We start from the raw sequence: 115,343 nt of genomic DNA on the forward strand, positions 1-115,343 counted from the left end.
ACCTTATTCCATCGCAGTTTAATGGACAATATTCGTTATGGGCGAATTAGTGCTTCTGATGAGGAGGTGATTTGTGCCTCCAAAAAGGCTCATTGTCATGAATTCATTACTCAACTTCCCCAAGGTTATGATACTTTGGTGGGTGAGCGTGGGATTAAGCTTTCTGGTGGTCAAAGACAACGAATTGCTATTGCTAGAGCTATCTTAAAAGATGCTCCTATCCTTATATTAGATGAGGCAACCTCTGCCTTGGACTCACTTACAGAAAAACTAATTCAAGACGGCTTACATTTAGTCATGCAAGAGCGTACAACTATTGTTATTGCTCATCGTCTATCTACCTTATCCGAAATGGATCGAATTTTGGTTTTTGAAAAAGGACGTATTATTGAAGATGGGTCCCATCAGGAGTTAATTCAAAAACCGAGTTATTACAGCCGTATGTGGAAAATGCAGGCTGGCGGATTTTTACCTGATAAGTTGTAAGCACGATAAAGAAGCTCCTGAAAGTGGTATTATCTTCGGCAATAATACTTAGCCTCATTCCGGAGCTCCCCTCACACCATTCGGGATGACCTACTCTTATTTAGATAACGCCCTGCCAATTTTGTTCAAAATAAATCCATATCAAGTTATTTCTTGGAAATTAATCATTTTTTTATTAATAAACAAGGTGGCTAATTCTAAAACACCTCATCTATACTCAAAATGTGAGCCATCACAATGTTATCCGCCAAGGATGCAATATAAGGCTTAAGAAAAAGGAGTTTGTTATGAAATTTAATTACTTGATCGTAGCACTTGTTTTAATACCGCTTTCCGCATTTAGCCATCCCAATAATACCCTTCAAATTATGTCATTAACTCAAACACCGGAAAAAAATACTCAAACCATGAGCTATTCTAATGAGTCAGCAGCCCCGAGCCAGCTTAAATTACTTACCCGCAGCATAGAGTATCCTACGCAAATTATTCGCATGGAGAGCGAAATAAAAGATCAGCAAATAAGCTGTAACGAAGTTCATAACCAAATCAATAAAATATTAGTGGATAACATCACGAATGAACATTTTATTTATGCCCTATACATAAGCTGCCACTATGACCCACAAACGTTTCTCGCCAAACAGTTCATTATTAATAGTTATTTTGATCCGGTAAATGATGAAGCTGTAGCCTATTTAGAAAACTACCTCCACGAATATAATGGTTCTAACCTATTAGGCACTCAATTCAAAATCGAACCCGCTAAGGGTCTTATTATTTCATTAAGCTTTGCTGCAGGAATGAAAAAAAATCCAATTAAGCCTCCATTCACTGAATATCGACGTGATCGCAGTAATTTTTATTTCAAGAGCAATTATGAAATGAAAAATAAATTGTTTACTGATGTTTATGAAAACTTTTACTCAAATAGCGCCGATAAAGTACTTCCATTTCTCGACAAATGGTTATTTGCAAATGCAGGTTCTTTATATAAAGGGATCTTAAGGGACTCAAACTATGCCGAATTGCAACCCGAACGCATTTTTCTTATGGAGAATGGTGAAACCATATTTGTCTCTGGATTAAAGCAATATTTTACGAATCATTGTGAAAAATATGATAATCATCGATGCTTACAACCTAATCCCAAGCAATAAATCTATGGCTACTGATCGGTAAAAAATCTCATTGCTCCGCACCTTACAGCCATCCTACCGACTTAAAAACGAAGTCGGTAGGCCATGAAAATGAAACAGCCAAGAAGAACATTGAAAATACATACTGGATGTTCCTTAGCAAAGGTTATATGATACCACTTTTCTTCCACTTTTTTTCTTTATTATGGGAAAAATTAGCACCATTTGTTCTATTAATGAACCGGATTCTATAATTGATGCGAAACTCAAACGGTTTTATGCTGATGTGGCTAAAGGATTAGTGGAATTAAATGTTTTAATTGAAAAATACAATAGTGAAGAAAATTACCGTTACAGGCGTTTATTTCTCTATCAAATTTACCAAACACAAAAAGCATTAAGTAACCGATTCCCACAGCGAATAATTGCCTCCTGTCCTGAATATCAACAAAAAATTCACCATAAGTTATTTAAAGAAATTAAACATGAATTTATGGATTTAGATATAAGCTCTTTACAAGAAGATACTTTAGAGGCACAACTTACTGCAAAACCATCCTATTTTGATCCTACCTCTCTACCAGAACTTATAGCCAACATGCCTCCAGAAAAGGTGGATAGTTTGTTAAAAATCCTTTTTGCTGGGGCGAGTTTCAATCGAGACGAGTTCATCAATTTATATTTACCTCAAGAGGAAGGTTATAACGAATTTCAAATATTTTTACAAACTCACACCATAATGAGTTTGGGCGGTGGTAATTCACATAACTTTAAAGTAACCAATACACGTAATGGCCAAGACTTGGTTCTTAAAATAGATTTTCGGGAAAATTACCCCCGTCACGCAGACATCCATCTAAGAAAACGCTCATTGGAGAATGTATGCACCTCGATATGGGCTGAGCGTGATGGTAGCTTTATTAATCGTGAAAATAAACTGGTGATCCGCACACTCCTGGTTACCGATTATTGCCAGGGCTCTGATTTAGAAAATCATGCCAAATTACCACGCTCTATTACTGACCTAATTTCTTTAGCACTAAATGTCTATCTGCAAATGGCAAACCTCTTAAATAATATTGTGGGTGATGGTTGCGCTTTTACCGATATGAAAAACTCCAATTGGCTTATTGATAATGGCGTTTTAAAATTAGCCGATACTAAATCGTTTTTATTTATCGATGAGTCTGGACTTCTGGATATGTCGATTCCCGAAAATTATTGGTTTTATGGCATTACCGGTACAGTAGATCTAATTCCTCCGGAATTAAATAGTCGTATGCCTCTTCCCAGCTCTGCAGATAAAGCTCATGCATTTATGTTAGGAAAAAACCTTTATCAATTTTTAACTAATGCATCCGATTTGGATGATGTAATCGGAGAAAACACCGACTTTTCTAATCCGGTTTTTCTCACCCCATCAGGTGCCTTATTAAAAGCACTTATAGAAAAACTAACTTTAATAAACAGCGCACAACGTCCTTCAATGAACGAAATCATTAAGGAGTTATCAGAAATAAAAACTAGGCACGAATTTTCATTAGCTTTAGAACACTATCGCATTTATATTTTGCAATTTAAACAATATAAACGCGGTCGCAATGATCTGGAAGTTGATAAAGCCATTAACGAAGCCTTAGGTTATCTTGAACAAACCACGAATGCGGATGAATTTCCTTCTTTAAAACAAAAGCTCGAAATCTTAAATGATTCACTTCATAAAAATATGAAGGTTATTGAGCTTAAAAAAGCATGTAGAGCCATATTAAGGGAAATAAAAACATTCCAGTTTGGAGAAACGGATTTAGAGATGAAACAGTTTATAGAGGATAAGCAGCGCGACATTGACAATAAAGCAACAGAAGAAGAGCTACAACCGATAAAATTAGAATTAATAAATCTTGCAACGCAAATGGCCAAACACCCTATCATTAAAGAGATGCATAGTATTATCGCAAAGTTTCGCAATGAATGCCGTTTTTACACCATAGGGATGAAGGCAAAAGCACTACGAATTGAAATAGCAATCGGTAAAGTTCCTCTTTTACAACGCTTTGATATCACCAATCAAAAATCAGCCCTAGGCAACTTAGTACTTCAAGAATTAGCATCTCATCGTCACCCTTTTAGAGACAATCCAGTAACTAAAGCCGGTGAATTAAATACGCTTCGGGCTGCACGAGCTTATCGGTTATTCACTGAAAAATTTCCACGTCCTCAATCAGAAGAACTCCCCGCCTCATTGGATACAACGATAAGTAGCAGGTGTTAGCTTGTAGCAGTAAATTCCTTGTTTTCTTTAACCCAGTTCCGGTGCAAATGTAGCGCGGCGTTTAGGTTTCTGCTCAGTTTGTTCCTCAAGCAAAGCCTTATCATTAACAACTTTCGTGACGCAAGCATCAGACCAAACGTTAAGCGCAGTTTCCAGCATATCAATTAACCCATAGAACGGTAAAATCACGCCCATCAACACAATAGGTACATTCATACTGGATAACAAGCTAATACTAAGGAAAAAACATCCCATAGGCACACCGGCATTACCAATTGCAGCAACAGTAGCAACAATCACCCAAAGTGCCATGGTTGAATAAGTAATAGGCATCCCATGATTTTGCATCAAGTAAATTACCGTAGCAAAAATAAACGCCGCACAGCCATTCATGTTGATGCTCGTGCATAAGGGTAAAACGAAACGGCTTACTCCTGGTTTTACCTCGAGATTATTTTCTATAGTATTCATGGTCACCGGTAAAGTTCCTACCGAAGATTTAGAAAAGAACGCTACAGATAAAGCAGGTAACATTGCCCGCATGGCAGCAAAAGGCTTAATTTTATTTTTCTTAAGCCACAAAGGCAAAACCACAAAACCTTGGATCAGATTTGCCAAAACAATAATTAGCAAATACTGCCAGATTCCTTTAATGTCCATACCTGAACGCAACTGGACTACAGTTGACGTCATAAATCCAAATAAACCTAAAGGAATAATCGCAATAATCCAGCGAGTCATGACTAAAAACATGCCGTGAGCACCACGGAAAAAGGAAGTCAGTGTTTCACGCGCCCCATCCTCAGGGATTTGGCGAACTGCAATACCAATAATAATACTCAAAAATAAAACGCCCATGACCTGCTGCTCAAGAAATGGAGCTAATAAATTAGTAGGAATAATATTTGCTAAGTACCCTACATACCCCAAACTATTAGCTGATTGAGTAATGTGTTGCGCGTTAATATTTACTTGCACTGAGCTAGGATGAATTAAGATGTATAAAAGGCAACTAATCGTTGCCGCAATAATAGTGGTTGAAAACGTATATTTAACTGTACGTTGCCAAATTTTTTTCATTAATCCATCAGTTGTGTAATTTGCTAAAGTCACAATAATGGATAAAGAAATAATAGGTAAGCTAATGCACTTAAAAATTTTAATAAATAAATCAGAAACCAGTAAGCCAATATCCTTTAAAAAAGGAATGCTCGACATTCCACTAAGAATCCCCAAACCAATCATCAAGGCATAGATAATTGGAGTACTTAACATAAAGTTCTTCTTTTGCTTTTGATGTGCTGCACACATGATTAAATCCTTAAAGTAAACGGGAAAAATAGACAACTAAAATGATTAACAGCAACAACAAGAAGAAGGAGACTGAACGTTTAAGTTTATAGAATGAGAAATCATGCATCTGGAGTGTAAAAGCATATAAACCTTTAATATATGATTAAAATATGTACAACAAGTGCTTATTCTAACACATCTTACCTTCACGTCAAGAGATTTAATTCGAATCATCAATATATTAGACTTTGTTTCAAGCGTATGATCCTCCGATAAGCCTCCTCAATTCGGTGAGAGTCGATTTTTTCGGTTAACACCAAATGTTCAATACGCTCAATAACCTCAGGTGCAGTAATAGTATCCCATTGATTTGAAAAAATTATCATGTCAGAACCTGCGTTAATGGTAAGATGTAAGGCCTCATCTAGAGAATAATGATCCGTAATCGCTTGCATTTGTAAATCATCACTAATAATGACTCCGTCATATCCCATCTCGTTACGTAATAATTCAGTCAATATGCTATAAGATAAGGTTGCAGGTAGCCCTTGTGCATCTAAATTTTTATTAATAACGTGGGCCGTCATAATCATAGCTGACTGCTCTACATCCCTCACTAACTCGTAATAAGGAGCTAATTCAGCATTGGAAAAGGTTTCTGTTACATCCACAAAGCCCTCGTGGGAATCACCTACTGCGCTGCCATGTCCAGGAAAATGCTTATAACAGCTTACAACCCCATAACGGCGAAATATACGTACAAACTGACGAGCCAGGCGAATAACTACTTCAGGATTATCTGAAAAACTACGCTGCATCGCCCCAATAATGCCTCGCTCATCGTGCATATGTAAATCAACCACTGGAGCAAAATTTAAGTTAAACCCTAAAGAACTTAGAGTTTCTGCCATTTGACTCAATTCCGCCTCCAAAGCCTCCTCAGTTAGATGAGCCATGCTTAAAGCAGGCATCGTGGTCATGCAGTCTTCGATATGGGTGAGCTGATCAATAGCCCCACCTTCATAGTCAATCGCGGTAAATAAGGGCATACGATTATTATCTTCATCATAATGTTGCGCGGAATAATGATTCAACTGATGAATTAATTGCTTTATTTGCAAAGGATCTTTTAGATTCTTACCGTAATCCCCGGTGGCTACATCGCGATCAAATAATATAACACCGCCTAAGCCATCCTGTGATAACCATTCCGCGACAGGGCTTCTATCATGAACTTCGCTACCGGCAAATCCCATAATCAGCATCTGACCAATTTTATTTCTTAAAGTAATCAATTTCTTGGCCTCCTCATAAATGATAAGTATCATTCCCTGCTTAAAGGAATGACAAATCCTTAACTTAATGGCAATGCCCCCTTTCCCAATATATGGGAAAGGAATTGGAGATTATTATAATTGTTTTGGCGGAATAGCAGGAATAGTGGAAAAATCACATTGACAATTATTTGTGGCTTCAGGAGGTAATGGCACTGCCGCAAAGTCAGTCGGATAACACACGGAAACATTCCATGCTGAATCGCCAGATTTTATCTCATTAGGCAAAGACCAGTAATTTTTCGCAGAATATACCTTTCCTTTTTCGCTTTCCCAAAAAATGGGGGAATAACGAGCACGATACATCAACTTCTGTCCATTGGTTTCACAAGGAAAGGTAACACGTCCCCAAGCTTGACCCGCAGGTACTGTAATTGAAGTTAAAACTTTTGCGCTTACGGCATCCATTACCTCAACCGTAACATCATATTTTAACCAACAATTATCTTTGGCTAAGGTATAATAGCAGGTAATTGCCCACAACGGACTTGCGAATAAATACGTCAATGACAAAATAATAAGTCGCATGAACATAGTTTAATTCCTTTAAAACCATTGATCTCTTCATTTTAGTATACACGATATACAAATATATACAGTCAATGCAATAAAAACATGCATTCTGAGTGCATAAGGGTTGATTTTATTAACTGACATGTATAAGCTTGCCGCAATGGAGAGATGGCCGAGCGGTCGAAGGCGCACGCCTGGAAAGTGTGTATACGGAAACGTATCGAGGGTTCGAATCCCTCTCTCTCCGCCAACAAGGGTCACTGCCCCTATTCCCAGCTGATATGAACTAATGCATTTAGGGATAAAAAATGAAGAGATATTTTGCACAACTATCTACTGCAATGGGAATTCTGTTTTCCTTTACGACTCATGCAGTAAGCTACGTACCGACGCTCACGTCTCAAGATCAACCTTGGTCTGTGACTGCTAGTGTTGGCAGTGCTAATTACCAAGTTGCTGCGAATGACAATAATTCTGCCTTAGGCAGATTAGCTCTTGGCAATGAATTGCTACTTGCCGGCGATATTGCCTTAGGCCTCGAGTTGGGTCTGCAAACAGGTAATAAAATTTGCCTTAATATTCCCAAAAAGTCACTAAGCCGTCTTCGCTGGACCCCAGTACATACAACTTTGTCTCCAGTTTTAGACTTATTAATTACTACAAAAACTGACCCTTTATTTAATAGTTCCTTTTTTGCGCAGTTAAAAGGTGGTATTGCTTACCGGCATTGGAAAATTAACCGCATTCCGGTTAATGAAATTTCTCAATTAGCCGGCGAGGTACAGGCTGGATTTGGTTATCCAATTACGGCTTTAGCCAGTTTAAGTTTGTTGTATCAGGGAATTTATGGCAATACACCGAATACTCAATTAGATCCTTATTCTCAAAGAACAAATTTAGCCAATATTCCTACTTTACATGCAGTTTTAGTTGGGCTTTCTGTTAATTTATAACTGACTGATGAAGAACCGTTAAATATTGCCCTACAAATGGCTCGTTCCCTCCGTGTGTTCTCACCATAAAAGGCTATAATTTTATATATGGTCTATTTTTGTACAGATGGGGTGTAATTATGAAAGAAAATCATTTTGCCTATAAAGTAACACGCGGCTCCTGTGGCTTTCTTTATCCTCATTTTGAGCTACAAAAAGAAAAGATGGTGGATTTACTTTCTGAAATTGAAAAACAACACTATGATGGATTATTTTGGGTATTTAAACAATTTAATAATAACCCTCAAGAACAATTATGCATTGTCGATTGTACGAATAACAGAATCTATTACCATTTCTCTGGTGAAGTTGAAAGCTTACAAGAAACTATTAAACGGCTAAAGCATTAGTATTAATCTTTAACTATCCTCAAGCACTCGCATAAAAAATACATTTTTAGAATATTTTTTGCAAAATTAGAGTTAATCAATGCTCTTTTGAATAAAATTCACTCATTTCAAACCTAGACAAATAACCACTTTTTAGTCACCATGCGACCACAGATATTTATATAGGTGAATCCACATGCTTTGGAAAAAAAATATAGCCCTCTTTAGCTTCATCGCATTAGCATTCTTATCTACTGCTTATGCGAACACTAAGCCCCAGGCCGTAGAAAGCGAAACTGCAATCCAAAATGCCGTGTTAATGGAAATTAATGCCTACCGCAAACAACACGGTCTATCTCCATTAAAAATGGAGAACAACATGGTACGTGAAGCAAGATTGCATTCTCAAGATATGGCTACTCATAGAATGCCATTTGGTCATCAAGGATTTGGCAAACGTATAACTCGTCTACATAAACAAATTAAAAACACCGGGGCTGGCGCAGAAAACGTTGCTTATAATTACAAAAATGCGCACATCGTTGTTCAACAATGGCTAAGAAGTCCAGGCCATAAAAGAAATATTGTCGGTAATTATGATTTAACCGGTATTGGAGTGATCCGCGACAAGCACGGTAAGCTTTATTATACTCAACTATTCCTACGCACTACCAAAGCAAACGTCCATACTCCTACCCATGCAGCCAGAAGGGCACCTTTCGGGGTTTCATTCGGTGGCATTTCATTTAGACGGAGTGCTTAAACCCGATAAACACCCTTACGCAATCTTTGCAATAAAATCCCTAAATTTATTGGCATTCCCACAAAGACTGGCCTATGATTGAAGCATAGACGGTACACATTGTTCAGCCAACATCACGACATTGGGAGCCAGATTGAGAGTATGGTGTGCATGCTTAGAAGTTGTAAGAAGCCTAAAATACTCCGGAGGAGTCCACCTTAGTGAATAAGGACTGTACTCAATCTTACTGTCTATACCAATTTCGAACAAAGGGCGTAGCGATACGCCCTTTCTTTATTTGGAATATTAGGTATTTCTATTTTTAGTAAAACAGATTAAATTACAATAAGATAAATTATTTAGGTAAAGGATTTGCCATGATTATCGCAGCCCTATTGGAAAAAGGTCACGAAACACGAGTAGCGATTACTCCTAATTCTGCAAAGCACTATATCAAATCAGGATTTACAGTACTCATCGAATCAAATGCAGGCCAAACCTCAGGCTTCGCAGATAAAGACTATGAGCAAGTCGGCGCCCAGGTTAGCAAAGATCGAAAATCAATCCTGGAAAAAGCACAGGTCCTTCTTTGCATTAACGAACCCAGTCCTAAAGATTTAACAGGTTTGGCCGCTGGGGCTTTAATTATTGGCCATATTGATAATGAGCCTCAGGCTGAGCTCATCACCTGGTGCTTGCAAAACCAAGTGAGTTTATTATCAATGAATTTAATTCCCCGCATTAGCCGTGCTCAAAGTATGGATAGCCTGTCCTCCCAAGCGAATCTCGCCGGGTATCGGGCCGTATTGGAAGCAACCAGCCAATATCAGCGCGCCATTCCAATGATGATGACCGCTGCCGGAATGATTCAACCCGCTAAGGTACTTATTCTTGGCGCAGGCGTTGCCGGTTTGCAAGCAATTGCTACTGCTAAACGTTTGGGTGCTGTAGTTTATGCTTTTGATGTGCGACGCGCTGCTAAAGAACAGGTAGAAAGTCTTGGGGCAGAGTTTGTAGAAGTCAGCCAAGAACAAGACAGTGAAACCAAAGGTGGTTATGCATCTGAAACTAGTGAGGAATATAAAAAACTGCAAGCAGAGCTTATCGATCAATACGCCAAAATGGCGGATATTGTAATTTCGACTGCCTTAATTCCCGGTAGAAAAGCCCCTATTCTCGTGCATAAAAGCACTGTGGAGGCAATGAAACCAGGTTCAATCATTGTTGATCTGGCTACGGCACGTGGCGGTAACTGTGAGCTTAGTGTTGCTGATGAAACAATAAAACATGGGAATGTTACCATCATTGGCTTAAGTAATATGGCAGGTCTTGTACCAACAACCGCCAGTGAGCTCTATGCAAATAACCTGGTTCATCTAATTAATTTATTAGCCGATAAATCCTCTGAGATTCAATTTAATCCTGAAGATGAAATTATTCAGCAAGCGGTTCTTTGCCATCAAGGCCAATATTTACCGTTCCAGGCAACTAAGGAGACACAAAATGCATGAGAGTTATGTTACCGTACTCACCATTTTCGTTCTGGCATGCTTTGTAGGATATTACGTAGTATGGAAAGTAACCCCTGCGTTACACACCCCATTAATGTCAGTTACTAATGCGATTTCCAGTATTATCATTTTGGGCGCCCTTATCGCCGCAGGAAGCCAACTGATAGGACAAATAACCTGGATAGGTGGTTTTGCCATATTTATCACCGCAATTAATATTTTTGGCGGCTTTGTGGTTACACAGCGCATGCTAAGTATGTATAAAAAATAAGTAGTACGTCACCTAAGATACCTACGTCTGCATCACGTGGGTATAAGGCTGACCTTTTATAAAAATAAAAATAAAGGATGGATTCTTATGACAAACCTGGTTCCCCTATTTTACTTATTGGCGGCTATATGTTTTATCCTAGCGCTTAAAGGCTTAGCCAGCCCAGTCAGTGCACGAAAAGGAAACTTACTGGGAATCACAGGAATGATTTTGGCTGTGGGCTCTACACTGATGATGCCAACAACCCATCATCATCTCATACTTATTTCTTTAATCATTGCCGGGGGTATTGTCGGTACCTTTATTGCCTTAAAAATTAATATGACCGCGATTCCGCAACTGGTCGCTGCATTCCACTCATTAGTTGGTATGGCTGCAGTTCTCGTGGCTTTCTGTGCCTTTTTAGCCCCTGAGTCCTTCCACATTGGCTCTGCGGGCGATATCGCTCGCGCAAGCCTTGTGGAAATGAGCTTAGGCTTAATTATTGGAGCGATTACCTTTTCAGGCTCGGTGATTGCCTTTCTAAAGTTGCAAGGAATTATGTCCGGTGTGCCTGTAAAGTTTCCAGGCCAAAATCTGGTAAATTTGCTTATCGCCCTGGCGATTTTAGCTTCCTTAGTTGTATTTTTTGTTAATCAAACGCTGACCTTTTTTTGCATCATGGCAGCTTTGTCTTTTTTAATCGGCGTTTTGCTCATTATTCCAATTGGCGGTGCGGACATGCCGGTAGTAATTTCCATGTTGAACTCCTATTCAGGATGGGCGGCTGCAGGTATCGGTTTTACATTAGATAATCACCTATTAGTAATCACCGGGGCTTTGGTGGGGGCTAGTGGGGCAATCCTGAGTTACATTATGTGTGTGGGCATGAATCGCTCTATATTTAACGTAATTTTCGGCGGCATTCAATCCTCTGGAAGTTCATCTCAAACCGCTATAGGGGCTGAATCACGTAATGTACGTCAAGCAAATGGCGAAGATGCTGCATTCTTACTTAGTAATGCTAAGGATGTAATTATTGTGCCAGGTTATGGTATGGCAGTAGCTCATGCCCAACACGCGGTAAAAGAACTGGTTGATGCTTTAGAAAAGCGCTCAATCCGTGTGCGCTTTGCCATTCATCCTGTAGCAGGCCGTATGCCAGGTCATATGAACGTTTTGCTTGCAGAAGCAAATATTCCTTATGACCGTGTATTTGAACAAAGTGAAATTAACCGTGATTTTGCAACCTGTGATGTCGCTTTTGTTATTGGGGCTAATGACATAACTAATCCTGCTGCCAAAACCGATCCCAGCTCGCCCATTTATGGAATGCCCGTTTTAGAAGTGGAAAAAGCGAAAACCGTATTATTCGTAAAACGCAGTATGTCACCAGGTTATGCGGGTGTAGAAAATGATTTGTTCTATCATGATAATACCTATATGCTCTTTGGCGATGCAAAAACAATGACTGAATCCATTTCAAAAGCACTGGAAGAACTATAAATACCAACGTCATCCGAGACAAAGGATGACGTTTTCTTACATATTGACATAATTATGTACTTGCTCTCTTAATAAGAGTCAAGTTTGCCAAATAATCAAAAAAACTGTATCTTTGCCAGTTATTTTTTACTTTGGAGTTATTATGCTAAGAAAAATAGCCTTTGGTTTATTATGTATGGCATCCTGTTTAAATACTCATGCTTATTCTTTAGAAAATAATGAAATAAAGCCCCTAGTGACAACTACCATTGACTATGAGTTTCTACCTAAGCAACCGCTAATATTAGCAAATTATATGTTTTGGACTATAACCGCTAATTGCGTTATTACCACTGAAAACCCAAGCGTAACTCTGAATTTTGAAGGCTTAGCCAAAAAAGGTAAAATTAACGAAATTCCCCTGGCCGCAGGAGAATCCATGCAGGTTCCTGTATTTAATGGCCAAACATTAAGATTAAGTGCAGATTCTGGTGCTCGCGTTAGGATTACTAATTTAGGGGAGCTTGCAGTTAAGGCGAGCTGTACTACGGCTTAAAAAAATAGATTTAGATGGATTTAAAGCCCTTCCCCGCTCTCATTCCATTAAGACGTCATTCCGAACGTAATGAGAGGGCAGGGCTCTTCAAACAAGCCTTGAGCCAGATACTAGGAAGCCTTTACCAGGAAGGAGGACTTTCCCCCTATCTTATCCCATTAGCCCGGCAAATATACCGTTCAATATCCTGATTCACCCCATTAATGACATCCTGCTCATCTCGATCTGGCTGAATTAAAGCATACAACTGCATGCGTATAGTCTCCTCATTCCCCTGATTGAAACTACGCGAGACTGCTTCTTTAAGGGTATTGCCCTCTTTGCTAACGAACAAAGCACATAAAGCTTTAATTTTTTCTGTATTAGGTTGCTCAATACTCTTCAAAATAGAGCGATAAAAACGAGCACGGCTTAGCTCTACAGGGCTATGATAACGGGGGCTAAAGCAGCCATTATGAAAAAACTGTACTCCAGGATTTCGATGTTCATTAAGATAGGTTTCTATACCTCGAATTGCTCTTTGTAATACACTAGGTAAATTTCTTTGATTAATTTCAAGAACCGATAAATTAAAGCGCTGCACTTTTTCTAAATATGCGGTGAACATTAACTGCGAATCAGTACCTGGTTGGGATGAGTAGGCCGAATCATCAAATTGATATCTATTTCCGTCAAATTCAATTTCACCATTTTTAGCTAAGCGACCTTGCTCAATGACTAATTGTCGATGCGGTACTACCAAACGAGGGATAACTTGCTGCACCATTATTTTTTCATTAATCAAGTTGGCAACAGGCATATATTCAGGCTTAAAAATATCTCGTGTACGAATGACTTCAAGTGTGTCAGCCATGTTCACCAAATGTCTTAAAAAATCGATTTTAGGATGAATGTGTTGGTATTTGCGTTGAAATTCTTTAGGATCATCTTTATGACGAATAGTATCTGCAATTAATGCCGCTAAATCGGCCCGGATATTCATTTGTATTAAATAATTACGGCAATTATCAGCGCTTTTAGCATCCCACAAATCAATGCCATCCCCTTCTCGACCAGAATCATGCAATAAAACTGCGATACGAACTAAATCCAGTAAATAATCTTGACTTATTCGAAAAATTTGCGCAATTTCATCTAATGCAGCCGTGTATCCCTCAACATATTGGATATAAATCTCATCAATTTGGCCAACTAATTCTGCCGCAGCAAGCACATGTAATAAACCATGTGAGGAACGAATGTGAAATATATATTGTTTATCTTCTGAAATTAATTTCCTTAAAGGCTGCGGTAGCGGAATTTGCAAACGTTTGAAATTAACAACTGACATGGGTCTAGAGTAAAAATAATAATTAATCCCCTCAATTAATTCATTCTCGTTTTGAATTTCGCTAAAGATTGGCATTTTCCCCCCAACAGCCATTAATTATTATGACACGCATAATAATTGTAGTCATAGTTAGGGCCTACGGAAAGGTAAAAAATGAATATAAAGCAGCATATGTAGCCCGTATTAGACGAAGTCGTAATACGGGAATGTTAGAGCACAAATCACGCTAGACCATCCAGCTAGGTAACTAATGCTCCCGCGTCGCTTGGAATTTAATTTTCGGATACCGCTCTTCAGCCATAGTTAAATTAACGCGTGTTGGTGCAAGATACATCAATGCATCACCACCATCTAAGGCCAAATAATCATAAGCCTTAGCGCGAAACTCTGTCATTGCCTTATCATCTTCAGCATAGACCCAACGTGCGCAAGTTATATTAGCCGCTTCATAGATGCAATCCACTTTATATTCGTGCTTTAAACGATGTGCGACTACATCAAATTGCAGCACCCCTACAGCTCCTAAAATTAACTGATTACTGTTTAGAGGTCTAAATACCTGCGTTGCGCCTTCTTCGGACAATTCAATTAATCCCTTCAATAGAGCCTTGCTCTTTAATGGGTCGCGTAAACGCACTAAACGAAAAAGTTCTGGAGCAAAATTAGGAATCCCCGTGAACTTTAATTGTTCTCCTTGAGTGAACGTATCCCCTATGCGAATTGTACCGTGGTTATGTAAGCCAATAATATCACCTGCTAAAGCCATTTCTGTATGGGAGCGGTCGCCAGCCATAAAGGTTAAGGCATTAGAGATCTGGACTTCCTTTCCAATACGTAAGTGCGATAGCTTCATCCCTTTCTTATAAGTTCCGGAGCACACTCGTAAGAAAGCAATTCGGTCGCGGTGCTTCGGATCCATATTTGCTTGAATTTTAAATACAAAACCAGAAAAAGCTTCCTCATCAGCCGAGACCATACGCTCTTGGGTTGCTCGCGGTTGTGGGCCTGGAGCATAACTCACATAATCGTCTAAGAGTTCTTTGATACCAAAATTATTAATGGCCGAACCGAAATAGACGGGTGTCATTTTACCTGCCAAATACTCTTCTAAATCAAACTCGTGCGATGCGCCTTTCACTAATTCAATTTCATCACGCAGCTCTTGAGCACTATCTCCCAGTAATTCATCAAGCTGGGGGTTATTTAAGCCTTTGATTTGTAATGCATCTTGTTTTTGCGCATTTTTACCAGGCTCATAAAGATAAACAATATCTTGATAGCGGTGATAAATGCCTTTAAAACGCTTACCCATCCCCACAGGCCAGGTTACAGGTGCGCATTTAATACCTAGGACTGACTCCACCTCATCCAGTAAATCAATAGGCTCACGTCCCTCTCGGTCTAATTTATTAATGAAGGTCATTATCGGTGTATCCCGCAAACGGCATACTTCCATTAATTTAACGGTTCTATCCTCAACTCCTTTTGCCACGTCAATAACCATCAGTGCCGAATCCACCGCAGTTAAGGTACGATAAGTATCTTCTGAGAAGTCTTCATGTCCTGGAGTATCCAGTAAGTTCATCACATGCTGGTTATGCACAAACTGCATCACGGAGGTAGTAATCGAAATTCCTCGCTCCTTTTCCATTTCCATCCAGTCGGATGTGGCATGTCGGTCTGCTTTACGGCCTTTAACAGTCCCCGCCAACTGAATAGCCCCCCCGAATAACAGTAATTTTTCCGTCACCGTGGTTTTACCCGCGTCAGGGTGAGAAATAATTGCAAAAGTTCGCCGTGTGTTGAACTCCTGATAAAAATCAGACATGAAACTCTCTACATAAAATTTGTATTGAACATAGTGTGAATTTTAAGACATTCCCCGTTAATTACAAGGAAAATCCCCTCTCCTAGAAGCAGAAAGAGGGGTAAAGAAGGATTTGTGAAACTCTTTTTACAAATAACAGCCTATGCCATCATAACCGACAATTTGGCATGATTTGTATGCACTTTGATCGAGACGATAACTAACCGAACCATAAGAAGCAATTATACTCCCATCCTTATGCTGCGCAAGCTGAGGTTTTTGGTAATTGATTGCAGGCTCACATCCTCCCTGAACTTGTATCCAAATGGCATTGCCAGCTTGAATACGTTTTGCGCCAGCAGCAACACCTGTACCACAATATTGAGCGACTAACTGTTGTAGCTTTGGTGAGGTAAAAAGTACGTCATAAGAGGCAATTGCAGCTTTTACTGCATTTTCCGCATCTAAGATTCCATGTCCACAAGGTTTTTTACCCACACATGATTTGTTAGGGTCTGCACTAACGCCAAAGCCATGAGTAGTAGTAAATAAAATCTGCTCTATCTGCTCTGGACTTAAAACTTTATCGCTTGCAGAGAAAATTAATCCGGCAACCCCAGCCACATGGGGCGTTGCCATGCTGGTGCCTTGATAGTAATCAAATCCGGAGCCATTGTAACCACCACCAGGATTAACTGTTGATAAGATCCCCCCCCACAAGCCATAACGCTTATCCCCACCTGGTGCTGACAGAGTAATTCCTGGGCCATAGTTAGAGAAATAGGAGCGTAATCCTTCAGGGCCGGTAGAGGCAACTTTAACTACTCCATTACAAGCGGCAGGAGCATTATAATGTTCCCAACGATTATCATTTCCTGCGGCAGCAATAAGCACGGCTCCTTGGTTACGTGCAAAAAAAACAGCTTCTTGCAGTGCCTGATCACAAAAGTCTATTTCATCCTTAGGCCCCCTATCAACTCCAAAGCTCATATTAAGTACCTTAGCAGGATGAATGTTATTGGGGATTCCAGGAACTTCTCCTCCCACCGACCAATAAATGGCATTAACTACCGAACTCTCATAGAACATTCCTGAAGCAGCAGGAATTTTTAGCGGAAGAATTTTTAAATCTTCACCCATGCCACTCATCACATGGCCATATCCTGCAATAGTTCCCGCCACATGGGTGCCGTGGAATGACTTAGTTTCATCATTTAAGTTATTATTATTTGCGGCAAAATTCCACCCCCAAATCTTGCCCTCACTGTCTTTAACCAGGTTATTAATTAAACTCTCGTTTAAGGTAATCCCGGTATCTAATACGGCAACCACTATGGGCTTTTTAGCTAAACCAGTTGTATAAGCCCATGCCCCATCACGTGAACCGGGCTTTGATTCCAACATCACCCCGGCGGGGCGCTCAAACTCATCCCATTGGCTTTCATGAGTTAATAAATCAACCAAGTTATAAGAAGTTTTTGGATCGGGTACTGGTGTAAAATGACCTATACGATCTTTAACTGCATAAAGTACTGCTGGATTTTTACGAAGGCGCTCAAGGGCCAATTGGGTAGGATCTGTTTTCTCTTCTGCGATGTTAGCTGGAGCTTCTAATATTAATGAGTAGGCTCCATTAGCCATTGGTTTGAGCTCTTTTACAGGTAGCTGGGCAAATTGAGTAATTTGTGATTTTAATGTAGTGGTATTTTTTATTTGTTGCTTGTATTTAATAATAACATGAATGCTGTCTTGATTAGGAAGGGCGAAAGCCCCGTGGGCCATGGATAAAAGCCCCAAACCAATAATCCCTTTAGTATACATACCCAATCTCCTTATAAAATGGATAAAGCGTCACTCAGTATGCAATAAGATAAATAGCAAAACAAGAATAGGGTCTGTACTTGATATGTTTATGGCTCAAAAGAAGAACTATCTGGCTCATTCTTTAATTCGTCATGTGCCGACTTTATATTATGGAATTCAGTTTTAAAACGCTGATTACTGGTTATAGGACTTACTTGCATTCGTTCTAATACTTGATACAAATCTTTAGTTATTGTGGTTATTTCCGTTTCATTTTGACTTTGTGCGACCGCTTGCCGCGTTTCCATAAGAAATTTACTTATGCTTATGTCACTTGAAGCGTGTTTTTCTATATTATGTAGAAAGGTTTCGCATATTTTTTTTGCTTGATCAATTACATTATTACTTACAATTTTATTTAGAATAGACTCCATGCTTACCTGAATTTCATCAAGTTCCGTTTCGTCCTGTGCTGCGTAAATTTGTTGATGAGTCTCTTGAACTAGTTTATTAACTGAATGATTGTTATAAGAAAAATTAAGCACCACCAATTCATCAATATATTCTTGGCAGTGTTCTTTGGCACGGCTTAAATCATCTCGATCTTTAAGCTTTTGCAGATAATCCAACCCTTCTTGTACCGAACTGTATTTCGTCGGGTTGACTCTCTCATTTAAAATGTGGTCCTTTTTTAGAGACATAGGCGTTAACTCATAATTTAGTTACCCTGTTTTAAGTTTAGTCTCAATGTTTTATTTTACAACCCCGGAAGCTCTAGTGTTGAAAAGAGACTCATAAAGCCGTCATTCTTCACTTTGTTCAGAATGACGGGCTTTTATAAATCTACTGTTAGCTATATTAATAACGATAATGTTCAGGCTTGTATGGTCCTTTAACATCAAGGCCCAAATACTCTGCTTGCTCTTGAGTCAGTTGCGTTAATTTTGCACCAATACGTCCCAAATGCAAACGCGCTACCTTCTCATCTAAAACTTTAGGCAAAACATAAACTTGTCTTTCATAGTTCGCAGAATGTTGGAATAACTCAATTTGCGCTAGAACCTGGTTAGTAAATGATGCAGACATAACAAAACTTGGATGTCCGGTTGCGCAACCTAAATTAACTAAACGTCCTTCAGCTAATAGAATAATACGTTTACCGTCAGGGAATATCACATGATCAACCTGAGGCTTAATATTTTCCCATTGGTATTGTTTTAAACTGTGAACATCAATTTCCGAGTCAAAATGGCCAATGTTACATAAAATAGCTTGGTTACGCATGCGCTTCATATGCTCATGAGTCACCACATGGTAATTACCTGTTGCCGTTACAACAATATCTACTTGCTCAGCTACATCATCTAAAGTAACAACTCGATATCCTTCCATTGCCGCCTGTAAGGCACAAATAGGGTCGATTTCAGCAATAAAAACTGTGGCGCCTTGACCACGTAAGGCTTGCGCACAGCCTTTGCCCACATCACCATAGCCTAAAATCAAAGCAATCTTACCGGCAATCATGACATCGGTAGCACGTTTTAAACCATCTAATAATGATTCACGGCAGCCATAAAGATTATCAAATTTAGATTTAGTAACCGCATCGTTCACATTAATCGCGGGCATCTTTAAATCACCTTTTTTCGCCATTTCATAAAGACGAGCCACTCCTGTGGTGGTTTCTTCAGAAACCCCTTTAATTTCTTCTAAGAGCTCTGGATGCTTTTCATGGATAATTTGCGTTAAATCGCCACCATCATCTAAAAGCAAATTGGGAGTCCAATTATTCGGACCTCTTAAGGTTTGTTCTACACACCACCAATACTCTTCCTCAGTTTCACCTTTCCAGGCAAAAACAGGAATTCCCTCTGCGGCAATCGCTGCAGCAGCATGGTCTTGAGTAGAGAAAATATTACATGAAGACCAACGAACCTCTGCCCCCAAAGCGACTAAAGTTTCAATTAGCACTGCAGTTTGAATGGTCATGTGCAAACAACCTGCAATACGAGCACCCTTCAAAGGCTTCGCAGCACCGAATTCCTCACGTAAGGCCATCAAACCAGGCATTTCCGTTTCTGCAATCGCAATTTCTTTACGTCCCCAAGACGCTAAGGACATATCTGCTACTTTATAATCTTGATTCATAGTTACCTTAGTTGCTAATTCCATAATTATCTCCTTACAGTGCTTTCTGTAATTCAGCGACCTTATCTAAACGCTCCCAAGGAAATTGCGCGCGTCCATAATGTCCATACGTTGCCGTTTCTCTATAAATGGGGCGTAGTAAATTATGATGCTCAATAATGCCTTGCGGCGTTAAGTCAAAATGAGCATGAATTAATTCAATGATTTCATTATTGGCTAAACGACCTGTACCGAAAGTTTCCACAAAAATAGAAGTAGGTTCTGCAACCCCAATAGCATAAGAAACTTGGATTTCGCACTTATCAGCCAAGCCTGCAGCCACAATATTTTTGGCGACATAGCGCGCAGCATAAGCGGCAGAGCGATCTACTTTTGACGGATCTTTACCTGAAAAACAACCGCCCCCATGTCTGGCTGTACCACCATAAGTATCAACAATGATTTTACGTCCAGTTAAGCCACAATCACCTAATGGGCCACCAATCACAAAACGACCGGTAGGATTAATAAAATAACGAGTTTTACTGGTTAACCATTCTGCAGGCAGCGTTGTTTTAATAATTTCTTCACGTACCGCCTCCACTAAATCTTGGTGGCTAACTTCTTCGGAATGCTGGGTAGAAAATACTACTGTATCCACTTCAACAGGCATGCCTTGTTCGTAGCGCAAAGTCACCTGGCTTTTAGCATCTGGGCGTAACCATGATAAATCACCTGATTTACGTAATTGAGCTTGTTTTTCCATTAGGCGATGGGCATATGCAATCGGGGCTGGCATAAAAACATCTGTTTCACGGCTGGCATAACCAAACATAATGCCTTGGTCACCTGCTCCCTGAAGCTTAGTCGTAGCATTATCAACGCCCTGAGCAATATCAGGGGACTGTTTGCCAATTGCAGACAATACCGCACAAGACTCCCAGTCAAAACCCATTTGGGAGCTATTATATCCAATATCTTTCACTACATTTCGCGTTACCGCTTCCACATCAACCCAGGCTTTAGTGGTAATTTCTCCACCAACTAAGACCATGCCTGTTTTAACAAAAACCTCACAAGCCACACGCGCCTTAGGGTCTTGCTCAAGAATAGCATCTAAAATCGCATCAGAGATTTGATCAGCTATCTTATCTGGATGTCCTTCAGAAACCGATTCGGAAGTGAAGACAAAGCTTTCATTCATTGTAAATCCTCTTTAAAGGGGTTATCCCATTAATTTAATAAATTCATTAAATATTATTTCGATGTCATGCGGCCCAGGGCTCGCTTCTGGATGCCCTTGAAAACCGAGGGCTGGCTTTTCTTTATGGCGAATACCTTGCAAGGTCCCATCAAACAACGAACGGTGAGTCACTGTCAAACATTCTGGCAAAGTGTCCTCATCCACAGTAAATCCATGATTTTGGCTAGTAATAAATACACGTTGGCTACCTTCAGTTTCAATAACTGGATGATTCGCCCCATGATGACCAAATTTCATTTTTTTAGTTTCACCACCACAAGCTAACGCCAAAATTTGGAAACCCAGGCAAATACCAAATACAGGGATACCCTGCTTTAAAAATTCTTGGGTTGCTTTAATTGCATAGTCACAAGCTTGTGGATCTCCCGGGCCATTCGATAAAAATATGCCATCAGGCTCCATTGCCAATACTTCTTCGGCTGAGGTTTGAGCTGGAACAAGGGTCAAATGGCACCCTTTATCATATAAGATACGTAAGATATTGTGTTTTACACCAAAATCATAAGCGACCACATGAAACTGCTGCGGGCGAGAATCTGGGCCCCACTCTCCTCGGCCCTCATGCCAACGCTCTGTTGTTTTACGAGAAACTTCTAAAGCCAAATCCATGCCTTGCAAACCTGTAAATGATTTTGCCTTAGCCAGAACCCGTTCGGGATTACTTACATCAGTACTAATGCAAGCACCAATTGCGCCATGCTCACGTAGCCTTAAAGTTAAATCACGCGTATCAATTTCAGCAATAGCAACCACATTATGTTTTTTGAGCCATTCGCTAAGCGATTGCTCAGCACGATAATTACTGTGGGTTAAGGAATAATTCCTCATCACTAAACCAGCAGCCCATACTGTATTAGACTCCATGTCCTCAAAAGTACAACCAGTATTGCCTACATGAGCAGAAGTCAAAGTGATAATCTGGCGGGCATAGGAGGGATCGCTAAGCATTTCCTGATAGCCAGTTAGGGAGGTATTAAAAACCAGTTCACCAACACAGTCACCGCTAGCGCCTACTGAAATTCCTTCGTATACCGTTCCATCGGCTAACACTAAAATTGCTGGTTGATTTATCATGGAGCACACTCTATGTTGTGTGTAATTCAATCAACATAGTTTGAATCCAAAATCAAACTATGTTGATAAGCACAAAAATGTGCATAAATTACACATAAAAATAAATGCGCCATTGTAACTTAATTAGCTTAAAATTTCATGTCTTCAAAAAATTTTTTCACACCAGCAAACCATGAACTAGTACGTGGTGAATGATTTGCCTTGGCGGATTCTAAAGATTCATGCAATTTAGATAATAAGTCCTTCTGCTCACGAGAAAGGTTAACTGGAGTTTCAACAACGACTTTACACAATAAATCACCCTGACCGTGCCCGCGTACCGATTTCATTCCTTTACTTCTTAAACGAAATACTTTGCCTGTTTGCGTTTCCTCAGGAATTTTTAAGGTAACTCGGCCTTCAAGAGTAGGAACTTCAATAGAGCCTCCCAATGCCGCAGTGATAAAGCTAATAGGGACTTCACAATGTAAATCATTATCTTGGCGCTCGAAGATCGCATGTTTTTTAATATTGATTTGCACGTAGAGATCACCCGAACCACCACCATATATTCCGGCTTCACCTTCGCCAGTCAAACGTACACGATCTCCATTATCAACACCTGCAGGAATTTTAACCGTTAATTTTTTGCTTTCACGAATACGGCCTTGGCCATGACAGCTTGTACATGGGTCAGTAATGACTTTACCTTCGCCATGACAACTTGGACAAGTCTGTTGAATGGAAAAGAACCCTTGTTGGATTCGAACTTGTCCCATGCCATTACAGGTTTCACATGTTTTAGGTTGAGTTCCTGGCTTAGCTCCGGAACCATGACAGGTATTACACGAACCTTGTCTGGGTACAGTAATCTCAACGTCTTTGCCTGTAGCGGCTTCTTCTAAAGTTAAGGTGACGTTAAATTGTAAGTCAGCACCGCGTTGGCCACGTGATTGGCGCCCTGCACCACGACCACCAGAAAAAATGTTTTCAAAAATATCTTCGAAAACATCGCCAAAGCCCCCAAAACCACCACCGCCGAAGCCACCGCCTCCACGTGATGGATCCACGCCCGCATGACCAAATTGATCATAGGCAGCACGTTTTTGCTGATCAGAGAGAATGCTGTATGCATTTTGAATTTCTTTGAACTTTTCTTCTGCGGAGGAGTCACCGGGATTGCGATCTGGATGATACTTCATCGCCAGCTTACGATATGCTTTTTTAATCTCTGCATCACTCGCTGTTCGACTTACTTCTAAAAGCTCATAATAATCCCGCTGTTCCATAACTACTCACATATATAGATAAATTAGTTTTAATACCGTTTTGTCAAACACAGTTGGGCCGAAGACACCAACAATAATCCTATTCCTTGCATTATAGGCAGGAATAGAGATTATTGCTGGGCCTCTCGGCCCAATCCAGGTTTTACCAAACCCATTGAATAAAATTACTTCTTATCGTCCTTAACTTCTTCAAACTCAGCATCCACAACACCATCATCCGCCTTGGCAGATTCATGAGCTGGTGCTTCCTGTGCACTGCCTTGTTGTGCCTGACCTTCTGCTGATTTTTTCGCATAAACACGCTCTGCCATTTTAGCAGAAGCATCAGTTAAGGTTTTTACTTTCGCTTCAATTTCTGCTTTATCAGTACCTTGAACCGCTTCTTTTAATTCAGCAACTGCGGTTTCAATGCCTTTTTTCTCATCCTCAGAAAGTTCCTCAGCTAAATCTTTCATTGATTTTTCACAGCTGTGGATCAAGCTATCAGCCTGATTACGAAGCTCTGCTAACTCTTTAAACTTCTTATCTTCTTCAGCATGAGATTGGGCATCTTTAACCATGGCTTCAACTTCTTCGTCACTCAAACCACTAGAGGCTTTAATGACAATCGATTGTGCCTTACCTGTTGCTTTATCTTTTGCAGAAACGTTAAGGATACCATTCGCATCAATATCAAAAGTCACTTCAATTTGTGGTACGCCACGTGGCGCTGGAGGAATATCGCCCAAATCAAATCGACCTAAAGATTTGTTTGCAGATGCCTGCTCACGCTCACCTTGTAATACATGCACTGTTACTGCAGTTTGGTTGTCATCAGCAGTAGAGAACACTTGGTTCGCCTTGGTAGGAATTGTTGTATTTTTCTCGATGAGCTTGGTCATAATCCCGCCCATTGTTTCAATACCTAAAGACAATGGAGTTACGTCCAGCAAGAGAATGTCTTTCACTTCACCAGACAATACTGCTGCTTGAATCGCAGCCCCTACAGCCACTGCTTCGTCAGGGTTTACGTCTTTGCGTGGTTCTTTACCAAAGAACTCTTCCACCGTTTTTTGTACTAAAGGCATACGAGTCTGACCACCAACCAAAATTACTTCATTGATTTGCGATACTGTTAAGCCCGCATCTTTCAATGCTGTTTTACATGGTTCAATCGTACGCTCAACCAGCTTCTCAACTAAAGATTCTAACTTCGCACGAGTTAATTTTATATTTAAGTGTTTTGGTCCAGTAGCATCTGCGGTAATGTAAGGCAAATTAACGTCTGTTTGTTGTGCTGAAGACAATTCAATTTTTGCCTTTTCAGCAGCTTCTTTCAAACGTTGTAACGCTAATGGGTCATTGTGTAAGTCAATGCCTGAATCTTTTTTGAATTCTGCAGCTAAATAATCAATTAATGCCAAGTCAAAGTCTTCACCACCGAGGAAGGTATCTCCGTTTGTAGCTAATACTTCGAATTGGTGCTCCCCATCAACTTCAGCAATTTCGATGATGGAAATATCGAAGGTACCACCACCAAGGTCATATACAGCAATGATGGAATCACCACGTCGTTTGTCCATGCCATAAGCAAGAGCAGCCGCCGTAGGCTCATTAATGATACGTTTTACTTCAAGACCTGCAATACGGCCAGCATCTTTAGTAGCTTGACGTTGTGAATCATTAAAGTAAGCAGGTACCGTAATAACCGCCTCTTTGACTTCTTCGCCTAAGTAATCTTCTGCAGTCTTTTTCATTTTGCGTAACACTTCAGCAGAAATTTGTGGTGGCGCTTTATCTTGACCTTGGACTTTAACCCAAGCATCACCATTGTCTGCTTTGATGATTTTGTAAGGAACCATCTTAATGTCTTTTTGGACAACGCCATCTTCAAAACGACGACCAATTAAACGCTTAATCGCGAATAATGTTTTTTCAGGATTTGTTACTGATTGGCGTTTTGCAGATTGACCTACCAAGATTTCACCATCATCAGTGTATGCAACAATTGAAGGAGTGGTACGATGACCTTCGCTGTTATCAATTACTCGAGGCTTATCACCTTCCATTACTGCGACACATGAGTTAGTAGTACCTAAGTCAATTCCAATAATCTTTGCCATTCTTTTTTTACTCCAAATTAATATTGTTCACTATGTGATGAAATTCATATGGGGATATATCCCAATGATTTCAACCCATTTCCTGAATTATTTTTTTGAAACGATGACGCGTGCGGGTCTAATTACACGATCATTAAGCTTGTATCCTTTCTGGAATACCGCAATCACTGTATTTGGTGCTGCATCAGGTGCATCTTGCATTGTCATTGCCTCATGTTCTTGAGGATCAAAAGGCATCCCCACTGGATCAATTTGTTGTACATCAAATTTCTGAAGAACATCAACAAACAATTTCATGGTTAATTCGAGGCCTTCACGCATTGCTACATCATCCGCTTTAATAGCCAATTGCAGCGCCTGCTCTAAGCTATCAATGATTGGTAATAAAGCGCTAATTAGTTTTTCAGCACCATACCGGTGTGCGTTAGCAATTTCACGTTCAGCACGACGGCGTACATTGTCCAACTCGGCCATAGCGCGCACAGACTTTTCCCAGTTTTCATGGGCTTTTTGCTCAGCAAGAGTTAATTGCTCGCTTAATTCTTTATAATTCGCATGCTCTAAGCCTTCCTCATGATGAGCTGGCTCTTCAGCTTGTATTTGCTCTTCAGTAGGTTGCTCCTCGTGAGCTTCGTGTTCTTCTTTAAATTTATTCCAATCTTTTTTATCGTGTTTGCTCATCCAAATAACTCCTGACTAACCTGAATTTTGCACATGGGGACAAAAGGAATAAATTTCAAGGGCTGATGTTTAAAATAAAATGTAAACGAGTAAGGGCCTGTTGCAGTATGTGTCCATTTATTCCATACTTAGACACCGAAAAAGTCACTTGGATTTATTATGCAAAAATGGTCGCCAACTTCCTGGCTCCAGCGCTCCTATTTGCAAGCTGCAAACTATGCTGATGAAACCCAGCTAAAAAAAGCGGTGGATCAACTGAGTCTGCTGCCACCACTGGTTACCAGTAGTGAAGTAAAACACTTAAAAAGAGAAATTGCCCGTGCTGGGCGCGGTGAAGCATTTATTCTTCAAGGCGGTGATTGCGCAGAATCATTTAATGATTGTCGCCCTGAAATTATCAGCAATAAACTAAAAATCATGTTGCAAATGAGTTTGATTTTATTGCATGGGCTACGTAAACCCATTATTCGTGTCGGCCGTATTGCAGGGCAATATGCCAAACCCCGCTCTTCTGATTTTGAAACGATTGATGGCATTACTTTACCTAGCTATCGTGGTGATTTAGTAAATTCGCCAGAATTTACTCCAGAAGCTAGAGAACCTAATCCTAATTTATTGCTTCAGGCGTACAGTTATTCAGGTATCACTCTGAATTTTATTCGCGCTTTATTAGATAGCGGTTTTGCAGATTTGAGCCACCCCCAGCGTTGGGATCTAAGTTTTGTAGAACATTCTCAGCAAAAAGAAGAATATAAAACATTAGTTAATTCGATTAGTGATGCTTTAGATTTTTTGGAAACTATTGATGGGATACAATCCAGTAATTTAGCAAAGGTTGATTTTTATACCTCTCATGAAGCATTGCATCTGCATTATGAACAAGCACTAACTCGGCAATTAGAAGATGGCTTATGGTATAACTTATCCACGCATTTACCCTGGATTGGTATGAGAACAGCCCAGGCAGACAGCGCTCATTTAGAGTTCTTACGCGGTGTGCAAAATCCCTTGGGCATAAAAATTGGCCCTAGCGCTACGCCAGAGTGGTTACAAGAGGTATTGGAAATTGCGAACCCTAATCGTGAAGAAGGCCGCCTTTTATTGTATACCCGCTTAGGTGCCCAACACATTGATCGCCTATTACCGCCCCTAATTGATGCGGTGAAAAAAACAAATATTCCGGTGACCTGGTCATGCGATCCCATGCATGGCAATACGGAAAGCACCGCAGATGGCATTAAAACACGCCATTTTGATAATATTCTTTTAGAGTTACAACAGGCTCTGGAGATTCATCGCGGCATGGGCAGTTATCTTGGTGGTGTTCATTTTGAGCTCACAGGAGATAATGTCACTGAGTGTATTGGTGGTGCTCGAGGTTTAGCCGCCCATGATCTGAAAACGGCTTATCATAGCTTAGTAGATCCTCGCTTAAACTATGAGCAATCGATTGAAATGGCCTTGCAGCTAAGCCGGCAGTTTAGAGTTTGATGAGAAAAAATTCCTCAAGTTGTAGGTTGGGTTGAGACCCAACCTACACACTTTACCGGTGATAAAGAGGGCTAAACTCATGCACGGCCTCAACCATTGCAGCTACATGCTCTGGCGGCACATCAGGAGTAACCCCATGTCCTAGATTAAATACATGCCCCGTTCCATGCCCATAAGATGCCAAGACCTTTTGCACCTGTTCACGAATACATTTCTCAGAACTCAACAACACTGAAGGATCTAAATTACCCTGCAAGGCTACCTTATCACCCACTCTACGACGAGCTTCCGCCAAATCACAAGTCCAATCCAGCCCCAAAGCATCACAGCCCGTAGCAGCCATACGCTCTAACCATTGCCCGCCCCCTTTCGTAAATAAGATTACTGGAATGTCAGGATGATTGGCCTTTAGCTGCTGGATAATTTGCTGCATATAAGCCAAAGAAAATGATTGGTAGTTTTCAGGTGTAAGTATTCCGCCCCAAGTATCGAAAAGCATTACCGCATTAACACCTGCTTTGATTTGTTCTTCCAAATAATCGGTTACGGATACAGCAAGCTTTTGCAATAAGAGATGTGCTGCTTCACTTTCGGTATAAATTAACTTTAAAATATGCTTAAAATCCCGAGTACTCTGCCCTTCGACCATATAACAGGCTAAAGTCCATGGACTGCCGGAAAAACCAATTAAAGGAAGCTCTTGCGGCATTTCCTTACGGATTAAGCGCACAGCGTTCGTCACATAAGCCAAAGATTCTGTGGTTTCAGGTACTCGTAACTTTTTAATTGCCTCAAGATCCCGTACTGGATGGTGAAAACGAGGCCCCTCTCCTTCAGCAAAGTACAACCCTAAGCCCATAGCATCAGGAATAGTTAAAATATCAGAAAATAAAATAGCCGCATCCATCGCGTACCGTCGCAATGGTTGTAATGTGACTTCGCAGGCTAATTCGGGATTTTTACAAAGACTTAAAAAATCACCCGCCAATGCTCGCGTTTGCCGGTACTCTGGTAAATAACGACCCGCTTGACGCATCATCCATATTGGGGTTCTTTCAACGGGTTGACGTCTTAACGCTCGGAGAAATAAGGATTGGTTTAAATCATACATTGTGCGGCTCCAGCATTATTAAAAAATGCGTCTATCTTACCATAAGCATTACAATCCGACTTAATTAAGAAAGAAAATTTAGGTAAAATAGCTGCAAATCAATGAGTAGGAAAAAGAGTGGATACTTTGCATATTAAAGGCTTAAAAGTAAGTACCCGTATTGGCGTATATACTTGGGAACAACATATTAACCAGCAATTATTAATCGATATTAACATTGATACCGACCTAAGTTCATGCCAAGAGGACCTCAATAAAACCATTGACTACGCCGCTCTTTGTGAAATGGTCACGCAATTTGTAGAGTCTAAGCCATTCCAACTTATCGAAACAGTAGCCAATGAAGTAGCTCACTTAATTCAGCAGCATTTTAACGTTCCTCAACTGACTGTCAGTATTAGTAAACCTCATGCGATAAAAAATGCCGAGAATATTCAAGTCATTATACGTCGTTGACGCACCTTAAATCGGGAACATAAAGTAAAAAAATACACATCAATGCTTAATAATGATACTATCGCCCACCTATTTTCTTGAAAGGAATAGTAGTGCTTACATTCATCGTTGGCGGCCTTATCGTTTTAGGCAAAATTTTATTAGGTTTCGCAATTGCAGGAATTTCTCTTGCAGTGATTGCTCTGATTGCACATGCTTTTTATTCTGCCCCGTTACCTAGTCGGCAAAAAATTCGACTCAGGGATGGGCGTATCATGGAAGGCCCCGATAAAATACTCGGCCAAGGAGCATTTGGAGCCGTACATCAATATCAGCTCGAAAATAAACCAGTTGCAGTTAAAATGCCTAAAGAAGCTAATTATAATATGCTCCAGAAACACGAGCTGGATTTATTAAAAAAGGCAACTCCTCATCCTCAAATCATACGCTTAGTAGGTGAAGCCCAAGTAGAAAATACAACCTGGATTATTACAGAATTTATGCGTGGTTCACTTCGTGATTTATTGGATAACCTCCCCAATTTATCCTGGAAAACCAAATTATCTATTGCAATTCAAATTGTAAAAGGCGTGATGCACCTACATAATATATCGCAAGGTTTTTTTGAAAAAAAGTCAATTGTTCATCAAGACTTAAAGCCAGAGAACATCCTGGTTGATCAATTTAAAGATACGCCTAATATTCGAGCTAAAATTAGTGATTTTGGCATTGCTAAAGAGGTTCAGGCACTTACGCTTCCAATTATAGGTACAACCCTTGTATCAGGTGTAGTAAAAGGAACCGAGGGAGGAACCCTAAACTATTCAGCCCCAGAAACAGCTAAGGCGTTAATAAGCGGCTGGGGAAGCGCGGGCACAAAATGTGATATTTTTAGTCTAGGCATTATTTTATGGGAACTAGCTACTGGACGTGTTCCCCGTAGAAGTAAAGAAGAAATTTTAGAAGGACGCTTTGATGAGTTTACCGAAGAAGAACGACAGCATCGTAGGCCTCATACGGAAAAATCTTTCTTGGGTTCAGTGACCCACACAACAAAACCTACTTATCCCAACTGCGGATTTTTTGGCCCACTCATTAAATCATGTACGAACCCAAAACCCGAGAAACGCAATACGGCACCAGAATTACTCGCCAAATTGGAAAAGATATCGGTTTAGCATAGCCCTAAACTTATAAGGTAGGCTGGGCTGTTAAGCTCAGGATCGGAAGTAGCACGAGTCCTATTTGCTGGGCTTAACAGCCCAGCTACATGCGCTGCGCGACGCCATAGAGCGCCATTAGTTGCAAGCAACTATGCTACACCAAATTGCTCGCAATCGCAGACAGGCTCCATCAACCCGCAGTAACCATTCCCCTTAAACGAGAGTTTCGCGCTAAATCGACTTGCGCTCTTTGTGCTAAGGAACGATTAGCATAGGGACCAACAACAACGCGATACCAAATACCTTTAGTGGCATGATTAATTGGAATCACACTTACATTAAAGCCTTTAAGTGTTAAGCTTCCTTTCATTTGCTCCGCATCACGGCGTGCCTTAAAAGCTGCGACCTGTACTGAAAAAGCGCCCCTGCTTGCTGCCGGCGCTACAAGCCGTGCCTCAGCAATTCGCGCTGGTGCAGGCGCCTGTATTTTGGCTACCGCTGGTTTGGGAGCTGATGCAGTCACTGTAGTAGCCGCTACTGCGGTTTGTGCCGTCGTAACGGTAGCATTAGGTGCAGCCGCTACCGCAGCAGTAGCTGTTGCGGTAGTTGTGGTGTTAGCCACTGGATGAGCAGCAGCCGTATTGCCTGCTGCTTGTTGTGAACTAGGAACCTTTTCATTAGTCAGTAAAGTATAAAACTCAAATTTCGGCTTAGGAGGAATTGCAGCCTGGCGTCCGGCTTGAGGTTTTGGTGCTTCTTTGCGTGCCTCATGATGAGCCAAAACCTGGGCGTTAACCCAATGGCTAATTGCATCAACATCAAAAACAGTCGCAGTAAAGTAACCTAGCAAGAAACATACTGCCATTACTAAAATCTGTTGCGGCGCACTGGTGTGCGCACGTCCTGACCGCTTAGTGTTATATTCTCTTCCCATTACATACTCTCAGGAGCAGACACGCCCAATAAATCTAACCCATTGTTTAATACTTGACGTACAGCCTCTAACAAACACAAACGTGCATAGCGTAATTGCTCATGTTCGCATAAAAGCTGTACCGCATTATAATAGCTATGCAATCCATTCGCCAATTCACGTAAATAATAGGCGATTTGATGGGGTTCGCATTGGATTGCTGCCTGCTCTACAACTTCGGTATAACGACCAATCAATGCAATTAACGCTGCTTCATGTGGCTGATCTAACAAATTAATATGCTCCAGTCCCACCGCTTTATCCCAAGATAAACCACGTTCATTCAATTGTCTTAATACGGAGCAAATACGTGCATGAGCATATTGGATATAATAAACAGGATTATCACTGGACTCCGACTTTGCTAAATCCAAATCAAAATCCATATGTTGTTCAGACTTTCGTGCCACATAAAAGAAACGTGCAGCATCATTACCCACCTCATCACGTAGCTCTCTTAAGGTAACGAAAGAACCACTACGAGTAGACATTTGCACGCGGTCACCGCCTCGATAAAGAATTGCGAACTGTACTAATAATACCGTCAGAGCATTCTCATCATGGCCTAGAGCTTTTACTGCAGAACGTAAACGAGTTACATAACCATGATGATCTGCGCCAAAAATATTAATCACGCGGTCATAGCCACGATCATATTTATTCCAATGATAGGCAACATCCGAAGCAAAATAGGTTTTTTGCCCATTAGCACGCACCAGAACTCGGTCTTTTTCATCACCAAAATCAGTCGCCTTAAACCACAAAGCTCCTTCTTGCTCGAAGGTATGACCTGCGTCTTTAAGTGCCTGAATTCCCTTTTCTATAGAGCCATCTTCAAATAAAGATTGTTCTGAAAACCAATTGGTGTAATGGACACCAAATTCCGTCAAATCGTCTTTAATATCATCTAAAACTGTATTCAATGCATGTTGATGAAACAATGCGAAAGCATCTTTTCCTATTAGGGATGAAGCTCGCTCAATCATTGCGTCAATATAAATTTCTTTATCGCCTCCCTGTGGTTCATCCGCTGGCATGCCCTCAAGCACTTCAGCCCATGGGTGCACAAATTGGCTGCCATGTTTTGTCCAGAGAATTTCTGCGATTTCAATAACATACTCGCCTTTATAGGCATTCGCAGGAAAAACAACAGGCTCAGCAGCAAGCTCCAAGTACCTTAACCAGACGCTAACGGCCAAAATATTCATTTGCCGCCCTGCATCATTAACGTAATACTCGGCGTTAACATCATAGCCTGCAGCACTTAAGACATTGCATAAGGTGGCACCAAACGCTGCACTACGTCCATGACCAACGTGTAATGGACCTGTAGGGTTCGCAGAAACAAACTCAACCAAAACCTTTTGATTTTGACCAATAGTACTACGCCCAAATTCACCAGCTTTCTTTAAAACCTCAGTAATAATTTGCGAACGTGCATCATTACGGATAAAGAAATTAATGAAGCCTGCACCAGCTATTTCTACCTTTTCTATAGAAGCATCTTCAGGTAACGCTTGAACTAAAAGTTCTGCAATTTTACGAGGAGCCTGGCGGCAAGGCTTCGCCAATATTAATGCTAAATTACTGGCATAATCGCCATGAGCTGAATCTTTTGAACGATCTACTTTTATATCTACGTTCAATTCAGTAGGAACTTCTCCTGATTGTTGCAAAGCGGCTAAAGCCTGTCTTAAAAGATGCTCTACAGTTTGTTTCATGCGACTTATTTTCCATCAAAAAAATGATGGCTATTATGCTCTTTTTCCTGCCAGATGAAAAGGTTTTAAGTGAATCGACTTTTGGCGCCACCCTCTCCCATTCTCTATTAAAAAATACAAATATATTCCCTTATGGCCATACATGAACCAAAGAAATCAAAATATGGGCTATAATTTTTATTAAATGTCTTTTGAGAAAAATTATGTTTGAGCGCTTTAAACAATGGTTAGCTGAACGGCAAAGACACTATGGATTTATAAGCAGGGCTTATGAGAAACATCAGCAAATAATAAAAGAAAATGAGGAGGCATTAGCTCAATCGAGTCAAGACTTATCAGAGCGAGCAGGGAGACAATCGGCTTATAATGATACATATTTAGCCATGCATGAGCAGCATAAGGAGGCTTTTGATAATTATAAACAGAATGCACCGTCATCTAAGCTTCTGTTTTTCATGAAAAACATATTTGGAGACACAGTAAATTTTTTCCTTGCAAATTCGCAATTAGACTCCCAAGCGGCAGAATTACAAGAGCTTGCGGTAAGCAATGCAAGGAGTAAACCGCTATTCGCTCTTTGGGAAAAACATGAACAAGACATGCAGCTATTTGGCCAAAACCAATTAATTGGAAAGTATGATGCGTTAAATAGCAAAGGGGTATGTGATGGTCTGATAAGTGAATGGACAAGATTTCACACCAAATATCCACACGGCGAGCAAAATTTTCTGGAGAAACTTAATAATAAATTAAACAGCGACTCTCCTGAAAACTTTGTTGCACGAGTTGCTACCCTACATACACAGCAAGCATTCCATAAACAACAAAATAAAGATTTCTACTTTATCACCGAAGGCAGGCTAAGTACGCTTGACAAAAGGGCGAGCCAATGTGCTTCACAAGAAGAAATTATCAACCAGGCAATCAACTATTTTAAAGAAAATGCCAATAATAATCTGGCTGCGATTGATTTTAAGATGGAAGATTTAAATGAAGGCCATGCTGTTGGTATTCGCTGTATACGTAACGATAAACAAGAAATAGAGGCTTACGTTTTTTACGATCCTAATCGAGGAGAGTTAACCTTTAAGGGTGAAAATAAAGAGCAAAACTTACAGGCGTTCTTTTCCAAATGGACTGCAACAATGGCTGAAGCGATGACTCCAGCCTCTCAAGATGTTGCGTCTTCTCCAGCCATTCAAATTACTTTAGAAACCTATACGACTTCCTCACGCATTAATTTATTAAGTGAGAAAAAGAAAGAGCAGCTACATACACCTAAGCCCAGCGTAAGGGAGAATACGCCTGCACCCCAACCAACAGAGCCTCAAGTAACAAACGAGACATCCGCAGATAATGATTATGAAGAGGAACGCCCTCATTCGGTGAAAATATAATAAAAAAACAAACCAGCCTGAGCTGTGAGGCACTCAGGGGGTCAAAGCATAGCCAAGGTCATCCACAATTACATAATTGCTAATAATATAAAGTTACCTAATTTCATTGAACATAGTATTAACTCTAATTGATGACTGCTATTAGAGCACTGTCAACTAATAAAAATTCAAGGTAAACTGCATTAAAATTTTATACTAAACTAAATACTATTGTGCTATCCAACCCTTGTGATTCATTAACAGGCGTCGGCCCTGCGCTGGCAGCCAAATTGACGAAATGCGGCATTCATACCGTACAGGATCTACTTTTCCATTTGCCTTATAAATATCAAGACCGTACTCGGATTACTCCCATTCAGGATTTACGGCCTAATGATTGGGCAGTTGTTGCCGGGCGAGTCTGTAAAACTGAAGTGAAATCAGGTAAACGCTCAATGCTACATTGCTACGTTGATGATCAATCAGGGATAATTAAGCTGCAATTTTTTCATTTTAATAAGCAGCAAATCACCGGCTTCAACAATAGTGCCAGACTTCATGCTTTTGGAGAGGTGCGAGAATTTAATGGCCAATTAACAATGACTCATCCAGAGTATCAATTACTGGATGAGCATGAAGAATGCACCGTCAATGAAACCTTAACTCCCATTTATCCATCGACACAAGGCCTAAGCCAAACCCGCATCAGACAAATGGTGCTGAGCGCTCTTAACCAATGCGCCCATGAATTACACCAATTAGAATGGATGGATGAAACATTATTACAAACTCATGGTTTTTATCCCTTAGCAGAGGCAATTAAGCTATTACATAATCCTCCTCCAGATATTTCGGTGCAATCCCTTGAAGAAGGAAAACATCCAGCCTTAAAACGCTTGGTCTTTGATGAGTTATTAGCCCAGCGTCTGAGTATGCAATTTGCTCGTGAGTCACGCAAAGCCTTACATGCGCTTCCTTTACCCGCGGATAAGGCCTTAAATCAACGTTTTATTGATTCATTACCTTTTCCCCTAACCCAAGCGCAGCAACGAGTTGTGCAAGAAATTAGCCAAGACTTAGCACAAAACAAACCCATGTTACGTTTAGTACAAGGTGATGTCGGTGCAGGAAAAACTATTGTTGCTGCCTTAGCCGCCTTGCATGCTATAGCAAATGATCAACAGGTTGCCTTTATGGCACCTACTGATTTATTAAGCGAACAACACGCAAATAACCTGATTAAATGGCTTGAGCCTTTAGGCATCCGGATTTATCGCCTAAGCGGCAAAATGAAAATCGCAGAGCGTCGCAAATCATTTGCAGCCTTAGCTGATGGCAGTTGCCAATTGGTTATTGGTACCCATGCACTGTTTCAAGAGGAAGTCACTTTTGCACGATTAGGTTTAGTTATTATCGATGAGCAACATCGATTTGGCGTGGAGCAACGATTATCTCTACAACAAAAAGGACAGCAGGAGCAACTCACTCCACATCAATTATTAATGACCGCCACGCCAATTCCACGAACATTATCCATGACTCATTTCGCGCATTTGGATAGTTCCATTATTGATGAATTACCTCCAGGTCGTGTTCCGGTTACTACGGCTGTCTTAAGTCAGAATAAGCGTGAAACTATTATTGAACGATTACAAATCGCTATTGCTGAGGGACGTCAGGTATATTGGGTTTGCACTTTGATTGAGGAATCAGAGAAACTTCAATGCATGGCCGCTACCGAAACAGCCGAAAACTTACAAGCTCAACTGCCTAATGCTCGAATTGGCTTAGTACATGGGCGAATGAAGTCAATGGAAAAAGAGGCAACCATGGCTGCGTTTAAATCGGGCGAAATTAATTTATTGGTTGCAACCACAGTTATTGAAGTGGGCGTGGATGTACCCAATGCCAGTTTAATGATTATTGAAAATGCAGAGCGTTTAGGCTTATCTCAATTACATCAGCTACGTGGCCGTGTTGGCAGAGGCAGCTCTAAATCGCATTGTATTTTACTGTATCAATCTCCTTTATCTCCTCAGGGAGCAGAACGTTTAAAAATCATGCGTGCAACCAATGATGGATTTATTATTGCCGAAAAAGATATGGAGTTACGCGGTGCAGGAGAGGTATTAGGGACGCGACAAACAGGATACCGCCAATTTAGAATTGCCGATCTTAATCGAGATCGGGAATTGCTGGCAGAGTTACCACCCATTGCAAAAAGCCTAGTACAAAAAGCACCGGTCACTGCCAAAATGATTACCCAGCGCTGGTTAGGCAATTTCGAACAATTTTTGCAAGGATAGTTCAGAGGAACGATATTTCCAAAAAAATATTTAAAAAATACCAAGTCAAGACTGTTTTTTATTTTTTTCTTTGTTAATATACCCAGCCCTGATTTCCATACTGCGCAAAACCTCCTGTGGATATCTCTTCTACGCACAACGAATAATAATACAACACTTTTATTTTAATCTCTTTAAAACCCTTATTTCACTAGGGGATTACAGCTTTTTTTATTTTAAAATCTTAAAATACTTATCCACAAATTCTGTGGATAACTCTGTGAATAGGATGTAAAACAATATGTATAGAGTCTTAGATTTTAAATTTTGATATAAAATAATTGCTATCCATGTTTAAATAACCGAAAACAAAAAAACGACCCCTTTATGACGCAAAAAGACAGATACTGGCAAGCTAAAAAAGTTACCATTATAGGCGGCATTTCTAACGCACTCTTAGGTGTGATTAAATTATCTGGTGGCGTTTTATTCCATTCTCACGCACTCATTGCCGATGGGTTACATTCATTTTCTGATCTCATTACCGATGGCATGGTTTTACTCGCCTCCAAATATGGCAGCCTTGATGCGGATGATACCCATCCTTATGGCCATCAGCGTATTGAAACTGCCGCAACCTTTTTATTGTCTTTATTGCTTATTTTGGCGGGAATTGGTATTGCCTGGGATTCCATATATGAACTGATGCATGCAAGTTATACAATGCCTCAATGGCTATCCTTACCCGTAATAGGCATCTCTATTCTTGCCAATGAGGCCTTATTCCATTACACCTTATATATAGGCAAGCGCATTAGCTCTAAATTAATCATTGCCAATGCCTGGCACCATCGTACCGACTCTGCTTCCTCACTGGTAGTATTAATTGGATTAATAGGTAGTTTAGCCGGGTATGCATACCTTGATACAGTCGCTGCCATTATTGTGGCGTTAATGATTGCTAAAATGGGCTGGGATTATGGTTGGCATAGTATTAAAGAGCTGGTTGATACCGCAGTAAGCCCTACCCTCTTAGCGCAAATTGAGCAAGTAATTCAAAATGTACCAGGAGTGGAAAAAATCCATCAATTGCGCAGTCGTTTTATGGGTGAAAATGTGCTTATTGACGTACATATTTTGGTTTCTCCCAGAATATCAGTCTCAGAAGGACACTACATTGCACAACATGTACACCAAGCACTCGTTAACCAAATTGATAGTGTTACTGATGTTATTGTTCATGTGGATCCAGAAGATGATGAAATCTCTAGCCCCTCACTTCACTTACCCAGCAGAAAGGTAATCTATGAGCAATTGCTTACTGAGGTACACCTTAATTTCCCACAAATACTCTTTTGGAACTTACATTATCTCGATGGTAAAATCAGCGTTGATATCGTTTGCAAGGAACATTTTACCCAGTGGAGAGAATTGCATGAGCAAGTAATTTTGGCATTAAAACTGCAATCCGATATTAAAGAGGTTCGCCTCTTTAGTTTACATGAAATTATGGATCAAAAATCAATTGAGTCTTAACAGTTGATGAATTGTTTGATTACATTTTGCCATAGGGGCACTCCGTCTCTTTTTATATTTACGTGACCTCTAGCCTTTTTTTAGGTAAAATATGCCCCCAAAACTTTATGATTTCAAACGATAGGCATGATTCATGGTCTCTGCTACCAGTTTAAAAATACTTTTTGCATGTTCCATTTTCGTCGTGATTTTGCTGGCTGGCTGGTATCCCTTTAAAAAACGTATCAAAGACGATAAACATATTGATTTTCCCGTAGGAGAAACCTTAGCTACAGGCGTATTTCTAGGAGCCGCTTTACTTCATATGCTTCCGGAAGCGAATTCAATGTTTCAAGCCATGGGTTATAGCTACCCCTTTGCCTTCATTATTACTGGTGCCGTATTTTTAATTTTCTTATGGTTTGAGCATTTAGGTAAAGAGCTCTATCACCATCACAACGCAGAGCATCCTGCATTTGCCTTATTAGCTTGGGGAATGCTTTCCGTTCACTCGATTATGTTGGGTGCCGCTTTAGGCTTAGCCCATTACAACTCAGTAATTATCATGCTGTTTTTAGCCATTATTACCCACAAATGGGCTGAAAGTTTTGCTATTGCTGTACAACTAAATAAAAGCTCAATGAGCATGAATCAAAGCTTAATATTCTTTATTCTGTTTAGTTTCATGACCCCCTTAGGAATTTATTTTGGCTGGTATTTTGGCCATGGGGTTGAAACAAACTCTATTTTTGATCCTATTTTAATGGCTGCATCCGCAGGGACTTTTCTGTATTTAGGGACCCTACATGGTTTAGAGCGCTGTGTTATGGTAGAGCGCTGTTGCAATCTTAGAGATTTTAGTTTTGTAATTATCGGGTTTACATTGATGGCTACGGTCGCTATTTATGTCTAAATTTTTACAACAGCAATCAATAATTCTTGCCTCAGCTTCTAGCATACGCAGCAAGTTGCTGCACTCGCTGGGAATTAAATTTACAGTAGTCCCCTCTCAGTGTGATGAAGAGGCGATTAAAGTATCTTTTGCTACGCAAAATAAACTCAAATTAGGCTATGAACTTGCAGCACAAAAAGCCTTGGATGTAAGTCAACGTTATCCAGAACATTTTATTATTGCAGCTGATCAATTATGTGTACTTGGTGAAACCTTGCTAAATAAGCCACTTGATCATCAAGCAGCAATTGAGCAGTTAAGTCGCTTAAGCGGTCAAACTCATCAGCAAATTTCCTGTCTTTGCATTGCAAAAAGTAATCAAATACTTTGGCAACATCATGAGGTAGCTGAATTAACCATGCACCAGCTAAGCAAACAAACCATTGAAACGTACCTCCTGAACGAAAAACCGTATGATAGTTGTGGCTCGTACCACTATGAAGCTCAAGGCAAATGGTTATTCCAAGAAATAAAGGGAAATGAGGATACTATTTTGGGACTTCCTTTATTTCCATTAACACAAGCTTTAAGGAAATTAGGTGCTGTGCGTTTATAACATTTTTTATACTGTCATTGCGAACACAAGGCAGCAACCCAGAATTGAGCTCTAGAAAAGCGCCGTCTCTGGGTTGCTTCGCTAAGGCTCGCAATGACGAAATTTAGGCTAGAAAACATGTTTTTAAAATTGTTTCTTTATAAGAAACGCCGTCATTGCGAACGCAGTGAAGCAACCCAGAGCTGAGCTCTAGTAGTAAATACAAATAACAAACATCAGGAAACAACATGCAAATAACTAAAATTCATGCCCGTGAAATCTTAGACTCCCGAGGCAATCCAACAGTTGAAGCAGATGTTATTTTAAATAATGGACATATGGGAAGAGCAAGTGTGCCCTCCGGAGCCTCAACCGGCAGCCGCGAAGCTTGCGAATTACGTGATAATGAGCCTAATCGTTATGGCGGCAAAGGAGTGCAACAAGCCGTTACTCACGTAAATACCGAAATTAATCAAGCGCTAAACGGTATTTCTGTTGATGATCAAGAAGCCTTAGATCAAGTTCTATGTCAGCTAGATGGCACCGAAAATAAATCACGCTTAGGCGCCAATGCCATTCTCGCTGTTTCTCTTGCAGCGGCAAGAGCTCGAGCCAATACTCAAAACCTACCTTTATACGCATCATTAAATCAGGGCACTATCATGAGTATGCCTGTACCAATGATGAATGTGTTAAATGGCGGTGCCCATGCAGATAATAATGTGGATATTCAAGAATTCATGATTATGCCGGTGGGTGCTCGTGATTTTCCCTCAGCCTTACAAATGGGTGCTGAAATTTTTCATGTACTCAAATCAGTGTTAAAAAAACAAGGTTTAAATACTGCTGTAGGCGATGAAGGTGGTTTTGCTCCTAATATTAAATCAAACCGCCAAGCATTGGATTTACTTAGCGAAGCCATTAATACTGCAGGCTTTAAATTAGGTGACGAAATCGTATTTGCTCTTGATGTAGCTGCCTCCGAACTTTATAAACAAGACAGCTATCATATGGCCTCAGAGAACCAGCAATTTAGTTCCGAACAATTAATTAGCTACTATGCGGATCTGGTTTCCAACTACCCAATTGTTAGTATTGAAGATGGGCTGGACGAAAAAGATTGGGCCGGCTGGCAAGAGTTAACTCGTCAACTCGGCGGAAAAATCCAACTAGTTGGTGATGATGTATTTGTTACCAATCCTAAAATCCTCCGCGAAGGAATCGACCAAAAAATTGCTAATGCGATACTCATTAAAGTGAATCAAATAGGCACGTTAAGTGAAACGAGGCAAACAATTCAATTAGCCCACCAAAATGGCTATCGCTGTGTCATGTCACATCGCTCTGGAGAAACAGAAGATACCTTTATTGCCGATTTAGCCGTCGCAACAGGTTGTGGACAAATCAAAACCGGTTCCTTATGTCGCACTGATCGAATTGCCAAATACAATCAACTACTTAGAATCAACGAAATTTCCTCTCTTCCTTACTTAGGGGCTGCCGCGTTAAAAAAATAATCAAATAATTAACACCCGCATTACACTAGGTTAATGCGGGTGATGCCATCCATTAGTACAAATTTATCGACAAATAAAACTCAATCGGATCAAATTAAATACAAAATATTCTGGAAATTCATTCCTTTTGTTCTATACTGGATTCATATATTTATTAATCTTGTTGTATAGGTAGATTAATGAAAGAAGTTGCTGTAGAAAACTATATTTCCCTTGAAGCGCGTAAGCAGCATATAGCCAAATACCCTGTATTTTGTTTACTGCCCCCTGAATCAGTCCATCAGTTAGCCCTCTTGGTAGAAGAAGTTCGCGTGCAACCTAATGAGGTCATTGTTCAGGAAGGAGATTATTTTGATGGATTCTTTCTCATTGTTTCTGGAACCGCTTCTGTATCAAAATCATTAAAAAGAATTAAGAAAACCAATCCCCGCCATGTAATTACTTTAGGCCCTAATAATGCCATTGGGCTAAACGAATCTGGATTTCATTGCCAGCAAGGAGTAAGGGTCGCATCAGTCATTGCAATAACCGATATGGTTTTACTACGGGTTGACTTACTTAGGTTTTATAATTTTTTAAAAGCTCATAAAACCATTTATCCTTCATTACAAAGGTTAAGTGAACGTTTTGTGCTCATGAATTTAATACGACACTCACTAAGTACTTTATCTCCAGACAAAATTAAGGAATTAATAGAAAAAACCCAAACCCATTCAAATCCACTAAGAGAGAATACTCAAAATATCATTTACCTACACGAACAGAATAAACCTAATATTTCTCGTCTTGAGCAGGTGCTTTTTAAACAAATTAATGCTAAAAATACATTAGAAAATGTATTAAAAAGTGGATTAATAAAATTAAATCATGATGAGCTGTATGTAATCATGGTAAAACTACACAATTTGGGATTTAGGGATTTTGACTTAATTATGAGTTCGGTTAAATTATCTCCAACCCCAATTTTGAAAAAAATTGCGAAAAAAATAACACGTTTCTGGAAAGGATAATCCATTTGTGAAAACAAATACCTATCGAGTTTTTTTCTTCACTCTACTTGTCTGTTTTACACTCACCAATTGTAAAAACAGTAAACAAGTTGCGTTTCCTGGATATATACAAGGAAAATTTACTTATATTTCTGCTTATTATCCGGGGGAATTAAGACAGCTTAATGTCACCGCTGGGAATACCATCAAACAAGGACAACCCTTATTTACCCTAGAGCCCTCCCCCGAAAACACAGAGCTGCTTGCAGCTAACGCACGTGTACAACAAGCACTCGATGAACAAAAAAAGCATGAATCAAATTATGCTTTGCAAAAAAAGAACCATGAACGAAATTTATTTTTATTTAAAAAAGAAGTTATTTCCAAAGAAGAGTTAGATAAAAGTAATGATGAATTAAATGCCGCATCAGCCAATAAAAAAGCTGCTCAAGCCAATTTGTTAGAAGAAAAAGCCAAACAAAGCCAGGCTCAATGGTCCTCACAGCAAAAAACCGTTCTCGCACCGGTTGATGCGCTAGTATTCCAAACTTATTACTATGAGCACGAACAAGTTCCTGCTAATAAGCCGGTACTTTCATTGCTTACCTCAGGTTCATCAAAAGTAATTTTTTACATTCCTGAACCACTACTCAGTACCATCAGCCTAAATCAACTTGTATATGTTGCTCGTGATGGACAATCCGAAACCCTTAAAGCAAAAATCACTTATATATCCCCAAAGGAAGAATATACCCCGCCAGTAATTTTTAGTGATGCAGAGCGCAATAAACTAGTATTCCGGGTTGAAGCCCTGCCACTTACAGAAAATAATTTAGCGGTGCATCCTGGACAACCAGTTACTGTTTTTCTGGATAATAAAAACTGATGGAACCTAATTTAATTATTGATGTAAAAAACTTAGGGAAAAACTTTGAAGATAGGCCTGCCGTTGTCAATGTAAACTTGCAAGTTAAACCCGGAGAAATTTATGGATTTCTAGGGCCTAATGGTTCAGGCAAAACCACTACTATTCGCATGCTTTGCGGTCTTTTGACTCCAGATAGCGGCTCAGGAACCTGTCTTGGCTATGACCTGTTAACCCAGTCCAAAACAATTCGTCGCCATGTAGGATATATCCCACAGCATTTTAGTTTATACAAGCAGCTTACCGTCTATGAAAATATCTTATTTATGGCTGAACTGTATGGGGTTTTTGATCGTAAACGAGCCACCCAACAAATCATGACCCACCTTGGGCTTAGCTCAAGAAAAAATCAGTTAGCTGGTGGCCTCTCAGGCGGATGGAAACAACGTCTAGCCCTTGCCTGTGCACTGATACATCAACCCTTTTTATTGCTTTTGGATGAGCCAACCGCCAGTGTTGATGCCGAGTCTCGTATGGATTTTTGGGAAATCATGCGTGACTTATCCTCCGAAGGAATGACCATATTACTTAGTTCCCACAATATGGATGAAATTGAGCGTTGTCATCGTATTTCCTACATTACTGATGGCCATTTACTGCTTAGCGGGAAAATTAAAGAAATCATTCGTGATATTAACCTAACCACCTGGAGCGTTCAGGGAAAAAATCTGTTATTACTGGCCAGACAGCTAGAAGCAACTCCAGGAGTAGAACAAGTCATTACCTTACTGGATACGCTCCACGTCAGCGGTCAAAATCAAGAGACATTAAATAAAGCCATTAAGCCCTTTTTAGAGAATCCAAATTTCACCTGGCAAATGATTCAGCCATCGCTGGATGACGTATTTGTCTGGATGACAAAACATCAATCAGGAAAATCCTAAGCCATGGACTTTAAAAATTATCGCTCGCTACGACTATGGGGCATGTTCAAAAAAGAATTAAGGGTAATCTTACGTGATTATCGAACCTATATCTTCGTGCTTATCACCCCCTTTTTACAAGCCATCTTATTTGGCTTGATTATTGATCATGATGCACGACATATCCCAACTATTGTTGTGGCTAAAGATCAATCCCCTATCACCGACAGCTTAATTCAATCTTTTCGCAATACCAGCTATTTTAATATCAAAGATGTCATTCAAGATGAGACTGAAGCCGATGCATTACTTAAAAAAGGGATAGTGAAATTTGTCATCCATATTCCTCAAGATTTTACCCGGGATTTGATTCGCAATGATTCGCCTCATGTTCTTTTGGAAGGAGATGCCACTGATCCAACAGTCATCAATAATGCCTTTCATGCTTCATCAGCAATCGCTAAAAACACGTTAAAAGAAATTGCGCAAGGACCTTTAAAATATCTTGAGCCACAAGAGTCAGGTTTTGTAATTGATACCCATGCTAAATATAATCCTGCAGTTAAAGCTCAATATCATACCCTGCCGGGATTATTGGCAACTATATTGACGATATCCTTAGCTTTAGTAATGGCTATTTCCATTACTGGGGAGTATGAAAGTGGCACTATGGAAATGTTATTAATTACCCCAATTTATCCGCTTGAAGTAATTCTAGGTAAATTATTACCCAATATTCTTTTAGGCTATATTTTATTTTTTGCGATACTGTTTATCTCGATTTTTTTATTTAATGTTCCTTTTTATGGCAGTTTATTTTTACTTACCTTGGCTGCATTCCCGTTTATTATTGCTAACTTGTCCTTTGGAATTGCAACCTCATGCATTGCTAAAACTCAATTTCAAGCAGCTCAAATCGCTGGGAGTTATACTCTTCCTGCGGTTTTATTTTCAGGCTTTTTATTTCCTACTGCGTCCATGCCCACCTGGGCACAATGGCTGAGTGATTTATTCCCTAGTACCTATTTTCTGAAAATTAGTGGGGATGTGATGTTAAAGAATTCTAGTTTTATGGATATCTTACCTAATATCTGGCCAATTATTGTATTTGCTATTGTGCTTATTTTTATTAGTTATAAGTTTTATCGTAAGACCTTGGATTAAGCAAAATTATTGCTGCGCTAGGTGAAATTTGAAACATAATTATTAGCCTCAATTACAAATCAGCCATGCTGCAACCATTGATTCACGACGAATAAATCATTAGCGCTTAAAGTGCCTGCTTCTTTTTTCAAACGTAATAAATTAATAATATAATCATAACGAGCCGATTCATATTGCATTTGCGCGTCCAATAATTGGGTTTGTTGAGCTAATACATCCGTTAAACTACCAGCCCCAGAAACATAGCGTTGTCTTAATCCTTCTAATGAGCTTTGCGCTGATTGAATTGCATCACTCGCATAGCGTATTTTCTTGATATTGGCAGAAACATTTCGATAACTTTTACGTGTCTCATAAGTGACCTCTCTTACAGAGTGCTCTAACTTTTGCTGATCGATGCGAAAGTTATATTTCGCTTTGCGTGCAGAAGCGACCGCTAAGCCTCCAGCATAAATGGGTATATTTACATTAAGAAACGCGCCAGCATTACGTACCCGGCTTGATCCAGCGGCAACAATAACACTACCTTCTGAGTAGTGGAATGCATTATCATCATACAATAATTTAGCATTAACTGTAGGCAAATGATCCCCATAATTTTGTTTTATTTTTTCACGAGAAGCCTGCAGTTTTAATTGATTTGCCTTAACAATCCAATTGCCTGTGAGCGCCTTATGCACCCATTTCTCTATATTGGCAGGCTGTGGGGAAATCAGGGGGATTTTGTTACGCAAATCCGCTAAAGAAGTGTATTCAAAAGAAGTGATCTGGGTTAAATATTCTCTATCGGAAGCTAACTGGGCTTCCGCTGAGATAAGATCCGATTCAGCAGCACTATAGGAGGATTTTGCCACATACACATAACTCCTGGTGGTTTTCCCTATTTTGTATTTTTGCTCCACATCATACAATTGCTTTGCTAAAGCTTTTTTATGGGCATGAAGATAAGAGACTCTTTTTTCACTGCGCAGCACATTAAAATAAGCATCAGTAACCCGCAATATTAAATCTTGCAACTCAGAGTTCAAACGAGCTACCGCTTCCCGAGCAGCAATTTTAGCAGTCTTATAGCGAGAAAAACTTCTAAAATTAAAGATTGGTTGCGTTATACTAAGGCGCATTTCATAGCTGCGAAAGGTATTACGCGGGGGTTCTATTTCAGGCACTATAGCGCCATAGCTGTATTGCTTATCTGCAGAGGGTTGAAGTTCAAGGTGCGCGTTGAGTAATAGATCGGCCCTGCTGATGGCAATATCTTCCCTATAAGCTAAAGTTTTAAGCAGAGCCTCTTGGTATACATTATCATGAGCTAATGCTTCCCGAAAAACGCCCATTAAATCATCAGCATTACAATGACAAGACAACAATAAACTAGCGGCTAATACTATTCTCTTTTTCACGTCACCTTAATCCCTGGTTTTTATAAAAAAGTAATTATTTTGTAATTGGTTAGTGGCTAATCTTTCTTATAAGGCAAATACTCTGGCACTGCTTTAGGATAATATCCTTTTATATGACGGTAGTAATCCAATATTTTGGGGAAATCAGTGCTTATGTCGCCAGTAGGCCAAAACGCCTCTCGAATGCGAACTTCTTTCGAACCATAATCAAAAGCAACCATAGCCAAAGGAAGTTTTGCTTTACAAGCAATATGGTAAAAACCTTCTTTCCAACGGGTGACAGGACCTCGAGTACCCTCAGGAGTAATCGCGAGCCGAAACTCATCTTGCGTATGGAATAAATTAACTACCTTATCTACCGCATTATTTTTTTTAGAGCGATCTACAGGGGCTCCACCTAATATCCTTAAAATAGGACCTAAAGGAAAAAAGAAAAGCTGCCTTTTGGCTAAAAAATTAATTTTCACGCCCAGCGAGAAACGTGCAAATAGGCCAACCATAAAATCCCAATTGCTGGTATGCGGGGCAACAACAACCACGTATTTTTTCTCTTTAGGTAATTCACCCACTACCTTCCAGCCAAATAATTTAAAAATAAATTGTCCAAATCTCTGCATAACATAACTATCTTTAATTACTTGTACACTAGTATATACGTTTTACAGGTCTTTATGATACCTCTTTATTTTTTTATTCCTGAGTTAAACCAGAACAACCACCAAAACTGTACTAAAATTATACATATATACGCGTCGCTAGGAGCAGATCATGAAAACACACGATCCAGCACTATACTTTTCCAATCCACGTTTGCTGAGTGCCGTATACTTTGGATTGTTGTCTGTAGTGGGAACCATTTTGATTGATGCATTTCTTTCCTTAATTGGAATAGAAGATATTGTGCCGCTCTTTGAAGCAATCATCGTAGGGATGGTCGTTGCATCAGCAACTGGAGCAATATTTGGTAAACAAATCATTTATTGCCCCAAACCTTACATGAAAAAAACCTTTGCCATTGGTTTTATCATGGTTATCCTATCACTGCCTTTTTTTGCACTAGGCCTAGTGTTCTTTATGGATAAAGGCTCTACTGTCTTATTTTCAATCCCCAACTTTAAACATTTAGTTTACTCTTATCTGGTTATACTCGGCTACAGCTATATACTCTTTGGTATTTTACTTGCAATTGCCGCAGGAGGTGCTGCTATATATTTGCGTGGGTGGTTGGTATACGATATCTTACATACCGATAAAAGAAAGCACATGCGTTTACCACGATTTGTATCTGCCCAGGCTCGAACTAAAACGTTACGTAAAGCACATGCGACACATCATAAAAAAATATAAAATGGCCTGTTTACATTTCGCCAGCTTGAGGCAAAATGTAAGCAGTTTCTAAATAGGGTATGATTCATTAATGCATGTTTTAAACAATAAAGAGCAACTGTTTGCTTTATTAGCAGAAGGGGCTGTGGTTATTACGCCCAACAACAGACTTAGTGATGCCATAACCCAGCAGTACTATCATGCGCAAAACAACAACACTGTAGATAAACCAGTTTGTCTACCCTATGGGGTGGCCTTGGTGAAAGCCTATACGCAACTTAATTTTACTACTCCATTAGCAACGCATCCTATCTTATTAAACAGTAATCAATGCCTTTACTTATGGCGTAAATTAATCAAATCATGTGATGACATTACCTATAGCGATGGGCTATTACAGGCCGTAATCAGTGCTTGGGAGCGCTGTGAGCAGTGGCAAATCAATGCAGATGATCCCGCGTTTCATTACACACCTCAAACACGGCAATTCCAACAGTGGTGGCAATCATTTAATAAAGAATTAAACAAGAACAATTTAATCGCTGAGTGCCAACTTGTCCCCTATTTAATTAAGGCCCACAGTCCTTTATTATCAGGGCCTGTCATTTGGGCATGTTTTGATGATTTTACTCCAAATCAAGTGCAGCTGCAGCAACATTTAGAACAACAAGGATTTGCTCAGCATCAATACGACTTGCCAGCCCGGGTATCCGATGTAAGCATTCTTGCAGCCAAAGATGAAAAAGAGGAGTACCAACAATTAATTAGCTGGTTACAACTTAAAATTCAGGAAGGAAATCAGCGCATTGCGGTGGTGATCCCTGATTTACAGCAAAAGCCATCAGCAATCCGCAGACTTTTGGCGCAGCATTTTGACCCTGCAGTATTTAATATTTCTCTAGGCCAAACATTAAATGAATTTCCTCTTGTTGCTCATGCCTTATGTTGGTTAAATCTTGATACCACATATTTAAGTGCTCACCAAGCTACATTACTGCTGCAATCGCCATATCTTGGTAGCGCCAAGGAAGAGTTTCTGGCGCGTGCAGAATACTTACAAAATAGTACGCTATTGGAAGATCAAAATATTCCATATACACAATTTATTAATGATCTGAAAACCTATACGCCTAAGCTTGCCGCGCTAGTGGGCCAAATCAGTACCTACCCTAAAGAGGCCTCATTATATGAGTGGATACAATACTTTCAAGAACGTTTAAACAGCCTGGCCTTTCCCGGTGATTATGGGTTAAATTCAGAAAATTATCAGTGTTTTTCCCGCTTTAGTCTTCTTTTTGATGAGTTAAGGCAATTAAGCATCCTCTGCTCTCATTTAACTAAAACAGAAGCCTTAGAACTCTTAAAGCAACTGGTAGTAAATACCATTTTCCAAGCGCAAAAAACGGATTCGATTATCCAGGTTTCAGGTTTATTGGAGGCTTCAGGATGTGAGTTTGATCACCTATGGATGACGGGCCTAAATGATCAATGCTTGCCGCAAAAAGTAAGTTTATCGGCATTTATACCGCCACAACTGCAACGTGATCTACAAATGCCTCATAGTTTACCAGCACGTGAACTGCAATTTGCCAAACAAACGCTATACCGGCTACAACAAAGCGCAAACTCCGTAGTATTCAGCTACGCGGAATTGCAAGGAGATACACCTAATTTACCCTGCTCGTTGATTATCGAACACCCTGAGTTTATTCGAATAGATCAAGCAATCAATCCACAGCAAGAAACCCAATTAATACACATAGAAGAAAATTACTTGCTGCCCGTCCAGGCAGAGGAGCAAATTTCTGGAGGTACGGCATTGCTCGCTAATCAGGCTAAATGCCCTTTTAGATCTTTTGCTGAGCATCGATTACGTGCTAAAGAATCATCACAAACCCATGATGGCTTGAATGCAAAAACCAGAGGGCAAATTATTCATAAAGTTATGGAATTATTATGGCAAACATTGCAAAACCAACAGGCCCTATTCACTTTGGATGCAGACCGTTTAGAACAGCATATTGATACGGCAATTCAACGTGCCTTAGAACCGTTAAGCCAACAACATCCTGAAACCTTCCCAGAACTGGTACGAACTGTTGAATATACTCGTCTTAAACGATTAGCACTAAGTTACCTGGAGTGGGAAAAACGGCGCAGCCCCTTCACTATCTCTGCTTTAGAACAGTCGTTCACCATTAATTTAGCAGGCATAGACTTCAATGTTCGTGTTGATAGGCTTGATGAGGTTGCGGATAAAAAATGGGTTATTGATTATAAAAGCAGCTTGCCGAGTAGCAAACCCTGGTATGAAGACCGTCCTAAAGAACCACAATTATTACTGTATGCATTATTAGATACAGAAATTAATGCAATGCTCTTAATGCAAATTAAAGCAGGCAAAATTACTTGCAGTGGTTTTAGTGAGGAAAAGCAAGCGGTTAGTGGCATTAGCTCTTTAAAAAAGGAAGAGACCTGGGACGATTGCCGCACTCATTGGCATAATCAATTAACCCATCTGGCAGAGGAGTTTCAACAAGGTCATTGTGCACCGCAACCAGCTCAATTAACCATTTGCCAACAATGCTCTTTTCAAAGCTTATGTCGATTTCAGGTTAATCCAGCATAAGGCCAAAAAGAGACCATTTCCTTTGGTTTTTTCTCTCTTTGTGTTATAAAACCACTTGATATCGTCTATTCGATTATTGTGGGTAATTTTATACAAATAATTTAATTTTAAAAGAGAGCGATCATGCCCTATTATACAGACGCAAAAAGCCGCATTAATAAGTACCATGACCAATTAGAAGCAGTAAAAACAATACTTGCTGAACTAATAAACGATGAAGAAGCTACTCGTCAAATAGCAACACACATTGATGCCATACAAAGCTACTACAATAGTTCTCTGCGTAAAGCAAAAAGTGAAAAAACACAACTTGCAATTATCATTAGCTATGAAAACTACATTGACCTATTAACTGAAAGCCATAAAATTACCCATTTACAGCCCCTACCATACGATAAAATAGAAGATTTTTTTAAAGCATCTAATGAAAAAATAGGTCGTGAATATGATGCACGAAGAATTAGTGCCTTCTTCCATAACTGTTATAAAGTGTGTGAATTGACCTTCTGGGCTGCAGCAACCATTAGCCTTTACGCCTCTATTTTTCTTGTTGCCTTACCCATGTTGATTGTACAACCTACTTTAGGTCTGGCCGTATCAATCACTGTTGGCGGATTATTTATGAAAGCAGCAAGCCATTGTCTTGCCAGTCTCGGAGAATTTAAAGGCACAGCACGACATAGCACCGAGTATGATACAGAAAGAGCATTACTTTCTTTCTTCCAACCTAAAGAATCACCCGTTTTATCTACATCGCAACCCAAGGATACCCCTATCATGCAAGAGGGCCTTGTCGTTAATTAATTGACATTTTGGCAGCCATTAGGGCTTTTTAATGGCTGCCGTAAGTAATTCTGCACTCCAAGTGGCGTCTCTACATTGCGAAATTTAACTAGATGTTTAATAATGATAAAATCGCGTAAACTAAGGAGTGAATATGCCACTCAAATTAACAAGAACAAAAATCATTTATAGTGGCCTAATTGCTTGCCTGCTAAGTAGTTGTACACATCCTCCTTATAATAATTTTAAACCCCGGAATTTTGTTGCCCGTGGCGCAGTGATTGGCGCTACGATGGGAACAGCGGTGGGTGCTGCTGCAACGGGAACAGTTCCTGGAGCACTAGCGGGTACGGCTATAGGTGGTACAGTAGGGGCGATCTTAGGCTCAGGTACTAACCCCAGACACCGTATTATCAGAAATTTAAATAAATGCGATATTCAATTTGTGCAATACGGCGATACCATGACTTTGATTATCCCTACAGATAAATATTTCATGTTTGAAAGCCCTCGTCTTAATGAAATACGTTATGTTGGCCTTAACCATATTATTGATCTATTAAGACTCTATCCAGATAACCCCATCTATGTTGCCGGGTTTACGGATAATGTTGGAACCGAATACCGTAAAGATCGACTATCTCAAGCTCAGGCAGAAACGATGATGACATTCTTATGGGCTAACGGCATTCAGGCCACACGCTTACACCCTGAAGGTTATGGCGATAAGAACTCGGTAGGCGATAATGCATTTATTCATGGTAGTGCATTTAATCGACGCATTGAAATCCAATGGTTTATAGGTAGAACACCGCAAAAATGCTGTGTGATGAAGCCAAATAGAATAAATTTCGCGATGAAATAAGTAAAATCACCCGTATTCGCAGCCGGCAATACGGGATAAAGCAATCCCCACATTATGCAGCGCTAATATGGGTTACAATTCAACGATGTTTTAAGGTGTACACATGCATTCACGATTCTTAGGTGGAGTTCTTTTAATAGTTGGAACATCTATAGGAGGTGGTATGCTTGCCCTTCCTGTTGCCAATGCTGCTACTGGCTTTTGGCAGTCCTCTGCTTTTCTATTCGTGTGCTGGATTTTTATGACCTTAGGCGCATTTTTTATTCTTGAAGCAAATCTTTACCTACCTAAAGGTAAAAACATGGTTTCTATGGCAGCAGCCACCTTGGGTAATTATGGTTTGTTAGCGGCTTGGATCAGTTATTTATTTTTATTGTATACCCTCCTCTCTGCTTATATTTCCGGAGGCGCTGATGTATTAAATAGCTTACTCCATAAAATCGGTATGCATCTTAGCGATTGGCAAGCCAGTTGCCTGTTTACCCTACTGTTTGGGCTAATTGTTTATGGTGGTATTCGATATGTCGATTATGCCAATCGTGCTCTGATGTTTGGGAAGTTAGCCGTCTACTTTTTATTAATTGTTCTGATTGCGCCTTACATCAATGTACAAAATTTTCATCATGGAGATGTTCGTTATATTGGCGGCACAATTATGATCTTAATTACCTCATTTGGATTTGCGATTATCGTGCCCAATCTTAGAGAATATTTTGATGATGACATTAAACAGTTGAAAAAAGTTATTCTTATTGGTTCATTAATTCCCTTATTTTGTTATTTAGCCTGGGATGCGGTAATCATGGGAGCCATTCCTGCTGAAGGCAGTCAAAATCTTGAGAGCTTAATGCACAATCCCCACACAACTAGTGCCTTAGCCTCCTTACTGTCAAATAGAGTACAAAGCCCAACCATTAGTGCTTTATTTAATTTTTTTACCTCCATCTGCATGCTTACTGCATTTTTGGGGGTCTCTTTATGCTTATACAGTTTCCTAGCGGATGGCTTGAAATTACGTACCTCCGGCCATCATGGAATTGGATTATTTTTATTAACATTTGTTCCCCCTTTATTAATAGTAATCTACTATCCTGGAGCTTATATTCATGCCTTAGGCTATGCCGGTATTTTCTGTATTATCTTACTACTATTTTTACCTGCATTAATGTGTTATTTTGGAAGAAAAAACCACAGCTCAACCTTTATTGTACCGGGCGGTAAAATAACTCAGGTTGCCGTGCTCTTTATTTCCATTTTACTTTTAGCACATGAACTCTGGGGATTATTGGGAAGTTAAATAGAGCCGGTAAAGCTCTACATTGACTTTAAATGAAAAATAAAGTAGCATATTGCACTATATTTGAACATCTTTGGCGTATATCACATGATCAATTCAAAATTAATCGGCGGGATATTACTTATTGTAGGTACGTCGATAGGCGGTGGAATGCTTGCCCTGCCAGTATCTACAGCTGAAGTAGGCTTTACTAATTCTATTTTTTTCTTATTTTTCTGCTGGTTAGTGATGACTGCAGGTGCCCTGCTGGTTCTGGAAGTTAATCTTCGTCTTCCAGCAGGCAGCAATATGATTTCTATGGCGAAATCTACTTTAGGCATGCCAGGGCAAATTATTGCCTGGATTACCTACCTATTTTTACTATATACCTTGCTTTCTGCCTACATTTCCGGTGGAAGTGATGTCTTTAACAACTTACTGCATAAAGTAGGTATTAATTTACCTACGAGTGTTACCTCCATATTATTCACGATACTTTTTAGTTTAATTGTATATAAAGGGATCCGCTCTGTAGATTATGTCAATCGTGGATTAATGTTTGGTAAATTAGGTGTTTATGCATTACTTGTTGTGATTATCAGTCCCCATGCCTCATCTGAGGGTTTAACTGGTGGCTCCGCCCGTGCATTTACAGGCACATTAATGATCTTAGTTACCTCGTTTGGTTATGCATCTATTATCCCTAGCCTAAGAGATTATTTTGGCGATGACATCCGTTCTTTGCGGCGCGTAATTCTTTTAGGCTCCTTAATCCCTCTTGCTTGTTACATTATTTGGGATGCAGTGATTATGGGAGTTGTTTCTCGTGAAGGAGATAACGGGTTAATTGCCTTGATGAGTTCAGAACATGCAACCAGTGGCTTAACAGAGGCATTAAGCCAATCCGTGCAAAGCCAATGGATTAGTGGTTTTTTTGGTTTTTTCACCTCGATATGTATGCTTACCGCCTTTTTAGGTGTTTCTTTAGGTTTATTTGATTTTCTTGCTGATGGTTTAAAACTAAAAAAATCAGGAAGCCAAGGTAAATACATTCTGGCCTTAACCTTTCTTCCTCCCTTAGCAGTGGTGTTATTGAATCCAGGAATTTATTTACACGCATTAAGCTATGCAGGTGTTTGCTGCGTGATTTTATTGCTACTCTTGCCAGCGATTATGGCATGGAAAGGTCGGAAGACTTGTGCGATGGCTACAGAAGGGCATCTTATCCCAGGTGGAAATTCGAGCCTGGCTTTAATCGGTTTTATTGCTACTGGCCTGCTCATTATTGCAGTGATGTATTAATAATTGATGGTGTCGGGGTCATGGCCAATAGCAGGTACTACAGGCTAAAAAGAAGACCCACAGCTTTATAAAGCGGTAGGTCTTTTTTCTTTATCCATTCAACTATTAGAAAATCACGTACTAATTTTTAGCTTCATCCATGCTATAGCCGTAATGTTTCTGCAATTTACCCTAGATCTCTTCGTGATTGGAGGTAATCAAAAATGAGTAACCCAGCTTCTTAAAAGGACGATATTTTCATGACTGTTACCGGATGCTCTTTGAATTGATCCGTACCTATAATTTCCCATCCTAAGGATTGATAATAATCTGGAATCGTGTGGTCAAATGCGAAAAGATATAAGGTATTAAAACCAAATTTCTTTGCTTCTTGCTTAATTACTTCCACCAATTGACGTGCAATACCTTGTCCTCGATAAGCTTCATGCACCGCTAGTGAACCTAACCAGGGCGTCAAATCAGGTCGAATACCATCATTTTCACGTAAGCTACACATACCTACGGCCTTGCCTTCATGAAGAGCCACATAAGTTAACGGCATAGCATCTGCATTCGCATGGTCACGAAAACGTTCTACAGCTTGATTTAAAGGAATTTCAGGTAACCATATACGTCCTAGTCCGTCATACCACATCTGTGCTAGATCAGGTAAAGTATGCTGGTGATTTTTAAGTAGATCTATCGTTATCATATAGGTGTCTCCTGAATGAGAAGCATGCGTTTCCTTAGTCTAACAAGGTAGGCCATTTTCTTGCAATGCCAACATATAGTGGAAAACCCTAGTTGCCTCTATGAATTTTTTTCTAATTGGCACTATTACTCATTCATGATAGAATAATATTTGTACATTAGGGGTGCCATTAGCAATGGCTGAGAGGATGAACCAACCCTTTGAACCTGATCTCATTCATCTGAGCGGAGGAAAATGTGTCTCTTATTATATGTTCTGGTATTGTTGCTTTTATTACTTCATTTATTGGCTTATTACCACAAATTATCAAATCCATTAGAACCAAATCTACTCAAGATTTATCCATGCTTATGCTCATTAACTATCTGGTGTGCTCCATCGCCTGGATTATTTACGGCAGTGGTACCAATTCCTTTTTTGTCATTAGCTCAAATATTGCAGGCTTAATCATTAGCCTGTTACTTATCCTGTTAAAGAGGCGTTATGATGTTCAACGCCCCTAATTTGGCAGACTATCGCTGTATTTTATGTTTGCATGGTGAGCTACCCTCATCATCCTTTTTCACCGAAATGGGGCTACCTATAATCGCTACAGATGGTGCTGCAAATAGCCTCCATAAATTAAATATATACCCCCAATTAATCATCGGCGACTTGGATTCAGTTCACCCTACTCTTTTGAAAAATCATCCTCACTTACATCTTCCTGATCAAAACAGTAATGATTATCAAAAGGCTTTAGTTTACTTAGAAGAAAAAAACTTATTGCCTGCAATTGTCGTTGGAGTTAATGGAGGATACTTAGACCACATCTTAAATAATATTAATATTTTTTTAGAAACTAATTGTCTTTTATATGCGCCACCAATAACCGGGTTGGTTCTTAAAGAAAACTCACAATTAAATTGGGTGTTGCCCCTGCAAACCAAAATATCATTAATGGGAATTCCGCAAGCCATCCTTTCATCAAAAGGGTTACAATGGGAACTACACGCAAGTCAGTTAACCTTTCCAGGAAAAACCTCCTGCTTTAACCGAACTCAAGCCTCAGAAATCAGTTTAGAAGTACATCAAGGAAATGTCCTCGTTCTGATTTATGAACAACAAATTGATGATGCTGGAAACTCGCTGAGCATACGTAGCCGAAACCCCACATAATGACTTATAAACTTATTAAATGACCAAATTTCAGCCTATAATATTTTTAAGACTATGCGATAAATTGATCTATTTTCATAGATGTACGCGTTACATTAACTTATAATTAGCAAGTTGTGGAGTGAGTTTTCTTCCTCTGTAATTTTAAACCCATTAAGAAAGTACTATCTAAGAAATGCTCTGGAAAAAAATAGTTCGACATAAGTATTTTATATTAGGTCTTATTTTTTATTTTATTTTTATTGTGGCTGAAACATCAAAACCAAGCTTAACCTTTAGCTTATTTAGAAATAGTTTCCCACTCTTCACATTAAATGAAAATTTTTTGACCATTATCTCGGAAACGTTTATTAATGCGGCAGTAGTTCTTATCTTCTATTGCATCATTGATGTACGCGCGAAACTTTTGACTATTAGCTCCATCACCAGTGAGTTAGATAACAATTACCATCAATTTAATAGCATCTTAATTAAACGTATTGGCGATTTTTTAAGAAATCAAAGCACGGCTGAGGCAATAAGAATATCCAGCAAGATTAAGGAAGATACCGAAGGGATTGTCTATTCAAAATACTCATTTTTTCAAACCGAAGCCTCTCCGGAAATGTTGCAACTTATCAAAGAAAAGCTTAAAGAAGAACGCATTTTCATGGCATTTGAGTCTTCTGCATTAATTAATACCATTGATAAATTGATTGGCCTCGAACATCTCTCTTTTGATAAAAAGAACATTCTCTCAAAAATCAAAAGAGACATTAGCTCTATCGAGCCTATGGGCCATATGAATGAAAGCTCCTGCCCCTTGTTCGATCTTATATATAGTCAGACGAAAAAAACAATTGTGGACGATGCTGTGATGCAGATTATTAAAGAACTTAATAATGACATTAATAGCTTGTAACACTGGAATGTCATCCCAACAAGGATGACATTTTCTTTCTTTACATTAAAGCGCAGAAACCACTGCTTTTAGCAGGATTTTCCTCTTCTTTTTTTCGAGTTCTTTTCACATCTCCCATAAACTCTTTCCCTCCACTAGTCATATATAATTTAGACGAAGGTATGACGGGCGTATAGCGAGATGAATCAACCGATGTTTCAATCATTTTTAAACCAAAATTTAACGCATAAATTGTATGAATTTCTTGGGTAACTAAACTTTGTACTTTGCGTTGATAATAGCTAAGAGGATCTTCCATACTTGATTTGAATATAGAGCTGGAACTAATTTCAGCCTTTATATTTTGCTCTTTAAATAATGCGCTCATCGCTTTAGTAAAATAAGGAACGCAGCAAGCGTTATCATTAAAGCTACGATAAAAAGGACAGGCAAAAGCCTCTTCTCCAAGTTGGAAAATTATATCCTCACCAACCTGAGTACAAAAAGATTTGCTGGCATAAATAGACATCGTAATTGAAGAAATTTTTAAACTATTCTCTTCGATTTGTTCTTGAGCAAGATGCTCTCTAGCTTTTAAATAAAGAGTAATCGTTTTATATAAATCTGCGGGAATTTTATCCTGATCCTTAAGCGTATAAGGTGATTTAAAGGTAGCACCCTTCATTAACTTGTAGTCATCTTCTGAAATAAAAATTCTCAGTGAAACGGGAGTAAGATCGTCCTTCAAATGGCCTACGTATTCAGAAACCACATGGTCAGTATTCGCCAATACACCAGGTAACTCAGTCAGCTGATTTAAGGTACGTACCTCTCCTACAGCTTTGTATTTGACTTCAACTGCGTAGCGCAAAACTTCATTAATCTGATTTTTATTAAGAAAAACTTGCGGATGAATAATACCCCGTAGCCCACCACTACCCACAAAATAATGCGTATTAGGATACTGATTTTTCAAGGTCTTAAAATCATTAACTTCCTGATACTTAATATCAATACCAATTTTTTGTGCAAACTCTCTTAAAATTATTTCTAAATCGCTAATTATTACTTTGGAGGGAATCGCATCCAGAACCTCACCAAATCCTTTGCTTCGGTTCATTCCTGAAAATGATTTTTGTTGCACATACATTGCGTGTTTGCGCACCGGATCTTCATACTTTTCAAACATTATAATGTTTATTTCAGGACATTGGAGCTTTAATTGGATTGCGCCTAAAAGACCGATAGGTCCTGCGCCAATAAAAATAATATCAGGTTCCATACACTTTGATAACTTGGTAGACAGGTAAAAATTGTAGCACGATTCCCAATTGTTCTATATATTCCTTTAGGTGTTACTCTATAATTATTAATAAAAATATCACCTTTGAATGAGCGCTTATGAAATTTTCAACCCTATTAAAATTAATGCGGATATGGCCACCTTTTTGGGGAGCAGGCATCAGTGTAAAAAGTTTTACTCCTGATTACACCAACATTGTCGTTCAAATGAAAATGCGTTTTTGGAATAAAAATTATGTAGGCACTCACTATGGCGGCTCGATGTACTCCATGACTGATCCCTTTTACATGTTAATGTTTATGCAATTACTGGGTAAAGGATATATAGTCTGGGATAAATCTGCTTCCATCCGCTATAAAATACCCGCTAAAGGTACCATTTATGCCAAATTTTCCTTATCTTTAGAGCAGGTAGAACAAATTCGCCGAGAAGTAGAAGAGAAGAAAAAAATTCAACCAGAATTTCTCGTTGAAATTACCAATGAAGCCGGCGAAGTCGTTGCTGAGGTGACTAAGATTCTCTTTATTGCTAAAAAAGAAAAACACGTTAAGGACTCCTAAAAAGTAAGCCATCCTAAACATTTAGACGGAGGATTACCTGCCGCAATCCAATGGTTTTTTCTTATTCACTTAGTCGCTCTACCTTTGATAGTAATATGATATGATTCCAACAAAACATTAATATCGTAGGAACTTACTATGCTAAAGCTAAAGCACACCTCGCTCCCAGAAGTTCAATACCTTAATCGAGAAATAAAAGATAACACAGGAACTCAAGAACAATATAATGAAATGAAAGGAAGACTTTATAGGAGTTTAGGTAAATTTTTCTGCTCTTCAACACTTCAGCACATAGGGGATTTTCCCAGTGGGCTAAGAAATTTGGAGGCGGTACAGGAAAATATGCCTTTCTTTATTGAAGCAGGTTATGCACTTGAGCAAGTTGCCCATATTGTCGCTCATAATGGTGGCTGGCAGAATTTATTGGCAGTCAAAGACAACCACACTGTATTAATGAATTTAGGATATTCGCATGAACAAATAACGTACATGGCCGCTTTTCAATACGGACACAAGACAATTGATTCAATTATTAAAAATCAAGAGGCCTTGCATGTATTAGGACCTGTTGAAACATACATGATGGCAGCATGCCCAAGTGGTTTTAAACAAATAGAGCGTTTTAGTACTCTTTACCATGCGCAAAAAAAATTAGGTTATAAAGATAACCAAATTATAATTGCATATCAGAATAATATTAATTTACTTCCCGAACCTTCATACTCAAATAATAGTTCTTTACTTACAGATTATGGATTCTTTTCTAAACCTGAAACAGATGATGTTATGCCGCCCTCTATAGAAAAAGAAGCGGTAACATTGACATTAGGCTAACAATCCATTCTAAAAACATTGCTATTTGGTTGTCTATATCTCTCTAGATAACCAAGTAATAATGTCCAATTAGTGCCCAACCAACCTTCTTTTCAAATTTTGTACTAGGCATTATGTTACCAGAATTTCATTAATTGCCCCATTTGATTTAAATTTACCCACCCCGGGATTTTTTTCAACGCAATTTCTCCATTACTTGCTCTCTTTAAAGAAGAGCTCTATCAACATAGAACCCACACTTTATTTATCGAACTTACTAATTATTTCACAAATTGATCCTTTTTTAGGTTTTATCAGTTAAACTACCGCGCCCTTTAAATTGGAGAAGCAAATTGAAATTAAAAGAGATGTACAATGCGGTATTGGCAAACTATAAAGAATATCTAGAAAATCCTGAACATGTTGAGTTTTTAGAAAATAATATAAATGACGTATTTACCAAAGAAAATGAGCAATTAGTCCTGAAAAAGCTAAACTCAAGCTCCGCTTCAGACTTACAGTTGTGTAATGAAATTTTATTTATGATGGCGCAATGTTATACAGATTATGCTTTTATTCTAGCGAACACTCCCGAAGCAGCGTCACAAGCCACAGCTTATATAAGCAAAGCGATAAATTATCATGATAAAATTGTAAAGCATCTTGCTAAGATTCCTCCATCAGCATTAAATCGCGACGAATACACCCCTTTAATGCTACAAAGTGGTAAGGCACAATTTTATTTACATCAAGACAAATTTAATAAGGCAAAACTAAATTTAGATATTTTTCTTGCAGGGAATAACCATTTGCAGAGAGGTTCAAGAATAGCCACTGAAATTATTTCTGCTTGCAATACCTTTGAAAAGCTTTTAAAAGATCGTTACCATGATGCCAGGTATCAAGCGGAACGCGGACTAGATTCAACAGCAGCCTTGCAGCAAATAGCGCACACTAGAAAATTTGTAATGGAATTATTAGCAAAAAATGCTGAGAAAAACCCATCCTCCTCTTCTAATATAGCTAAACCACCAGCAGAACACGTTTCAAAAACTTTAGAAAATAATGTAAGGACTGAAAATACAACAACCAAAAAAAGAACAAATCATGAAGCTCTGCAAACAACATCCGCAAATAAAAAACAAGCCGTAGTGAGTGACACAAGCAAAACAATCCCTAAACAAACTGAACTTCACTCATCTCCAGAAAAACCAACCAGGTCTAGAGCATTTGAATTATCAGCCTTATTGAATCCTGCCCCAACCAAAGTGATAAGGGATAAGGAAACAATTAATAAAAATAGACCATCTACAAAGCAAGGACCTGCTTTACTAAAAACTCAAGTATCCTCATCTCGCATTAATACCAGCACTAATTCATTAGATATTTTAGCTCAAGTGGCAACGAATAATTTTGCCTTTTTTACGGCTCCTTCAACATCGCCTAACTTTGAGATAGAATTAGATAGCGCTGAAACCACAGCCCCTCAAGAAAATGGCCAAACAAATACGCAAAATTTTTCATTAACTACTGAACCAGAAGTTATACTTCCATCCATGGAACATATTAGAGATGCTGAATCATGCTATGCATTACTCGATAAATATGTTTCACTTTTTGAAAAAGACCATGTAGACCTATCACAAGAAACTATGGGTAAACTTTTATTAAAAGCAGCAGCAATGCTCTTTGAAAAAAGTACTGCTCTAAAAGAAAAACAAGATAGCCCTGTACTTCATTTTTCTATCAAACTGATTCAACAAGCTATTTCCAAAATGTCTCTACAGGAAATAAGCCACTACCGGTATAATTTTTCTAATAAGAATGTTAAGTTTTTAAGCTTGTTTTCTGATGCACAAACGCATACCCCCTATCTTTTTGAGCGTATGCAAGGGAAAGTAAACAGAGCGTCTAATCTTCCCAGTCTGCGCAATAAGGATACGAAGGAAATGATGGTCTGTATATTTGCAACATTAAATGAACTATGCGCTCCAGAGGATTATAAACAAATAAAAGCATACTGTATGGAAAAATTAAATCAGAAGCTTCAAAAGGAGCTCCCAAGTCCTCAGTATAATCCTTACTATTAAGAAATCCATCTAAAAATATCCATTCCATGCAGGGATGCGTTGGAATTCCTTCTACTTCACTTCCCGCATTAGGCTCATATTCAAAAACTACTTAGGCAAAATTCTCTAATTTTTTCCTTAAGATAATTGGTATTATTTTTTTTATGTACTAAAGTTAAAGGTTCCACTAAAAATAATATGGAGATAAACTTATGGGAGAGTATCGATATTTCTTTAATCGAATTAAAATATACTGTTCGCTTATAACCTGTACCCTGTTAATACCTGTCAATGTGGTGCAAGCAGAAACCGCTTTAGGACAAGGCATATATTATGATAATCAGCAAATCTCTAAATTAGCACAAACCTATCCCTCTCGGGTTTCAAAGGATGCTGGTTATCCATTAATCAATAATTATTCCAGTTTAAAAAGTCTCTTTAGAGGCAGCCAATTTGGATTAGCCAACAAACCCACAACTACGGGTATGTGGTGGACTCCTTTACTTGCTGTGGATAAACCTGCAGGACAAATTCAAGATAGTGATTTTTTATCCCCCTTACTTATGATCCCTAACCCAATTACAGTAGGTTTAAGCGATCAAGGTATTGCTATGGGAATTCCTTTACAAAAAGCGAATGTGGATACGGTACATATAGATAGAGGCTATACCAATACTTTAGACATTACCGTGACAACTGGAGATTTAAAAGGAACCGCCCCTTTAGTTGCTGATTATTCAGATTGGATGGTTAAAGCACAATGGGCCAATAATAATGCTCCCTTATTAACAGCGAATATTATTGAAGGTTCACCTTTTATCTTCGTGGAAAAGAAAAACAAGCAAACCCTTTCTTATTTGCAATTCAACAACTCTCAAGATGCGAAACTTCTTACTCAGCTAAACGGAGCTAGTCTATTTAAAACTAAAAATGCTTCTGAGGGGAATTATCATTACTATGCCTATTTTTCCAATCCCAATAAGGCTGCTAGCACCTGGAAAACTGCTTCAGGAGTACCAATTGTGCCAATAAGCCAAGGAGGAAGTGGAAACATTGTTCCTGCGACATTAATTAATACGAATGATGCAGATAACTATTTTACTCTAGCGGCTATTCCTGCGGCATCCGATGCAGAGGCTATACAATTGATGAGCCAATTACAGGCATATGCCTATACCGCAATTAATAATACAGCCATTAGCTATGAATATGATAAAGCGAATTCGCAAGTGATCACGCATTTTAATTTCACTACAAAAATGCTTTACAGCAATGCTTCCCTACAAAATCAGCCAGCGGTAATGCTTTATCCTTGGCAAATTAAAAACATGAGTAGCGCGGATAAAGCTCATTGTTTATTAAATGACGAATGTGCAAGTGCCAAGGGAGTAATCCAAACTCTTAAAGGAACTATGCACTTGTATGCAGTTCCCAGTACAGCTGCGCAAACTGCATCCTTTACTACTCAAGTGCCTTTTAGAGGGATATTGCCGGTATTACCCAGTCAGCTAAGCCAGAGCGATTTAACTAAAATTGGTAGTTACTCTTTTACAATGCCTGCTGACCCACATCTGGACTCAAAAAATCCCTGGACTGATACTTATGCTACCGGCAAATTATTAAGCCGCGAAGCACAATTAATTAAAATAGCGGATATGCTAATGCGTGCAGATAGCACCTCATCAACAAAATATCAAAATATTAGAAATACATTGCTACAACAACTCAAAGGGCAAGTTACGAGTTTTCTAACCGGTTTAAATTATACTGACCCTTGTCCTGGAGGCGCTAGTGATTGTACGCGTGCTCAAGGAAGCTGGTTTTATAGCTATAATAACGACTGGCATACAATGATGGGCTTCCCTAGTGGCTTTTTTACCGCTACAACCTTAACCGATCATGGTTTCCACTGGGGATATTTATTAGATTCAGCCGCCACAATTGCGCAGTTTGATAAAACTTGGGCTCAACAATATGGTGGAATGGTTAATTTATTGATTCGTGATATTTGTAACTATAAATATGGCGAAGACGGTAATGAAGCCACACAATTCCCACATTTTCGTAGTTTTGATCCCTACTCCGGTTTATCCTCAGCGCTAGGCATGCCCTATAGCTTAGACAATACTAATGAGGAAGATAGTGCTGAGTTTATGAATCTTGCCCAAGCAATTGTGCTTTGGGGTATCAATACCCAAGGCCTTAGTTTTGCTGGAGATAATAGCTCTCCACAAGATCTTTTAGAGACTGGCTTGTATTTATATACCACTGAGGAGCAAGGACTAAATCATTATCATTTTAATCAAAATCCTAACTCCGGAGTATTTCCTATAGGTTGGTCTAATAGCAGTACGGGCCAAACATACCTTTCATTGGGTAATGTATGGGGCGGTAAGCAAGATCGGTCTACTTATTTTTGTGCAGGACAGCCCTGTTATTACCAAAATTTAGCATCAAACACTTTACCGATTACCGCAGGCTCTTTGTATTTAGGATTTGATGCCAATTTTGTTAATCAGGTTTATACTCAAGATGCGAAAAACCCTTGTAGCGGAGATCCTAAAAACTCTGCTTATTGCGGCACATTGCTGAAATATTTGGCCTTAGGTAATCCAACCTTAGCGTCTCAGTATTATGCGCAATATTTTGATCAACAAGGCAACACTCCGGATCCTGGGGAAACATTACCTAGCATTTATTACTGGATTCAAAACTTGAAAAATCTAGGTAACTTAAACTCCAATATCACTGCGGATACCCCTAGTTACGCCGCCTTTGGTTCAGGTAAATCTCTATACGTAGCAGCTTACAATGGAGACAGCATTGCGAAAACGGTCCATTTCTACAATAATGGCGCCCTGGCATGTACCTTAGAAAATATTCAACCTGGAGTTACTCAAGGGAAACTTTGCAGTGGAGATACGCCTCCCCCTGTCACTCAGTTTTCGTTCATACTGTATGTTGGCTATCCATTTAAACCTGTATTAGTTAATAATACCATCCAATGTCCCGATCCGGTGACTAAAAACCCTGCGTGTTTACTCAAAAACATTGCCGCTCCTTCAACGATGACTGTTGCAGGAAGTAATGGCAATTTATGCACGCTAACGATTGGTGGTGATGGTTCGGTAACTACGGTTAAGGAGAAGTCGAAGGGGTGTAATATTAACTCTAATCCGGCGACGCCGACTTCTGCAGGAACAATTAATTTGCCAGGGGGGTTTTAAACCCTGGCCTCAAAGGCTTTCAATTCTATGATTGAAAGCTGTCAATCAACCCAGGGATTTGCAGCATACCCCTGGGTTGCATTCATCATTAAGGTAAAATAAATTACAATCTAACCACTGCCTTATCTTTTAATCCAAACTTTTAATAAACATATCCACTAATTCAGCAAATTTTTCTGGATATTCTATTTGTGGTAAATGGCCGCAGTCAGAAAAACAATAGTATCGAGCATTGGGAATATTCGCAGCGAGCTGTTTGACTAACGTTTCCCGAAATACCAAATCTTGATCCCCCGCCAAAACCAAGGTGGGTACATTAATTTTTTGGGCCCAAGAACTTGAATCAAATTTCTGTAGTGCTGCGTACTGTGCATCAAATCCTTTATCAGTCACCGGATAAGGGTTTTTCAGTCCCATTTGCGTTAATACTTCCAACATCCCAGGCTGAGAAATAAACTGATAAGAAAAGAACCAGCTACAAGCCATTTTAATTAGCACTTCCTCTGAGGCATTGCTGCTTCTTAATTCACGAAGTGCCTCCAGATAAATTTGAAATGGAGCGCGAGGAGTTAATACTGAGTTAGAAAGAGTCGCTGACTTTACCAGATCACGATGGCGCATTATCAAGGTTTGTAAAATAAAGCCTCCCATGGAATTACCCACAAAATGCGCACGCAAAATCCCTAATGACTCACATAGTGCAGCAACATCATCAGCCATTTGCTCGATGCTGTAGGGGCCATCGGGGACATCCGTCTGTCCTGCACCCCGATTATCAAATAAAATAACCTGATAATCCTTAAAATAACTTAGTGTTGCATTCCATACCACATGATCTGCAGTAAATCCGCCTATAAATACAATAGGCTCTCCTTGGCCATGAATTTCATAATACATTGAAATATCATTCACTTTTATATGAGGCATAAGCATCTTCCTTAAATAGTCAACTACCAAACGTAAACGTATAAATTTTAACTCCCGGTTCCCTAGCAATAATCTCTAAATCGCCACTAGAAAATTGTGCTTGGCTTAGTGCCTCGTAAATAGAATATTTATCCACTAAAATACTTTTTACCAAACTATGGTTAAACATCACATCCACTTTAATTGCTTTGCCAGTACTCGTCCCCATGACTAAAAATACTTTACGAGCATTAAAGTGTATTTTCAATGCTGCCATTGTTTTTATAGCTGTAATACTGTCGGCATTGGCTTGCCATAAACCATCTAAAGCCCAACTATTTTCTGCCAATTGCGGTGGAAATTGATATTGAACAATCTTATCTTTTATTAGTTTAGGACTAAAATTAGGATTTGCTCGCTCATACCCCAAATAAGTTTCTGGTGTTTGTGAGGCACGCACAGTTTGCATAGGCTCATTTTTTAAGATGGTGAGCTCGTTAATACCTAATAAATAGCGAATATTATTTTCTGTAATATCATAATCTCCTTCACCAAAATGCTCATAAACCACCTCTCCTTTCTTATTGATCAAGTAATGAGCAGGCCAGTAATGATTCTTAAAATTAATCCAAGTACTGTATTGATTATCAAGCGCAACTGGATAGAGAATGCCATCACGTTGCACTGCTGCGCGAACATTCCCCACATCCTTTTCAAAATCAAATTCAGGAGTATGGACGCCAATAATAATCAGCCCTTTATCACGATATCGACTGTACCAGGATTTAATATAGGGCAATGTACGTAAACAATTGATGCAAGAATAGGTCCAAAAATCCACCAAAATAACCTTGCCCTGCAAATTTTTTAACTGTAAAGGAGCTGTATTAATCCAGGCAGTAATCCCATCAATGGGTGGAGCAGGATATGGACGCCATAAGCCATCAATTAAAGCATTTGACGTTTTAACTCCGGTCTGTGTGCTAGTTGATGATGCGGACGTATTTTCAAAATAGACCATATACACTACGCTTGCGATAACGATTGCGCCTAATAATTTGCGGAATAAGGATGCCCGTGTTTTAAAAAAAGTGAAGGTATTCATTATCCTTTTTCCATAGAGAGAAATAATGAACATAGGGATAACTGCTCCTAAGGCAAAAGCCAACAAAGTAAAGAAGCTCAGCCACGTAGTTTTCTGCACCACGGTTTGTACTATAATTGCAGCTAGAATAGGTCCTGCACAGGGAGTCCAAATAATGGCGATCAATCCGCCCAAAAGCACCCCATTTAAAAAGCCTCCTTCAGCCTTATTCAAGGCAGTAAAAACCTGACCAGCTTGAGCAAATTTTTGGGTAAGCTTGCTGAATTGTTCGGTTAAATGATCCGAAAGCATAATCAGGCCAAGAAGCACCAAAATAACATAACTCAAAGTTCGTATGAGTTCGAAATTAATCCCTAAATAATGGACTAATTGACGGGAGAAAAAAATTAATAGGGCAAAAAAGAAAGTAAAACCTACGATCATACCAATAGGACGCTTTTTCGAACCAGCTAATGAAGTAGCAAAAAATACCGGTAAAATGGGTAAAATACATGGAGAAATAATTAAACCAAATCCCTCGATAAAGCCCAAAAAGATAGTGACAAAATTTGCGTCCATAATGGTATCCTAAGCCGCTGGCATTCCTCCCCGTATAGACTTAAATCTTTTTCTAACGTGATTTATGCCGATTTGCAAGATGGATTGCGCCAGAGCAACTCCATCTTTATGCTAGCTAGGCAGTAGGGTTACGTGTTGCTCATGGACACACTTTCCTGCTCATCATCGTTTGCTTTTACATCAACCCCTTTATGTATATTCAAGGTGTCTTTAACCTCATGAGAAACATTTATGGTACTGCCAGACGTCTGATTCACCACTAAATCATGACGTTCGTGAGGCTGAGCTCTAACCCAGGGAGATGGCTCTTGTTTTTGCTTTTGTGCTATTTTATCTAAGGCCACATCTAAGCGTTGAAATAAGCGGTCATGGGTTAATTCACCTTTTTTAATTTGCTCGCATTCAGCATAAGCTGCCCAGTTTAATTTACTCATATCCGTTGCATATTCATATTTCTTTGCTAGTGCTTTTACTTCTGGAGATATTTCCATTGCTTTTATATTCGCTGCAGCATTACTCATAATAGCCATATCTGCTTTTATCTGAGCACTGCTATAGGGCCCTTGAGTTACCCCACCTAAAAACAATTCCAGCCTATCTTTTGCACTATTGTATACTTGTACTTCTTTTTTCATTTTTCCTAAGGCCTCTTGCGCTGGCTTTTCTTTAGCATCGGGATTAACCAAATTAGAAACCGTCTCTTTAACTCTATCCCATAAGCCTTGTCCAAACTTAGCAATGCCGTCGACCACGCTCTTAGCCACTTGGGCCACTTTATCAAATAAATTCGCAAAAAATGATTGGTTCTTTTGTTTAAATTCTTTATCGATTCCCTCCGGTGTAAACTGATGCGCTACACTTCTTTCGTCTGAATCGAGTACTTTATAGCAATTTACACTATCAATATAAGCTTGAGCGTCCTTCTTCAGCTGAGATTCAGTGGGTGAATTAACTATTGTTTGTGCATCAGCTAATTTTTTGGCAACTTGTCTGGGAGCGCCTTTACCACATGCAGTATCCAAATTATTTACATGCGTAAACTGACTTTGGTAAGGATCATGGCCATGGTTATAACCAATTTTATATCCATTTTTCTCACTGGGACGAGCATCTTCTGTATCTGCTTCTTTCGACCATCGATTCCAGATCACATTAACTAAGGGTGAAGCGGCTATTTCTTCAGGCGTCATATTCTCAAGCGATGAAATTTCAGACGTATCACATAATTCATTAATACGATTTTCTGCAACAGCCTGACTAAATTTAACATTGATCTTATCAATGGTTGCCGCTAATGCCTCTTTAGTTGAATCATCGTAAACCACTCCAAATTTGTTAGCTATATGTTCAATCACATCAAAACGAACAGGAGCGTGTGAAAATAAGGTAATCCCTTCATCACTCAGAGTGTAGTCGATAACCTTTAATGTAGGTTTATATACTCTTTGTACCAGATCGGTGATTTGAGATTCTTGAACAAGACCTTGTTCAAGCAATATCCTCAACCCAAGGAACGATAGCTTATCCGGATCAGAAACATCTTCTTTTGCTTTAAGCCCTAAATTATTAAGTAAATTTTCATAGGCTGTAACAAACTCATTACTATGATTGGAAATCGTAATATGTACTTTAACGCCATTATCATTTAATAGCTCCAAGAGACGCAAAGTAAAATAATCATTACTACCACGGTCTGCAAGCTCATCACCAATAAGCCGAACTAATGCATTTTTATCTTTAACCTCAATTTGGGCTAGAAACTGATGAAACTCATCAAGAAGAACAGGTAATAGGTTTTTACTATTCTCTATTGCCTCCTGTTCGGCTCTGATTTTTTCTAGGCCTCTGCTTATAAATTCCCTATATTGGTCTGGGTTTATACTTTCCAGCTCTTTCTCTTCTTCAGGTGTACGCTCTGCCTTAGCACTCAGCTCTGCGTGTCGAGCTATTTTTTTCTCATGTCCCTTATTGGTATCTTGCTGTGTTTTTATAGCGGATGCACTATATTTTAGGGTCTCAACCGCTGCACCCATTTTATCGTATAAATTAACGAACTGAGCATAGAGTTCCGCAGGGTTTTCTACGCCAGCTTTAAATTGAATAACATCTTGACGTAATAAAAAATGCACTAATTTAACTGCATTTCCATGAAGATCACCGATGGTTACAGAACCAGAATTTCCTTCAAATTCTTTGGGATACTGATAGATATCTATCGTTTTTTGAATAACACGATTAACCATAATAATTCCAGTATATTAACCATTTATGAGTTAATTATAGACAAATATTTTCAAAATTAGGAAATTCCACTATTGACCTCATGACGATAATGGCTAAAATTCAGAAGTGGTCTACGTCGGATTATCAATTATGGATGATATATGATTCAAGTTATACGATTTTATTTACTGTTAGTTCTATTTTTCTTAGTTAATCACGCTTATGCAGCTCCACCATCAATTGCACGCTACGCACTTGTGGGTACTACTCGAGAAGGTACAGTCGCAGCATTTATGCTAACGCATTTCGGCCCCTCTTCTCATGCCCCTTTTGCAAGCCTAATTATTAAAAAAGCAGGAATTGAAGAACCCTTATTTCAAGATGGTGCTTATCGGATGGACGGTGGGGAAAAAGAGCTTGCCGATTTGGTTGACCACCTTCTGGAAAAAAACAGCTCTATTTTAAAAGAATATGAAATTGATCTGGATAATCAATTCATCTCTGAAGCCCATATGGCGATTACGGATAACCATCCTGAATCGGTTGCAGGTTGGGTCGATATTATCAATGGAGGCACCAAAAAATTCATGGTGAAAAGCATTCCCTCCGAATACTGCGCAGATACCCCAAACTCCATTGACTTGGAGTTTTGGTTTAATGGCGTCAACAAATTGACGTTAAAACAAAAACCAGATTCTTGTTGGGATAATGGCTTTTCTATCCGCAACATCTATCAAACTCAAAAAGCATTGTGGTTTATTATCAATAAACATGAAATTGGCTTAGCCAGCCAAAACGTGTATTTCGTGGATATTGCAGGAATTGCCTTGCGCTAGAGGAGCGACTTGTTGCTGTTTAAGGAAACTCTAGCTGCAAGCAACCGGTTTCTCTAATGCTCACGAAAAGTTGTTGCTAGTCGCGTGATCGAAGCCCGAACTCTGGGTTGCTTCACTTCGTTCGCAATGACGGATGTCATTTATTTATATAGTTATATAGATGCCGTAGCCCGTATTACACTCGCGTTAATACGGCTACAGTTCCGATAATTATCTTAAGTAAGTGACATTAGTTGCTTACAACCTGGAGCTCTACATCACGAAAAATTGCTGCTAATTGCATGAGCGAAGCCCGAAACTCTGAGTTGTTTCACTTCGTTCAATGACGGATAAAGCAAACCATATCAATTTACGCCATTTATTAGTTAATAGCGATTTAAACCGAAGGACAATTGCTCAATCCCGTCATTGCGAGAAACGTAGTGACGAAGCAACCCAGGGTACGTAGCATAGAACCTGAATCACTACCCATAGCACAGCAATGACGACAGTAAAACATATCTGGTGAAACTAATCCCGCTTGCAAACAGCTGTATCTTCTCACACAAGCCAGCTCTACACTTTAATGTCTCGGGATTTGCTGGGGTATCACGGTGTTAGCTGAGATGTGTAGAGGATACAGTTGCAAGCAGCCAGACTATTTATTTTAAATGTGCACATTTATTTAAAAAGTATCAAACCCCTCATACTCTTCCCAAGGTAAATCCTCACGAGAACAGTCATGCACAATAGCTAAGCGTGGCCCTTCCTGCAGCCAAAGATATAATTGCTCTAATTTGTCCTGTGGCCCACAAGCAAAAACCTCCACCCGTCCGTCAGGCAAATTACGAGCCCAGCCATTAACTCCTAATTGTTCTGCTTGTTCTTTCGCCGAGGCACGATACCAAACCCCCTGCACCTTACCTGAAACAAAGCAACGCATACAAGATAAATTATTCATAAAAGATTCTTATTGGTTTTATTTATAATACAGTTTATCTTATCTGAAGGATAAAAGGAGATCAAAATGGCTATTTGGTTTAAAGAAGTTTCTCTCGAGCGGTTAAATGAGTTTGGGAGAAATACCATGTCGGAATTTCTTGGTATTCAGTTTACTGAAATAGGCGATAATTTTTTAAAAGCTACCATGCCAGTAACTGAACGTACCAAACAACCGTTGGGCCTGCTACATGGCGGAGCAAATGTTGCCTTAGCTGAAACCATTGCCAGTACGGCTGCAAATGGGGTTGTTGACCTCCAACGCTATTATTGTGTAGGGCTGGAAATAAATGCCAATCACTTGCGTGCAGTTAAAGAAGGAATTGTCACTGCGGTAACCACCCCCATTCATATAGGCAAAACTACTCAAGTTTGGGAAGTCATTATCTGTAACGAGGTTGGAAGTAAAACATGCATTGCACGAATGACCGCGGCAGTAATTGCCCGGTAATAAACCGTATAAATAGATGCGAGGTGTACTATGCAACAAAAACAAGAACCGAATCGTTTTTTTAAACTATTGATCCTTGGTGATCGTGCTGTTGGTAAAACAACTTTGTTGCAAAAGTTTGTTAAAGAGCAAGATCCTGATTGCTATTATTCCACCTGTGGTGTGGAGCAAAAAACAAGCCTTCTATCTCTTTTCAACCAAAACATTAACTTAAAAGTCTGGGATGCAGGCGGAGACCCGCATCTTTGGAAGCTGGTTAAAAGATACATTCCGGATACAAATGGCGCTCTAGTCTGCTTTGATGTAACGAGCCCATTTTCATTGACGAATGTAAACAACTACGTCAATGAACTGCGCAAAGTTCAACCTAATATTCCCATCATGCTCATCGGCTGTAAAACGGATTTAACGCAAACACGTAGGGTTTCTGAGGAACAAGCCCAACAGCTGGCTCAAAAACTAGGAATTGCCTATTTAGAAACATCAGGGCTTAAAAGAAATAATGTGGACGAGGCATTCATACAGATTATCCAACGCATATATTTTTCATCTACCTTTAACATCATTCGCCCAACCATAGAAAAATATTTTGAAGATTATTCGAATAATCCTCAAAATTCCATTTCCAAAAAAGAAATCATGTTAAAAAATGAATATCAGCTCCTCTTGGAACAATTGTTACACGCCAGCAGCCAGGATGAACTAAACGATTTTTATCAAAAAACAACCAACATCATAAACCAAGCAGATGCTCTTTTTGCAAGAAAACACCCTATTTGGAATACCCTAACCATAAGCCCGTTATCCTCTATGCTTAGGAAAACATTAGCGGCACTGGAGCTCTTACAAAAAAGTTTTAAAACAGAGATTAACTTAGAAGCCCCTACTGAAATAACCTTACGCATGCAAGGCTAAGTAGGTTCAACCATCAAGCCCGGCAATAAGCTTATCTTAACTCCAATGCTGGGCTTGGCAGCCAGTCTGCATTCTAGGTGGCATTATGCACTCTAAGTAATTCAGACCATTGTGTGGTATAACATGGGGAGCGTAATTGAAGGCGCGAATCCCAAGGCTTACTACTTCCTTCAGCCGCAAGGTGTAGGGTATGTCGGCCAAAACGTTGATTGATTTTATCGAGAACCGACATTATTTTTTCCGTTTTTTGCAATGTCTCCTCACTAGGCTGATGGAACAAATCCATTTGCGTAGATGCCTTAGGAAGCAACTCCTCCAAACAAACACCGGTTTTTTTATAATAATATCCTGCTTTAAAAATTCTTAGTAAGCCCTGCTTGGCAAAGTGGGTAACTATACGCACATCATCAGTGGGGTATGGAAATTGTAGTTCAATAGATTGAACATGCTGGGCTAAGTCTTCACGAAATCGGTTTGTTTGAACAAAAATAGATATTTTCCGTACTAAAGAGTTCTGTTCGCGCAGCTTTTCAACGGCTCGAGCACAATGGCTGCTTAAAGACTCAGCCACCGCAGCATAATCTGATTGCAAGGAACCAAAGCTCTTAGAGGATAAAATACTTTGCTTGACCTCATCTCGCCCAAAGTCTCCACAAGAAACTCCTCGTAACTCCAAAGCAGTACGCACAACGGTCACATTAAAACGCCTTTTCAATAAATTTATATCCATTATGGAAAGATCATAAGCAGTATAAATACCTTGCTGAATAAATTTTTTACTCCACTTCCTGCCAACCCCCCAGACCTCGCCTATAGGAATTTGTTTTAACCATTCACCTTGATTAGTTAAATTAAACGTAGGTAGCTTAAGTATTTTCTTGCATAAATAATTAGCAGCTTTTGCCAGGGTTTTACTCTTTCCAATGCCAATAGACGTAGGAATGCCTGTATTTTTTAAAATTTTCCGTTGTAAGGCCGCACAAAAGGCATCATGCTGGCCTGTGGGTAGGCTAGTTAAATTAAGAAATGCTTCATCAATCGAATAAATTTCAACTTCAGGCCATTCTTGCTCAATCGTTGCCATTACCCGATGTGATAAATCACCATATAAAGCAAAATTAGAGGAAAAAACATGTACCTCTGCGCGTTGGCACAACGCCTTAACCTTAAAATAAGGCACCCCCATAGCAATTCCTAAGGCTTTCGCTTCATTGGAGCGTGCAATGACACAACCATCATTATTCGACAATACAATAATAGGCTTATGCTGCAAATCCGGCCGAAAAAGACGCTCGCAGGAGGCATAGAAATTATTACAATCAATTAAGGCGAACATAATAAGACCTCGATAACATCAGTGTAACTAATCTCATAAAAAACTATGAATTACATAAGTTACAACACCCCAAATCACAAGGTCCTCGCCCTCAGTAATATCAATGGGTTTATAGCGTGGATTTTCTGGAAGCAACTGCACCTTATTGGGTGTTTTGGATAAACGCTTAACCGTTAATTCCCCATTTAATGCGGCTATCACAATAGCCCCGTGCTGAGCCTCAAGGCTTCTATCAACAAGCAACATATCCCCAGAATGAATGCCAACATCTGTCATAGAGTCACCCGTAGCAATGACAATAAACGTAGCTGCGGGATGTCTAATTAATTGCTGATTCAAATCCAAATATCGCTCAATATAATCATCTCCAGGAGAAGGGAAACCAGCCTGCACTTTGCTGGAATAAACCGGCACACGATGGCTTTTAGATTCGCTATTTAATAACTCTTGGATTTCTGCTATACGGAAGATAGGTACTCGTATGGTCTTTGTAGGCTCCGATCCATATTTACCCTGCCCAGGAGGTCTTCCTGATCCTACACGTCTACCGCCACGCTGATTCATGCTATTCTCTATTATTGATTTTTGTGTCAGAAATCAATAATAGCTCTGCAATGTTATCGTGTAAATCAAATTTTGATTAATTTTACTGGGCTCTACTGTATTTTCTCATACGAGCAAACTGTTAAGAAATAGCCCGAATAACTAATGGCTTGCGAGCTTCCAGGAGCCCCGGAAACCCGATACCTTTACCTAATTGCTCTAAGCTCAAAATCTTGGTCTAGCTTAGGATATCTATTAATTTCTTCCACTAAACGCTCTCTAATCCCTTGAACCAGATCAAAACGGCTACTTGTGCTTTTAAAGTTCTCATTGAGGGGCATCTTAGCCTCTAACCATTTATCAATTGCCTCGAGTAATTTCTCATCATTTTCTTTACTCGGTACACTGGCATTTGCATGTTCTGTAAATGCCTTATCCAATTCGACTGTGGCTTTGGTTTTAAACCAAGAAGCTGCTTTACTCTCTCGCTGCCACCGTTGTTCGAAATAACGGGTTGAATGAACCGATTCTCGATGAATCGCATCTAGTTTTTCTTGTACGTCTTCTAAATTCACACTATTTTCTATTATAACAGCGCGCACCTTTTCTCTTAGTTTCATTACTTGTTCATATCGAGAACTGCCAACCCCCTCTTTTGCCAAAAGCCAAGTATCGGCTTTTCTAAAGATGTCCAAAGAACGCTGGCCAATATCATCATAATTTGTATCTTTAAGAACGGCTTCCAAGTCTTTAGTTAATTGTGTAGAAAAGAACGATGCGCTCGTTTCTTGAGCTTCCCACCATTGATATAAAAACTCTTGATATTCTTTCGTGCTTAATTCAGCAAGATAGCGTGGGTCAACATTATCATACAGCTCTGCAATACTAGCGCCAAATGAACCTTGTACTTCGCCTGCATTAGGGAATAAGGGTTTATTTCTACGGTAATAGTCCAAAACTACATTTCTTTTTTGCGTGGCAACTTTTTGATCGAGCAATCCTTCATCCGCTAACTGCTGGGTTAAATTCATATGTAAATGCTGTGAACCATTAAGCTCCCCTTCCCAATGATTCGCACGAGGCATCACTGTCAGATTGAGCTTGCAATTATCGGCCGGCAATTTCGGTATCACTTGAGAGAAGAATATGTTATGAAATAGTCGCTTTAATTTTCCGGCAAAACCACCTAGTGTGCTAAGGCCAGTATATGCTGCAATAGTTAAATCTACTTTAGTGACTTGTTTCAAATCACTACAATCAGCAATGCGTGCCGCATTGGTTCCAGGAAGAGCATAAGCTGTCCCAGGTACGGGTTGATCTGCAACAATGCGTACGGGAACGTTGGTACCCGTCAACAATTTCTCTTTGGCTCGAGCAGCATTAAAACAAGTTACGGCCCCACGGCTGTAACCCACAAAAGTAATGCTTTCAATCGGCTCATCCATATTTTCAAAGCTATTATCGGGGTTACGAGTAAATTTCGAATCTACTGATTTTGCATGTTTTTGATATGGGGCTAATGGTTGTCCCTGAGGAATTTGCACATATTGTTGTTCTTGATAATCAGCAACCCAAACGGTGTCAGGATCTTGAATACCCACTCCTAACTGTGCAAGTTCAGCAGAATTTGATTTGCTTAAAAAAACCTCTCCTTTATCGTTCTTTTTAAATACTTTGCCAATAAAGCGATGAGCAAAAGCATCTAAATCAGGCATAGTACCATCGTTACATACTTCCGGATGATGGCAACCGTTCACTACCAGAGTATGCGTATTATTGGCTTTCAATTCTTCAGAATAAGCTGCATGATCTCTTGAAAATGAATAACCCGAATCACCAGTACCACAAAAATAAACAATTAAATGCATAATTTAGAAACTCCTAAGCAGGACTCATTAAATTATACAACAAGTGAACACAAAAAGCTCATCATGCGTTTTTTCCAATCTTGCAATGGACTTCTTTGCATTGAGATGTATTATTTATGTTTAATTAAATAGAATAAGATCGTAGGCGCTCATTAAGCGTTGAGGAGATTTAAAATGACTGTAAAAAACATTAAAGCTCACTACAAAAATTCTGTTTTTTTTTTCCAAAATGAGCAATACTTGCTTCTGAATTCATCCCCCATAAAATTATGATCAAAATAAGACCTTTTCTAAAGTGGGCAGGTAGTAAATATAATTGTTTGGATAAAATTATCCCTTTTTTGCCGTCTGGTAAGCGTTTAATCGAACCATTTGCTGGTTCAGGGGTTATTTTTATGAATACCGCTTATCCGTCTTATGTATTAGCTGAAAGCAATTTAGATTTAGTCCATCTTTTTACTTACCTGCAGCAAGAGGGCAATGAATTTATTAACCTATGTCGTAGCTATTTTACCCCTGAATTTAATTGCAAAGAAAAGTATTATCCTTTCCGCAGTGAATTTAACCAAGCACCTTATTCCTCCCAGAGAGCAGCCTTATTTTTATATCTAAACCGCCATGGCTATAATGGCTTATGTCGCTATAACTCTCAAGGCATATATAATGTTCCTTTTGGGCTTTATACAAGGCCGTATTTTCCTTGCAAAGAAATGCAATTATTCCATGAAAAGTGCCAAAATACGCAATTTATTCACCAAGATTTCCGCAAGACTTTTGAACAAGCAGAGCGAGGTGATGTCATTTATTGCGATCCCCCTTATGTGCCTCTTTCAGAAAAAACCAAACTTTTGCCTTATAACCAAAAGTTATTCACTACGGAAGACCAGATTGAATTAACCGAGCTAGCTAAAGAAGCAGCAGCGAAAGGCATTCCGGTTATCTTATCCAATCATGATACTGAATTTACTCGCTATCATTACCGCAAAGCAAATATTAAAAGCTTTCCCGTATCGCGATATATCAATTGCAAAACGGAGCTACGTCGGCCGGTTAAAGAATTGCTGGCTATTTTTAGTTAAGCATAGCCTGTTTGCAAACAACCAGGCTACACTGAAAGATTGGAAACACGCTTAGTGCGCAGAGTGATCTTTAATAAAGAATGCTAGAATAGTAACTAATAAAAGAGAAATCGGTAATATCGATAAGGCAACTTGATAATCTACCACCGTATAAATATGCTCGCCACCTACAATTCCACTATCACCAAAAGTATCTAACAGCTTACCAACTAAGGGTTGGAAAACAACACCGCCTAAAGTTACAATCATGTTAGTCGCGGCAAAGACTGTACCCGATAGCTGAGCACCACTACATTCTTTAGCCATAATAAATACAATGATTTCTGTCGCACTAAATACCCCATACAAAAATAAGAGAATATTAAGTGAGGTATAAGATAATCCTGGCATGTACAAGACCAAGCTAATACAAATTAAGGAAAGAATAGCCCCCACTACCAAGGGTAATAATCTTCTTCCTGTACGATCAGAAAGGTATCCAGCGATAGGAGCACCAACAGCCCAACCTAAGAATACTGCGGAAACGGTTCTCGCCGCTTCAACCTTGGTTAAATGATGCGCCTGTTCTAAATAGGTCTTGCCCCATAACTCGCCAAACACCGATAAGGACGTATACAGGCAAGCGCCTACAAAACCGATTAGCCATACCTCAGGAGCCATTAATACTTTTAGTACGTTATGAAAAAACTCTGGTAAGGGATGTTTATTGGATTGATGACCAGTAGGACCGTCACGAACTACGAGCAACATCAAAACGCTCAAGCCAGAACCGATGATGGCAATGAATAATAACACCTGCTCCCAGCCAACACGTTGAGACCATTCAGTGATTTTTACTTCACCATAAACCAGCCCCAACATGCCTAGAGTAGTCATTAAACCGGCTACAAGAGAGAAATAACGTCTGGGTAGCCAATGTAATGCTAAGGATAAAACACCGACAAAGGCAAAAGACGAGCCAAACCCTACTAAAAAGCGGCCCGCCCCTACTAAAAACATAGATGATGTTAAGGTGAACATCCATGAGCCCACAGTACAGCAAATACATGCAAAGGTAAGTAACCTTCTAGGCCCATATCTATCCATAAGCATCCCTACCGGCATTTGCATAGGTGAGTAGGCAAAATAGTAGAGTGCCGATATTTGGCCAAATGTCGTTGCAGAAATATGCCCCAGAGCAATACTGAGTTCAGCCTGTAACACACCGGGTATGATACGCAGGATAAACTCATAACAATAAAACACTGCCCCAACAAAGCAGATGAACGAACCAAATATCAATTGTTTTTTAGCATTCATATTTATTTATCTACTAGAGCGTAAGTTTCTCGTAAAAAGAACGTTAATATGGCCGCAATAAATATACCTAAGGGTATAATGGATAATGCGAACTGATAATCAGCCACAGTGTACAACTTATGGACGTTTTCTACAATAGCGCCAGTAGCTTCGCTTCGTGCTGAATAACTAAAGTCTAATAAATGTCCAACTAAAGGTTGCAACAACATAGCGCCTAACATAACAATCATATTCGTAATTGCCATTGCAGTACCTGCAGCTTCACCAGGACTTAATTCACGACCTACGGCAAATACAATAGCTTGCGCACTGTATAATAAGCCTAATAAAAACATTAAGATTTGTACGTTGGTTTCAGTTAAACCAGGAACATACAAAATAATTAACATCATGATCATGGCACCCGTAGCACCAACAAGCATGGGGAACTTTCTACGCTCAAAACGATCCGAAATATATCCCATTAATGGCGCACCTAAGGTGAAACCAAGGAACAGCAATGAGTTGGCAAGACCTGCAGCATGGGCAGATAAACCATGAGCATGTCTTAAATAAGGAATACCCCATAATTCAGCGAAAACAGTAGTGGGCAAATAAACCAAGCAACCATACATGCCATTAACCCAAATCTGCTTATTACGGGCAATAATCGCTAAATCAACCAAGCCTTTTTTGAAATTTGAAACTGTTCCACTTTGTCTATGACGTCCTTTCTTGTCTTGAATACCGGCCCATAGGACAAATGTTAAAACAATACCAAAGGCAGCGGTCGCATTGAGCGTTCTCACCCAACCTAATTTTTCCACAAAAATTTCTAAAAAGTTATCTCCCAGCATCGCACCTATTGTACCAAGTGCCGCGGTCATTCCTGACACCATAGCAAGGCGATTTTCCGGTAACCAGATTGTCGCAAGTTTAAGGACGCCAACAAAAGCAAATGCGGACCCTAAACCGACCAAGAAACGACCTGAAGCAGCTACCCAAAAATTTGCAGTTCCGGTAAATAAAAAGGTACCAATTACACAAATGATACAAGCGAGAGTTAACAGACGACGTGGACCATAACGGTCAAGCAATAAACCAACCGGTAATTGCATGGGAACATAGGCATAATAATAAATAGAAGAAATATGCCCAAAGCCAGTTGCAGATAAATCAAAGTGTGTGCGCAAAGCAGATTCCATCGCACTAGGCGCAATTCTTAGTAAATATTCATAACTGTAGAATATTGCCCCAAGAGCACAAATAAACCACCCCATTAGGGTGTAATTCTTACGATTCTCAGAAAGCAAAGTCATCTCCTTAACTATTGGATTAAGTAAAAGCGCGTGCCTGGTATCTAAAAGACAATTCACGCTTTTTCTTTATATTAACTCCAAGGTTTTATCCCAGGCACAGCAAAATTAGGCAGAACGCTTCATCCTGTAAATCTCATACTGCAGTCAGGATAACTACCAAGAAGTTACCGTTATTTTAAATAATCATTATTCTGGCTTACGCCGCTAGCAATTGCCGCTTTGGCAACAGCTGCAGGAACCCTCTCTTTTAAGCGAGGATCAATGGGCTTGGGAATAATGTAATTAGGCCCAAACTCCCAATCTGTAACGCCTGGGTAATTATCCTTCACTACCTGGGGAACCGGCTCATGCACTAATTGGCGTATTGCTTCAACTGCTGCAATTTGCATGGCTTGGTTAATGCATGTTGCGCGCACATCCAGTGCACCACGGAAAATATATGGAAAACATAACACATTATTTACCTGATTAGGATAGTCACTGCGGCCTGTTGCAATGATTAAATCCTTACGAACTTGATGAGCAACTTCTGGTCTTATTTCCGGATCAGGATTCGATAACGCGAAAATAACAGCATTAGGCGCCATTAAATTTAATAAATCGGCATCTAATAGATTAGGCTTGGCAACACCGATGAATACATCTGCATCTACTAAAGCATCAGCTAAAGTACGGCATGATGTTGTACGAGAAAAAGCAAATTTATACGCATTAAGATCGGTGCGCTCTGAATGAATAACACCTTTGGTATCCAAAAGCATCATATTTTCTTTATTTGCTCCTAAAGCAGCGAGTAAACGCATGGATGCAATACCTGCAGCTCCGGCGCCAATACATACAATTTTTGCATCAGACAAAGTTTTCTTTTGTAAATCTAAGGCATTTAATAAACCTGCAGCAACAACAATGGCTGTGCCATGTTGATCATCATGAAATACAGGAATGTTTAACTGCTCGATTAGTGCCTGTTCGATTTCAAAGCACTCCGGTGCTTTAAGATCTTCTAAGTTAATTCCACCAAAGGTAGGAGCAATGTTTTTTGCAGTAGCAATAAATGCTTGCGGATCATGGGCATCAATTTCGATATCAAATACGTCGATATCTGCAAAACGTTTAAATAAAACCGCCTTGCCTTCCATAACCGGCTTACTGGCCAGAGGGCCAAGATCGCCCAGACCAAGTACTGCGGTACCATTAGTCATTACAGCCACTAAATTACCTTTGTTGGTATAGCGATAAGCAGTTTCAGGATTTTCTGCTATAGCCAATACTGGAGCGGCAACGCCCGGTGTATAGGCCAAAGATAAATCATGCTGAGAGTTAGTTGGCTTAGTAAGGTGAACACTGAGCTTTCCTGGGACAGGGAACTCGTGATAATCCAATGCTGACTGTTTTAAAACTTCATTATCCAAGGTACTTACTCTCTTAAATAAAAACCATACAAAAAGGGTTTGAGCAATACTCCAACCATTGTCTATCTTCCACGACTATTCCGAAGCATAAGTTAGAGTAGCAATATTACTACTAACTTCTAATTTTCCGGGGAGGAAGTCGCGGGGCACACGAATTGAGAGGAGATTTGAGCGTCAAAGCCCTGACAACTTATCAAAAAACTACCATGATGATAATAATTTTTCAATAAATTAAATTAAACGCGCGCAAAAAATGCGCGCTTCACTACATTATTCTTCTTTTGATGCAGCCACAGCAGCACGTTGGCTGTAACGATCACGGAACTTCTGAACACGACCACCAGTATCAACTAATTTTTGCTTTCCAGTATAGAAAGGATGGCATTGTGAACATACTTCAATAGTTAAATCTTTACATAAAGTGGAACGAGTTTCAAAGCTCTCGCCACAGCTGCAAGTAACCTTAACAACTTCATAATTTGGATGAATCGTTGCTTTCATAACACTACTCTCTTATAGTTCAAATGAATATCGCCACCTGGACCCTATTGCCAAGCACCATATTCTATACAAATGACGCGAAACAATAGCAGAAAAACTCAGGTAAAGCAATTTTTTCTAATATTGGATCGCATGGGAACTGTGCCCAATCTTTTACTATAGCACAGAAGTTTATTTTTGCCGCGGGGAGTGATTGTTATTATTTGTTTCCCCAACGCTCACGCTTTTACTCGGGTATATACTCTAACTCAACCCAAACCGGTGCATGATCTGAAGGCCGTTCTGCCTTACGTGGTTCTACATCAATATTCGAACTACGGCATAAAGCATTCAATGCTGAGTTTAATAAAACATGGTCAATGCGTAAGCCCCTATTACGTCTGAAGCCTGCTGCACGGTAATCCCACCAGCTAAATGTTTTTTCTGGTTGTTCAAAATTCCTAAAACTATCATATAAGCCCAGTTGCAATAAGCCAATAAAAGCGTCTCGCTCAGGTGCGCTTACTAATACACTGCCTTCCCATTCTACCGGATCATGAACATCTCTATCCTCTGGCGCAATATTAAAATCACCGACCACTGCAACTTGCGGATAAGCGCTCAATTGCTGCTGGATAAATGCCGTGACTTTTTGTAACCAATTTAATTTATATTCATATTTATCCGAGGTTAGCTCTGATCCATTCGGCACATACAAATTAATTAGGCGTAGCCCTGCGACCGTTACCGCCAGAATACGGCGTTGTGGATCATCTAAATCAGGGATGTCAGTAATTACGTCACTGATCGGATAACGGCTAATGATGGCAACACCGTTATATGTTTTTTGTCCTGAATACACCACATGATAGCCCATTTCAGTAAATGAAGACTGAGGAAAATTTTCATCAATTAATTTAGTTTCCTGGATGGCTAAAACATCTACCTGCGAGGAACTTAACCAAGTAAGCACTTGATCTAACCTGATTTTTAAGGAGTTAACGTTCCAACTAGCTAATTTAAGCATACCAGTCTCCTTTGTATTCAATCATAAAGGGTGCATGATCAGACAAACGAGCTTCACGAAATATGCGACTATCCGTTACACTTTCAATTAAACCAGGGGTAATCACCTGGTAATCAATCCTCCATCCCACATTTTTTTCCCAGGCTCTGCTGCGATAAGACCACCACGTATATTGTTCTTCTTCTTGATTATGTACTCTAAAGGCATCAATAAAGCCCATGGAGCCAAATAATTCGTCCATCCAAGCGCGCTCTTCAGGTAAAAATCCAGAATTTTTTTGATTGGAACGCCAGTTTTTTAAATCAATTTGTTTATGAGCAATATTATAATCGCCACAAATAATCAATTCGCGTCCTTCATTCTTTAACTGCATTAAATGCTTGGCAAATTGTTCCAAAAAGGCATATTTAACTTCCTGACGCCCATCCCCACTGGTTCCTGAAGGCAAATAAAGTGAGATAACGCTTAATTTAGGATAATCGAATTGAATGTAACGTCCCTCATTATCACAGTAATCATAGCCAATCCCCTTCACAACCCGAAGAGGTTTATGGCGTGCATAAATCGCCACCCCACTATAGCCTTTCTTTTGTGCTGAATAATAATCGCAGTAATAATCACGGGGAAAAAACAATTCCTCAGGTACTAATTGTTCTGCATGGGCCTTAGTTTCTTGAATACACACAAAATCAGCATCTTGAACAGCCAACCATTCATAAAACCCATTTCGTGCGGCAGCACGAATACCATTGGCATTAAAACAAATTACTTTCATCTTATTTACTCATCTTAAGAGCGGCATGTGCCAAACGCTCACCTAAATTCTTAGCCAACGTGATTTCATCCTCACTAAGAGTACGATCATTAGCCACACCAGAAACATGAGTTACCCCATAAGGAGTTCCACCTGTTGTCGTATTATTGAGTGATGGTTCAGAATAAGGCACTCCTAAAAGAACCATCCCCTGATGTAATAAGGGTAGCATCATACTTAATAAGGTGCTTTCCTGACCACCGTGCATGCTCGCAGATGAAGAAAAAACACAGGCCGGTTTATCGATTAAATCTCCTGCGAGCCATAAAGCAGAGGTACCATCGAGAAAATATTTCAATGGCGCAGCCATATTCCCAAAACGAGTCGGGCTGCCTAGGGCTAATCCCTGGCAATGGCGCAAATCATCTAAAGTTGCATAAGGTGCCCCACTCTCAGGAACCGGGCTGTCTACTGCTTCACAGGTGGTGGAAACTGGGGGTACGGTTCTTAAACGCGCTGTAATTCCAGATACTCGCTCAACACCTCGAGCAATATATTGAGCTAACTGAGCCACGGAGCCAGTTCTTGAATAGTACAATATGAGGATATAAGGATCAGACATCAATAACTCCATGATTTCTTCTAGGAGGTGGATCATACATTAGAATAGGAATGAGTAAACTATTGACTTGCAACTTAGGGTTTCGAAGTATAGCCCCCTGGGTTACTTCACTGCGTTCGCAATGACGGCATTAGGATGTAAATTAAATTTTTAAGCTTAATCTATTATCCCGTCATTGCGAGGAACTGCGTGACGAAGCAACCCAGGAGTTCGAAGCACAGAACCAGGGATTGTTTCGCTTCATTCGCAATGACGGCAATTTTTCATGCATGAAGGAGAGTGATTTAAAGAATATAACGGGCTAAGTCTTCGTCCGCTACCAACTGGCCTAGGTTCTTATCAACGTATGCTTTATCCACGTGCACTGATTCGCCCGATTTATCGGTAGCTTCAAAAGAAACCACTTCTAACAAACGCTCCATAACTGTATATAAACGGCGCGCCCCAATATTCTCCATACGCTCATTAACCTGCCAAGCCACCTCAGCAATGCGTCGAATTCCCGACTCATCAAAGCTCAAAGTCAACCCTTCTGTTGCCATTAATGCGGTGTATTGCAAGGTCAAAGAGGCTGTTGGTTCCGTAAGAATACGCACAAAGTCATCAACTGATAGGGCAGAAAGCTCCACACGAATCGGTAAGCGCCCCTGCAACTCAGCAATTAGATCAGAAGGCTTCGCTACATGAAACGCCCCCGAGGCAATAAAGAGAATATGATCGGATTTAATCATGCCATATTTAGTAGAAACTGTGGTTCCTTCAACTAAAGGCAGCAGATCTCTTTGCACCCCTTCACGAGAAACATCCCCACCTCCACTTTCAGAGCGCTTAGCAACTTTATCCAACTCATCAATAAACACAATACCATTTTGCTCCACGCTCTCAATAGCACGAATCTTAATATCATCTTCATTAATTAATTTGGTTGCTTCCTCTTCACGTATGATTTTCATCGCTTTCGCAATCGTCATTTTACGTGTTTTGGTGCGATGAGTTCCTACTTGTTGGAACATAGACTGCAATTGGCTCGTCATCTCTTCCATACCAGGAGGTGCCATAATTTCAATGCCAACAGGAGTTGCTGATACTTCAATTTCAATTTCATTTTCATCCAACAAGCCTTCGCGTAATTGTTTACGAAATACTTGCCGGGCAGTGCTGTCTTTTTCACTAGGCGTTAAACTACCGCGAGCCGGAGGGAGTAAAACATCAAGAATGCGCTCCTCCGCCGCGTCTTCAGCCAAGTGCTCAACTTTTTTCATGGCCAATTCGCGCTCTTGCTTAATCGCAATATCTGCTAAATCACGTAAAATTGAATCAACATCGCGACCTACATAACCCACTTCTGTGAACTTAGTGGCCTCTACCTTAATAAAAGGCGCATGAGCCAGTTTAGCTAAACGTCGCGCTATTTCTGTTTTTCCTACCCCAGTAGGGCCAATCATCAAAATGTTCTTTGGCATAATTTCATTACGTAAAGCAGCATCTTGAATTTTCATACGGCGCCAACGGTTCCGCAGTGCAATCGCTACAGCTCTTTTGGCATCATCTTGCCCAATAATGTGTTTATCTAACTCTTGAACGATCTCGCGCGGAGTCATTACCATACTATTATTTGCTGACATTGTTTAACTCTTCTATGGTTAAATTGTTGTTGGTATAAATACAAATCTCACCGGCAATAGTCAGTGCTTTACGAACTATGTCTGCAGCGGATAATTCTGTATTTTGCATTAAGGCGCGCGCAGCAGCTTGTGCAAAGGGGCCTCCTGAACCAATAGCAATCAAACTTTCTTCAGGCTCGATGACATCACCATTACCAGTAATAATCAAAGAGGACTTGCTATCAGCAACAGCAAGCACTGCCTCCAGACGGCGTAGCATACGATCAGTTCGCCAATCTTTAGCTAACTCAACGGCAGCGCGTACTAAGTGACCTTGATGCATTTCCAGTTTACTTTCAAAACGCTCGAAAAGAGTAAATGCATCCGCAGTACCCCCAGCAAAACCAGCAATCACCTGATCTTTATAAAGACGACGTACCTTACGCGCATTTCCTTTCATCACGGTATTACCTAAAGTAACCTGACCATCGCCACCGATAACGACCTGGTTCCCACGCCTTACTGAAAGAATGGTTGTCCCACGAAACTGTTCCAAAATAAAATCCTCGAATTTAGGTTAACTATAACGTTGGCCGTCATTCCCGCCTGGCAGGAATGACAAAATACTTAAGGCATACATGGGGATGAAAAATAAAAAAACAATAGGGTCAAATTAAAAAAGATAGACCATGAGATAAGCTATTTAATCCCAGATGCTGAGCAATACTCTGACCAATATCGGCAAATGTGTCTCGGCGACCGATTGAACGCCCTTTTAAGCTAGGGCCATACACCAGAACAGGAATATGCTCACGAGTATGATCAGAGCCAGGACGTGTTGGATCGCAGCCATGATCCGCAGCAATTACCACTAAATCATCAGGTTGTAATAAAGCATCTAATTCTGGTAAGCGTGCATCAAACTCTTCTAGAGCATGGGCATAGCCACATACATCACGACGATGGCCATAAGAAGAATCAAAATCAACAAAATTAGTAAATACTAAACTACCTTGAGGTGCTGTTTTCATCGCTTCTAAGGTTGCATCGAATAAAGCCATATTGCCATCAGCTTTAATCGTTTGGGTTATTCCCTGATGTGCATAAATATCCGCTATTTTGCCTATGGCAATAACTTCCTGCCCTGCATCCTTTACATGATCCAATAAGGTCTTGGCTGGAGGCAAGGTTGCGTAATCCTTGCGGTTTCCGGTACGTTTAAATGCACCTGGCTTCCCAATAAACGGACGCGCAATAACACGGCCAATTTGATATTCATCAACTAATTCCCGAGCGATCTCACAAATCTCATACAGACGCTCTAAACCAAAGCTTTCTTCATGAGCTGCAATTTGAAACACACTATCCGCCGAGGTATATACAATGGGTTTACCTGTGCGCATATGCTCTTCACCAAGCTCATCTAGAATGGTTGTTCCCGAAGCATGCTTTTCGCCCAAAACGCCAGGAAGACCGGTACGTTGAATAAATTCATCAATTAATTTTTTAGGAAAACAAGAGGGCTGATCCGGAAAATAACCCCAGTCAAAGGTCACGGGAACCCCCGCAATTTCCCAATGTCCGCTCGGGGTATCTTTGCCTAAGCTTTGCTCGACAGCATAGCCATAATAGCCAACTGGTTCCGCAAAGGCAGATAACTCAACAAATCTTAATCCAGAACTGGCTAAAGCCGCATGATAAAGGCCTAACTTAGCTAAGTTTGGTAAGGTTAAGGGGCCTTGACGTATCCCTGCTTTATCACCCCTGCCCTGTTCGCATGCTTCGTGAATATGCACAAAAGTATTTGCACCTTCATCGCCATAACGCGCCGCATCAAGGCTTGCGCCAATACCAAAAGAATCCATGAGTAAAATACAAACTCGTCCAGCCATGCTTATTCCTCAATTTGTTGACAACGTGTTTCTTTTAAACCAAATAGCATGAGAAATGCAATTAATAAACCAATTGGCAAAATAATTGCGGCATGTTGATAGGCGTCTAACGAGTAAACTGGGGCACCATTAACTAGATGCATACCACTATGATTGATTAATAAATTGCTAAAAATGTTTTGATAAACAATGTAACCACCTTGAGTCAAAATGGAAACAACACTCACCGCTGTTGCTGTCATTGCCGGTGAGCTGCTTTCTGCTACTAAGGCATAGCTTATCACTTGAGCCGAGGTGAATAATCCTAATAAGAAAAATAAGAAGCCCATGACACCAAAAGATACAGGGACGTAAAGAATTGCTAAGATAGTCAATAAAGAAACCAAAACACCTATTTTCATAGGCATAACGCGCAACCCAATTTTATCAGAGATCCATCCAGCGAGAGGAGAGCCAATAATTGCTCCCAAGAAAAGCATTGTATTGATAATTGAAGCCTGCTCTCCACTAATTTCTAAACGTTGCTGCAGGTATAAAGATCCCATCATTGCGCCAAATACAGCAATCGCCATATTCATCAGGCTTGCATAGAATGCGGCACGAATATACTGGGGATTAAAATATGCCTTCTTGGCTGCCGTTAATACATCTAATGCCGGAGCAGCTTTTTTAACTGCCACCTGAGGTCTTTCTTTAACCCAGAAAAACATCACCACCAGCATGGCAAATCCTAAAACACCCACATCTTGTACTGCCTGGCGCCACCCAACCAAACCTACTAATTTGGCTAAAGGATACTGGGCAAGCATACCGCCAGCCATTGCCATAGTCACAATAGCTCCAGTTACTAAAGCCATGCGCTTGGGAGGAAACCAGTGGGACGCCAAACGAACTGGACCTAAAAAGCAAAAGGCACTACCAATACCGGTAATAAAACGGGAAAATAGTGCAACTGCAAAAGAATGAGAATGAGCTAATAAAAAAGTACTCGCTACACATAAAAACATGGCAACAAGCAAGGTATTTTTAATCGAGAATCGGTCCAAGACCATCCCGGCAACAAAGAGAAAAAGTACATTAGAGACATAATAGATGCTGGATAACCAAGCCATTTTATCGGCTTGGATTTGATAGTCTTGCATAATAGTTTCCGCAAGGGAAGCAAACATGTTTCCTTGGATAAACTCATAAAAAAAGAATAACGTGGCAGCAAAACATACCATCCAGGGCAAGAATGACGATTTTATATCATCATATCCTTGAATTTCATCCACCATGTGCATTTTTACTCCTCAGAATTAACGCTTGCAATACGTTTCACGGGTTAATAATACGGCGATTAGGGCCGCAATCGCAGTTATGGGAAACATCCACATAGCAAATTGAAAATCAGCTACCGTATACGTGGTCGCTGCATTTGCGTGATGGGTCATTAACCAGCCAAATAATACTTGTCCAACACCGCCACCGCCCATGATAATTACGGAAGCGATACCTGTAGAGGCACCAGTGTTGTCTGCAGAATTACTTTCTGCAATTAATGGATAGGAAATTACTTGCGTACTGGTAAAAAAACCAAGTGCAAAAAAGATAATACTTAATGTCAGCTGAGAAAGGGCAATATTTAAAAATAATGGAAGTACCGTAATGAATGTGGCCAGTGCGCCAATAATCATTAATGGTTTACGACGTCCTTGTGAATCAGATAACCACCCTGCCAATGGGCAACCAATCACACTGCCCATAAAAATTAAACTAACCACATTACTAGCAGCCATTTCTGGTAATTGATGAACCGCTTGCAAATAACTAGCCCCCCACAAAGCACAAAGCACCATAATTGGCAAATTCAAAAAAGAAGTGTATAGCCCAGCTAGCCAATTTTGCGAGTTGGATAAGGCATTTACAAAGCTGGCACCAATCTTCCCTTCATTGCTTTGTGTTTTGGCAGGAGCATCATGAGGTCTATCTTGAACAATACAGTAAATCCATAACCACAAAACAACACCTACAGCACCATCAATCAATAAAGCTTGGCGCCAGCCAAACAATTCATAAAGATAGGCAAAAGGGGTATGTGCCATCATCCCACCGATAAAAGCCATCGTCACTAAAGAACCAACGACCAAGGCTTGTCGTCGAGGCGGAAACCAGCGAGCAACCAGCACTACACAAGATAAAAAGCAAAAGGCATTACCTATTCCGGAAAGGAAATGAAAAAATGAGGCCAGGATAAATGAACTTGTTAGAGCAAAACCCAGGGTGCCGAGAATGCACACCGACATAGCGGATAAAATGACTGTACGTGTAGAAAAGCGATCTAAGATAACGCCGGCAGGTAGGAGAAATAAAATGTCGGCCCATAAATAAGCACTGGACATCCAGCTTAATTGCGTTGCATCAATATTAAAATCTTTACGCAAAGGTTGATTAATGACATCAAAAATATTGAGTTGAAAAAATTCATATAAGAAGAATAGCCCGGCGGAAAGGCATACAACCCAAGCCATCAAATCACCACGAGGTACAAAAGCTCTCGAATCCATTGCTACAGAATGCGACACAAATACTCCTCACATTATGGCTTAAAAATTGCGCAATAGTATAACAAATTTCAAATCAAATTGGTATCTCTATAGTAACGAAGCGAAAGCTTTGTGTTTGAGGCACTAAACCTTAAGCTGCTACAGCTCATTCATCATGACGGTAAAACTTAGTAAAAATAGTGATTACTATGAAGTTATATACCGTCATTCATGCCTAATTTAATGTTACGAGCAATGTATTCCTGAGCTGCGTAGCAGCACCAAAGGCTGCCCGTTACTTACAATTTTTGCTACTTTTTGCATATGATCCAATAAATCAGGGTTTATTTGAGATATTTTTTTAGGACTAACAGCAATATAATTTTCTTGATGATTCGAAAGTAACTTGCAAAGTTGTTTATGCTGAAAAATAAAATCTACCTTGCCGGCAGCATAAAACTGGGCTGAGTATTCAGTCTTATAATCCCAATAAATTAGTTTGCTGCCCGATGCTGGCTTTTGGGCTTGCCATGCCGCCACTACTGCTTTTTGCGTTTTGGAAACTACCTCAGGCACCATATTAAATGCAATAGTCGCCCCTAAAAACAGTATGCCACAACTTAAAGATAAACCCAGCACTAACTTTTTAGCGCGGAGCATTGCTCCTGCTCTTACCCAATATTCCGTGAAAAACAATGCAAATGCAGGTAATGAGGGAAATACATAGGTATAAATAATATTACTAGAAAATGTAAAAAATAATAAAGGAACAACCGTGCATAAAAACAGAAAACCTAACCATCCATCTTCATCGCAAAATAAAGAAGGCAAAGTCTTGCGATAACTGACAAACCAAGTAGCGCCAAGCAGTCCCCAGGGAAAGCTACCCACTGCAGCAAATACCCAAATCATTCCCCAAGGCTCTTTATGAGCATATCCATACTTATCGCCAGTCCATCCAGGTGTAATAAATCGGTGAAAATGTTCTCCAGCGATAAAGTAATTTAAAAACCCTGGAGTGCGCATTTCTGCCAAGATATACCAAGGGAGCGCAATTGCCAATGCCAGAAGAATGCCTTTTATCCAGGGTAATTTGTTCCATAAGTTACGCCATTGATTACGCCATACAACCCAACAAAAAATTGGCATTCCAGCTAACACTGTGGCGACCGGCCCTTTTGCTAATAAGCCTAAACCAATACCAATGAAAAAAGCATAAGACCAGATTGTGCTGCCATCAACAACGGCACGCCAAAAAGAAACCAACACGAGGGTAGTGCAAAAAATTAATGCAGGATCTGTCATTACTGTTCCCGCATCCAGGAAAAAATATAAGGTGCCTGCAAGAATTAAGATGGTTAAGGTTGCCACTGTTTGGCCACTGTGTTTTTTAGCTAAATCCCAAACCAGTCCGAGGGTTCCTATAGATAACAGCAATCCCGGCAAACGTACCGCCAACTCATTAACGCCAAATAATTTCATCGAAAACGCAGAGAGCCAGGTAGACAAAGGGGGCTTAGCCCAAAAAGGAACTCCATAGTCATGAAGTAAGGTGACCCAATTTCCAGTTTCCAGCATTTTACGTGCAATTTCAGCGTAACGTGCTTCAGAAACATCGTTAAGCGGAATAAAGCACATGGAAATAACACGACAGATTAGAAGAAAAGACAATACAAATAATGCATGATTAAAAAATTGCCTTTGCAATAGTTTATCGTTTTCTATGTTCAAAACTGACCCCACTCAATATTGCATAGCAGCTCAAATAGCAGAGCTACAAAAAAATTTTACCACAAAATGCTGTTTTGCGTTTTCCTTGACCTAAACCAGCAAAAAATAAATAGTGCTTAAAAAATGAAGGAGAATATTACCTGTTATTAAAATTAATACAAATTTTTTCATACTTTTTTCTATTTTATATAAAAAATCCACTCTTTTTTGTGTAATAACTTTTTGTATTCATTATAATTTTTTTAAATGCATAATTTGTATAATGAAAATACATGACGTGCGGTTTAGTTTAGTTTACACTGGGTGCTGTAAGATGAACTTACATGACTTTTAATGGATTTTGGGAGAAAAACATGACGTTTGAGTTAAAAACTTTGAAGGAATTAAAAGATCATTTCAACCGCACAAAAGAGATGGTACTCAATTACGAAAATGCCACATCTTTTGACAAGCTCGAAGAACCAAAAATGCGTTCCGCCATGATATTACAGGAGGCTATTTTACTAAAAATAGAAGAACAAGTTACTGTTTTAGCTAAAGATAAAGAAGAAAGACTGGCTAAAGTAGACGAAAAGCTAAAGGCTGAAATTGAAAAAGCCAAAGATGGCGAAAAAAAATTCAGCCCCACCAAGCTAAAAGAAGAAGCAGACAAAACTAAGCTGCGAATTGAAAACCGGTTTAACGAAAATATTCAAAATTATACATTGGCATTTTATGGAGCCATGCTAATAGCTCACCATGATATTAGTTCAATTAACCGTAACCGTGCCATTATGCTCTCCTCGCGTATCGCTGAGGCTATAGGCATAAGCGCATCTGTTTCGGTAGAGAAACGTCCAAACGCCAATAACTATGAAACGTTCTATATTGTATTCAACGGATTAATGCGATCTCACCTTTTCCCAAGTGCGGATGCACGTAAGGGCTTTAAAGAAGAGCATATGCTTTCAGCATTGCCAAAAGAGGATCTTGAAAGAATCCTTACCATGGGTTATGAGTTTGAAAAAAATGCACGTATTGATGTAGTTAATGGTTTAACTGCAAATGGAAAAAGTGTTATCGACATCTCTGCCTACAAGGTTGAAAAAGAAACTCCTGCCTCAGCTACAGAACGATTTAAATCTTTTGATGATTTGAAAAAAGAACTCGAAGCAATCATTACTGCAGAGCTGGTTTCTAAAGGGAAAGGGACAATTAATGAGGTACAAGCGCGAGCAGCTCAACTTAATTTCCTAGAGCAAACTAGTGCCCTAGTGGAAAATTTAAACATTGGTGACTCAGAAAAAATCGCTATCCTTGCCGGGGCAATGTACTTGGTACGTAAACAAATCCAAAAAAGCTACGAAGAGAGTATAATTCATCGCCTGCGTTCTCCTGATAACTCTGAAATCCATAAAAAACTTGGTGTGTTACTCGGTGCTGACAGTGTAACTCATCTCGATCAGGAATCATTATTAACCGCAGCAAATAATTTTATTCGCTACGCTACCCTGGAAAACATCCCTTCTGAGCAAAAAACTTTCACCGCCAAAGTAATCAATGAAGCCCACCCATTTGTAAAAATTGAAGGTTTCAAATTACCTGAGGTATTAAATTTGTTCTTCGAAGCGATTTGCTCTTGTCGTGACAGCGCATGCAAGCAAATTTTCAAGGAGCTGAAACAAAGTGAAAAAGTAGAGCAGCCAACAGCAAGCACGAGCTATTGGAATCCAGCTAATTTGATAAAAGGAGCCTATAGTAAATTTGGTTTGTATGGCAAATCATCAGAAGCTCCAGACCAAGCTCATACTGATAGCTTACCTTTAGATCTCCCCACTTCAGGCTTAAATAACGGATAAGCTGTTCTTTCTTTGAGTAGCCACGCCATTGTGGCTACTCAAATTTGCTCATCATTAAGTCTATTTTTTCTCTTTAGATTAAGTTCTTAAATTTTGTTACAATGTCGCTTTCTTTAATCTTGTTGTATCTTGCCCTAATGAAAATTAAATTAATAATTAAGAACATAGTTCCCGCTTTAATGCTTTTTTCAGCCCTACCTACAGTAAGTTTTGCACTGCCTTCAATGCAAGCCTCCGCTGATAAGTCTCACAAAACAAGCAGCCATAAAGCATCGCACTCCACAGAAAAAAAGCTCATCTCAATTACAATTGATGATTTACCTTTTGTTGGTGAGTATCGAAATTTTCATTTAAATATGATGATTGAAACCATGAATAAGCAGCGGGTTCCCGCAACAGGCTTTATCATTGCCAGTGAAGTACGCAAAGATAACTGGGAAATTCTTCGTAAGTTTCGAGATGCTGGTTTTGGCTTAGGTAATCATACCTTGACCCACGCTAATCTTGGGCGACTTGGCACTCAAGAGGCAATTCGTGAAATTGGCGAAGCAGATGCAATCCTATCCCCAGTATTAACAGAGCCAAAATATTTCCGTTATCCGTATTTATCAATGAGTTCTGGGCAAAAGAAAGAAGCTATCCTGTGCTTTCTCGCCAAAAAGAATTACCAGGTCGCCCCCATCACAGTAGACTCTAAAGATTTTGTCTTCAACCAAAGATTACTTGCCGTCCCTGAGTTAAATCGCCGTGCTTACCTTGAAGAGTTAAAGCCTTTTTATTTGGATTTTATTTGGCAGCAAACGATGCGTGCCGAAGAGCATCACAATGGTCAGCAAGCGCAAATCTTATTAATTCATGCAAATCTGCTTAATGCTTATGTATTACCGGATATTATTAATCTATATAAAGAAAACGGCTATACTTTTGTCAGCCTAGAACGCGCGTTGAAAACCTTTAAGTCATCAATCCATTGCTCAAAACCACAGCTTCATCCTCAACCGCAACCGAAACTTGGAAAAAATACTAAGGATATTGATGCTTTTGTGGCTTGGGATTAATTTAGGTCATACAAGAATGTAGGCTGGGCTGAAAAGCTCAGCATTAGGAAGTATAGTTTTTTTTGCCGCGCTCCACCCAGCCTCCATTAATTATTAAAGAATTTAATTACCCTATAACTCCTATCTATGATACAATTATTCATATTTTATTCACATTGACCCATTTAGAAACTATTTAAGCTACATCCCCATTTTTAGTTAAGGAAATACCATGAGTTTTACATCCTTAGGTTTAATCGAACCTTTGCTGCGCGCCATTGATGAATCAGGATATACTGAGCCCTCCCCTATTCAAGCGCAGTCCATTCCTGCCATTTTGCGTGGGCATGACCTACTTGCTTCAGCACAAACAGGAACAGGCAAAACGGCAAGCTTCGTCTTGCCTATTTTACAAAAGCTCCATGAGCAACCCCGAGCCAAGGGCAATCATGCTAAAGTGTTAATTCTCACCCCCACCCGTGAATTAGCAGCCCAAGTGTATGACAGTGTGAAACAGTATGGTTGCTATACGCCACTGCGTTCAACCGTAGTTTTTGGTGGGGTAAAAATTAATCCGCAAATGATGAAACTACGTAGTGGCGTTGAAATTTTAGTAGCAACACCTGGACGCTTATTGGATCTACATCAGCAACGAGCCATCCAATTCCATGAAATTAAGACTTTGGTTTTAGATGAAGCGGATCGCATGCTAGATATGGGGTTTATCCATGACATTAAACGCATCATCAGCATGCTGCCTCGAAATCGCCAAAATTTATTATTTTCAGCTACTTTTTCTGAGGGTATACGCGCTTTAGCGAAAGGCCTGCTAAATAAGCCTGTGGAAATTGATGTATCCCCAAGAAACACCACGGCTATAAAAATCAAACAAACCGTACATCCTGTTGATAAAAGCCGTAAAGCAGCCTTGCTAAGCCATTTAATTCATAAAAACAAATGGGGGCAAACCTTAGTTTTTGCAAAAACTAAGCATGGTGCTAATAAACTGGTAAAACAATTGTCTGAAGAACATATCTATGCCGCAGCCATTCATGGCAATAAGTCGCAATCACAACGCACCAAAGCCTTAGCAGATTTTAAATCAGGTGAATTACATATCCTGGTTGCTACTGACATTGCTGCTCGTGGCATTGATATTGATCAACTGCCTTGTGTAGTCAATTTTGATTTACCACAGGTAGCAGAAGATTATGTTCATCGTATTGGTCGAACAGGGCGTGCAGGAGCATCTGGTTTGGCTGTTTCCTTAGTTTGTGCTGATGAAATTGGACAATTACAAGCAATTGAAAAACTAATTAAACGCAAATTAGATCGGGTTGAAATTGATGACTTTGAACCGAATCATCATCTTCCTAGTTCCTCATTACCAACTCAAGTAAGAAGAGGAGGTCCTGCTAAAAATAGGAAACCTTCACCAGAAAATAAGAAAAAGCCAGAAAAAAAGCGATTAGGAAAAAATAAGATCAAAATAATGGATAAAAAGTGACTTCTGTGGTAAAATTCGCGCCTTTTTTAACATATCTTATTGATTAAAGGCGTTTTTTATGCAATCAAAATTAGAGCAACTTTTTTCCACTCCACCTCAAGAAAGCGATAGATTTCGCTCTAATAATATGAAAAAGATAACACGGGTATCCGAGTACCTTATTCATTCGCTAGCCACTTTAGGCCAGCTATTAACAGAAATGCAGCAAGGGGAGGAAGTTCCCGCTTTACGCTACCTTGTAGATACAGATAAAACAGCATGGTTTGCCAGAGAATCACAGGATACTGGCCCTGCTGCCCCTGCACATTATCAAATGACAGGTAATGCACAAAATGCAGCTTTTTGTAAAACTGCTGGCAACTTGTTTTTGAGTGAGGACTATTCCACCTTAATCAGAATTAATCATAAAAGTGGAGATTTTCGTCCTACATTCGCGTCTATTAAATGGATTTTAGCGATTCTTGCTATTAATGAAGACCGCCTCCCATTCAAGTTACCTGAAGTTTTAACTATTGAGGAGTTAGATCATAATGGTAAGGTACAGAACACCCACCAATATGCAATTACCGATATCAGAAACTGGTTAAAAACTTTTGCAGAAAACACGCCGTTAACATCAGACTTGAAAAAACAAGATGCAACAACTAAAACTGTGCACTACGAAAGTCCAGGTAGACGCTTGCTTCAGACAGAAGATCATCCTACCCCCATTCCCTTTAATGTAAAAAAAGCTAGAAGGCTCGGATTTGAGGATGATAAACCCTTAGAAGAAGAAAACCTGCCAACTCCATTATTTGACGAGCCAGTAAGGCCTTCGGGAACGTTTCGTGCATTAAGAAATACGTCACTATTTGCACCCAAAAAATTGAATCCACGTGCTCAACCCGTGCCTCTATTTGCAGAGCAAGAACTTCCAACTCCAGAAGTCTCAGAGTCATCAGGCCCAGGCACTCCACCGCCACTGAAAAAAAGAAAGCCTAGACAACTTAGCTTCGTTAGCTCATTAGCTCAGCCCAATGAGTCGGAAGCGGATGAGGCCAGTACATCTACTCCCTCGTTTTTTAAAGGATATTTTTAAGTATTAAACGCTTAGGACATTAGTGCCAATGCGAAGAAGGCTCTCTAGGATGTGGTATAAGTTATATGAAAGAGTATAATGAACTTATCCAGGAGAGCCTTCGCTTAAACCTCCCAAAGGATTTGATTTGGATTCGCAAAAAACATTTGGCTTTACTTTAATCGAACTATTAATCGTATTGTTTATCCTAACAAGCTTTGCGGTAATGACTTATCCCTCTTATGTATCTTTCATCTTAAAAAAACATCGGGTAGACGCCATCACCGGCTTAATTCAAGAGCAAATGCTATTAGAGGCATGCTATACACAAAACAATTCCTATGCTAAAGACTGCACTCACTTACCTACTTACCCTCATAAATCTTCGCAAAACTATTATCTTATTAACCTAATCAAGCCAAGTAAAACAGCATATTCACTTAGGGCAATAGCGATAGGAGGGCAAACAAAAGACAGTCATTGCGCTCAATTTTTAGTGGATCAAAATAATAAAAAAATAGCCATCGATGTAAATGGAATAATACAAAATGATTGCTGGTTTCCGTAAATAAAATCCCTTTACAGGCAATTACTAATTTCCTACCATGCGTGCAGGATAGTCCAACACTGAAAATTAAATGGAAATTTTTTGCTTTTTCCTAGGCATACTTTATACCTATACCTTTCATCTTTATTTACCGGCAATTACCTTACTTTTGTTTTACATTACTCCCAGATTTCCCCTTATTCTCTTTTTCCTTCTAGGCTTTTGCATTGCCTGGATTCACCAATGGCTAGTTATGCCCAGCGGGCTTCCAAATAGTCCGGTCATACAACATGCTACTATCCAAGGAAAAATTGTCTCTATTCCTCAACATAATTCCCATAAAACACAATTCCTCTTTGAATTAGAGCAATTCAATCAGCACCCGGCTAAAGGCTTAGTGCAATTAGCCTGGTACACCAAAGCTCCTGTGTTACAGGTTGGGCAATATTGGCAGTTTTTGGTAAAGCTAAAAAAACCACGTAACTTCCTAAACCCAGGAAGCTCAGATTATATAAGATCACTTAATAAACGCCACATCATATGGACTGGTTATATTCGCGCTCACGGCGCACGGTTAATTAAAGAAAAACGCTCAAGCTTTAACTGGGTTGAATTACGTGCCTCCTTAGGCGATAAATTAACTCGATTAGCGCCAAATCAGACTACCGCAGGGATTATTGAAGCACTAACCCTAAATTTAACGCGAAACATTAGCCAAGAATCCTGGGAGCTCTTCCGGCGCACGGGTACTACCCATTTATTTGGTATTTCTGGGGAGCATATTGCTCTTATATCTGGACTTATGTACTGGCTTAGCCGCTGGCTTTGGTCACGCAGTTCCAAAGCCTGCCTTTATGTTCCCGCCCCCTATGTTGCCAGTAGCTGCGGGGCGCTCATTGCTTTATTTTATGCCTTTTTAGCTGGATTTGAGCCACCAGTACAACGTGCACTAATCGGCTGCTTTTTTTACGCTATTTGCAGCATGGGTAAACAACGTTTTACCCCATGGCAAATATGGCGTTATGCCCTTTTATTGGTACTTTGTCTCGAGCCACATGCGGTATTTATGCAAGGCTTTTATTTTTCATTCTTGGCAGTATCTTGCTTATTTTTAACCCAACAACGCTGGCGACTCAAAAGCTATAAAAATACTCTTGCCATACAATTAAGCTGTTTAATCGGTCTAATGCCTCTTACCGTGCATTGGTATTCTTACGGGTCTATTAATGGGTTCTTAGCTAATTTGTTTGCGATTCCCTTGGTAGGTTTTGTTATTGTCCCTCTCGCTTTAATCACTATGCTAATTAGCACCTCTTCGTGGGCCCTATTAATCATGCATCCACTTTCATGGTCCATTAGTTTTTTATTACAGGGATTACATTGGACGGAACAATTAGCCGCAATTAATATCAACTGCTCATTACCCTCCATTGAATTCACTCTAGCCTTAATGGGGGCTTTACTCATGTGGGTTCTACTCCCCATTAACCCTTTTCGCTGGTTCGCATGCTTATGGTTACTACTTCCTTTTTTCCCCTCACGGCCAGTTATCCAACCAGGGGAAGCATGGGTTGATGTTTTAGATGTCGGTCAAGGACTTGCGGTGAGCATCCGGACGCAAAATCATGTTTTGCTCTATGATACCGGCGATCGATTTTTTCAAGGCAGCGACTTAGGAAAAATGGTGGTTTTGCCCTACCTTGATACATTAAACATCAAAAGCCTCGATGCCATTGTTATTAGTCATCCAGATAAAGATCATTGGGGTGGATTGCAATCAATCGAGGCAGCAATTCCTGTCAAACAACTTTTGGTAAATGAACCACGTTACTACCGGCATGGGGTAAACTGCCATAAATATCCGGAATGGCAATGGGATCAAGTACGGTTTCGTTTTTTACCGATTGATACTCTCTTTAAAAACAAAAATAATAACTCCTGTATCCTGCAAGTCGCAAGTGCCAAGGGGCGTGTGTTATTAGCTGGAGATGTTGAAAAAGAAGCTGAAGATTATTTGATAACCACTTATGGCCATCAGCTTGCCTCAGAAGTCTTAATCGTTCCTCATCATGGCAGTAAAACCTCATCCTCCTACCGCTTTTTATTAGAAACTGCTCCTCGTTATGCAATCGCCTCTCTAGGCTTTGATAACCGTTTCCACTTTCCTCATGCCAAGACCTTAACCAGTATGAGCTCCTTAAATATTCCCTTATATCGCACCGATGAATGTGGCATGACCCAATTTATCTTGCCCGCTCAAGGAGAAATGAAACCACCTCACTGTTTTAGCGGTTTGTATATGAAAAATAAGCCTTTTTGACAGAGAAGTAGAAATGTAAACCTACCCTAGACTATAATTCTCAAAAACAATACAAGGACGTAATGATATGTCTCCAAGCACTGATGACTCGCTTGCCAAGCCAAAGCAGAATGTATCTTCCTCAGGTTATCCTAAATCGGATCATTGCAATGGTAGTTTTTTTTTCAATCCCGGGCTCAAAACCACCAAAAGCTGGGGGCAAGTATGGAAAATGCTGCGGGAACGCAAGGGCAAAAATCCATGGCCACGTTTTGTTGAAAATAAAGCAACGCCTGAGCTGGCAACGCAATTAAAAGAAGACGAAGTAGCAATTACTTACGTCAATCACGCAAGCCACCTAATCCAATTGCCCCATATGAATATTTTAACTGACCCCGTCTTTTCCAAAAGAGCAGGTCCCATGTCGTTGCTAGGTCCCAAAAGAGTCCGCAGGCCAGGTATTGAGCTAGATGAATTACCAACAATTGATGTCGTACTCATTAGCCATAATCATTATGATCATATGGATTTACCCGCCCTCAAAAAATTACAACAGAGGTTTCAACCCTTATTTATTGTTCCTTTAGGAAACCGTAAGTACTTAAAAGCAAAAACATTTCCTAAGGTAGTGGAGTTGGATTGGTGGCAAACTCAAGCATTAACTGAAAAACATACGATTACCCTAGTTCCTGCTCAACATTGGTCAATGCGCACATTTAAAGATACTAATATGGCTCTTTGGGGCGGTTTCTGGATTCAATGCAACTCGCTAAAAGTTTATTTTTGTGGCGATTCAGGCTATGGTCCCCATTTCAAATTAATACATGAACGCTTAGGTGCCCCAGATATTAGCATTTTGCCAATCGGATCTTATGAGCCGCGATGGTTTATGCAAGACCACCATATGAATCCTGAAGAAGCGATTTTAGCCAGCATTGATTTACAAAGCAGTTTAAGCATTGCGACTCATCACCAAACATTTCGTTTGTCCATGGAAAAAATCAATGATCCGGTAATTAATCTAAAACGCCGTCTGATTGCTCATGGACTCAGCAATAAAGAATTCCTAGCACCTGAAACTGGCGAAACAATAACGTATTGTAAATGTCTTAAGATAAACGATCCTACCAGCCCTATAAATATAGAAACTCCTAGTAGCTTGTAGGCTGGGCTGTAAAGCCCAGCACTGGGAATAAACTCAAGCTCTGCTGCTGGGCTTTACAGCCCAGCCTACTTCGTTCATAGCCCATACTAGCAAAATACGAAGGCTATTCGAGATTATGTCTTGAACCTGGTGAGGGCTCTCCCAAAAGATCCCTCACTACGTTCGAGACAATTAGCTTGCTACTTCTGCATTCACGCTATCTAAATTATTCATATTTCTTTTTAATTCAAAAATACGGTATAAATTTAACGGCAATAGCAAGGAATGTAAAAGAAAAATAGGATGCAAATCGCTACCAAGAGCATAGAGAATAAATGCAACATTGGAGCTAATCGCAATTAAACGTAATGTTAATATGTTCTTAACATAAAACGTTGCAAAAACTAAGAAAGAAGCAACATATCCTATCAGTTCGATCATTGAGTCCATTTCAATACCCTCACTCTTAGAATCCTCAAGATCCAACATACACCTAGTAAGATAAGCCTGCAAGCGCTTCACGAGATTACGGTTCTTTAATCTTTCATTTCAATCAACTCTAAAGCAAATCGCCGAAAGATTGTTATGCTTTGGGTGACAATTAGCCTGTTGACCTTTTCTCCTTTTTTTACAAAAAAAGAACAACAAATAATCATATGGTCTATATTTAAATCATAAATAAAAGGAGTGAGGTTTAGGGAATAATGTTAACACCAATAAAATCCAGTGGTTCTTTGTTCAGTTCCAAACGATTACAAATAGATAAGCTCAATGAGTTCATTAGGAAAATTAATAAACATCATGAGTCGGACCCGCAAAAGGCATTAGGCTATGTAAAAGAGCTTAATGACTTCTATCAGAAAAGACTCCAGAAGGATGATTTAACACCAACGGTTGCCATATGGTTTATCGAAAACCCCATAGAAAGCATACACAATAAAATTCAGCAGCAAGCAAGCAATAACCAATTACGTAACAAAATTTTGGATCTGACAGCCCAAATACAATTACCCACCATTTATGAGAGCTATACAGGAAAAGACAGCTTTAGGACCCTGGTCGAAGGGGAGCTTAGTAAAGTAAATAAAGGTTATAAGGTTACCGCGATACACAGTAATAATAACCCTATTGTGCAAATCAACCATGAAGATGACAGTTTTGTAGTTCGATTTTTAAGAATGAATAAAAATGATGAGGATTCAGGAGTGTCTCCTCGCCTTATACGAGAGCAAATTCAAGACTTGCCCCAAATCCCCCAGCCTTACTTATTAGAATTTGTTGCCGAAGATCACCACGAAATAACTTATCTAGAATACAGTGAGTTTTATGCCTCAGGTAATCTACAACAGCATTTTGAGGCATTAAGAAATAGAAAGGACTTAAAATACATTACTACTGCAGATATTGACAAAGAACTCGTTGGCTATGCAAAAAAATTAGTTGAATTTCTTATCGCTATTAATGAAAAACAAATTTGGTATACCGATTTAAAACCTGGAAATATACTGCTAAATGACGAGCAGGATATTATTATTAGTGATATCAAAGGATTAATTTCCTCATCAGAACTTGAGGTCCCCATCAATCGTACCAGCACGAGTCAAGCCTATTTTCAATCCAGTGTATTTAATAAAAATCAGATTAACTTGAAAATGCTTCAATGCCAAACTTTGGCAACTACACTCTATGAATTGGCTTGCGGTGAACCGCCAACACAACTTCAAACGTCCAATGATGGCTGGCGTAATATTTATAACTTTAAGCAGCCTGTTTTTCGTAGTGAACAAGGTAAAGAGTTACGCCAATTGATTAACAACTTGCTCTCTAAAGAGCCGCCATCCATGGAAGAAGTATTAGAGTTTATCAATAAGCATGAACTAAATACCAATGTATCGCTGGAAGATACCATAACTAGTGACAAAGAAAATACACTAGATTCAGTAAGCCTAATTGAGCTTTCTGCTGCAGAAGAATCAAGCTCCTATGTCCCCAAGATGTAACTCTTCAGCTTAAAACGCAGTCATTGCTAATGTAATGACTGCGTTTTCGTTGACATCTTACACGGTTTAAGCGAATGAACGCTCCGGAACAAAGCTAATTGCTTCACGTTCAAAAGAAGTCTTAATTGCAGTTAATAATTCATCACGAACTAACGCTAAATCGGTTTTTGACCAATACAACACTTTCAACTCAACCCCTTTATCCAACATTTGTGATAATAAAATTTTGGTGCCAGGCTTAGGCAAAACATGCACACACTCTTCACAAATTTCTTTAAGCAGTAATTTAATATTGCTAATATTGTGAGCTGAATCAATACGTAGAACTATTTCATCGCGTTTTTGCGGGTAAGTGCTTAGGTTGGTAATTTCCGATTTAATTAACCCTTCATTTGGTATGCGAATCAAACGATTATCACTAGTTTTAATCTTGGTTGATAACCAATCAATGGTTTCAACCGTGCCCTTAATGTCTTTAATCGAAATAACATCGCCTACTTTAAAGGGGCGTTCAAAAAGGAGAAAAACACCACTAATAAGATTTGATGCCGCTGTTTGAGATGCAAAGCTAAGAGCAACGGTAAATAACCCCGCTGTACCTAATAAAATGGTGAGTTTAAATCCCATCTCATGCAGAGCGGAAACTAAAAATAACAAAAAGAGCCCATAATAAACAACACGGCTAGAAAGCATTGCATGATGCTTGGAGAATTTATTTTCAATAAACTTGCCAACCAAGCCACTAATTTTTTTAGCAAAAAAATAGCCAAAAAAGAGTAGCATGAAAGAAAAGGCTATATGCTCCCATTTTAAATGTTTCAAATATTCCAAGGTATTTTCCATAATGTCTCTATGTACTCAGTAAAATGCACAATAATATCACAAAAAATAAGCGGCCGGGGGAACATGAAAGAAACTGTAGTAAGAGTGGGACTTCAATAGGCTATGGCATAATTCATTTTAATTACACACAAATTAAAAAACCGTGTTTGAACAACCCCACGGTTTTTTCAATTATTTGAAGGATTAATAACAGGATTCTTGCAACCAACAGTGGCCATAATTGTTACATACGCGAACGGTTTGGCACCCAGAATCATAATAGTAGCCGCCGAGGGGAGCACCAATTACTACACCAGGACCCCACCAGCCCCCACCACCATAATATCCATGCCAACCACCGCCGTGCCAACCACCGCCGCCACCGTGCCAGCCACCGCCACCATGTGCGCTACATGCCGCACTAGCAAATAGGCCAAGAGCAAAAACCGCAGTACGCATAACTTTACTCATCGTATTTCCACTCATGATACATCCCCATTAGTTTTATTTATTATTTAATTTTAGTATAGCTCAAATTGTATTTAAGCATAGCATGATGGGCTGTCTAAACTAGCTATTTTACTGTTTGGTTCTAAAGCTCAGATGTGCAATAATGCCGCCGCGTTTTTACCTATAATCTTGATTATAAAGAAAGAAGGACTAATTAATGGCTTTTGCTAAGGGAATTAAAGTTGCCCAGAATACTGCTTCAAATCCGAAACAACTACCTTTACAGCAAATTGATCAGCTTTGTAAGCAATTAGGCCAATTACAGCACGACCTCGAAGCCGCAATTGATTCATTTGCCGATAATAAAAGCCTGCTTTCTCGTGCAGCGGCGTATTGGGGACAATGGCCACTTTGGGCACAAATCACCGCTGGTTTTTTATTGGCGTTCTCACTATTAATGGTTAGCCTGGCTGTCAGCATCGTAGCTATGGCAGGGTATATTGTCGTTGCATTCTTACTTAATGATCATCACAGCCTGCTTATGCATAACACCCAGAAATTTAAAACCATCATGGAAAATCTTACTAATTTGCTGGGCAGTCTGATTGGTTTAATCACTAATATTCATGAGCAGTTTAAGAATGAAATCGAGAGCATGCAAGAAAGAAACCAACAAATGCAACGAAATATTAGTCACTTAAAAGAGCAAACCGCTGCATTAATCATACAGATAGATGGATTAACGAAAGCAAAAGGAAGATTAGAGACCGTGATTGATACTCATGAACGGACAATTACTGACCTGAACAAAATTAATCAGGAACAATCTGAATTATTCCAAAGAACTGAAAGACAATTAGCTGAAGTCACTGAGCACTCAGAGCAGGCTCAAGTTCAACTTTCGGAAAAAATACGTCTTTTAGAGCAAACACGCGCCCAAATGGAAACCGAGCATGAGCAAATGATTCGGACCGTATTGGCACTTAAAAATACGGTAATTTCTTTATCAAATTCTGCATTACTTAAAGAAGAGCATCAAGAGCTCCTGAAACAAAAATTGCAGGAATTTGTCACTAGTAAAGAAAAAGATCTTTCGCAATTTGCGGTAAGCACCTCCCAAATAAACCTAGAGCTTGAAACAACTCAAAAACAGTTACATGAATCATTACAACAGCAAGCAAGCCTAAGACACGACCTAGAAAGCTTAATACTAGAGTTTGCTACATTAATAAACTTGCATGAGCAAAATCAAACCGTCTCTAAGGACCAATATTCGTTAGAGGCTTTTAAAAAAATTAGCTTTTTCATGCAGCAGGTTACCCCGGCTTTACCTATAACCCCACCAGTGCATGAAAACACTCAAACTAATGGTAAACCCTTATAAAAATAGCAAGAAACCCCGATTTAAAATTGCATTTGAAATCTAATTTTATTATTATTAGTTTCATCTCAAAATTAGTAACTTTCCAATACACGCCTCATAATATGTGCCCTCTATATTGTTGAAGTTACACCTATTGGCAGTAGATCATGACCACACTGACCAAAGCACATATAGAAACACTCGTAACTCACTTTTATCAAAAAGTACAAGCCGATGCACTGCTTGGGCCTGTCTTTAATGATGTAGCCCAAGTAAATTGGGATGAACATATTCCTTTACTGTGTCAATTTTGGAACAGTGTCATGCTAAAAACCAATGAATATCACGGTAATGCCTACCAAAAACATGTAATACTCCAAAAACTCACCCCGATCCACGAAACACACTTTATCCGTTGGTTGAACCTATTCCAACAAGAAGCATTAAATCATTTACCTAAGGAGGCTGCTGCAGAAATAACTCAAAGAGCCAATTTAATTGCCGAATCATTAAAGTTTGGTATGTTCAAAAAAGAGGAGTGATGCCATGATAAAACCACTGACTCGTGATATCTTATTGACTTTAATAGTAAAATTTTTCCTACTATTCGCGCTGTGGGCTGTCTGTTTCAAAAATGTAGAAAAACCCAATAAAAATACGGAGCAATGGTTGTTAGGCAACGCATATGCCAAAGAACCTTCTAAAGCGCCGTAATAGCTTTCTATTTTATGCGATTCTTACTTAGATTCGCGTTATTTACAAGTGAGGTGAACCATGATACCTGGTAGTGATCTTGTGGATCTTTCCCGTCTACAATTTGCTTTAACCGCTCTTTACCATTTTCTATTTGTCCCGTTAACCCTTGGGCTTTCGTTAATCTTGGCTATTATGGAAACAGTTTATGTCATGACTGGGCGCGAGATTTGGCGAAAAATGGTCAAATACTGGGGCTTACTGTTCGGAATTAACTTTGTGTTAGGTGTTGCGACCGGATTAACTATGGAGTTTCAATTTGGGACGAATTGGGCCTATTACTCTCATTACGTCGGCGATGTATTCGGCGCGCCATTAGCGCTGGAAGGAATCATGGCCTTCTTTTTGGAGGCTACCTTTGTCGGTTTATTTTTCTTTGGCTGGGATAGGCTAAGTCGCGTACAACATATGTGTTGTACCTGGATGTTGGCCTTAGGTACGAATCTCTCTGCTTTATGGATTTTAATTGCTAATGGTTGGATGCAAAACCCTGTAGGTGCTGAATTTAACTTTCAAACGATGCGCATGGAGGTTACCGATTTTGCTGCGGTTATCTTTAATCCAGTAGCCCAAGCCAAATTCGTCCATACGATTAGCGCCGGCTATGTTACTGGATCCATTTTCGTTTTATCCATCAGTGCTTATTTTTTATTAAGAGGCCGTAATCTTGCCTTCGCTAAACGCTCCATGACAGTGGCAACAAGCTTTGGGCTAGCCTCTGCTTTAGCAGTGGTCGTTTTAGGCGATGAAAGTGGACACTTTGATTATGATGTCCAACAAATGAAGTTCGCAGCGATTGAAGCAATATGGCATACCGAAGAGGCACCAGCAGGGTTAACCTTAATCGGCCTTCCCAATGAAAAAACGATGACTACGGACTATGCAATCCAAATTCCTTATGTATTAGGAATCATTGCCACCCGCAGCTTTAATCAACCATTAGAAGGTATTGCGGAACTTATTGCTCAAGGTAAAGGGCATATAAAAGAAGGGATGCTAGCTTATGACGCTTTAACTCGTTTACAAAAAGACCGTAATGATGCTCAAGCTAAAGCAGACTTCACCGCGCATAAAGACTATTTAGGTTATGGTCTGCTGTTAAAGAGGTATACAGAAAATGTAGTGGATGCAACTGAAGAACAAATTGATAAGGCAGCTCAGGATCTTAAGCCTCATGTCACCCCCTTATTCTTTTCATTCCGCATTATGGTGGCCTGTGGGTTCTTCTTTATTTTACTGTTTGCTGTAGGCTTCTACTTATCTGCAAAACATAAATTACATACCTCCCGCTGGTACCACCGTATTGCATTCTGTGCCCTTCCCTTACCTTGGCTTGCTGCCGAACTAGGCTGGGTAGTTGCGGAATATGGCCGTCAACCCTGGGTAGTGCAAGGAGTATTGCCCACCATGATGGGAACTTCTTCTGTCAGTACAACGCAAGTACTTACCTCAATTTCGGGTTTTGTACTCTTTTACAGCACGCTGGCCATCGTTGAAGTGTATTTGATGATTAAATACATCCGTCTTGGCCCTGATAATCTTACTCACTAGGAGAATGATGATGCCCTTAGATTATGAAATACTACGTGTTATATGGTGGGTACTGCTTGGTGTCTTACTGATTGGTTTTGCAGTATTTGATGGCTTTGATTTAGGGGTTGCGATGTGGCTGCCCTGGCTTTCTAAGACCGATATGGAACGGCGGATTATGATTAATAGCATCGCGCCCACCTGGGAAGGAAACCAAGTGTGGTTTATTCTCGGCGGTGGCGCTATTTTTGCAGCCTGGCCGGCCCTATATGCCCTTTCGTTTTCAGGGTTTTATTTAGCTATGTTTTTAATCTTACTTGCCTTAATTTTGCGTCCAGTAGGATTTAAATATCGTTCTAAAGTCAATAGCCCGCTCTGGCGAACCGTTTGGGACTATGCTTTATTTATTGGTGGCTTTGTCCCAGCACTTATATTTGGAGTAGCTATAGGCAATGTATTGCAAGGTGTACCATTCCATTTTGATGACCACTTACGCCCATTTTATACCGGCACGTTTTGGGCTCTACTAAATCCCTTTGCCTTAGTTTGTGGACTTTTATCCGTCTTCATGCTGGCCATGCATGGGGCTTTTTTTCTTAACGTTAAAACAGAAGGCCATATACAAAGCCGGGCTATCCGCGCTGGAAGAATTAGTGCCATCCTCTCAATTCTTGTTTTTATTGCGGCCGGATTCTGGTTGCATTATGACATCAATGGTTATGCGCTAACCGCCGTGGTACCTCATGATGGTCCATCTAATCCGCTTTACAAAACAGCAGCCCAGCAAGCGGATGCTTGGTTTAATAATTACCGAAATATACCGATTACGTTAATCGCTCCTATTGTAGGAATTTTAGCCGCACTTGGCGCCTTGCTTCTTGCTCGTTGGGCAAAAATAGCTTTCGTCTGCAGCGCGCTTTCAGTGATTGGGATTATTACAACGGTAGGAGTGAGCATGTTTCCATTTATACTCCCTTCGTCCACAAACCCTGAGCAGAGCTTAATAGTATGGGATAGTTCCTCAAGCCAATTAACGCTGTTTGTTATGCTGGTCGCCGTAGCTGTTTTCATGCCGATAGTTCTAGGTTATACCGCTTGGGTTTATCGGGTGCTACGCGGGAAAGTAACTGAAGAAACGATTACTAAGAATCAAGAAACGGCCTATTAGGAGGTTATTTATGTGGTATTTTTCCTGGATTTTGGGCACTGGTTTAGCCTGTGCTTTTGCAATATTGAATGCCATGTGGGTTGAGCTACGTGATAGTGACGAACGCCCAGAAGATATGTAATTGTAGCACTTGCAGTCAGGTCTTTTTAAAAACCTGGCTGCAAGCAGTCAGGTAACTAACTATAATCCTACCCATCGTATAAATTGAGTTGAGGCATTTAAACTAATTGTTGGTCTTCCTTCAAAATAAATAGTAAAGCTAGTTCCTTGAGTCCCATTTGCTTTTACTTCTTTAATCTTCCCCAAGTTAACTACCTGCATTTGCGTTTCAAAATAGCCACCGCGGACTTGTTTCATTGTAGGTATCACAAAGGAAATTGCACTTAAATCTGCTGGATTATTAGTCGCTAAATAATTCAACTCCGAGGTGCTTAAAGCAATGTATTCCGCATTATTAATTTGGCGCCTTAACATTCGCTTTAAAGGTGCAGTGGTATGGAATATACGTTGATAAACCTCTGCAGAAATTACTGCTACTGGATTAGTTTCCGTAGCTTTCCCATGATAACCACTACTCACAAATAAAATAGCCTCACGCTGATCGTCAGGAGCAGTATCTGGCATGCTTAAAGTCATCTGGTTATTAAGATGGGATGCAACATCCTTATCGCAATTCAAAAATCTTGATTTGCTAAACCAATTATCACTAGGATAATAAATTACCAGTAATGATTTATCTTTAATGGTATTAATAATGGCTTTTGAGTTTTCTAAAGGTAAGGCAGGACAGCCCCAGCTACGTCCTGGGCGCCCATATTTTTTAATAAAACTCTCCTCTACATACCAACCTGAGTGCATAACCACCGAACGATTTGAAGCATTATCGTTAAAATTGCGGTCTAAACCATCTAAACGCAACGACAGGCCATCGCGCCCATAGTAAGCCTGTTGAGTTTGATAAACACCGATGCTGCTGGCTTTACTATTGTATTTATTGGAAAAATAATTGGAAACTAAAGCTCCTGATTTAATGCCATGAGACACATAAGTATGGAACAATAATTTATTTTCCTTTAAATCAAAAACCCACAAGCGTTTTTCATTTGAGGGCATTGAATAATCAATAATAGTAAGGATGTTGTTATGATCCACTTTATATTCCTTAGCGCATTCTAAGGTCATCAATACTTTATTAATAACTTGCTGATTTAAATGAGGTGCTTGATTATGAAGCATAAGATTCATATCATTAATGGCTTGAGCACTGGAATGTCCAGCCGAAGCAACAGGGACTAATCCATTGATAAAACGAATATCATCATTCACCTTTTTTTGTTGTTGCTCAATAAACTGCACAGGTACTGGCGGCAAATAGGATGATACTGCTAAAGCCAATAGCAGAAGAGCGCTCATGACATGGTCCTTTTTATTATTATTAGTCCTGTATTATTTAATATAGCTCAAATTTAGCAGTGTGAGTGGAGGTTTTGGCTGCCTATGGACGGAAAAATATTCAAGAAAATAAATCGATTAGCATTGCAATTGAGTCCCGGGACTGAATGTACCCTCTCATTTTATTGCCCTCGCCATAAGCGGGCAAAGTGCCAAAGAGAATGAATCTTTGCCTGCACGAAAGATGACATTTCGAACCAAGGGAACATATTCAAATAAACTGTTGATACCTAAAGTTATGAGCCAGCAGGCATTAACCACGGCTAGGGCTAGGAGTATTCTCCGGTTTTGACTCATAAGAACCAGAGAGGAGGGTACCTACTACGTTAGCACTATGCAATACCGCATCTGCTACCTCAGCAATCCCAAACAACCCTTGGCCTGTCGCATCAGCATAGATAGCGCCTAATCTCGCACAATTGGCTCCAGAAGCTGCTAAACGGCCCCAGAACGTATCTTTATTTCTAAATGCAATTATCGTTAAACCATGTGTTGCCAGATCGAAACCAAAACGAAATGAGGTGCTTGGGTCCATTACCATTTGGATGGCAGCTAAAGTTAGTGCGCCAGTATTTAAAACCTGCATTGTTTTGTCAAAACTGCTGTCTTGACTAAAAAAAGTAAACATATGAATTTTCCTTATTATGATTAAAATTGGGCAAATACTAATCAAATGATAAGAATAATACAAGCATTTTTCTTAATAGTTAAAACTTAACTCTTCTAAAGACTCCACAGCTTCTTTAGACTCCAAAACAGGTTGCAAAGGCTGAGGATTGGTCGCAAAAAGACGCTCCAGATTTTTTACTAATAGACGGATGGATCGATTCCCAGCCAAACGATTATAAGGCTCTTTATATTCTCTATCTATTTCCGTATTAAACTGTTTTCTTAGCTGCTTTTTAATATTCGTATCCACATGTTCATCTTGTTCAATTTGCTTAAGCGCGCTATCAATTGCCTGCTGGTATTTTCTATTCAACTGATCAAGCTTCGTATGGCATCGAGTTACGGTATCCACCATCAATGCAGCATCTGTTTTAAATAACCAGCAAATTTGCGCAAAAAAATTGGAAATCTTTACCCAAAAAGTATTATGTACCTGGATAAAATGCGCCAAAGTTTCTGCCTCAGCTTGATGCTGGCGTAGAAACTCCATATTTTTTCGCGCGGAATACAATAAACTATTATATGTATGCACCGCCTGTTCTGTCAGGGTCACCGATTTTTGGAGCAACAGAAGATTCTCATCAGACTCGCTTAAAACTTGTTGTTTTATCTCATTATTCTGCTGAAATAACTGATTATTAATACGAGTAATTTCTTTGTGTTGCGCTTGCATCGTGCTATTAAGTTGGTCCAGAGTCTGCGTTAACAATAATTTTAACGCCCTCTTGCATTCGCTATCCCGAGTAGATGGCATCACGTTTATCGCAACATCCTGTATTTTTTGCGGGGTAAGGTAACGATAACTATGCGTTACGGGTACAGCAAGCCAGCTAAGGCCATAAGACAATTGCTGCGACAGATTTTTTTCCTCTGAGACTTTAGTTAATTGATTTACCATGGCCTCAAAAATTTCCTTTTCCTGCTCAGGCAAGGTTTCTAGCAAAAGTTGATAAGCAGTGAAATTATTATTTAGCAAATCTAAAAAATACAGGCGACCAGAGACACGGCTCTCATTTTCGATTACCGCCGTAAGAAATGCTTTGAGCGATTTAATTTTTGCTCCAAGCTTCTGATTATTGCTTCGTAATGTCATTAAATTTAAAAGACTGGCAGAAGTCTGACTCATAACTTCTTCGACTCTCGCCAACTTCTTTTGCACCACAAGCTCGTTGGTGTTTCTGGCCTGTTCATCAGATTCCGCAGTAAGTAAAGAGAGACTCTGTTGGTTAAAACAGGCTTGGGCAAGTCCAATAACATTAAGCTCCTCAACTCCCTCTGGCTTAGGAGCAAGCATCGAGGCTTTTGCTTCTGCTTTTTGCAGTAGCGTCTCCACATTTTCTCGTATTTCAGCTATAGGAATAACCCAGGATACCATTTTTAAAGCCCAAGCATTTAGCGACTGTAATGTTGGCTCCCCTAAATTAAGTATAAAAAAGAGGGTAAATAGTAAATTTGCTGCCAGTGCTTTATCGGTAAATACGGCATCATCTAAATCTAATATATTGTTTACTATCTGGAGTAATTTTCTTACGTCCTCTGCTGAGGGTATTTTGGTATTAAAAAGATGACCTGTAATATTACTTAAATCGTGTAAGGCATTACACAAGTCTTGATTTCCAGCAGGCTGTAGCTTCTCTAGCGCTTCATCGACAGTCAACTTCGCAAATAATATAGCGCCTCGTTCCCGAGCATTAAAAATATCTAAACGAATAAATAACTCAGAGTTGAAGCTATTTGCAAATGCCTCTTTAATCATCCCCAAATTATTTACTGATTGAATATAATCATTCATTAATAAGGCGGTTAGTAATCTTGCTTGCCCAGATTCCGTATCTGCTTTAGCACCTAACCACTGTCTGCCACGCTCTTCTTTGCTTTGCATAGCCCCTCTTATTCCTGCCGGATAAAAATTTTATTCTACCCGAACAAAGACCAAAACAAAAGCCAAGTGTCCGAAATAAGGCCAGAAAAATACTTAAGAATCATCTATTATTAAAATAATTGTCGTGAGGAGCTAACAATGGATAAGCATGGAAGTAGTCGCGGAGACTTTCGCACCATTTATCAAGGAAAATCGGTGGATGATCTTGTTATTGAATACATGGAGCAACATGCTATTCCCGGAATGTCTCTAGCCATTGTACAAGCTCCATATATTACACGTGTCGTTGGCTACGGATTAGCGGATGTACAGTCTAAACGCTTGGTTTCAACCCGGACGCTTTTTAATATAGGGCAAATTAGCACGGCGTTTACGGCAGTAGCGATTATGCAACTCCAAGAAGAGGAAAAATTAAATTTAGATGACTCCATAATGGCATATCTACCCTCCTTCGCTCCCCCCTCCTGGGGAAAAACAAGCATTCGCCATTTGATAACGCACAGTTCAGGAATACCTGACTATACGGCATGTGAGCACTTTTCTTACCACAAGCCCTATTCTGCTACGGAGATTATTAACTTTATTAGCGAACAGCCATTATTATTTTCATCAGGAACGGCAGCTCAAATTAGTGCATCTAATTTTTATCTACTCGGGCTTATTGTAGAAAAGGCCAGTGGCATGAGTTACGAAGCTTATGTGACTAAAAATCAGATAGAGCGTATGGGATT

General features: G+C 39.6%; 101 protein-coding genes, 1 tRNA gene and 1 riboswitch (2 of these 103 cut by a window edge). Of the genes, 56 read left to right on the forward strand and 46 right to left on the reverse strand.

Annotated elements, in window-relative coordinates:
• The 3 genes from BN3124_RS15935 to BN3124_RS15945 form a co-directional block, all read left to right on the forward strand.
• Positions 1-486, forward strand: partial view of an ABC transporter ATP-binding protein gene (locus BN3124_RS15935; RefSeq protein WP_058535747.1) — the end only. The gene continues 1,278 nt to the left of window position 1, outside the view; only the last 486 of its 1,764 coding nucleotides appear in the window; the start codon falls outside the window, past its left edge; its stop codon occupies positions 484-486.
• A 287-nt stretch (positions 487-773) separates the two neighbouring features.
• On the forward strand, positions 774-1,643 hold the full coding sequence (locus BN3124_RS15940; protein WP_058535748.1) for an Lpg0189 family type II secretion system effector: 870 nt from the start codon (positions 774-776) through the stop codon (positions 1,641-1,643).
• 184 nt (positions 1,644-1,827) lie between these two features.
• The gene (locus BN3124_RS15945; protein WP_058535749.1) at positions 1,828-3,894 is read left to right on the forward strand and encodes a protein kinase family protein; all 2,067 of its coding nucleotides are present in this window, start codon (positions 1,828-1,830) and stop codon (positions 3,892-3,894) included.
• A 27-nt stretch (positions 3,895-3,921) separates the two neighbouring features.
• On the opposite strand, the gene BN3124_RS15950 is transcribed toward BN3124_RS15945, so the two are convergent.
• The 3 genes from BN3124_RS15950 to BN3124_RS15960 form a co-directional block, all read right to left on the reverse strand.
• Complete coding sequence (locus BN3124_RS15950; RefSeq protein ID WP_058535750.1) at positions 3,922-5,205, reverse strand: dicarboxylate/amino acid:cation symporter; 1,284 nt, start codon at positions 5,203-5,205, stop codon at positions 3,922-3,924.
• Between the two features lie 215 nt (positions 5,206-5,420).
• Positions 5,421-6,482 carry a glycoside hydrolase family 3 protein gene (locus tag BN3124_RS15955; protein WP_058535925.1) on the reverse strand — a complete coding sequence of 354 codons (1,062 nt, stop codon included), beginning with the start codon at positions 6,480-6,482 and terminating at the stop codon, positions 5,421-5,423.
• Between the two features lie 114 nt (positions 6,483-6,596).
• Complete coding sequence (locus tag BN3124_RS15960) at positions 6,597-7,055, reverse strand: hypothetical protein (RefSeq protein WP_058535751.1); 459 nt, start codon at positions 7,053-7,055, stop codon at positions 6,597-6,599.
• Positions 7,056-7,196: 141 nt separating this feature from the next.
• On the opposite strand from BN3124_RS15960, the gene BN3124_RS15965 reads away from it, so the two are divergent.
• The 8 genes from BN3124_RS15965 to BN3124_RS16000 all read left to right on the forward strand — a co-directional run bounded on the left by BN3124_RS15965 (position 7,197) and on the right by BN3124_RS16000 (position 12,899).
• Positions 7,197-7,284, forward strand: a tRNA-Ser gene (locus BN3124_RS15965).
• Positions 7,285-7,342: 58 nt separating this feature from the next.
• Positions 7,343-7,987, forward strand: coding sequence for a hypothetical protein (locus BN3124_RS15970; RefSeq protein ID WP_149865288.1), 645 nt, complete (start codon positions 7,343-7,345; stop codon positions 7,985-7,987).
• Positions 7,988-8,106: 119 nt separating this feature from the next.
• Positions 8,107-8,376, forward strand: coding sequence for a hypothetical protein (locus BN3124_RS15975; protein WP_058535752.1), 270 nt, complete (start codon positions 8,107-8,109; stop codon positions 8,374-8,376).
• Between the two features lie 175 nt (positions 8,377-8,551).
• The gene (locus BN3124_RS15980; RefSeq protein ID WP_058535753.1) at positions 8,552-9,118 is read left to right on the forward strand and encodes a CAP domain-containing protein; all 567 of its coding nucleotides are present in this window, start codon (positions 8,552-8,554) and stop codon (positions 9,116-9,118) included.
• Between the two features lie 356 nt (positions 9,119-9,474).
• Positions 9,475-10,608, forward strand: a complete 1,134-nt coding sequence (locus tag BN3124_RS15985; RefSeq protein ID WP_058535754.1) for a Re/Si-specific NAD(P)(+) transhydrogenase subunit alpha — start codon at positions 9,475-9,477, stop codon at positions 10,606-10,608.
• Entirely contained in the window at positions 10,601-10,879 is a 279-nt protein-coding gene (locus tag BN3124_RS15990; protein ID WP_058535755.1) for a proton-translocating transhydrogenase family protein, read from the forward strand. The genes BN3124_RS15985 and BN3124_RS15990 overlap by 8 nt, the downstream gene beginning before the upstream one ends.
• Positions 10,880-10,966: 87 nt before the next feature.
• Positions 10,967-12,364, forward strand: a complete 1,398-nt coding sequence (locus BN3124_RS15995; protein ID WP_058535756.1) for an NAD(P)(+) transhydrogenase (Re/Si-specific) subunit beta — start codon at positions 10,967-10,969, stop codon at positions 12,362-12,364.
• A 142-nt stretch (positions 12,365-12,506) separates the two neighbouring features.
• Positions 12,507-12,899, forward strand: coding sequence for a hypothetical protein (locus BN3124_RS16000; RefSeq protein WP_058535757.1), 393 nt, complete (start codon positions 12,507-12,509; stop codon positions 12,897-12,899).
• 145 nt (positions 12,900-13,044) lie between these two features.
• Here BN3124_RS16000 and BN3124_RS16005 read toward each other — a convergent pair whose 3' ends face one another.
• From BN3124_RS16005 to grpE, 10 genes are all read right to left on the reverse strand, one after another.
• The gene (locus BN3124_RS16005; RefSeq protein WP_058535758.1) at positions 13,045-14,304 is read right to left on the reverse strand and encodes a hypothetical protein; all 1,260 of its coding nucleotides are present in this window, start codon (positions 14,302-14,304) and stop codon (positions 13,045-13,047) included.
• A 172-nt stretch (positions 14,305-14,476) separates the two neighbouring features.
• Positions 14,477-16,057: a peptide chain release factor 3 gene (locus tag BN3124_RS16010; protein WP_058535759.1), complete on the reverse strand. Its 1,581-nt coding sequence runs from the start codon at positions 16,055-16,057 to the stop codon at positions 14,477-14,479.
• Positions 16,058-16,183: 126 nt separating this feature from the next.
• A complete protein-coding gene (locus BN3124_RS16015; protein ID WP_058535760.1) occupies positions 16,184-17,857 on the reverse strand; it encodes a S8 family serine peptidase in 1,674 nt (557 codons plus the stop codon).
• 89 nt (positions 17,858-17,946) lie between these two features.
• Complete coding sequence (locus BN3124_RS16020) at positions 17,947-18,540, reverse strand: hypothetical protein (protein WP_058535761.1); 594 nt, start codon at positions 18,538-18,540, stop codon at positions 17,947-17,949.
• A 157-nt stretch (positions 18,541-18,697) separates the two neighbouring features.
• Positions 18,698-20,011 (reverse strand): adenosylhomocysteinase, encoded by a 1,314-nt coding sequence (gene ahcY / locus BN3124_RS16025; RefSeq protein WP_058535762.1) that lies wholly within the window; start codon positions 20,009-20,011, stop codon positions 18,698-18,700.
• A gap of 10 nt (positions 20,012-20,021) precedes the next feature.
• The gene (gene metK / locus BN3124_RS16030; protein ID WP_058535763.1) at positions 20,022-21,170 is read right to left on the reverse strand and encodes a methionine adenosyltransferase; all 1,149 of its coding nucleotides are present in this window, start codon (positions 21,168-21,170) and stop codon (positions 20,022-20,024) included.
• A 21-nt stretch (positions 21,171-21,191) separates the two neighbouring features.
• Complete coding sequence (carA, locus tag BN3124_RS16035) at positions 21,192-22,304, reverse strand: glutamine-hydrolyzing carbamoyl-phosphate synthase small subunit (RefSeq protein WP_058535764.1); 1,113 nt, start codon at positions 22,302-22,304, stop codon at positions 21,192-21,194.
• 128 nt (positions 22,305-22,432) lie between these two features.
• A complete protein-coding gene (dnaJ, locus tag BN3124_RS16040) occupies positions 22,433-23,572 on the reverse strand; it encodes a molecular chaperone DnaJ (RefSeq protein WP_058535765.1) in 1,140 nt (379 codons plus the stop codon).
• A 164-nt stretch (positions 23,573-23,736) separates the two neighbouring features.
• Complete coding sequence (gene dnaK, locus BN3124_RS16045) at positions 23,737-25,674, reverse strand: molecular chaperone DnaK (protein ID WP_058535766.1); 1,938 nt, start codon at positions 25,672-25,674, stop codon at positions 23,737-23,739.
• A gap of 87 nt (positions 25,675-25,761) precedes the next feature.
• A complete protein-coding gene (gene grpE, locus BN3124_RS16050) occupies positions 25,762-26,355 on the reverse strand; it encodes a nucleotide exchange factor GrpE (RefSeq protein WP_058535767.1) in 594 nt (197 codons plus the stop codon).
• A 159-nt stretch (positions 26,356-26,514) separates the two neighbouring features.
• On the opposite strand from grpE, the gene BN3124_RS16055 reads away from it, so the two are divergent.
• Positions 26,515-27,846 (forward strand): 3-deoxy-7-phosphoheptulonate synthase class II, encoded by a 1,332-nt coding sequence (locus BN3124_RS16055; protein WP_058535768.1) that lies wholly within the window; start codon positions 26,515-26,517, stop codon positions 27,844-27,846.
• Positions 27,847-27,898: 52 nt separating this feature from the next.
• Here the strand turns inward: BN3124_RS16055 and hemE are convergent, their stop codons facing one another.
• Positions 27,899-28,957: a uroporphyrinogen decarboxylase gene (hemE, locus tag BN3124_RS16060; RefSeq protein WP_058535769.1), complete on the reverse strand. Its 1,059-nt coding sequence runs from the start codon at positions 28,955-28,957 to the stop codon at positions 27,899-27,901.
• A 117-nt stretch (positions 28,958-29,074) separates the two neighbouring features.
• On the opposite strand from hemE, the gene folB reads away from it, so the two are divergent.
• The gene (folB, locus tag BN3124_RS16065; protein WP_058535770.1) at positions 29,075-29,413 is read left to right on the forward strand and encodes a dihydroneopterin aldolase; all 339 of its coding nucleotides are present in this window, start codon (positions 29,075-29,077) and stop codon (positions 29,411-29,413) included.
• Between the two features lie 92 nt (positions 29,414-29,505).
• Positions 29,506-30,570, forward strand: coding sequence for a protein kinase domain-containing protein (locus BN3124_RS16070; RefSeq protein ID WP_058535771.1), 1,065 nt, complete (start codon positions 29,506-29,508; stop codon positions 30,568-30,570).
• A 175-nt stretch (positions 30,571-30,745) separates the two neighbouring features.
• Here BN3124_RS16070 and BN3124_RS16075 read toward each other — a convergent pair whose 3' ends face one another.
• Complete coding sequence (locus BN3124_RS16075; protein ID WP_058535772.1) at positions 30,746-31,489, reverse strand: SPOR domain-containing protein; 744 nt, start codon at positions 31,487-31,489, stop codon at positions 30,746-30,748.
• Complete coding sequence (argS, locus tag BN3124_RS16080; protein WP_058535773.1) at positions 31,489-33,249, reverse strand: arginine--tRNA ligase; 1,761 nt, start codon at positions 33,247-33,249, stop codon at positions 31,489-31,491. Before argS ends, BN3124_RS16075 begins: the two co-directional genes overlap by 1 nt.
• A gap of 203 nt (positions 33,250-33,452) precedes the next feature.
• On the opposite strand from argS, the gene BN3124_RS16085 reads away from it, so the two are divergent.
• From BN3124_RS16085 to BN3124_RS16130, 10 genes are all read left to right on the forward strand, one after another.
• On the forward strand, positions 33,453-34,646 hold the full coding sequence (locus BN3124_RS16085) for a hypothetical protein (RefSeq protein WP_058535774.1): 1,194 nt from the start codon (positions 33,453-33,455) through the stop codon (positions 34,644-34,646).
• 212 nt (positions 34,647-34,858) lie between these two features.
• Complete coding sequence (gene recG, locus BN3124_RS16090) at positions 34,859-36,931, forward strand: ATP-dependent DNA helicase RecG (RefSeq protein ID WP_058535775.1); 2,073 nt, start codon at positions 34,859-34,861, stop codon at positions 36,929-36,931.
• 366 nt (positions 36,932-37,297) lie between these two features.
• A complete protein-coding gene (locus tag BN3124_RS16095) occupies positions 37,298-38,446 on the forward strand; it encodes a cation diffusion facilitator family transporter (protein WP_058535776.1) in 1,149 nt (382 codons plus the stop codon).
• A 133-nt stretch (positions 38,447-38,579) separates the two neighbouring features.
• On the forward strand, positions 38,580-39,338 hold the full coding sequence (locus BN3124_RS16100) for a ZIP family metal transporter (protein WP_058535777.1): 759 nt from the start codon (positions 38,580-38,582) through the stop codon (positions 39,336-39,338).
• On the forward strand, positions 39,331-39,933 hold the full coding sequence (locus tag BN3124_RS16105; RefSeq protein WP_058535778.1) for a Maf family protein: 603 nt from the start codon (positions 39,331-39,333) through the stop codon (positions 39,931-39,933). The genes BN3124_RS16100 and BN3124_RS16105 overlap by 8 nt, the downstream gene beginning before the upstream one ends.
• Before the next feature lie 227 nt (positions 39,934-40,160).
• Positions 40,161-41,429, forward strand: a complete 1,269-nt coding sequence (gene eno, locus BN3124_RS16110; RefSeq protein WP_058535779.1) for a phosphopyruvate hydratase — start codon at positions 40,161-40,163, stop codon at positions 41,427-41,429.
• 179 nt (positions 41,430-41,608) lie between these two features.
• On the forward strand, positions 41,609-42,439 hold the full coding sequence (locus BN3124_RS16115; RefSeq protein WP_058535780.1) for a cyclic nucleotide-binding domain-containing protein: 831 nt from the start codon (positions 41,609-41,611) through the stop codon (positions 42,437-42,439).
• A gap of 7 nt (positions 42,440-42,446) precedes the next feature.
• Positions 42,447-43,304 (forward strand): HlyD family secretion protein, encoded by an 858-nt coding sequence (locus BN3124_RS16120; RefSeq protein WP_058535781.1) that lies wholly within the window; start codon positions 42,447-42,449, stop codon positions 43,302-43,304.
• Positions 43,304-44,227: an ABC transporter ATP-binding protein gene (locus tag BN3124_RS16125; RefSeq protein WP_078061582.1), complete on the forward strand. Its 924-nt coding sequence runs from the start codon at positions 43,304-43,306 to the stop codon at positions 44,225-44,227. Before BN3124_RS16120 ends, BN3124_RS16125 begins: the two co-directional genes overlap by 1 nt.
• 3 nt (positions 44,228-44,230) lie before the next feature.
• Entirely contained in the window at positions 44,231-45,370 is a 1,140-nt protein-coding gene (locus BN3124_RS16130; RefSeq protein ID WP_058535783.1) for an ABC transporter permease, read from the forward strand.
• A 59-nt stretch (positions 45,371-45,429) separates the two neighbouring features.
• Here the strand turns inward: BN3124_RS16130 and BN3124_RS16135 are convergent, their stop codons facing one another.
• Both BN3124_RS16135 and BN3124_RS16140 read right to left on the reverse strand, forming a co-directional pair.
• The gene (locus tag BN3124_RS16135) at positions 45,430-46,770 is read right to left on the reverse strand and encodes a TolC family outer membrane protein (protein WP_058535784.1); all 1,341 of its coding nucleotides are present in this window, start codon (positions 46,768-46,770) and stop codon (positions 45,430-45,432) included.
• 56 nt (positions 46,771-46,826) lie between these two features.
• Positions 46,827-47,387, reverse strand: coding sequence for a lysophospholipid acyltransferase family protein (locus BN3124_RS16140; protein ID WP_058535785.1), 561 nt, complete (start codon positions 47,385-47,387; stop codon positions 46,827-46,829).
• A 151-nt stretch (positions 47,388-47,538) separates the two neighbouring features.
• On the opposite strand from BN3124_RS16140, the gene BN3124_RS16145 reads away from it, so the two are divergent.
• The 6 genes from BN3124_RS16145 to BN3124_RS16170 all read left to right on the forward strand — a co-directional run bounded on the left by BN3124_RS16145 (position 47,539) and on the right by BN3124_RS16170 (position 54,951).
• Positions 47,539-48,117, forward strand: a complete 579-nt coding sequence (locus BN3124_RS16145) for a hypothetical protein (protein WP_058535786.1) — start codon at positions 47,539-47,541, stop codon at positions 48,115-48,117.
• A 70-nt stretch (positions 48,118-48,187) separates the two neighbouring features.
• Positions 48,188-50,725, forward strand: coding sequence for a PD-(D/E)XK nuclease family protein (locus BN3124_RS16150; protein WP_058535787.1), 2,538 nt, complete (start codon positions 48,188-48,190; stop codon positions 50,723-50,725).
• Between the two features lie 123 nt (positions 50,726-50,848).
• Positions 50,849-51,529, forward strand: a complete 681-nt coding sequence (locus BN3124_RS16155; RefSeq protein ID WP_058535788.1) for a DUF5638 domain-containing protein — start codon at positions 50,849-50,851, stop codon at positions 51,527-51,529.
• A gap of 133 nt (positions 51,530-51,662) precedes the next feature.
• Complete coding sequence (gene cmpA, locus BN3124_RS16160) at positions 51,663-52,373, forward strand: C-OmpA-like family protein CmpA (RefSeq protein ID WP_058535789.1); 711 nt, start codon at positions 51,663-51,665, stop codon at positions 52,371-52,373.
• 103 nt (positions 52,374-52,476) lie between these two features.
• A complete protein-coding gene (locus BN3124_RS16165; protein WP_058535790.1) occupies positions 52,477-53,670 on the forward strand; it encodes an amino acid permease in 1,194 nt (397 codons plus the stop codon).
• Positions 53,671-53,757: 87 nt separating this feature from the next.
• On the forward strand, positions 53,758-54,951 hold the full coding sequence (locus BN3124_RS16170; RefSeq protein ID WP_058535791.1) for an amino acid permease: 1,194 nt from the start codon (positions 53,758-53,760) through the stop codon (positions 54,949-54,951).
• A gap of 220 nt (positions 54,952-55,171) precedes the next feature.
• On the opposite strand, the gene BN3124_RS16175 is transcribed toward BN3124_RS16170, so the two are convergent.
• Positions 55,172-55,642, reverse strand: coding sequence for a GNAT family N-acetyltransferase (locus BN3124_RS16175; RefSeq protein ID WP_058535792.1), 471 nt, complete (start codon positions 55,640-55,642; stop codon positions 55,172-55,174).
• 149 nt (positions 55,643-55,791) lie between these two features.
• Positions 55,792-55,892, forward strand: a riboswitch (TPP riboswitch).
• On the opposite strand from BN3124_RS16175, the gene BN3124_RS16180 reads away from it, so the two are divergent.
• The 3 genes from BN3124_RS16180 (at position 55,879) to BN3124_RS16190 (ending at position 57,701) form a co-directional block, all read left to right on the forward strand.
• The gene (locus tag BN3124_RS16180) at positions 55,879-56,145 is read left to right on the forward strand and encodes a SemiSWEET family sugar transporter (protein WP_058535793.1); all 267 of its coding nucleotides are present in this window, start codon (positions 55,879-55,881) and stop codon (positions 56,143-56,145) included. Its footprint overlaps the riboswitch before it by 14 nt.
• Positions 56,126-56,800 carry a thiamine diphosphokinase gene (locus BN3124_RS16185; protein WP_407927392.1) on the forward strand — a complete coding sequence of 225 codons (675 nt, stop codon included), beginning with the start codon at positions 56,126-56,128 and terminating at the stop codon, positions 56,798-56,800. Before BN3124_RS16180 ends, BN3124_RS16185 begins: the two co-directional genes overlap by 20 nt.
• Before the next feature lie 175 nt (positions 56,801-56,975).
• Entirely contained in the window at positions 56,976-57,701 is a 726-nt protein-coding gene (locus BN3124_RS16190) for a hypothetical protein (RefSeq protein ID WP_058535795.1), read from the forward strand.
• A gap of 40 nt (positions 57,702-57,741) precedes the next feature.
• Here the strand turns inward: BN3124_RS16190 and BN3124_RS17420 are convergent, their stop codons facing one another.
• A complete protein-coding gene (locus BN3124_RS17420; RefSeq protein WP_230849157.1) occupies positions 57,742-58,962 on the reverse strand; it encodes a hypothetical protein in 1,221 nt (406 codons plus the stop codon).
• A gap of 119 nt (positions 58,963-59,081) precedes the next feature.
• Here BN3124_RS17420 and BN3124_RS16205 point away from each other — a divergent pair, with 119 nt between their 5' ends.
• From BN3124_RS16205 to BN3124_RS16220, 4 genes are all read left to right on the forward strand, one after another.
• Complete coding sequence (locus BN3124_RS16205; RefSeq protein WP_058535796.1) at positions 59,082-59,543, forward strand: DUF4442 domain-containing protein; 462 nt, start codon at positions 59,082-59,084, stop codon at positions 59,541-59,543.
• Between the two features lie 138 nt (positions 59,544-59,681).
• Complete coding sequence (locus BN3124_RS16210; RefSeq protein ID WP_058535797.1) at positions 59,682-60,377, forward strand: hypothetical protein; 696 nt, start codon at positions 59,682-59,684, stop codon at positions 60,375-60,377.
• Positions 60,378-60,709: 332 nt separating this feature from the next.
• Positions 60,710-62,446 (forward strand): hypothetical protein, encoded by a 1,737-nt coding sequence (locus tag BN3124_RS16215; protein ID WP_058535798.1) that lies wholly within the window; start codon positions 60,710-60,712, stop codon positions 62,444-62,446.
• 191 nt (positions 62,447-62,637) lie between these two features.
• Complete coding sequence (locus BN3124_RS16220) at positions 62,638-65,652, forward strand: glycosyl hydrolase (protein ID WP_078061583.1); 3,015 nt, start codon at positions 62,638-62,640, stop codon at positions 65,650-65,652.
• A 129-nt stretch (positions 65,653-65,781) separates the two neighbouring features.
• Here the strand turns inward: BN3124_RS16220 and BN3124_RS16225 are convergent, their stop codons facing one another.
• From BN3124_RS16225 to wip, 3 genes are all read right to left on the reverse strand, one after another.
• A complete protein-coding gene (locus BN3124_RS16225) occupies positions 65,782-66,579 on the reverse strand; it encodes an alpha/beta fold hydrolase (RefSeq protein WP_058535799.1) in 798 nt (265 codons plus the stop codon).
• 19 nt (positions 66,580-66,598) lie between these two features.
• The gene (locus BN3124_RS16230) at positions 66,599-68,221 is read right to left on the reverse strand and encodes a cytochrome c biogenesis protein DipZ (protein ID WP_058535800.1); all 1,623 of its coding nucleotides are present in this window, start codon (positions 68,219-68,221) and stop codon (positions 66,599-66,601) included.
• Between the two features lie 128 nt (positions 68,222-68,349).
• Positions 68,350-70,464, reverse strand: coding sequence for a Dot/Icm T4SS effector Wip (wip, locus tag BN3124_RS16235; protein ID WP_058535801.1), 2,115 nt, complete (start codon positions 70,462-70,464; stop codon positions 68,350-68,352).
• Positions 70,465-70,605: 141 nt separating this feature from the next.
• Between wip and BN3124_RS16240 the strand changes: the two genes are divergently transcribed.
• A complete protein-coding gene (locus BN3124_RS16240) occupies positions 70,606-71,280 on the forward strand; it encodes a hypothetical protein (RefSeq protein WP_058535802.1) in 675 nt (224 codons plus the stop codon).
• A 664-nt stretch (positions 71,281-71,944) separates the two neighbouring features.
• Here the strand turns inward: BN3124_RS16240 and BN3124_RS16245 are convergent.
• Positions 71,945-72,220, reverse strand: coding sequence for an acylphosphatase (locus BN3124_RS16245; protein ID WP_058535803.1), 276 nt, complete (start codon positions 72,218-72,220; stop codon positions 71,945-71,947).
• 66 nt (positions 72,221-72,286) lie between these two features.
• Between BN3124_RS16245 and BN3124_RS16250 the strand changes: the two genes are divergently transcribed.
• Together BN3124_RS16250 and BN3124_RS16255 are read left to right on the forward strand one after the other, a co-directional pair.
• Entirely contained in the window at positions 72,287-72,709 is a 423-nt protein-coding gene (locus BN3124_RS16250; RefSeq protein WP_058535804.1) for a hotdog fold thioesterase, read from the forward strand.
• A gap of 30 nt (positions 72,710-72,739) precedes the next feature.
• Positions 72,740-73,624, forward strand: coding sequence for a GTP-binding protein (locus tag BN3124_RS16255; RefSeq protein WP_058535805.1), 885 nt, complete (start codon positions 72,740-72,742; stop codon positions 73,622-73,624).
• A 73-nt stretch (positions 73,625-73,697) separates the two neighbouring features.
• Here BN3124_RS16255 and BN3124_RS16260 read toward each other — a convergent pair whose 3' ends face one another.
• The 3 genes from BN3124_RS16260 to BN3124_RS16270 all read right to left on the reverse strand — a co-directional run bounded on the left by BN3124_RS16260 (position 73,698) and on the right by BN3124_RS16270 (position 77,371).
• Complete coding sequence (locus BN3124_RS16260) at positions 73,698-74,960, reverse strand: Y-family DNA polymerase (RefSeq protein ID WP_058535806.1); 1,263 nt, start codon at positions 74,958-74,960, stop codon at positions 73,698-73,700.
• Between the two features lie 33 nt (positions 74,961-74,993).
• Positions 74,994-75,524 (reverse strand): LexA family protein, encoded by a 531-nt coding sequence (locus tag BN3124_RS16265; RefSeq protein WP_058535807.1) that lies wholly within the window; start codon positions 75,522-75,524, stop codon positions 74,994-74,996.
• A gap of 185 nt (positions 75,525-75,709) precedes the next feature.
• Entirely contained in the window at positions 75,710-77,371 is a 1,662-nt protein-coding gene (locus BN3124_RS16270) for a hypothetical protein (protein ID WP_058535808.1), read from the reverse strand.
• A 269-nt stretch (positions 77,372-77,640) separates the two neighbouring features.
• Between BN3124_RS16270 and BN3124_RS16275 the strand changes: the two genes are divergently transcribed.
• Positions 77,641-78,450: a Dam family site-specific DNA-(adenine-N6)-methyltransferase gene (locus BN3124_RS16275; protein WP_058535809.1), complete on the forward strand. Its 810-nt coding sequence runs from the start codon at positions 77,641-77,643 to the stop codon at positions 78,448-78,450.
• Positions 78,451-78,501: 51 nt separating this feature from the next.
• Here BN3124_RS16275 and BN3124_RS16280 read toward each other — a convergent pair whose 3' ends face one another.
• The 13 genes from BN3124_RS16280 to BN3124_RS16340 all read right to left on the reverse strand — a co-directional run bounded on the left by BN3124_RS16280 (position 78,502) and on the right by BN3124_RS16340 (position 93,094).
• Positions 78,502-79,749, reverse strand: coding sequence for an MFS transporter (locus BN3124_RS16280; protein ID WP_149865290.1), 1,248 nt, complete (start codon positions 79,747-79,749; stop codon positions 78,502-78,504).
• 2 nt (positions 79,750-79,751) lie between these two features.
• Positions 79,752-81,041 (reverse strand): MFS transporter, encoded by a 1,290-nt coding sequence (locus BN3124_RS16285; protein WP_058535929.1) that lies wholly within the window; start codon positions 81,039-81,041, stop codon positions 79,752-79,754.
• Between the two features lie 176 nt (positions 81,042-81,217).
• Positions 81,218-82,459 carry a malic enzyme-like NAD(P)-binding protein gene (locus tag BN3124_RS16290; protein ID WP_058535811.1) on the reverse strand — a complete coding sequence of 414 codons (1,242 nt, stop codon included), beginning with the start codon at positions 82,457-82,459 and terminating at the stop codon, positions 81,218-81,220.
• A gap of 270 nt (positions 82,460-82,729) precedes the next feature.
• Positions 82,730-82,960 carry a 50S ribosomal protein L31 gene (gene rpmE / locus BN3124_RS16295; protein WP_058535812.1) on the reverse strand — a complete coding sequence of 77 codons (231 nt, stop codon included), beginning with the start codon at positions 82,958-82,960 and terminating at the stop codon, positions 82,730-82,732.
• A gap of 226 nt (positions 82,961-83,186) precedes the next feature.
• A complete protein-coding gene (gene xth / locus BN3124_RS16300; RefSeq protein WP_058535813.1) occupies positions 83,187-83,966 on the reverse strand; it encodes an exodeoxyribonuclease III in 780 nt (259 codons plus the stop codon).
• Positions 83,959-84,741, reverse strand: a complete 783-nt coding sequence (locus tag BN3124_RS16305) for an exodeoxyribonuclease III (RefSeq protein ID WP_058535814.1) — start codon at positions 84,739-84,741, stop codon at positions 83,959-83,961. Before BN3124_RS16305 ends, xth begins: the two co-directional genes overlap by 8 nt.
• A gap of 1 nt (position 84,742) precedes the next feature.
• Positions 84,743-85,342: an NAD(P)H:quinone oxidoreductase gene (gene wrbA, locus BN3124_RS16310; RefSeq protein WP_058535815.1), complete on the reverse strand. Its 600-nt coding sequence runs from the start codon at positions 85,340-85,342 to the stop codon at positions 84,743-84,745.
• A 284-nt stretch (positions 85,343-85,626) separates the two neighbouring features.
• Complete coding sequence (hslU, locus tag BN3124_RS16315; protein WP_196398948.1) at positions 85,627-86,949, reverse strand: ATP-dependent protease ATPase subunit HslU; 1,323 nt, start codon at positions 86,947-86,949, stop codon at positions 85,627-85,629.
• A gap of 4 nt (positions 86,950-86,953) precedes the next feature.
• Positions 86,954-87,502 (reverse strand): ATP-dependent protease subunit HslV, encoded by a 549-nt coding sequence (hslV, locus tag BN3124_RS16320; protein ID WP_058535816.1) that lies wholly within the window; start codon positions 87,500-87,502, stop codon positions 86,954-86,956.
• A gap of 112 nt (positions 87,503-87,614) precedes the next feature.
• The gene (locus BN3124_RS16325; protein WP_058535817.1) at positions 87,615-88,838 is read right to left on the reverse strand and encodes a phosphopentomutase; all 1,224 of its coding nucleotides are present in this window, start codon (positions 88,836-88,838) and stop codon (positions 87,615-87,617) included.
• Positions 88,839-88,840: 2 nt separating this feature from the next.
• Complete coding sequence (locus BN3124_RS16330) at positions 88,841-90,121, reverse strand: MFS transporter (RefSeq protein WP_058535818.1); 1,281 nt, start codon at positions 90,119-90,121, stop codon at positions 88,841-88,843.
• Between the two features lie 15 nt (positions 90,122-90,136).
• Positions 90,137-91,402 carry an MFS transporter gene (locus BN3124_RS16335; RefSeq protein ID WP_058535819.1) on the reverse strand — a complete coding sequence of 422 codons (1,266 nt, stop codon included), beginning with the start codon at positions 91,400-91,402 and terminating at the stop codon, positions 90,137-90,139.
• 207 nt (positions 91,403-91,609) lie between these two features.
• Positions 91,610-93,094, reverse strand: coding sequence for an ArnT family glycosyltransferase (locus BN3124_RS16340; protein ID WP_058535820.1), 1,485 nt, complete (start codon positions 93,092-93,094; stop codon positions 91,610-91,612).
• 353 nt (positions 93,095-93,447) lie between these two features.
• Here BN3124_RS16340 and BN3124_RS16345 point away from each other — a divergent pair, with 353 nt between their 5' ends.
• The 7 genes from BN3124_RS16345 to BN3124_RS16375 all read left to right on the forward strand — a co-directional run bounded on the left by BN3124_RS16345 (position 93,448) and on the right by BN3124_RS16375 (position 102,544).
• Positions 93,448-94,932 carry a hypothetical protein gene (locus BN3124_RS16345; RefSeq protein WP_058535821.1) on the forward strand — a complete coding sequence of 495 codons (1,485 nt, stop codon included), beginning with the start codon at positions 93,448-93,450 and terminating at the stop codon, positions 94,930-94,932.
• A gap of 224 nt (positions 94,933-95,156) precedes the next feature.
• Positions 95,157-95,990, forward strand: coding sequence for a polysaccharide deacetylase family protein (locus BN3124_RS16350; RefSeq protein ID WP_407927401.1), 834 nt, complete (start codon positions 95,157-95,159; stop codon positions 95,988-95,990).
• Between the two features lie 211 nt (positions 95,991-96,201).
• On the forward strand, positions 96,202-97,476 hold the full coding sequence (locus BN3124_RS16355; protein ID WP_058535822.1) for a DEAD/DEAH box helicase: 1,275 nt from the start codon (positions 96,202-96,204) through the stop codon (positions 97,474-97,476).
• Positions 97,477-97,534: 58 nt separating this feature from the next.
• On the forward strand, positions 97,535-98,554 hold the full coding sequence (locus tag BN3124_RS16360; RefSeq protein WP_058535823.1) for a hypothetical protein: 1,020 nt from the start codon (positions 97,535-97,537) through the stop codon (positions 98,552-98,554).
• A gap of 127 nt (positions 98,555-98,681) precedes the next feature.
• The gene (locus BN3124_RS16365; RefSeq protein WP_058535824.1) at positions 98,682-99,101 is read left to right on the forward strand and encodes a type IV pilin protein; all 420 of its coding nucleotides are present in this window, start codon (positions 98,682-98,684) and stop codon (positions 99,099-99,101) included.
• A gap of 70 nt (positions 99,102-99,171) precedes the next feature.
• Positions 99,172-101,400: a DNA internalization-related competence protein ComEC/Rec2 gene (locus BN3124_RS16370; RefSeq protein ID WP_058535825.1), complete on the forward strand. Its 2,229-nt coding sequence runs from the start codon at positions 99,172-99,174 to the stop codon at positions 101,398-101,400.
• 67 nt (positions 101,401-101,467) lie between these two features.
• Positions 101,468-102,544 (forward strand): MBL fold metallo-hydrolase, encoded by a 1,077-nt coding sequence (locus tag BN3124_RS16375; protein ID WP_058535826.1) that lies wholly within the window; start codon positions 101,468-101,470, stop codon positions 102,542-102,544.
• Positions 102,545-102,715: 171 nt separating this feature from the next.
• Here the strand turns inward: BN3124_RS16375 and BN3124_RS16380 are convergent, their stop codons facing one another.
• Entirely contained in the window at positions 102,716-102,973 is a 258-nt protein-coding gene (locus BN3124_RS16380; RefSeq protein WP_058535932.1) for a hypothetical protein, read from the reverse strand.
• A gap of 254 nt (positions 102,974-103,227) precedes the next feature.
• On the opposite strand from BN3124_RS16380, the gene BN3124_RS16385 reads away from it, so the two are divergent.
• Positions 103,228-104,523 carry a protein kinase domain-containing protein gene (locus BN3124_RS16385; RefSeq protein WP_058535827.1) on the forward strand — a complete coding sequence of 432 codons (1,296 nt, stop codon included), beginning with the start codon at positions 103,228-103,230 and terminating at the stop codon, positions 104,521-104,523.
• 66 nt (positions 104,524-104,589) lie between these two features.
• Here BN3124_RS16385 and BN3124_RS16390 read toward each other — a convergent pair whose 3' ends face one another.
• Both BN3124_RS16390 and BN3124_RS16395 read right to left on the reverse strand, forming a co-directional pair.
• Positions 104,590-105,366 carry a mechanosensitive ion channel family protein gene (locus BN3124_RS16390; protein ID WP_058535828.1) on the reverse strand — a complete coding sequence of 259 codons (777 nt, stop codon included), beginning with the start codon at positions 105,364-105,366 and terminating at the stop codon, positions 104,590-104,592.
• Positions 105,367-105,549: 183 nt separating this feature from the next.
• Positions 105,550-105,831, reverse strand: a complete 282-nt coding sequence (locus BN3124_RS16395) for a hypothetical protein (protein ID WP_058535829.1) — start codon at positions 105,829-105,831, stop codon at positions 105,550-105,552.
• Positions 105,832-106,012: 181 nt separating this feature from the next.
• On the opposite strand from BN3124_RS16395, the gene BN3124_RS16400 reads away from it, so the two are divergent.
• The 6 genes from BN3124_RS16400 (at position 106,013) to cydX (ending at position 110,730) form a co-directional block, all read left to right on the forward strand.
• Positions 106,013-107,179: a coiled-coil domain-containing protein gene (locus tag BN3124_RS16400; protein ID WP_058535830.1), complete on the forward strand. Its 1,167-nt coding sequence runs from the start codon at positions 106,013-106,015 to the stop codon at positions 107,177-107,179.
• A 146-nt stretch (positions 107,180-107,325) separates the two neighbouring features.
• A complete protein-coding gene (locus BN3124_RS16405) occupies positions 107,326-107,700 on the forward strand; it encodes a group III truncated hemoglobin (RefSeq protein WP_058535831.1) in 375 nt (124 codons plus the stop codon).
• A gap of 4 nt (positions 107,701-107,704) precedes the next feature.
• Complete coding sequence (cydP, locus tag BN3124_RS17235; protein WP_196398935.1) at positions 107,705-107,872, forward strand: cytochrome oxidase putative small subunit CydP; 168 nt, start codon at positions 107,705-107,707, stop codon at positions 107,870-107,872.
• A gap of 60 nt (positions 107,873-107,932) precedes the next feature.
• Positions 107,933-109,462, forward strand: coding sequence for a cytochrome ubiquinol oxidase subunit I (locus BN3124_RS16410; protein WP_058535832.1), 1,530 nt, complete (start codon positions 107,933-107,935; stop codon positions 109,460-109,462).
• A 10-nt stretch (positions 109,463-109,472) separates the two neighbouring features.
• Complete coding sequence (cydB, locus tag BN3124_RS16415; protein ID WP_058535833.1) at positions 109,473-110,609, forward strand: cytochrome d ubiquinol oxidase subunit II; 1,137 nt, start codon at positions 109,473-109,475, stop codon at positions 110,607-110,609.
• A 10-nt stretch (positions 110,610-110,619) separates the two neighbouring features.
• Positions 110,620-110,730, forward strand: a complete 111-nt coding sequence (gene cydX / locus BN3124_RS16420) for a cytochrome bd-I oxidase subunit CydX (RefSeq protein WP_058535834.1) — start codon at positions 110,620-110,622, stop codon at positions 110,728-110,730.
• 59 nt (positions 110,731-110,789) lie between these two features.
• Here the strand turns inward: cydX and BN3124_RS16425 are convergent, their stop codons facing one another.
• From BN3124_RS16425 to BN3124_RS16435, 3 genes are all read right to left on the reverse strand, one after another.
• On the reverse strand, positions 110,790-112,022 hold the full coding sequence (locus BN3124_RS16425) for a murein L,D-transpeptidase catalytic domain family protein (protein WP_058535835.1): 1,233 nt from the start codon (positions 112,020-112,022) through the stop codon (positions 110,790-110,792).
• A 292-nt stretch (positions 112,023-112,314) separates the two neighbouring features.
• Positions 112,315-112,689: a hypothetical protein gene (locus BN3124_RS16430; protein ID WP_058535836.1), complete on the reverse strand. Its 375-nt coding sequence runs from the start codon at positions 112,687-112,689 to the stop codon at positions 112,315-112,317.
• Positions 112,690-112,761: 72 nt separating this feature from the next.
• Positions 112,762-114,612, reverse strand: a complete 1,851-nt coding sequence (locus BN3124_RS16435; RefSeq protein WP_058535837.1) for a hypothetical protein — start codon at positions 114,610-114,612, stop codon at positions 112,762-112,764.
• Between the two features lie 138 nt (positions 114,613-114,750).
• On the opposite strand from BN3124_RS16435, the gene BN3124_RS16440 reads away from it, so the two are divergent.
• On the forward strand, positions 114,751-115,343 hold the 5' portion of the coding sequence (locus tag BN3124_RS16440; protein WP_058535838.1) for a serine hydrolase. The gene runs 931 nt beyond the window's last position; 593 of the gene's 1,524 nt are visible here — the first part of the coding sequence; it begins with the start codon at positions 114,751-114,753; its stop codon lies off the right edge, out of view.

Source organism: Legionella saoudiensis, from assembly GCF_001465875.1.
GTDB lineage: Bacteria > Pseudomonadota > Gammaproteobacteria > Legionellales > Legionellaceae > Legionella > Legionella saoudiensis.

Coding starts and splice junctions, on each gene's coding strand:
- BN3124_RS15940 (WP_058535748.1), top strand. CDS start 774: ATGAAATTTAATTACTTGATCGTAGCACTTGTTTTAATACCGCTTTCC.
- BN3124_RS15945 (WP_058535749.1), top strand. CDS start 1,828: ATGGGAAAAATTAGCACCATTTGTTCTATTAATGAACCGGATTCTATA.
- BN3124_RS15950 (WP_058535750.1), bottom strand. CDS start 5,205: ATGTGTGCAGCACATCAAAAGCAAAAGAAGAACTTTATGTTAAGTACT.
- BN3124_RS15960 (WP_058535751.1), bottom strand. CDS start 7,055: ATGTTCATGCGACTTATTATTTTGTCATTGACGTATTTATTCGCAAGT.
- BN3124_RS15970 (WP_149865288.1), top strand. CDS start 7,343: ATGAAGAGATATTTTGCACAACTATCTACTGCAATGGGAATTCTGTTT.
- BN3124_RS15975 (WP_058535752.1), top strand. CDS start 8,107: ATGAAAGAAAATCATTTTGCCTATAAAGTAACACGCGGCTCCTGTGGC.
- BN3124_RS15980 (WP_058535753.1), top strand. CDS start 8,552: ATGCTTTGGAAAAAAAATATAGCCCTCTTTAGCTTCATCGCATTAGCA.
- BN3124_RS15985 (WP_058535754.1), top strand. CDS start 9,475: ATGATTATCGCAGCCCTATTGGAAAAAGGTCACGAAACACGAGTAGCG.
- BN3124_RS15990 (WP_058535755.1), top strand. CDS start 10,601: ATGCATGAGAGTTATGTTACCGTACTCACCATTTTCGTTCTGGCATGC.
- BN3124_RS15995 (WP_058535756.1), top strand. CDS start 10,967: ATGACAAACCTGGTTCCCCTATTTTACTTATTGGCGGCTATATGTTTT.
- BN3124_RS16000 (WP_058535757.1), top strand. CDS start 12,507: ATGCTAAGAAAAATAGCCTTTGGTTTATTATGTATGGCATCCTGTTTA.
- BN3124_RS16005 (WP_058535758.1), bottom strand. CDS start 14,304: ATGCCAATCTTTAGCGAAATTCAAAACGAGAATGAATTAATTGAGGGG.
- BN3124_RS16010 (WP_058535759.1), bottom strand. CDS start 16,057: ATGTCTGATTTTTATCAGGAGTTCAACACACGGCGAACTTTTGCAATT.
- BN3124_RS16015 (WP_058535760.1), bottom strand. CDS start 17,857: ATGTATACTAAAGGGATTATTGGTTTGGGGCTTTTATCCATGGCCCAC.
- BN3124_RS16020 (WP_058535761.1), bottom strand. CDS start 18,540: ATGTCTCTAAAAAAGGACCACATTTTAAATGAGAGAGTCAACCCGACG.
- ahcY (WP_058535762.1), bottom strand. CDS start 20,011: ATGGAATTAGCAACTAAGGTAACTATGAATCAAGATTATAAAGTAGCA.
- metK (WP_058535763.1), bottom strand. CDS start 21,170: ATGAATGAAAGCTTTGTCTTCACTTCCGAATCGGTTTCTGAAGGACAT.
- carA (WP_058535764.1), bottom strand. CDS start 22,304: ATGATAAATCAACCAGCAATTTTAGTGTTAGCCGATGGAACGGTATAC.
- dnaJ (WP_058535765.1), bottom strand. CDS start 23,572: ATGGAACAGCGGGATTATTATGAGCTTTTAGAAGTAAGTCGAACAGCG.
- dnaK (WP_058535766.1), bottom strand. CDS start 25,674: ATGGCAAAGATTATTGGAATTGACTTAGGTACTACTAACTCATGTGTC.
- grpE (WP_058535767.1), bottom strand. CDS start 26,355: ATGAGCAAACACGATAAAAAAGATTGGAATAAATTTAAAGAAGAACAC.
- BN3124_RS16055 (WP_058535768.1), top strand. CDS start 26,515: ATGCAAAAATGGTCGCCAACTTCCTGGCTCCAGCGCTCCTATTTGCAA.
- hemE (WP_058535769.1), bottom strand. CDS start 28,957: ATGTATGATTTAAACCAATCCTTATTTCTCCGAGCGTTAAGACGTCAA.
- BN3124_RS16075 (WP_058535772.1), bottom strand. CDS start 31,489: ATGGGAAGAGAATATAACACTAAGCGGTCAGGACGTGCGCACACCAGT.
- argS (WP_058535773.1), bottom strand. CDS start 33,249: ATGAAACAAACTGTAGAGCATCTTTTAAGACAGGCTTTAGCCGCTTTG.
- BN3124_RS16085 (WP_058535774.1), top strand. CDS start 33,453: ATGTTTGAGCGCTTTAAACAATGGTTAGCTGAACGGCAAAGACACTAT.
- BN3124_RS16095 (WP_058535776.1), top strand. CDS start 37,298: ATGACGCAAAAAGACAGATACTGGCAAGCTAAAAAAGTTACCATTATA.
- BN3124_RS16100 (WP_058535777.1), top strand. CDS start 38,580: ATGGTCTCTGCTACCAGTTTAAAAATACTTTTTGCATGTTCCATTTTC.
- BN3124_RS16105 (WP_058535778.1), top strand. CDS start 39,331: ATGTCTAAATTTTTACAACAGCAATCAATAATTCTTGCCTCAGCTTCT.
- eno (WP_058535779.1), top strand. CDS start 40,161: ATGCAAATAACTAAAATTCATGCCCGTGAAATCTTAGACTCCCGAGGC.
- BN3124_RS16115 (WP_058535780.1), top strand. CDS start 41,609: ATGAAAGAAGTTGCTGTAGAAAACTATATTTCCCTTGAAGCGCGTAAG.
- BN3124_RS16125 (WP_078061582.1), top strand. CDS start 43,304: ATGGAACCTAATTTAATTATTGATGTAAAAAACTTAGGGAAAAACTTT.
- BN3124_RS16130 (WP_058535783.1), top strand. CDS start 44,231: ATGGACTTTAAAAATTATCGCTCGCTACGACTATGGGGCATGTTCAAA.
- BN3124_RS16140 (WP_058535785.1), bottom strand. CDS start 47,387: ATGCAGAGATTTGGACAATTTATTTTTAAATTATTTGGCTGGAAGGTA.
- BN3124_RS16145 (WP_058535786.1), top strand. CDS start 47,539: ATGAAAACACACGATCCAGCACTATACTTTTCCAATCCACGTTTGCTG.
- BN3124_RS16150 (WP_058535787.1), top strand. CDS start 48,188: ATGCATGTTTTAAACAATAAAGAGCAACTGTTTGCTTTATTAGCAGAA.
- BN3124_RS16155 (WP_058535788.1), top strand. CDS start 50,849: ATGCCCTATTATACAGACGCAAAAAGCCGCATTAATAAGTACCATGAC.
- cmpA (WP_058535789.1), top strand. CDS start 51,663: ATGCCACTCAAATTAACAAGAACAAAAATCATTTATAGTGGCCTAATT.
- BN3124_RS16165 (WP_058535790.1), top strand. CDS start 52,477: ATGCATTCACGATTCTTAGGTGGAGTTCTTTTAATAGTTGGAACATCT.
- BN3124_RS16170 (WP_058535791.1), top strand. CDS start 53,758: ATGATCAATTCAAAATTAATCGGCGGGATATTACTTATTGTAGGTACG.
- BN3124_RS16175 (WP_058535792.1), bottom strand. CDS start 55,642: ATGATAACGATAGATCTACTTAAAAATCACCAGCATACTTTACCTGAT.
- BN3124_RS16185 (WP_407927392.1), top strand. CDS start 56,126: ATGATGTTCAACGCCCCTAATTTGGCAGACTATCGCTGTATTTTATGT.
- BN3124_RS16190 (WP_058535795.1), top strand. CDS start 56,976: ATGCTCTGGAAAAAAATAGTTCGACATAAGTATTTTATATTAGGTCTT.
- BN3124_RS17420 (WP_230849157.1), bottom strand. CDS start 58,962: ATGGAACCTGATATTATTTTTATTGGCGCAGGACCTATCGGTCTTTTA.
- BN3124_RS16205 (WP_058535796.1), top strand. CDS start 59,082: ATGAAATTTTCAACCCTATTAAAATTAATGCGGATATGGCCACCTTTT.
- BN3124_RS16210 (WP_058535797.1), top strand. CDS start 59,682: ATGCTAAAGCTAAAGCACACCTCGCTCCCAGAAGTTCAATACCTTAAT.
- BN3124_RS16220 (WP_078061583.1), top strand. CDS start 62,638: ATGGGAGAGTATCGATATTTCTTTAATCGAATTAAAATATACTGTTCG.
- BN3124_RS16225 (WP_058535799.1), bottom strand. CDS start 66,579: ATGCCTCATATAAAAGTGAATGATATTTCAATGTATTATGAAATTCAT.
- BN3124_RS16230 (WP_058535800.1), bottom strand. CDS start 68,221: ATGGACGCAAATTTTGTCACTATCTTTTTGGGCTTTATCGAGGGATTT.
- wip (WP_058535801.1), bottom strand. CDS start 70,464: ATGGTTAATCGTGTTATTCAAAAAACGATAGATATCTATCAGTATCCC.
- BN3124_RS16240 (WP_058535802.1), top strand. CDS start 70,606: ATGATTCAAGTTATACGATTTTATTTACTGTTAGTTCTATTTTTCTTA.
- BN3124_RS16245 (WP_058535803.1), bottom strand. CDS start 72,220: ATGAATAATTTATCTTGTATGCGTTGCTTTGTTTCAGGTAAGGTGCAG.
- BN3124_RS16250 (WP_058535804.1), top strand. CDS start 72,287: ATGGCTATTTGGTTTAAAGAAGTTTCTCTCGAGCGGTTAAATGAGTTT.
- BN3124_RS16255 (WP_058535805.1), top strand. CDS start 72,740: ATGCAACAAAAACAAGAACCGAATCGTTTTTTTAAACTATTGATCCTT.
- BN3124_RS16260 (WP_058535806.1), bottom strand. CDS start 74,960: ATGTTCGCCTTAATTGATTGTAATAATTTCTATGCCTCCTGCGAGCGT.
- BN3124_RS16265 (WP_058535807.1), bottom strand. CDS start 75,524: ATGAATCAGCGTGGCGGTAGACGTGTAGGATCAGGAAGACCTCCTGGG.
- BN3124_RS16270 (WP_058535808.1), bottom strand. CDS start 77,371: ATGCATTTAATTGTTTATTTTTGTGGTACTGGTGATTCGGGTTATTCA.
- BN3124_RS16275 (WP_058535809.1), top strand. CDS start 77,641: ATGATCAAAATAAGACCTTTTCTAAAGTGGGCAGGTAGTAAATATAAT.
- BN3124_RS16280 (WP_149865290.1), bottom strand. CDS start 79,749: ATGAATGCTAAAAAACAATTGATATTTGGTTCGTTCATCTGCTTTGTT.
- rpmE (WP_058535812.1), bottom strand. CDS start 82,960: ATGAAAGCAACGATTCATCCAAATTATGAAGTTGTTAAGGTTACTTGC.
- xth (WP_058535813.1), bottom strand. CDS start 83,966: ATGCTTAAATTAGCTAGTTGGAACGTTAACTCCTTAAAAATCAGGTTA.
- BN3124_RS16305 (WP_058535814.1), bottom strand. CDS start 84,741: ATGAAAGTAATTTGTTTTAATGCCAATGGTATTCGTGCTGCCGCACGA.
- wrbA (WP_058535815.1), bottom strand. CDS start 85,342: ATGTCTGATCCTTATATCCTCATATTGTACTATTCAAGAACTGGCTCC.
- hslU (WP_196398948.1), bottom strand. CDS start 86,949: ATGGTAATGACTCCGCGCGAGATCGTTCAAGAGTTAGATAAACACATT.
- BN3124_RS16325 (WP_058535817.1), bottom strand. CDS start 88,838: ATGGCTGGACGAGTTTGTATTTTACTCATGGATTCTTTTGGTATTGGC.
- BN3124_RS16330 (WP_058535818.1), bottom strand. CDS start 90,121: ATGCACATGGTGGATGAAATTCAAGGATATGATGATATAAAATCGTCA.
- BN3124_RS16345 (WP_058535821.1), top strand. CDS start 93,448: ATGACGTTTGAGTTAAAAACTTTGAAGGAATTAAAAGATCATTTCAAC.
- BN3124_RS16350 (WP_407927401.1), top strand. CDS start 95,157: ATGCAAGCCTCCGCTGATAAGTCTCACAAAACAAGCAGCCATAAAGCA.
- BN3124_RS16355 (WP_058535822.1), top strand. CDS start 96,202: ATGAGTTTTACATCCTTAGGTTTAATCGAACCTTTGCTGCGCGCCATT.
- BN3124_RS16360 (WP_058535823.1), top strand. CDS start 97,535: ATGCAATCAAAATTAGAGCAACTTTTTTCCACTCCACCTCAAGAAAGC.
- BN3124_RS16370 (WP_058535825.1), top strand. CDS start 99,172: ATGGAAATTTTTTGCTTTTTCCTAGGCATACTTTATACCTATACCTTT.
- BN3124_RS16375 (WP_058535826.1), top strand. CDS start 101,468: ATGTCTCCAAGCACTGATGACTCGCTTGCCAAGCCAAAGCAGAATGTA.
- BN3124_RS16380 (WP_058535932.1), bottom strand. CDS start 102,973: ATGGACTCAATGATCGAACTGATAGGATATGTTGCTTCTTTCTTAGTT.
- BN3124_RS16385 (WP_058535827.1), top strand. CDS start 103,228: ATGTTAACACCAATAAAATCCAGTGGTTCTTTGTTCAGTTCCAAACGA.
- BN3124_RS16390 (WP_058535828.1), bottom strand. CDS start 105,366: ATGGAAAATACCTTGGAATATTTGAAACATTTAAAATGGGAGCATATA.
- BN3124_RS16395 (WP_058535829.1), bottom strand. CDS start 105,831: ATGAGTGGAAATACGATGAGTAAAGTTATGCGTACTGCGGTTTTTGCT.
- BN3124_RS16400 (WP_058535830.1), top strand. CDS start 106,013: ATGGCTTTTGCTAAGGGAATTAAAGTTGCCCAGAATACTGCTTCAAAT.
- BN3124_RS16405 (WP_058535831.1), top strand. CDS start 107,326: ATGACCACACTGACCAAAGCACATATAGAAACACTCGTAACTCACTTT.
- cydP (WP_196398935.1), top strand. CDS start 107,705: ATGATAAAACCACTGACTCGTGATATCTTATTGACTTTAATAGTAAAA.
- BN3124_RS16410 (WP_058535832.1), top strand. CDS start 107,933: ATGATACCTGGTAGTGATCTTGTGGATCTTTCCCGTCTACAATTTGCT.
- cydB (WP_058535833.1), top strand. CDS start 109,473: ATGCCCTTAGATTATGAAATACTACGTGTTATATGGTGGGTACTGCTT.
- cydX (WP_058535834.1), top strand. CDS start 110,620: ATGTGGTATTTTTCCTGGATTTTGGGCACTGGTTTAGCCTGTGCTTTT.
- BN3124_RS16425 (WP_058535835.1), bottom strand. CDS start 112,022: ATGAGCGCTCTTCTGCTATTGGCTTTAGCAGTATCATCCTATTTGCCG.
- BN3124_RS16430 (WP_058535836.1), bottom strand. CDS start 112,689: ATGTTTACTTTTTTTAGTCAAGACAGCAGTTTTGACAAAACAATGCAG.
- BN3124_RS16435 (WP_058535837.1), bottom strand. CDS start 114,612: ATGCAAAGCAAAGAAGAGCGTGGCAGACAGTGGTTAGGTGCTAAAGCA.